Consider the following 115,343-nt stretch of genomic DNA (forward strand, 5'->3'; position numbering starts at 1 on the left):
ACCTCGGTAATGCCTATGGTCACATTGCGCTGGGCGTTGATGACGCAGCAGCAGCCTGCGAACGTATTCGCAAAGATGGCGGCAACGTGACGCGTGAAGCGGGCCCGGTTAAAGGCGGCTCCACCATTATTGCCTTTGTTGAAGATCCCGATGGCTACAAAATCGAGCTGATCGAAAACAAAGATGCCGGTAACGGCCTGGGCAACTAAACCTGCCCCTCAGCCTGCCCGTCCGGGTGGGCTGAATCCCCTTCTCTTCGCTTCATCTGCTGCACCCGGCCCCGTTTTTTGCCATAATACGCGCTGCCCTTTTTCTGCAACGAGATCCTGATGTCTGAATCGAATTCCCCTAATGCACTCAATCAACGTTTCCGTGGCTTCTATCCGGTGGTGATCGACGTCGAAACCGCCGGTTTCAACGCGCAAACCGATGCGTTACTGGAGATTGCCGCTATCACGCTGAAAATGGATGAAGAGGGATGGATTCAGATCGACCAGACGCTGCATTTCAACGTTGAACCCTTTGTCGGATCGCTGCTGCATCCCGAAGCGCTGGCGTTTACCGGTATCGACCCGAGTAATCCGCTGCGCGGCGCAGTCAGTGAATATGACGCGCTGCACGCCATTTTCAAAATGGTGCGCAAGGGCATTAAAGACAGCGGCTGCAATCGCGCCATTATGGTGGCGCATAATGCCACCTTCGACCTGAACTTCATGTCAGCGGCAGCAGAACGTGCCAGCCTGAAGCGCAATCCGTTTCACCCGTTCGCCACCTTTGATACTGCAGCGCTGAGCGGACTGGTGCTGGGTCAGACGGTGCTGGCGAAAGCCTGTATTGCGGCGGGAATGGAGTTTGACAGTACGCAGGCACATTCGGCGCTCTATGACACTCAGCAGACCGCGTCACTGTTCTGCGAGCTGGTGAACCGCTGGAAACGGTTAGGTGGCTGGCCACTGCCCTTCGCAGAAGGCGACGCAGAAGCCACGACATCCGCATAAGGGATGCCGCAATGAAAAAGGCCGACATGCTGTCGGCCTTTTTTTATTCTGCTTCTTTAAACTTTTCTGCAGTCTCTTTGATCAGCGTCTGCAGTTCACCACGTTGTAACATCTCAACGATGATGTCGCAGCCACCGACCAGTTCACCATCGACCCACAGCTGCGGGAAGGTTGGCCAGTTAGCGAACTTCGGCATCTCGGCACGAATGTCCGGGTTCTGCAGAATATCCACGTAAGCAAAACGCTCACCACAGGCTGACAGCGCCTGTACCGCCTGTGCAGAGAAACCGCAGCTAGGCAGTTTCGGGGAACCTTTCATGTACAGCAGGATCGGGTTTTCTGCGATCTGGCGCTGAATTTTTTCTACAGTACTCATAATTGCCTTCCTTAATTCGTCACTTCGTGTTTGTTTATTGTAGCGACTTCGCAGCGTGACTGAAAATGAGATTTTGACCGCTGCCCGATTAAATCGCCATCATTGTTAAGTCCTGCTTCGGGACGCCTGATTTCCTGTTTATTAACAGCTGGTAACAGTTTAATAATTCGTAATAATTTCGTTGATATAAGACGCTGAAAATGTTCATTTTCAGCGCGATTGCGTGGGTTGCAAAGATTAATATTAAAAGGCATTACAGTTTTTAAACGAACTGGACTAGAATGGCCTGGGCGCTGATCCTGGATCAGATTAATCTCAACTTTGTCGCGGTGCGTAGTGGCCCTGACAACTTAACTAATCAACGGACTATGCGTTTAATCATTACGCTTTTCATGCTGGCCTTTGCGCAACTGTTTTTCAACGTCGCTGCTGCTTCCCCGCACGCGCCGGTGAACGTCAGTTCGCATAAAGCAGAAAAAAAGAGTGCGCGCGACGATGAGCGCCGCAAGCGTCGCCAGGTAAAAACGGTGACCAAAAAAACTCGCCTCAGCCCTGTTCAAAAACTCAAAACTAAAAAACAGAAAAAAGTCGAACTCACTGCTAAACAGACGCCTGCTAAGAAGACCTCGCTCAAAACCGCCCGTATCAGCAAAACAAAAGAAAAAAATAAAGAGAAGAAACGCTATGGTCATCAGCGCCAGCTGAAAACGGCTGAGGTTATCGCCAGCGAGCCAGGCACCATTAAGATGAGTAAATCCCACCGTCAGCGCTATCAGAAGGCCCGTGAAACCGCGATGACCAAGCTGATGGGCCAGTTGGGTAAACCGTATCAGTGGGGCGGCACCTCACCTCACACCGGTTTTGATTGCAGTGGTCTGGTCTGGTACGCCTATAAAGATCTGGTGAAGTTTAAGATCCCACGTACCGCTAACGAGATGTATCACCTGCGTGACGCGGCACCCATCAAGCGTGAGTCACTGGAGAAAGGCGATCTGGTCTTCTTCCGTATTAATGGTCGCGGTACTGCGGACCACGTCGGCGTATACCTTGGCGATGGCAAGTTTATTCAGTCGCCACGTACCGGAAAAGATATTCAGATCAGCGCATTAGGGGAAGATTACTGGCAGCGCCACTACATTGGTGCCCGTCGGGTGATGACGCCGAAAACCATACGCTGAGCAGCAGAACAGTCAGAAAAAGCCGGGATAATCCCGGCTTTTTTGTTAGTGCAGAATGGCGGTAAAACTAAAGGCCACAATCATCAGCAGACAGCCCGCAGTGGTCATTAACGCCAGTTTAAGATCGGTACTCATTACATGCTCCTTAGTCACACAATTTGTAGGGTTATGGCATTTTCCCACACGACCCGGTAAAAATCTCGTTTTATCCGTCCAGCCTTGTTAGAATCCCGCCTTTGTTGCGCAACGCGCGCAACTCTGATTCCGTTTGCGCATCTTTTAAGGCGTTTATTCTCCGCCAGCGGCCTGTTTACCGACCAGAAAAGCTGCATTTTTGCGGAAAAATCCCTGAGCAGACGCAAACGTTTAACACTACGCTTATCAAAGATTTAGATAAGCACTGGAGTCCGATTTTCATGGCAACAATCAAAGATGTGGCGAAACGCGCCGGCGTCTCAACGACCACCGTTTCGCACGTCATCAATAAAACCCGCTTTGTCGCTGAAGAGACGCGCAACGCGGTCTGGCAGGCGATCAAGGAACTGCACTACTCGCCGAGCGCCGTGGCGCGCAGCCTGAAAGTGAACCACACCAAAACGCTGGGCCTGCTTGCCACCTCCAGCGAAGCACCCTATTTCGCTGAAATTATTGAAGCGGTTGAAAATCACTGTTTTGACAAAGGCTATACGCTGATTCTGGGTAATGCGCACAACGATCTGCAAAAGCAGCGTGCCTACCTCAGCATGATGGCGCAGAAGCGCGTCGATGGTCTGCTGGTGATGTGCTCTGAATATCCGGACGACCTGTTGCAGATGCTGGAAGAGAACCGCAATATCCCGATGGTGGTGATGGACTGGGGCGAGTCGCGCGCCGACTTCACCGACACGGTGCTGGATAATGCCTTCCAGGGCGGCTATCTGGCGGGACGCTATCTGATTGAACGTGGACACCGTGATATTGGTGCTATCCCCGGCCAGATGGAGCGCAATACCGGTGGCGGACGCCATGCCGGTTTCCTGAAAGCGCTGGAAGAAGCGGGTATCCAGCCGCGTGCCGAGTGGATTGTGCAGGGTGACTTTGAGCCGGAATCGGGCTATCAGGCGATGCAGCAGATCCTGTCGCAGAAACAGCGCCCGACGGCGGTGTTCTGCGGCGGTGACATCATGGCGATGGGCGCGATTTGCGCCGCTGACGAGATGGGGTTACGCGTCCCGCAGGATATTTCGGTGATCGGTTATGACAATGTGCGCAACGCCCGCTATTTCGCACCCGCCCTGACGACCGTACATCAGCCTAAAGCTCAGCTGGGGGAAAAAGCGCTGGATATGCTGCTGGACCGCATCACCAGTAAGCGTGAAATTTCACAAACGATCGAAGTCCATCCCACGCTGATTGAACGTCGTTCTGTGGCTGATGGTCCGTTCCGCGACTATCGCCGTTAATCCTCGCTTAACCACTCCTGATTAAGCGTTTGCGCATCACCCAGATAGCTGAGTAACCAGCCTGTCGCCGGTGATGCGCGATCCTCGGCCCAGCTGACGCAGCAGGGGCTATCCGGGAACGCCACCGGCAGTGTCAGTTCAACCAGATCGCCGCTGTCGAGCAGCGGTCTGGCAAGATGACCCGGTACCATCGCCACACACAATCCCGCCTGCACGCACTCCAGACCGGTCTGCCATTCCGGCACCACCAGCCTGCGCTGGTTATCCAGCGTCCACGTCATACGGCGCGGCAGCGCTCGCGAGGTATCTTCCAGCACCAGTGATGGCCAGCTTCGCAGCGTGTCATCATCGATCTGGCTCGCCTGCGTCAGTGGATGATCGGGCGCGACCACGCAGCGCCAGTTGAGGGTGCCCATATCCCGAAACGCAAAACGCCCGCCCACCGGAATCGCCTGGGTGGCCCCAATCGCCACTTCCACCCGGCCATCGGCCAGCGCATCCCAGACGCCATTAAATACCTCATAGCTGATGATCAGTTCCATATCGGGGAAGTGACGATAGAAATCTTTGACCAGTTGCCGGGTGCGCTGAGGTTTGGCGATACGGTCAACGGCAATACTGAGCTGCCCGCGCCAGCCGTTGGCCAGTTGCTGACACTGACGCCGGGTGGCAAGCATTTTTTTGATGACGCTTCGGCCTTCCCGGACAAAATGCTCACCCGCCGGCGTCAGCACCACTTCACGATGTTGACGCTCAAACAGCGGCACCGCCAGCCAGTTTTCCAGCTGGCGCACGGTGTAGCTGATGGCAGAAGGCACCCGATGTAGCTCCTGCGCGGCAGCGCTGAAGCTGCCCCCACGCGCAACCGCGTCAACCACCTCTAATGCATATTCAGACCACATAATCTGCCTTCAAAAATTTTAACAGCAATCGGCAAATATTACCGTTTCACAGCAGCAAACGCACCTTTTACACTCTGCCGCGTTTATCCTGCAAAAATGAGAATGAGATGTTGTCGAACAAAGGATTCATGCCCTACCTTGCCCTGCTGAGCATGCTCGGCTTTTTAGCCACGGATATGTACCTGCCCGCCTTTGGTGCGATGCAGCAAACCTTTAATACCTCACCCGGTCTGATCAGCGCCAGTATGAGTCTCTTTCTGGGAGGCTTCGCCGTGGGTCAGCTTTTCTGGGGACCGCTTTCCGATCGCATTGGCCGCAAGCCAGTACTGCTGGCCGGACTGGCTATGTTTGGTATCGGCTGCGCGGGCATGCTGTGGGTGAATGATATTTATCTGATGCTGGCGCTACGGTTTGTTCAGGCGATTGGTGTCTGTGCTGCGGCCGTGAGCTGGCAGGCGCTGGTAGTGGATCGCTACCCTGCCGCACGCGCCAACAAAGTCTTCGCCACCATTATGCCGCTGGTTGCGCTCTCTCCGGCGCTGGCGCCGTTGCTGGGTGCCTGGCTGATTGGCCACTTCCACTGGCGTTCGATTTTCCTGGTACTGACCCTGATTGCGGTAGCGCTGATTCTGACCACGCTGCGTCTGCCCACCGTTCGCAAAGCCGCCGGCGACAAAAAGGCGCAGCCGGGCTTCTTTACGCTGCTGAAATCTCGGGTCTACAGCGGCAACGTGCTGATCTACTCCGCCTGTTCCGCCAGTTTCTTTGCCTGGCTGACCGGCTCGCCATTTATTCTGGCGGACCTGGGGCTCTCACCCGCCGATATCGGCCTGAGCTATGTCCCACAGACTCTTGCCTTTTTAATCGGCGGATTCGGCTGTCGCGCCCTGCTTAACCGCTTCAACGGTGCTCAGTTGCTTCCCTGGCTGCTGGGCGTCTACAGCCTGAGCATTCTGGCGCTGTTTGCTGTTGCGCTTGCAGGCAGCAGCACGCTGGTGAGCCTGATGGTTCCGTTCTGCGGTATGGCACTGGCTAACGGCGCGATCTACCCGATTGTGGTTTCCAGTGCACTGATGCCCTTCCCGGATGCCACCGGTAAAGCGGCCGCGTTGCAGAACACTCTGCAGTTAGGACTCTGCTTCGCCGCCAGCCTGGCAGTATCGGCCGGTTTAACCCAGGCTCTGTTTACCACCACGCTGATGATGACGGTGACTATTGTGCTCGCACTGCTCGGTTACGTTATGCAGCATGCCGCAAGCGCACAAACTGTTGTTGCCTCTGCACAACCTGCCTGCCAGGATAATCACTGACACACAGACTTTTTAGTTAGCGCCCTAACAATAAGTCATTGAATATTGACCCGCGTGAGAATATACTCATCCGGGTCAACAAATCTGTAATAAATCAACAATATAATAACGTAATAATCTGATTGGCACCCTGTTGCCGGGACGGTATTTGTGCGCGTTATTCCTACCCTACCGACCTGCTGCAGGCTCTTCCAGTCCTCTGTATCACACAATAACCGGTGTGCGGAGTCATCCGTGACGTTTCTCAATACCTGACGAAATTGGCTACTCTTTGTTCAGGTTCAGATTGGACAGGTGGTGGAAAAGCTATGAGTTCATCTTATGCAGAAGCAGTGAGCCCTGAAGAGAACCATTGGTATCGCATCGTTCATGAACTGCTGGAAAAAGCGGATATTGAAATCAATGGTTCACGTCCCTGGGATATCCATGTTACTCATCCCGGGTTTTTTAAGCGTGTTCTGCAGGAGGGTTCACTTGGGCTCGGTGAGAGCTATATGGATGGATGGTGGGAGTGTGACCGGCTGGATATCTTCTTCCACCAGGTGCTCAGACATAAACTCGATCAGCAGCTTCCTCATCACTTTAAAGATACGCTGCGCATTGCCGCTGCCCGCTTAACCAATCTGCAGTCAAAAAAACGGGCGTGGATTGTCGGTAAAGAGCATTACGACCTGGGTAACGACCTCTTTTCACTGATGCTCGACCCGTACATGCAGTACTCCTGTGGCTACTGGAAAGAGGCAACGACGCTGGCAGCGGCGCAGGAAGCCAAGCTGGATATGATCTGCCGTAAATTAGCGCTGGAACCCGGAATGTCGCTGCTGGATATCGGTTGTGGCTGGGGCGGGCTCGCGGAATTTGCCGCACGTCATTACGGCGTGAAGGTGCATGGCGTGACGATTTCCGCTGAACAACAGAAACTGGCGCAGCAGCGCTGTAGTGGATTAGACGTCACGATTCTGCTGCAGGATTATCGCGATCTGAATGAGCAGTTTGATCGCATCGTTTCGGTGGGGATGTTTGAGCATGTCGGGCCGAAAAATTACGCCACTTATTTTGATGTGGTCGATCGTAATTTAAAGCCTGACGGTATTTTCCTGCTTCACACCATTGGTGCGATTAAAACCGATATGAGTGTCGATCCCTGGATCGATAAATATATCTTCCCCAATGGCTGTCTGCCTTCGGTGCGTCATGTGGCGGATGCCAGCGAGCCCCATTTTATTCTGGAAGACTGGCATAACTTTGGTGCTGATTACGATAAAACCCTGATGGCCTGGCATGAACGCTTTCTGCAGGCCTGGCCCGAGCTGGCTGATAAATATGGCGAACGTTTTAAGCGGATGTTCTCCTATTATCTGAACGCCTGTGCCGGTGCTTTCCGGGCGCGTGATATTCAGCTGTGGCAGATTGTGTTCAGTCGGGGTGTTGAGGGGGGATTACGGGTGGCGCGGTAGGGAGTGTCAGTTTGTTAAGAGGGTGATGCGGTGCTGAAGGTGTTAAAAGACTGGCCTGTTTTGAGAGTGGAACTGCACAGGGAACACAGTCAGATCGGAAAGTCGCAAAACCCGTCATCCCTGACATGCCCGGCCCGCGCGATTACGCACCTCATCCCTGAGGTGCGCCCGTTGCCGGGCCAACGCGTTGCGTTGTTCAAAAACGCTCCCAGCGTTTTTGTCCCAGCCGCGGGACGCTTTCCTCTTCTGACTGTGTTCCCTGCGCTTCAGGCTATTATACCGCTGCCAGAATCACACGGTTTGGCTTTCCAGCAGTCTTTGCGGGTTATTAACTTTCGGAGGCAGGCTGGCCGGTCAGCATACTCATCGCCGCTGCGGCATCGCGCTGTGCTAACACCCGCTCAACGGTCTCTACGATTGCCTGCGTGTGCGGATCGATCTCAATATTGACCCGATCGCCAAACGTCTTCGCGCCCAGAGTCGTACGCTCCAGCGTTTCCGGGATCAGATAGACGCAGAACTTGGTCTTCGTCACATCCCCCACCGTCAGGCTGATACCGTCGATGCCGACGAAACCTTTATGCAGAATATATTTCATCTGCGTCGGATCCTGAATTTTAAACCAGACTTCGCGGTTATGTTCTGACTGAATAATTTTGCAGATTTCAGCGGTGGTCATAATATGACCTGACATCAGATGGCCGCCTATTTCATCGCTGAATCTGGCTGCACGCTCAATATTGACCACGTCGCCCTGACGTAAATCGCCAAGGTTAGTCACCCGCAATGTCTCTTTAATTAAATCAAAACTGACGCGGTCGCCTTCAATTGCCGTCACGGTTAAGCAGCAACCGTTATGGGCTACCGATGCGCCCAGCGCCAGACCCGGTAACAGGTCTTCCGGCAGTCGGACAGTGTGGGTACGAAACAGTTCTTTCTCTTCAATGGACACGATTTCTGCGGTGCCCTGCACAATACCGGTAAACATAGTCTTTGCCTCTGCGAAGTTTACGCTAGTTTATCACAGCTCAGGTCGGCTGTTAGATTTCAGCCCGCGCAGCCTCTTTATTGGGTGGCAAAACGCATTGTGTGACAAAGATTGGCGAATAGTGTTACGCCAGTTACACTAGCTCGCGCAATTTCCTGGGCTTTTCTGCCCTTTTAATTCATTCAATAAGTCAGGTGTTAACGTGCAGAAGTATTTAACAGAAGCGCGTCAATTGCTGGCCCTTGCGATTCCGGTCATCCTTGCTCAGGTGGCTCAAACCGCAATGGGATTTGTGGATACCATTATGGCCGGCGCAGTCAGCGCCACGGATATGGCCGCCGTTGCTGTCGGCACCTCTGTCTGGCTTCCGGCCATCCTCTTTGGTCATGGTCTTCTGCTTGCATTGACGCCCACCGTTGCGCAACTCAACGGTTCAGGTCGCCGCGAACGCATCGGCGAACAGATTCGCCAGGGATACTGGCTCGCCTTTTTCGTCTCACTGCTGATTATGGTGCTGCTGTGGCATGCCGGTTATCTCATCCGGGCGATGCATGACATCGATCCGGCGCTGGCGCTGAAAGCAGAGGGCTATCTGCATGCCCTGCTGTTCGGCGCGCCTGGCTACCTCTTCTTCCAGGTGCTGCGCAATCAGTGTGAGGGGCTGTCAAAGACCAAACCCGGCATGGTGCTGGGTTTCCTGGGGCTGATGTTCAACATCCCGCTTAACTATGTCTTTATCTATGGCCACTTCGGCATGCCAGCCCTGGGCGGTGTCGGCTGCGGCGTAGCGACCGCCTCGGTCTACTGGGTGATGTTTATCTGCATGCGCTTCTGGGTGCGCCGGATGGGCAGCATGCGTGATATCCGGATGGAAAGCCGCTGGTCTCCGCCTTCGCGTCCGATTCTGAGCCGCCTGATGACGCTGGGATTGCCGGTGGCGCTGGCGCTTTTCTTTGAGGTCACGCTGTTTGCCGTTGTCGCGCTGCTGGTTTCGCCACTGGGCATCGTTAACGTGGCCGGTCACCAGATTGCGCTGAACTTCAGTTCACTGATGTTCGTTTTGCCGCTGTCGCTGGGTGTCGCAACCACCATCCGCGTCGGGTATCGTCTGGGTCAGGGCTCCACCGAGCAGGCCCGGGTTGCGGCCTGGACGGCTCAGGGTGTTGGCATCAGCATGGCGGCGCTGACGGCCATTTTTACCGTCACGTTCCGTCATCAGATCGCCCTGCTCTACAACGACAATCCCGACGTGGTAACGCTGGCGGCACAGCTGATGATGCTGGCGGCGATTTATCAGTTCTCTGATTCGATTCAGGTGATTGGCAGCGGGATCCTGCGCGGCTATAAAGATACGCGATCGATATTCTTTATTACCTTTATCGCCTACTGGCTGCTGGGACTGCCGGCGGGGTATCTGCTGGCGCTGACCGACTGGATTGTGCCCCGGATGGGACCGGCGGGCTTCTGGTGCGGCTTTATCATCGGCCTGACTTCGGCTGCGATTATGATGCTCTGGCGCATCAGACGGTTACAGCAATCCCCGGCTGAAATCATTCTGACGCGCGCCGCGCGATAGCCAAAAAATGCGGGTCAATCATGGCCCGCAATGACGAAAAAAACGACGGTTAGCACAGTTGCTGCGCAGTCATGGCGAAAAAACTATTTTCCCCTTGCCAGGCTTACACGCTGCCGTTAATATTCGTCCCCGCTGTCGCCCTGACAGCATGTTGCGCTCTTAGCTCAGTTGGTTAGAGCACCACCTTGACATGGTGGGGGTCGATGGTTCGAGTCCATTAGAGCGCACCAAGTGCGTCCGTAGCTCAGTTGGTTAGAGCACCACCTTGACATGGTGGGGGTCGGTGGTTCGAGTCCACTCGGACGCACCAATATTTATCAGATTCAAAATGCGCTCTTAGCTCAGTTGGTTAGAGCACCACCTTGACATGGTGGGGGTCGATGGTTCGAGTCCATTAGAGCGCACCACTTTCAGAATTTCCTCAGTTTGCGCAACTCCACTTTTATTGATCTGCATCGCTCGCCCCCTCAGCTTTTTGATTGGTTTTCGCATACTTAGCGTCTATACTGTCCCGCGTTGCTTACTTGAAAGGTTTCAGCGATCACGTGCATACTGCGATAACTCAAATGATTTGCGCAACAACAGCGTGGTGGTTACCAACCGTAACCGCACAACTTCCCTGCACGCCTGGCCTTCGTCACCTATTCTTATTCAGTACTGCCCTTTTCAGTCTCAATCAGAAATGTCACTTCGATGCGCTGCCATCGAATTCCGCCCTTATTCATCCATCACAACTTACAGAAAATCCGTCATGAAAAAGACTAAAATCGTTTGTACAATCGGCCCGAAAACCGAATCCGAAGAGATGCTGACTCAGCTCCTTGAAGCTGGCATGAATGTTATGCGTCTTAACTTCTCTCACGGCGACTATGCTGAGCATGGTCAGCGCATCACTAACATGCGTGCCGTAATGCAAAAAACCGGCCGTCAGGCCGCGATCCTGCTGGATACCAAAGGTCCTGAAATCCGCACCATGAAACTGGAAGGCGGCAATGACGCTGCACTGAAAGCGGGTCAGACCTTTACCTTTACGACCGACCAGAGCGTCATCGGTAACAGCGAGCGCGTTGCGGTCACCTACCCGGGCTTCACCGCTGACCTGAAAATCGGCAACACCGTGCTGGTCGATGATGGCCTGATCGGCATGGAAGTGACCGAAGTCACCGAAAACACCGTGGTGTGTAAAGTCCTGAACAATGGCGACCTGGGTGAGAACAAAGGCGTTAACCTGCCAGGCGTTTCTATCCAGCTGCCAGCCCTGGCTGAAAAAGATAAGCGCGACCTGATCTTTGGTTGTGAGCAGGGTGTGGACTTCGTTGCTGCCTCTTTCATCCGTAAACGTTCAGACGTGCTGGAAATTCGTGAGCACCTGAAACAGAACGGCGGCGAGCACATCCAGATCATCTCTAAAATCGAAAACCAGGAAGGCCTGAACAACTTCGACGAAATCCTCGAAGCCTCAGACGGCATCATGGTTGCGCGTGGCGACCTGGGTGTTGAGATCCCGGTTGAAGAAGTGATCTTCGCGCAGAAGATGATGATCAAAAAATGTAATAAAGCACGCAAAGTGGTTATCACCGCCACCCAGATGCTGGATTCCATGATCAAGAACCCGCGCCCGACCCGCGCAGAAGCCGGTGACGTCGCCAACGCCATCCTCGACGGAACTGATGCCGTCATGCTGTCAGGTGAGAGCGCCAAAGGCCGTTATCCGCTGGAGTCGGTCACCATCATGGCGACCATCTGTGAGCGTACCGACCGCGTGATGAAGTCCCGCATCGACAGCCAGAGTGATAACCGCAAAATGCGCATCACCGAAGCCGTCTGCCGTGGTGCTGTTGAGACCGCTGAGAAGCTGGAAGCTCCTCTGATTGTGGTAGCTACTGAAGGCGGGAAGTCAGCTAAAGCCGTGCGTAAGTATTTCCCGAACGCGACCATCCTGGCGCTGACCACCAATCCGACCACGGCCCGTCAGCTGATCCTGAGCAAAGGCATTGAGACGCGTCTGGTGACCGAGATCGCCTCAACCGACGATTTCTATCGTCTGGGTAAAGAAGCCGCGCTGGAAAGTGGCTATGGTCAGAAAGGCGATGTTGTAGTGCTGGTGTCAGGTGCATTAGTACCAAGCGGAACTACCAACACCGCTTCCGTACACGTACTGTAAAAGTTTTTTTAACAGTTATTTTAAAGCGCCTGAGTCAGGCGCTTTTTTTATTTGTACTTAATCCAAATGTCAGAAAAATCCAATCGAAAATAACAATCCGATTACGCTTTATATGAAGGTTAATCCGATTAAATCCCTCTGTTTTAGCTAAATTTTTCTATCATGTTCTGGGATTCGCTGCTTCTTTGAGCGAACGATCAAATTTAAGCATCTTCTCATCAAAAATTTATTCTCAACTTAAAAAGCTTTGTGTAATACTTGTAACGCTACATGGAGATTAACTCAATCTAGAGGGTATAAATAATGAATCGTACTAAACTGGTACTGGGCGCGGTAGTTCTGGCTTCAACTATGCTGGCTGGTTGCTCAAGCAACGCTAAAATCGACCAGCTGTCTTCAGACGTTCAGACTCTGAACGCTAAAGTTGACCAGCTGAGCAACGACGTGAACGCAGTGCGTTCAGACGTTCAGGCTGCTAAAGATGACGCAGCTCGCGCTAACCAGCGTCTGGACAACCAGGCTCACTCTTACCGTAAGTAAGAGTTCTGGTTTAAAAATGGCGCCTTTATGGCGCCATTTTTTTTGCCTGAATTCAGTGCTCTTTCAGGCACCTGTTCGTTCAGGGCTGAGCGGCTTTACCGTCGGCCTGTACAACCGGACTCTCTGCGCCCACAGAGGCACTCTCCAGCCCGGCAGGCGGTACGGTATCACTCTGTACCGGTTCCCCACTGCTGACCAGCACAGGCATGCCTGAGCGACGCGTTAAGCTGGCTTTAATCAACGCGCTATCACTCTTCTCACTTTTCATGAACTTCTTCAGGTCACTGGTGATCGCAATCGGCATGGTCTGCGGATCGTCTTTATCGTTACGCGATAACGGCTGATGCACTTCAACATAGCGTTTCCCATCCGGCTCCACAGCGAACTTCACCGGCTGATTGATGATCTGAACACGCGTGCCTTTAGGTGCGGCGTTAAACAACGCTTCGATATCCTCTGAACGCAGGCGGATGCAGCCTGAACTGACGCGCATGCCGATGCCAAACTTCGCATTGGTGCCGTGAATCAGATACTGGCCGGTGCCGCGCGCCAGACGCAGGGCAAACTGCCCCATCGGATTATCCGGTCCGGCAGGAACCACGCCAGGTAGCGTAATACCCTCTTTGGCGTAGCGCTTGCGGATGTTCGGGGTGGGCGTCCAGGTGGGATTCGGGATCTTCTGGCTGATCTGCGTCACCATGACGGGCGTTGCCGCACCCAGCTGGCCGATGCCGATGGGATAGACGATGACCTTATCTTCGCCTTTGGGATAGTAATAGAGACGCAGTTCGGCGAGATTCACCACAATCCCTTCGCGCGGCGTATCGGGCAGGATCATCTGCAGCGGCACGGTCAGTTGGGTACCGGCTTTGGGCAGCCAGGGATCGGTTCCGGGATTCGCCTCCAGCAGGCCCAGAAGGCCGACCTGGTAGCGGGACGCGATGGATTCCAGCGGTTGTTTATCGTCAGGAACCTGATTCAGGACGTTTTCGCCAATCAGGCGACTGTCAGGCGGTGGCAGCGGGTATTCGGTGGCGAATGCGGGTGCAGAGAGCCCAAAGCAGGTCAGCAGCAATGCACCGGCTAAACGTAAAGCAGGTTTCATGCAATTTTCTCGTCAGATAAAAAAACAGACGCCGGATGGCGTCTGTCGAGTGTAACTTAGCTGAGGTTCTGAGCGGTATGGCGAATAGACCGAATCATCGCCTCCAGCCCCTGCGACCGGGTGGGCGTCAGGTGCTGCATCAGGGCCAGTTCGCCAAACCAGTGGCGCACATCCAGCGCCAGAATGTCGGCGGGCGGCAGGTTCTGATAAAGACTAAATACGATAGCAATCAGACCTTTAACGATAGCGGCATCGCTGTCGCCTTCAAACGCTATCGAACCATCTGCCTGCGGGGTCATTCTGATCCACACCTGACTCTGACAACCCGAAATCACGTTTTCCGGCTGGTGTAAGGTTTCAGAAGATTCCGGAAGCTTTGAACCCAGCTCGATGATGTAGAGGTACTTCTCTTCCCAGTTGGCGCAACGATTGAAGTTGCGAACCAGTTTCTCTTTTTCAGGCAAAGTCGCCATCACTCACTCCGTTAAAACTGTTCAGCCGCCCAGCAGACGATGAATGCGCGTCAGACCGGCCGCCAGACGATCCACTTCCTCTTCACTGTTATAGAAGGTGAAGGAGGCACGGCACATCGCCGGGACGTTGTAGTGCTTCATCAGCGGCATCGCGCAGTGATGTCCGGTGCGGATGGCAATACCATATTGATCCAGGAAGCTGCCGACGTCATAGGCATGGTGTTTACCCAGATTGAAGGCGATGACACCCGCGCGTGACTGTGGGCCGTAAATCTGAATATCCGGCACGGTGCCCAGCTTATCGAGCGCGTAATTCATCAGCGCGGTCTCACGCTGATGAATGGTATCCAGTCCCAGCGCCTGCACATAGGCCAGGGCCGCGCCAAAACCGATAATGCCGCCGGTATTCGGTGTCCCTGCTTCAAAACGCCACGGCGCACTGTTCCAGGTGGTGCCGGTGGGCAGCATGACCTGACCGATCATAGAACCGCCGCCTTCCCACGGTGGCATCTCATCCAGCAGCGCTTTGCGGCCGTAAAGAATACCCACGCCGTTCGGGCCATAAAGTTTATGACTGGAGAAGACGTAGAAGTCGCAGCCGATATCCTGCACGTCAACTTTGTCATGCATGACCGCCTGCGCGCCATCCACCAGCGTGACCACGCCAGCGGCTTTGGCCTGCGCCACGATCGCCTTAACCGGGTTAACGGTGCCGAGCACGTTTGAAACGTGCGTGACCGCCAGCAGCCGCGTGCGGCTGTCGATCAGCCCCGCCAGTTGCTCCAGCGCCAGCTCACCATTGTCATTTAATGGCAGGACACGTACTTCTGCACCGGTACGCTGCGCCAGCATCTGCCACGGAACGATATTGGCGTGATGCTCCATCTCAGTAATGATCAGGTTGTCGCCAGCCTTGAAATTACTGCTGCCCCAGGTGTTCGCCACCAGATTGATGCCTTCGGTGGTGCCTTTGACGAAAACGATCTCTTCCTGAGACGGCGCATTGATGAAACGGGCCGCCTGATCGCGGACATTCTCCATGTCGCTGGTCGCCTGCTGGCTCAGCGTATGGATACCGCGATGCACGGCTGCATAGCCGTGCTGATAGAAATGACTCTCGGCGTTAATCACCGAGAGGGGACGCTGTGCGCTGGCCGCACTGTCAAGATAGGCCAGCGGATGACCGTTGACCTCACGCTTCAGGATAGGGAAATCAGCCCTGATGCGTTCGAGATCGAAGTTCATCATACGTCGCCTCCGGGAAAACGTTCAGCGATGCGCTGCAGCACGGCCTGGCGCATCACGTTATTTTCGAGTGTCTCGGTCAGCTCTGCGGCAAACGCATGAATAATCATGGTCTGAGCCGCATCCTGTTCAATACCGCGCGAACGCAGGTAGAACATCTGCTCATCATCGATACGACCGATGGTGGCACCGTGGCTGCACTTCACATCATCCGCATAGATTTCCAGCTGCGGTTTGGTATCGACTTCAGAGAGTTTGCCCAGCAACAGGTTGTTGTTGGTCATCTGCCCGTCGGTCTTCAGCGCATGCTGTGCCACTTTGATGTGACCGTTAAACACCGCACGGCCTTTGTCACGCACGATGGTTTTATGCATCTGGCGGCTCATGCAGTGGCCTTTATTGTGCTCCAGGTAAGTACGGGTATCCGCCACTTCCTGTTTCACCGGCAGTACGAGGCTGTTGATCGCCAGCGTCGTATTTTCGCCGTTCAGCTGCGTACTGGTGTTGTGACGTGACAGTCCGGCACCGAGCAGAAAGCTGGTACTGCTGACCTGACCATCGTTGCCAATCACCAGATCGTTGTGCGCAAAGTGATAGCTGGCGCTGCTTTCAAAGGCCAGCTTAGTGTGGGTCAGTTTTGCATTGTCGCCGATCGCAAAGGTAAAGCGCGTGCCGGTGAAATGGGCGCGCTCATCCAGTGAAACGTAGTGCTCGATGACTTCCGCTTCAGCACTCTCTTCCAGCTGCAGGTGATGACGGTAGTGAACCGTGTTCATGCCTGTCTGCTGGCCGCTGGTGATATGCAGCAGGTAGATCGGACGCGCAGCGGATTTACCGCGTGCCAGCCGCAGCGTTGTGACCTCTTCTGCCAGACTTTCTGTCAGATGCAGGAAAACTTCCGGCTGAACCGCCGCAGGCAGCGGACGGCGCTCGGCGGCCACGCTGTGCTGAACCTCAAACAGTTCGACGTCGCGGCTACTGAAGGCAGGCTGGAACTGACCGTCGACATAAACCAGGCGGATCGCATCCAGCGGCAGGGCCAGCGCATCAACCTGTTCAGCGCTCAGGGTCTGGGGCGCATCGGGCAGCACAAACTGCTGGGACAGCAGCGTGTCAAGCGGCGTGTACTTCCAGTTTTCATGTTTGCGGGTTGGCAGGCCAACACGCATCAGTTGCTGCCAGTGCTGCTGTGCCTGCAGAGAACGCACGTCGCCACGCGACTCAAACAGGTGATGCCACTGTTGCAGCGCAGAATCACTCTTCGTCGGTAAGCCAGCCATAACCTTGCTCCTCCAGCTGTTTCACCAGCGAGAAGTCGCCAGATTTCACGATTTTGCCCTGATACAGAACATGAACGAAGTCTGGCTTGATGTAGTCCAGAATACGCTGGTAGTGAGTCACGATGATAAAGGCACGCTTCTCGTCGCGCAGGCTGTTGACGCCATTGGCCACGATTTTCAGCGCATCGATATCCAGACCGGAGTCAGTCTCATCCAGGATGCAGAGTTCAGGCTCCAGGGCTGCCATCTGCAGAATGTCGTTACGCTTCTTCTCGCCGCCGGAGAAGCCAACGTTAACTGAGCGGGTCAGCAGATCTTCCGGCATCTTCAGCAGCTGAATTTTCTCTTCAATGAAGTCCTGGAAATCGAAGCGATCCAGCTCTTCCTGCTGACGATATTTGCGCACCGCATTGACCGAGGTTTGCAGAAAAAACTGATTGCTGACGCCAGGAATCTCTACCGGATACTGGAATGCCATAAATATGCCTTCACCGGCACGCTCTTCAGGGGCCAGTTCCAGCAGATCTTTACCTTTGAAGCTGACCGAACCGCCAGTGACTTCATAATCTTCACGGCCTGCCAGCGTGGCAGACAGCGTACTTTTACCTGAGCCGTTCGGGCCCATGATGGCATGTACTTCGCCCGGTTTAATTTCGAGATTCAGGCCACGCAGAATGGCTTTATCTTCAACACTGACCTGCAAATCTTTAATGCTTAACATACTTATTCCTTCACATTGCTTCCGGCAACGCGTGTGACGGCATCAGCCCACACTGTGCTCAAGGCTGATGGCTAACAATTTCTGGGCTTCCACGGCAAATTCCAGTGGCAGCTCCGAGAATACGTCTTTACAGAAGCCGTTCACGATCATGGAGATCGCGTCTTCTTCACTGATACCGCGTTGCAGACAGTAGAACATCTGGTCTTCGCCGATACGTGAGGTCGTGGCTTCGTGCTCCAGCTGAGCGGTGTTGTTGCGGGTTTCAACATACGGGAAGGTATGTGCGCCGCAATCCGGACCGATCAGCATCGAGTCACACTGCGTAAAGTTACGGGCATTGGTCGCGGTTGGCATGATTTTCACCAGCCCGCGATAGGTGTTCTGACTTTTACCGGCCGAGATCCCCTTGGAGATAATGGTCGACTTGGTGTTTTTACCAATGTGGATCATCTTGGTGCCGGTATCGGCCTGCTGACGACCGCTGGTCAGTGCCACTGAATAGAATTCGCCCACCGAGTAGTCCCCGCGCAGAATGCAGCTCGGGTATTTCCAGGTGATAGCAGAACCGGTTTCAGACTGCGTCCAGGACATCTTGCTGTGGTCGCCTTCACACAGCGCGCGCTTGGTCACGAAGTTAAGGATACCGCCCTCACCTTCGCCGCCTGGGAACCAGTTCTGAACGGTCGAATATTTCACTTCGGCATTTTTGTGGATGATCACTTCCACCACGGCAGCGTGCAGCTGATAGGTGTCACGCACAGGCGCGGAACAGCCTTCGATATAGCTGACGTAGCTGTCTTCATCGGCGATCAGGATGGTGCGTTCGAACTGACCGGTTTTCGCCGCGTTGATGCGGAAATAGGTCGACAGCTCCATCGGGCAACGCACCCCTTTCGGGATGTAAACGAAGGTGCCATCGGAGGCAACCGCCGAGTTCAGTGCAGCAAAGAAGTTATCGTTAGCCGGAACGACTGTGCCGAGATACTGCTTCACCAGCTCCGGATGATCCTGAATCGCTTCACCGAATGAACAGAAGATAATCCCCTGCTCCGCCAGCTTGCCACGATAGGTCGTCGCCACCGAAACGGAGTCGAAAATGGCGTCAACCGCCACTTCACGGCCTTCACGTACCGGCACACCCAGCTGGTTAAAGGCGTTTTCCACTTCCTGGGTCAGATAGTCGCTGGCGGGCGCGCTGCCTGAAGCCTGCGTAGCACCAGGCTCTGAAGCGCAGCTGTCATCACAGTTGCCGCAGGACGGTGCGGAGTAGTAGCTGTAATCCTGGTAGTCGAGTTTTTCGTAGTGTGCTTTCAGCCAGTGTGGCTCTTCCATTTCAAGCCAGGCACGAAAAGCCTTAAGACGAAACTCCAGCATCCACTCTGGCTCGTTACGCTTGGCCGAGATCGCCCGCACCACATCTTCATTGATGCCGTTGGCAAATTCTTCGGTCTGCAGTTGGGTAAAGAAGCCCTCTTTGTAGTTGAGCTTGCCTTCCCAGATTTGTACATCGTCAGATGTTTCGCTGTGTCGTGACATATTTCACTTACTCGACGCCAAAGCTTTCACCGCACCCGCAGGCGTGCTGAGCTTTAGGGTTATTGAATTTAAAAATCTGATTCAGGCCTTCGCGAACGTAATCCAGCTCGGTGCCATCAACAAATGGCATCGCCTGTAGCGGCACAAACAGCGTTGCGCCGTGGAATGAGAACTGCAGATCGTCTTCGACGGGCTCTTTGACCAAATCCATCACGTAGCCAAACCCGGCACAGCCGGATTGTTTCACGCTAAGGCGTAGCCCCTTGACATCAGGGTCCTGAGCCGCCAGATTGAGAATTTGTTGCGCTGCGGTTTCAGTCAGCGTCAGCCCTTTCCAGACAAAATCGTCGGGTGAGAAAGAGTCTGTATTAACGGATGCCATGTTGATACCTCTTGAGTCCGGACCTTTTCAGGCTATCCCCCTATGGTAGTGATCTGACCGATCACTTCAACCTCTTGTTTTGCAGGGATAATCATCTAGTGCTGTTTTATCTGCTTATTTATTAAGCATAGCTGCTTCAGCTCACCCTGCGGTGAGAGAATCAGCGTCAATAAGCGTGTGATAACCTATTAATAAATCACTCTTTTTAAAATAACCATTTTTGATAAAAATGCTTATTGATAGGTTACGCCTTTCTTTGATGTAAACAGATTGTTATTTCCGATTATACCGACAGGCAGGATAAATCGATAAATTTTTCTGCCGCCAATTGCAATCCCGGCCCGGATGAATATGATAATTATTATCATTCACATTCAGGGCGACGCGATGACCCTCTCTGTCTCAGCCTGGTTACAGCACAAAATCGACGAATACCAGTTTTCGGTGCGCGATATCACCGTCGACTTTTATATGGCGCAGGCAAAGCTCGACCGGGCCGACTGCACGATCCACCAGCTACGTCAGTTTAATGATGCCTGTCAGGATATGGCAGAAGTCTGCCAGATGAACGGAGACGATCAGAGTTACCTGCATGCCATGGGTAAACTGCATCACCGACTGGTGCAGGAGATGGGAAACAACGATCGCGATCGGCTGTTTCGCCTTCAGGCTTATCAACTGGCGCGATTGTCCCTGACCCGACTCTGCCATCAACTGGCGATGGTCGGAGAGTGGAACAAAGCCACCGTGCTGCAGAGTGACTTCGTGCGTCACGCAGGCTGGATATTCTAATCCAGCCACGGCGTGACGTCGCGCACAATTTTTTTACATTATCTCCAGCAATGCCTGAAGCGGATGGCGCATACCGTTGCCTTCCACACGCTTGACCTGACTGCGGCACGAATAGCCGGTGGCCAGGCAGCGCTGACGCGGCAGTCGCTGGAGCTGCGGATGCCAGGAGAGCGAGTAAATCCCCAGTGAGTTTTCGAGGTTCTTACTTTCGTGGCCATAGGTGCCCGCCATACCGCAGCAGCCGACATTGATGTTTTCCAGCTTCGCACCAAAACGGGCGAAGATCCCCTGCCACTGATTCGGTGTGGAAGGCAGCGCGGTCACCTCTGTGCAGTGCGCAAAGAGATACCAGGATTCCCCGCCCGTGGCCTGCACGTCACGTTCTGCCAGCGCACGCGCTAACCATTCATGCACCAGCAATACGTTAAAGTCGCCGCGCGATTCGCCCAGCGTCTGACGGTATTCATCGCGATAGCAGAGCACGGTGGCCGGATCGACGCCCACCATAGGCAGCTCCAGTTTTGCCACCCGGTTAAGAAAATCGGCGGTGCGGGCTGCCGTGCGGGCGAACCGTTGCAGGAAACCTTTCACGTGCTGCGCTTTACCGTTTGGCGAGAATGGCAGCAGCACAGGACGGTAGCCCAGCTTCTCAATCAGCCTGATAAAATCACTGACCAGTTGTGCCTCATAGAAGCTGGTGAAGGGATCCTGCACCACCAGCACACAGCTGGCGCGCTCGGCGGGTGACAGTCCTTCCAGCTGCTCCAGCGTCATGTTCATCGCGGGATGACCGCTGAGCTGCTGTTTGAGATTCGGTGCTGAGAGCAGAGGCAGATCGACCATGCCGATATGCGTTTTGCTTAGCTCTTTTACCCACGGCTGACGCAGGAAGAAGTTGAACACCTTCGGCACTTTCGCCATCAGGGGTGCATAGCCCTCGACCGCCGCCACCAGATGATCGCTGACCGGTCGCAGATAACGGGTGTGATAGAGCTGCAGGAAGCGCGAACGGAACGCGGGCACGTCAATCTTAATCGGACACTGGGTGGAGCAGGCTTTACAGGCCAGACAGCCCGACATCGCCTCTTTCACTTCATGCGAAAAATCATACTCCCCTTTGCTGGCGTGCCAGCTATTGCGGGTACGGGCAATCATTCCGCGCAGCGACAAACTGTTTTCCGGCAGCTGCTTTTCCAGTGCCAGCGGATCGACGCCCTGTTCGGCCAGCAGCCGCAGCCACTCACGCGTCAGCGTTGCCCGCCCTTTCGGAGAGTGAATGCGGTTACGGGTAATTTTCATAGAGGGACACATCGGGCTACGGACATCAAAGTTAAAACACAACCCGTTGCCGTTGCACTCCATCGCCCCACGCCACTCATCGCGAACCGAGACCGGAATCTGTCGATCAAAAGTGCCGCGCTTCACCGCATCGACCTGCATCATCTCGTCGTTGCGGTTAAAAGGCGTACAGATCTTGCCGGGATTGAGACGGTTAAGCGGATCGAAGGCGGCTTTGATGCGACGCAGTTCGTTAAACAGCGTTTCGCCAAAGAACGCCGGACTGTATTGGGCGCGGAATCCTTTGCCATGTTCACCCCACAGCAGGCCGCCGTAGCGTGCGGTCAGCGCCACCACTTCGTCGGAGATCTGTTTCATCATCATCTCCTGCTGCGGATCGCACATATCCAGCGCCGGACGCACGTGCAGAACGCCGGCATCCACGTGACCAAACATGCCGTAGCTCAGACCGTGACTGTCGAGCAGCGCACGAAACTCGACAATATAGTCCGCCAGTTTTTCCGGCGGGACGGCGGTATCTTCCACAAACGGAATAGGCTTCGCGCGGCCTTTGGCATTACCCAGCAGGCCCACCGCTTTTTTACGCATGTTATAGATGCGCTCAATGCCATCCAGGTCGTTGCAGAACTGATAGCCGATTACGCCACCCTGCTGCTGCGCCATCAGCGTATCGAGGCGGCCACACAGCTGGTCAATCTGCTGATCGATCAGTGCCGCGTTGTCACCGGCAAATTCAACGATGTTCAGGCCCAGCATCTCTTTGTCGGGTACGTCAGCAATCAATTCACGCACCGAGTGCCAGACGATATCTTCCCGCGCCAGATTCAGCACTTTGGAGTCAACGGTCTCAACCGACAGCGCCTGCGCTTCCACCATCAAGGGCGCATTACGCAGGGCGGAATCGAAGGAGTCATATTTGATGTTCACCAGCCGCCGCACTTTCGGCAGCGGGGTGATATCGAGCCGCGCTTCGGTGACGAAGGCCAGCGTGCCCTCTGCGCCACACAGCAGGCGTGTCAGGTCAAAGGTTTGCATGTCGTCGCTGAATACGTGGCGCAGGTCATAGCCGGTCAGGAAGCGATTCAGCTTTGGAAACTTTTCCAGAATCAGCGCACGATGCTCGCGGCAGCGCGTCAGTACCTGCTGATAGAGTCGCCCTTCAGGTGTGGCCGTCTGCGCCAGCGTTTCAGCCAGCGCGGTCGCCATGGGCCGCGTATCAAGAATATCGCCGCCCAGCAGCACGGCCCGCAGACCCAGCACGTGGTCCGAGGTTTTGCCATACACCAGCGAGCCCTGACCCGACGCATCGGTGTTGATCATCCCGCCGAGCGTCGCGCGGTTACTGGTAGAAAGCTCCGGAGAGAAGAAAAAGCCGAAAGGCTTCAGCCAGGCATTCAGCTGATCTTTGATCACCCCTGCTTCGACCCGCACCCAGCCCTCATCCGTATTGATCTCCAGGATGCGGTTCATGTAGCGCGACATGTCTACCACGATTCCCTGATTCAGCGACTGCCCGTTGGTGCCGGTGCCGCCACCGCGCGGGGTAAACACCAGACTGGTAAAGCGTGCTTCTCCAGCCACGCGGGCGAGCAGGGCCACATCCGCCGTCGAGCGCGGAAAGAGTGCTGCGTCGGGCAGCAACTGATAGATGCTGTTATCGGTGGAGAGTGAGAGACGGTCGGCATAGCTGGTCGCCATGTCACCGGTAAAACCCTGCTCTTTCAGCGACTCAAGGAACGTCAGCACCAGTTGAACGAGGCCCGGTGCCTGCGAAATCTGTGGGATCATGATTGTCTGACCGAAGGTGTTGTAAACGTTTGCGTTTATACGTTAGCGATTTCTCGTTTTATCATATTTTTCCTGCGTCTGCCCTTTTTTCAGAAAAGGCAAAAACCTTTCACCACGACGCTGTTTAATCCCTGGCAAATAGATCATGATAAAAACGGGTATCCGACTGCCCGAAAATGAAGGATTAAGACGAGGTTATGAGTCAATGATGAAAAGCCAGTACCGGGATATGGATTTACCGCAAATACTCTTTACCCTGATGTTCATTTTGCTGCTGATCGTCGCCTGTTTATGGGTCGTGCAGCCGTTTATTCTGGGCTTTGCCTGGGCCAGCATGGTGGTGATTGCCACCTGGCCACTGATGCTGAAATTCCAGCGACTGTTATGGGGACGCCGTTCGCTGGCGGTGATCGTCATGACACTGCTGCTGCTGCTGTTGTTTATTATTCCTATCGCCCTGCTGGTCAGTAGCCTGATTGATAACAGCGCGCCGGTGATTGCCTGGGTAACCCAGGGTCACACAATGCCGAAGCTGACGTGGCTGAGGGAAATCCCGATGGTCGGCAGAAAACTTCATGTCAGTTATGACACGCTGGTGGCGAGCGGCGGCGCTGGTGTGATGGCAAAAATACAGCCTTATATTGGTCGCACCACGGGCTTCTTTGTGGCTCAGGCCGGTCATTTCGGGCGCTTCATGATCCATCTGGGCGTGATGTTGCTGTTCAGCGTGCTGCTTTACTGGCGTGGCGAACAGGCTGCCCAGGGCATCCGTCACTTCGCGTTTCGGATGGCGGGACGACGCGGTGATGCTGCCGTGCTGCTGGCCGCCCAGTCTATTCGTGCCGTGGCGCTTGGCGTGGTAGTGACGGCGCTGGTGCAGGGGGTGCTGGGCGGCATCGGTCTGGCAATTTCCGGCATTCCTTATGCCACGCTGCTGACGGTGCTGATGATTCTCTGCTGTCTGGTACAGCTGGGTCCGCTGCTGGTGCTGGTTCCCGCCATTATCTATCTCTACTGGAGCGGCGATACCACCTGGGGAACCGTGCTGCTGGTCTGGAGTTGTGTCGTCGGCACGATGGATAACGTTCTGCGCCCGATGTTAATCCGTATGGGCGCCGATCTGCCGATGATCCTGATCCTTTCTGGCGTCATTGGTGGCCTGTTCGCATTCGGCATGATCGGTCTGTTTATCGGCCCGGTGGTTCTGGCGGTTTCCTACCGTCTGGTTTCCGTCTGGATGCATGAAGCGCCAGCGCCGGATAATGACCCGATGGCGTCGGCGGATGCCCTGGCCGATCATGAAGATACCCCGCCTGCCGTCTGAGGTAATGCAGTAGCCTGCCACGCCCATCTCCCTTTCGGGCATTGATTAGTGCGGTTAATGATGATTAACCGCACCTCCCCTCATCAATCAGATAAATTCTGTTTTTCATTAGCGATTTTTAAGAAAAAAGCCATGTCTGGCGGGAAAGTGACCTTTCAGGGCTAAAAAAGATTACTTTCTGCACTGTTTCTTAAGCCAAATGGCGAAGTTAAGGTGACAAAAGATTATCGGCTTTAAACTAATAAGAGGATTCTTAAAGACGCCAGCCAGCCGTATGAATAACATGTTTCCTATGTTCGAAATCAACCTGATGATTTTCAGACAAACTAATTCCCCTGAGTAGAGTAAAGAATTGCTGTGTGTAGTCTTTGCCCATCCCCTGTGATGGGCTTTTTTTTTGCCTGAATCAAGCCAGCTATAAACAGAAAAGGCCCGCAATGCGGGCCTTCATGAATACAGCTACCGGTGTCAGGCAGTTTTATTTAGCTGCGCCAGACTCACCCAGGTTTCCACCACGGTGTCCGGGTTCAGCGACAGGCTGTCGATGCCCTCTTCCATCAGCCATGCAGCAAAATCCTGATGATCAGACGGTCCCTGCCCACAGATTCCGACATATTTACCCTGTTTTTTCGCCGCTTTGATGGCCATGGAAAGCAGCGCTTTCACGGCTTCGTTACGTTCATCAAACAGCGCAGAGACGACGCCGGAGTCGCGGTCCAGTCCCAGCGTCAGCTGAGTCATGTCGTTGGATCCGATTGAGAAGCCATCAAAGTGCTGCAGGAACTGCTCTGCCAGCAGCGCATTGGAGGGGATCTCACACATCATAATGATCTTCAGTCCGTTCTCGCCGCGCTTGAGTCCCTGACGCGACAGCTCTTCCACCACGGCCTGCGCCTGATCAACGGTGCGCACAAACGGAACCATGATTTCGACATTGGTGAGGCCCATCTCGTTGCGAACACGCTTCACTGCTTCGCACTCCAGCGCAAAGCAATCCCGGAAGCTGTCCGCCACATAGCGACCTGCCCCACGGAATCCGAGCATCGGGTTTTCCTCTTCCGGCTCGTAGCGTTCGCCCCCCACCAGGTTGGCATATTCATTGGTTTTAAAATCTGAAAGTCGGACAATTACGCGTTTCGGTGCAAATGCCGCGCCAAGCGTGGCAATTCCTTCAGTCAGACGGGCAATGTAAAACTCGACAGGATTATCAAATCCTTTCATCATTTTACGGATCTGCTGCTGCAGTTCCGGCGTCTGCTGATCGAATTCCAGTAGCGCTTTAGGGTGGACGCCAATCATACGGTTAATGATAAATTCCAGACGCGCCAGGCCGACACCTTCGTTAGGCAGACAGGCGAAATCAAAGGCACGATCGGGGTTACCCACGTTCATCATGATTTTCAGCGGCAGTTCAGGCAGCGAATCGACCTGCGAACTGGTGACGTCGAAGTCGAGCAGCTGATCATAGACGTAACCGGTATCGCCCTCGGCGCAGGAGACGGTGACCTGATGGCCCTCTTTCAGCCGATCGGTAGCGTCGCCACAGCCGACGACGGCCGGAATGCCCAGCTCACGCGCGATGATCGCCGCATGACAGGTTCGTCCGCCACGGTTGGTGACAATCGCTGACGCCTTTTTCATGATCGGTTCCCAGTCCGGGTCGGTCATGTCCGTCACCAGCACATCGCCTTTTTCAATACGGTTCATTTCGCTGATATCGTGGATGACCTTCACCACGCCTGCGCCAATGCGATGACCGATAGCACGGCCTTCAACCACCACGCGGCCCTGACCCTGCAGGGTGTAACGCTCCATCACCTGACCATTGGAGCGCACGGTTTCAGGACGCGCCTGAACGATAAACAGCTTGCCGGTGTGCCCATCTTTGGCCCATTCGATATCCATCGGACGCTGATAGTGCTGTTCAATCAGCACGGCCTGCTTCGCCAGCGCCTGCACTTCCTCATCGCTCAGGCAGAAACGGTCGCGTTCGGTCTCCGGCACATCTTCGATCCGCACCTGCTCGCCATGCGCCTGAGAATCGGCATAGACCATGCGAACTTTTTTCGAACCCATATTGCGGCGCACGATAGAAGGACGATCGGCGGCCAGAGTCGGCTTGTGGACGTAGAATTCATCCGGGTTAACGGCACCCTGCACCACCATTTCACCCAGTCCCAGCGCGGCGGTAATAAAGACCACCTGATCAAAGCCGGACTCGGTATCAATGGTGAACATCACACCTGACGAGGCCAGGTCAGAGCGCACCATGCGCTGAATGCCTGCCGACAGCGCAACGCCACGATGGTCGTAACCCTGATGCACGCGGTAAGAGATAGCGCGGTCATTAAACAGCGAGGCGAAGACATGCTTCACCGCTACCATCACGGCGTCGATGCCCTGCACATTCAGGAAGGTTTCCTGCTGACCAGCAAAAGAGGCGTCGGGCATATCTTCTGCGGTGGCAGAAGAGCGGACGGCGAACGACGCGGCATCATCGTCAGCAGAAAGCTGCTGATAAGCATCCAGGATGGCCGACTCCAGCTCTGGCAGGAACGGCGTCTCCACCACCCACTGACGAATCTGCTTACCTGCTTTTGCCAGCGCATCCACATCATCAATATCGGTCTCATCCAGCAGCGCATAAATCCGCTGGTTCAGTCCGCTCTGGTCGAGGAACAGGTTAAAAGCGTAAGAGGTGGTCGCGAAACCGTTGGGCACGGAAACGCCCAGCGACGACAGGTTAGTAATCATCTCACCCAGAGAGGCATTTTTGCCTCCTACCCGGTCAACATCATGCATGCCAAGCTGGTTATACCAGAGCACAAGTGGCTGTTCTTGAGTGGACATTGAGCTTATCCTTTATTAATTATCAATGAATGGACACAGGGAGTTATCTGTCTTCAGCCTGACATATCACCCCCTCAATAACGATCTGTTGAATCGTTAAAGCAGAATTTCAGCAACAGTTTCGGAATTGTGAGCGGATTATTTTGCTGTTGCGCAAAGACGCTATTTTTAGCTAAGTTATTGATGAAGCAGGAAATGACAGAATTTCAGCGAATTAACCCGTCTGTTTTGTTGCGCAACAGTGGCGTGGCTATTTACACCGTATTGCCGGTTTAAAAAAGAGTTCCGACGGGATGAAACGCCTTTTGATTTTTTATTATCCTGATGAAACAGCAGACAAATAATCCGGACAGACCTTCCAGAAATTAAAATCAGAGATGATTTATTTAATCGCATGGCTCATGCTGATTGTTCACTCTTGTCTGAGGCTGATTTCGTTATGACAACTGACAGAAGCGTTTTTTATATCTCCGATGGCACGGCTATCACGGCTGAAGTGCTGGGTCATGCGGTGCTGTCGCAGTTTCCGGTCAATATCACCAGTCTGACGCTGCCGTTTGTGGAAAACGTCCAGCGGGCGCTGGCGGTTAAAGCCCAGATTAATGCGCTCTATCAGCAGAGCGGTGTCCGGCCGCTGGTGTTTTTCTCCATTGTCACGCCGGAAGTGCGCGACATCATCGTGCAGAGCGACGGCTTTTGTCAGGATATCGTGCAGGCGCTGGTCGCCCCGCTGCAGCAGGAGCTGGGCCTGTCGCCCGCGCCGGTTGCTCACCGTACTCACGGACTGGATGCCAGTAACCTGGGGAAATATGATGCGCGTATTGCGGCGATCGATTACGCCCTGGCACATGATGACGGTATTTCGCTGCGCGGGCTGGAGGATGCGCAGGTGATCCTGCTGGGCGTGTCGCGCTGTGGTAAAACCCCCACCAGCCTCTATCTGGCGATGCAGTTTGGTGTTCGCGCCGCCAACTATCCTTTTATTGCAGACGACATGGATAACCTCAAACTGCCGCCCGCGCTGCGTGCGCACCAGAATAAACTGTTCGGGCTGACCATCGACCCGGAACGCCTGGCGGCGATACGTCAGGAGCGGGCGGAAAATACCCGTTACGCCTCAATGCGTCAGTGCCGGCTGGAAGTTGGCGAGGTGGAAGCGCTGTTCCGCACCCATCAGATCCGCTATCTCAACAGCACCAACTACTCGGTGGAGGAGATTGCCACCAAAATCCTCGACATCATGGGTCTGACGCGCCGGATGTATTAACAGGCTAATCGGACTGGCGTTGTAAAGCGGCGCTGCCGTCGCTTTTGATTTCATTATCAAATCCCGGGTTGAATTCGCAGGCTAATGGTTTATTGTGACCACCATCACTTCCCGGTATTTCACCGCTGCGAAGAACCGTTTTCGAGAAACTCATGAACAAAACCGACGAACTGCGTACCGCACGCATTGGTAGTCTGATTACCCCCGCCAGCCTGGCGGCTGAGCATCCGGTCTCCCCGGCGATTGCCGACAATGTCACCGCTGCCCGTAAACGCATCGCCCGCATTCTGACCGGTGAAGATCCCCGCCTGCTGGTGGTGATTGGCCCGTGCTCGCTGCACGACCCTAAGGCGGCACTCGACTATGCTGAGCGTCTGAACGCGTTACGCAGCCGCTATGAAGATCGGCTGGAGATTGTGATGCGTGCTTACTTCGAGAAGCCGCGCACCGTAGTGGGCTGGAAAGGCTTAATCTCCGATCCGGATCTGGATGGCAGCTATGATGTGAACCGTGGCATCGGCATTGCCCGCAAGCTGCTGATTGATATCAACGCGCTGGGTCTGCCTACCGCTACCGAGTTCCTGGATATGGTGATCGGCCAGTTTATTGCCGACCTCATCAGCTGGGGCGCGATTGGCGCACGTACCACCGAAAGCCAGATCCACCGCGAAATGGCCTCGGCCCTCTCCTGCCCGGTCGGCTTTAAAAACGGCACCGATGGGAACGTACAGATTGCCGTGGATGCGATTCGTGCCGCGCGCGCCAGCCACATGTTCCTGTCGCCGGATAAGCTGGGCCAGATGACCATCTATCAGACCAGCGGCAACCCGCATGGCCATGTCATCCTGCGTGGCGGCAAACAGCCTAACTATCATGCCAGTGATGTCGCCGCTGCAGCTGAGAGTCTGTCGGCGTTTAATCTGCCGGAGCAGCTAGTGATCGACTTCAGTCACGCCAACTGCCTGAAGCAGCACCGTCGTCAGATGGATGTCGCGGCAGAGGTGGCAGAGCAGATTAAATCAGGATCGCGGGCCGTTGCCGGTGTGATGATTGAGAGCTTCCTGGAAGAAGGCAATCAGAAAGTGGTGAGCGGCGAACCGCTGGTTTACGGCAAGTCGATTACCGATCCCTGCCTTGGCTGGCAGGAGAGCGAACAGGTGCTCGCCCTGCTGGCCGAGGCGGTTTCGCACCGCCTCTGAGTGATGATTAGCTGGAGCAGCTGACCTCTAAGGTTTTGCCCCAGTTTGGCGGCCGCTGACGATACTCAGCGGCTGTTTCATCGCTAAAGGGTTGCTGTAACGCCTGATGCAGACGTGCCAGCGCACCCTGCTCGCCCCGCTCCGCCTCTTCAATCGCCTGCTGCGCCAGATAGTTGCGCAGAATCACCGCCGGATTGGCCGCCTTCATCACAGCCTGACGTTCCGCATCGCTGACCTGCTCGTCCATCAGACGGCTGCGATAGCGCTGATACCAGCGGTCAAATGCCTCACGATCGATAAATTCATCGCGCAGCGGTGAGCGGCTTTCAGCCTGCTGAGTCTCACTCAGCACCCGGAATGTCAGGGTGTAATCGCTGTGCTCCTGGGTCATCAGTGCCAGCAGATCGGTGAGAATCTGGTTATCGCTGCTCTGCTGTGTCAGCAGGCCGAGCTTCGCCCGCATCCGTTCGCCCCAGACCCGCATCAGTTCCGGTTCATAGGCGCTCAGCGCCGTCCGCAGCTGCTCGGTGGTCAGCAGACCCGACAGCGCATGCGCCAGCCGGTTGAGATTCCACATGCCAATCATTGGCTGATTTTCAAAGCTGTAGCGCCCCTGATAGTCGCTGTGATTACAGATGAAGTCAGGCTGATAATCATCGAGAAAACCAAACGGGCCATAGTCGATGGTGAGGCCGAGAATCGACATGTTGTCGGTATTCATCACCCCATGCGCAAAGCCTGTGCTCTGCCACAGCGCAATCAGGCGCGCGGTGCGTAACACAATGTCAGTAAACCACTGTTGATAGCGGTCAGCTTCCGCTTCCAGATGCGGCCAGTGATGGCGGATAGCGTAGTCGGCCAGCTGCTGCACTTTCTCCTGCTGCTGGCTGTAAAAGAAATGCTCGAAATGGCCGAAGCGCAGATGGCTCGGTGAAATACGCATCAGCATTGCGCCACGCTCGGGGGTTTCACGGTAGACCGGCTCATCGCCTATCGACAGGGTCAGTGCGCGAGTGGTCGGAATACCCAGATGGTGCAGCGCTTCCGAGGCGAGAAACTCCCGCACGCTGGACCGGATCACGGCCCGGCCATCGCCCATGCGGGAATAAGGCGTCAGCCCGGCGCCCTTGAGATGCCAGTCCAGTTTACTGCCATCATCGAGGCGCTGTTCACCCAGCAAAATACCGCGCCCGTCGCCAAGCTGGCCCGCCCAGACGCCAAACTGATGACCACTGTAGACCTGTGCCAGAGGCTGCATGCCGGGCAGGCGTGCCGCGCCGTGCCAGACATCATGGCCGTTACCGGCAAAGAGTGCGCTATCCAGACCCATTGAGGTTGCAAGCGGTGCGTTGTGATACAGGAGGCGTCCGCCTGTCAGCGGCGTGGGGTTTAGCGCGGTGTAACACCCTGTCAGTTCACGGAACCAGGTGTTGTCAAAAGTGGCCTTGCCTGAGGACATTGTTTCTCCCATGCGCTGCTCAGCGATACGTAGATTAGTTCTCTAGTGTAACGCTGATAGCGGGGATTAACAGGGAGTATCAGCCGGGATGCTGAGAGGATGGCATGCGATCGTCCGCGCAGAGCAGCGAACGCAGTGCATCAGATTTTACGACCGGGAAGAGCGCCCCCTGAAAGTCGGCACCGTCCAGCTGGCTGACTTTATCGAAAAGCATTTCGTCGTCAATGCCACAAATAATGAGCCGGTCACAATGGGCGCGGAAATTATCAATAATGCTCTGAATAAATGGCACGAAGGACGCGCGTTTTGCCAGCGAATGAATAAACTCTTTGTCCAGGCAGATGCAGCTGAATAAATTATCGTAGACGGCATTTGAGGGCGTCTTACCCGCGCCGAAATGTGAAAGCGCTAAATTAAATTCAGCATGCAGGTCAGCCAGCAGCGGATTATTTTTTCCCAGCTTCAGCTGCGGAAACGTTTCAGTTATATTCAACAGTATGAACGGCAGCTGTTTTATTTTCCGCATCACTAATTCACTGGCCAGCAGCATCCGGGCCATCCCTTCATCTATCCGGATAAATGCTGATACCGAATGCGCTTCAAATAAGGCGCGATTCTGCTCCAGCAATCCAATCTGACTTTGCAGAAGGCGCAGCTGCTGCGACTCATCAAGCTGCGGCAGCAACAGATCCTGCGGCAGCGTGATGGGGGCACTTTCATGCACAAACTGCGTGACCAGCTCGACAGCGGTCAACCGTCCGTGAACATCACAGACAGGATAAAACCAGATTTCCGACTGATAGTCGGCCGAGAGATGAATTTTCATTTTAATGCCAGAATAAGCGGCGATGGGGATATCGTATAGTAATGGTCAGGCGCAGGCAATAGTGCCAAATCATTGATGAGACGAACTTCTTTGCCCTTCCACCGCCGTTTGACCACCGGCGATCACGCTTAAGCCAAATAGTAGCAATAAAACACCGGTTATTAGCGGAATTAAATCAGGGTTAATTATGTTTATTAAAACCCGCAATCAATAACAGTCATTTAAAATAAAACTTTTACTCTCTGTTTTAACTCTATTTAAAATTGGACTTAAGTCTGATTTTCGAGCCCGCCTTTAAATACGGCGCGCCTGCCAGAAGACTTTTCGCCAGTAGACATTGTCGAGCGAGGAGCGGATAACGCCCTGGCTGGTTGAAGCGTGGATAAAGGCGTTATCGGTGTCATAAATGCCCACATGCAGGCCATTCTCGCCGCGACCGGTTTTAAAGAAGACCAGATCGCCGGGCAGCAGTTCGTCTTTGCTGATTCGGGTGCCGATATCGCTTTGGGCTGAGGTGGTGCGCGGCAGCTGCAGCGCAAATTTGTCGCGGAAGGTCAGATAGACAAAGCCGGAGCAGTCAACGCCGTTACGACTCATGCCGCCATAGCGATAAGGCGTGCCACGCCAGTGACCGAGCTGATCGTTCAGTTCCGCTATCACAGTAATCGAATCGGAAAGACGGCCATTAATCGGCGGAGCGTGATGACTGCATCCCGTCAGCAGCAGAATTAAAATCAGCAAAGCCAGGCGCATCGCCAAATGTCCTTATCAGAAGTTGCAACCGGCTTAATGTAGCGGTAAAGCCCGCCAGGTAGCAAGTGTCAGGGCAGGACGGTCAGCAGCGTGCGTCCTTCGAGTTGAATCTGCCGGAAAACAATCTGGTAGAGCGGGGTCAGGCGCTGCGGCGTCAGGACCTTTGCCGGTTCGCCCTGCGCAAGCACCTCTCCCCTGTTCATCAGCCAGACCCGGTCGGCGTGTTGCAGGGTGTGGTTGAGATCGTGACTGCTGGCAATAACGCTGATACCTGCCGCGCACAGCTCCGCAATCAAATCATCCACCGCTTTCTGCTGACCGATATCCAGCGCCGTCAGTGGTTCATCAAGGATCAGCAGCCGCCCGCGTGAATTGATGAGGGGATCAATCTGCGCACAGACCGCTGCCAGCCTGACGCGCTGCCATTCGCCGCCGGAGAGCCGGGTCAGCGAACGTGATAATTTATCCTGCAGCTGAAGCCGTTCCAGCAGCGTGCTGAGCCGGGCATCGGACTGCGATGCCGCCTGTTTCAGATGCAGACGCAGATAGTGCCAGACCGGCATCTGGCTCAGCGGTGCCTGCTGCTGTGGCAGCCAGCCGCGAACGCCGGACAGGGCCGCGCCGTTCCAGTCACTCAGCGACCGATCGTCCAGCAGCACCTTACCGGAGGCGGGTTGCAGTCCGGCAATCACACTGAGTAAGGTGCTTTTGCCTGAGCCGTTCGGACCGGCCACGTGCAGCAGCTGACCGGCGGCAAGCTCACCGGTCAGTGGCTGCAGCCGTCCTGGAACGGCGGCCTGTTGCAGGCGCAACAGCATCTATTTTGCCAGCGCCTGCTTGATGGTTTCCAGAATGATCGGATCTTCCGGCGTCATGTCCGGTGTAAAACGCTGGACCACGCTGCCGTCCCGGCCAATAAGAAACTTTTCAAAGTTCCACAGAATATCGCCCGGCTCTTTCGGTGCGCGTCCTTTACTCTCCATACGTTCGTAAAAGCCGCTGCCTTCCGGACGCACTGCGTCAGGCCGGGCCGCAATCATCTGAGCATAGAGCGGATGACGTCCTGCGCCATTGACCTCGGTTTTGGCAAACATCGGGAATGTCACGCCATACGTAGTGCTGCAGAAGGTTTTGATCTCCTCATTGCTGCCCGGCTCCTGCTCCAGAAACTGGTTGCAGGGGAAACCAAGCACGCTGAAACCCTGGTCCTGCCAGGCTTTCTGCAGGTTCTCCAGCTCTTCATATTGCGCCGTCAGACCACATTTTGAGGCAACGTTAACCACCAGCAGGACCTTGCCCTGCCACTGTGACAGCGTGGTTTTTTCCCCATCGAGCGTAACCAGTTCGGTCTCATAAATGTTCATGATTTTTCCTTTGTGAATGCTGTTGTGGATCCAGAATAACCAGCCGAAGCTAGCGCGAAGATTTCACCAGTAAAATAATAAACAGCGGCGCGCCCAGTGTCGCGGTCACGACGCCAATCGGCAATTCCGCCGACGTCAGCGCCAGACGTGCCACAATATCGGCGGCCAGTAGCACAGCCGCACCCGCCAGCGCCGAGGCCGGCAGCAGATAACGGTGATCGCTGATGCCGCTCAGACGCAGCAGATGCGGGATAACCAGCCCGACAAAACCAATGGCACCGGCCATCGCGACGCTGATGCCCACCAGCCAGCCCATCGCCAGCACCAGCAGGTTGCGCCAGTAGAAGAGTGACAGTCCGAGCTGGCGGGCGGATGTCTCGCCCAGGGCCAGCAGATTGAGAATCGGCCCGGTCGCCACCAGCGCCAGCAATACGGGCAGCAGGGCCAGCAGCATCCAGCCATAGCGCCAGTCAATTCCGCTGAATCCCCCCATCATCCAGTACATCAGCTGACGCAGATCCAGACTGGTGCTGAAGTAGACCGCCCAGGTCATGATGGCACTGCAGATAATCCCCAGCGCCACGCCGGTCAGCAACAGCCGGGAGACAGAGAGCTGACGATGCGCAAAATGCAGCAGGATAAGCGTAATAATCAGTGCACCGGCCATCGCCGCCAGTCCGAGGCTCCACAGCGAGCCACTGCCCAGCAGCACGCCAAGTACCAGGCCGATACCGGCTCCGTTCGACACGCCAAGCAGTCCGGGCTCCGCCAGCGGATTGGTAAACAGCGCCTGCATCACGACACCGCATACCGCCAGTGACGCGCCTACCAGCACCACCGCCAGGCTGCGGGGCAGCCGTAGCTGCCAGACAAAGAGTCTGCCGCTCTCGGTGAACCACGCTGAGGGCGCGATCCAGCTGTCTCCGGCACAAAGGCTGAGACAGAGCAGTACAGAAAGCGTAATGGCCAGCGCAATCAGCCATTTCTGGCCGCGCCGATCGGCCTGGCGCGCGAACGAGTCGAGCAGAGACATAAGCAGGATTAGCTGAGAAAACAGTGATTTGATTGTAGAGGGATTGCAGAAAAAAGAAAGGCGGGTGAGACGGGTAGCATTGGGGTGATATAGACATTTACCGGCGCGAAGAGCAGAAATTCACTGTGCTGAAACCATGAAAAAGGCCGCTTTCGCGGCCTTTTTGAAACGCTGAAATTCAGTCAGTCTCTTTGGGTGTAGCGTTCTCTACGCGGCTTTTCAGCTTCTGTCCTGGGCGGAACGTTACTACGCGACGCGCAGTAATCGGAATATCTTCACCCGTTTTCGGGTTTCTGCCAGGACGCTGGTTCTTGTCACGCAGGTCAAAATTACCAAACCCAGACAGTTTTACCTGTTCTCCATTCTCCAAAGCGCGACGTACCTCTTCGAAAAACAGCTCTACTAACTCTTTGGCATCGCGTTTGCTCAGCCCGAGTTTCTCAAACAGGTACTCTGACATCTCAGCTTTTGTAAGCGCCATAGGTTCAATCCCTCAAGGTTGCCTGGAATCGCTCTTTTAATGCCGCAACGCATTTGCCAACGGTCGCGGCAATCTCCTCTTCTTCGAGTGTCCGGCTGGTATCCTGCAAAATCAGGCTGATTGCGAGGCTCTTGTAGCCCTCAGAAACGCCCTTACCGCGGTACACGTCAAACAAGTTTACGCCAACTACCTGATTTACGCCAACTTTCTTACACTCCGCGATGATATCTGCTGCAGGGACGTTTTCAGCCACCACAACGGCAATATCACGACGGTTTGCCGGGAAGCGAGAAATCTCGCGCGCGTCAGGCAGGACGCGGTCTGCGACCTTATTCCAAAGCAGTTCAAAGACTAAGGTGCGGCCATTGAGATCAAGCTTACGTTCCAGCTCAGGATGAACCACGCCGATAAATCCGATATGTTCATCATGCAAATAAATCGCCGCGCTCTGTCCTGGATGCAACGCCGGATTCGCTTCAGCCCGGAAGCTGATGTCATCCAGTTTGCCGGTTAAATCGAGCAGCGACTCTAAATCGCCTTTCAAATCATAGAAGTCAACTGTCTGACGCGCCAGATCCCAGTGCTCTTCAACGCGGTTACCGCTGATGACGCCAGCCAGCATAAGATCCTGACGGATGCCTAAATCGGCCTGGGTATCCGGCACAAAGCGTAAGCCGCTCTCAAACAGGCGGACGCGGCTCTGCTGACGGTTCTGGTTATAAACCACCGCGCTGAGCAGACCGGTCCAGAGAGAGAGACGCATCGTCGACATATCGCTGGAGATTGGGCTAGGCAGTAACAGCGCCTCTTCGCCCGGGTGCAGCAGCTGCTGGATTTTCGGATCGACGAAGCTATAGGTAATCGCTTCCTGATAACCTTTATCTACCAGCAGAGTTTTTGCACGTTTCAGCGACAGGTTCGCTTCGCGGTGCTGAGTCATCACCAGAGCGGCCTTTACCGGCACATCCGGAATATTGTTGTAGCCGTAGATACGGGCCACTTCTTCAACCAGATCTTCTTCGATCGCCATATCGAAGCGCCAGCTCGGGGCGATGGCCTGCCACTGCCCTTCACTCACGGTCACTTCACAGCCAAGGCGGGTCAGAATGTCAGTAACCTGCTCATCCGCAATCACGTGACCAATCAGACGGTCCAGCTTTTCACGACGCAGCGTAAGGGTCGCCGGGACAGGTAGCGCTGCCTGATGGGTTTGATCGATGATCGGGCCCGCTTCACCGCCGCAGATGGACAGCAGCAGCTGGGTAGCACGCTCCAGCGCGGTGTGTTGCAGCGCCGGATCAACGCCACGCTCGTAGCGATGTGACGCGTCGGTATGCAGACCGTGGCGACGGGCGCGGCCGGTGATAGAGAGCGGATCAAAGTACGCGCACTCGAACAGGATGTTCTGCGTTTCGCCGTTCACACCCGAATGTTCGCCACCAAAGATACCGGCCATCGCCAGCGCTTTCTGATGATCGGCGATCACTAAGGTATCACTCTGCAGGCTGGCTTCAGTCCCATCCAGCAGCGTCAGCTTTTCGCCCTCTTTCGCCATGCGCACCACAATACCGCCGTCAATCCGGTCAAGGTCGAAGGCGTGCATTGGCTGACCCAGCTCCAGCAGAACGTAGTTGGTGATATCCACAACCGGATCGATGGAGCGAATGCCGCAGCGACGCAGTTTCTCTTTCATCCACAGCGGCGTTGACGCCTTAACGTTGATCCCTTTCACGACACGGCCCAGATAGCGCGGACAGGCTTCTTTTGCGTCAACCTGAATCGGGAAAATTTCGTTCAGCGTGGCTGCGACCGGCTGCATCTCCGGCACGTTCAGCGGTAAACCGTTGAGTACCGCGACATCACGGGCGATACCGATCAGGCCCAGGCAGTCGGCGCGGTTAGGTGTGACGCTGATTTCAATGGTGTTGTCATCGAGCTGCAGGTACGCACGGATGTCGGTGCCAATCGGCGCATCGGCGGGCAGTTCGATGATGCCGTTGTGATCGTCGGAAATACCCAGCTCGGAGAATGAGCAGAGCATGCCTTCAGACGGTTCGCCACGCAGTTTGGCCGCTTTGATTTTGAAATCGCCTGGCAGCACGGCGCCCACGGTCGCAACGGCGACTTTCAGTCCCTGACGGCAGTTCGGCGCGCCACAGACGATATCCAGCAGGCGATCGCCGCCCACGTTGATTTTAGTCACACGCAGCTTGTCAGCATTCGGGTGCTGGCCGCACTCCACTACTTCACCGACCACGACGCCGTGGAATGCACCGGCAACCGGATCAACGCCGTCCACTTCCAGACCGGCCATGGTGATTTGCTCAGACAGCGCGGCGCTGTCCAGGGCTGGATTTACCCATTCGCGTAACCAGAGTTCACTGAATTTCATTGGATATCCTGCCCTTACTTAAATTGTTTGAGGAAACGTAAATCATTTTCGAAGAAAGCACGCAGATCGGTCACGCCGTAGCGCAACATGGTCAGACGCTCCATGCCCATACCAAAGGCGAAGCCGGAGTAGACTTCCGGATCGATGCCGACATTGCGCAGCACGTTAGGGTGAACCATGCCGCAACCCAGCACTTCCAGCCATTTGCCGTTTTTACCCATGACGTCCACTTCTGCGGAGGGCTCAGTAAACGGGAAGTAGGATGGACGGAAACGAATCTGCAAATCTTCTTCGAAGAAGTTGTTCAGGAAATCGTGCAGCGTACCTTTCAGGTTGGTAAAGCTGATGTTTTTATCAACGATCAGCCCTTCCATCTGATGGAACATCGGCGTGTGTGTCTGGTCGTAATCGTTACGGTAGACGCGACCCGGTGCAATAATGCGGATGGGCGGCTGCTGAGCCTTCATGGTACGGATCTGCACGCCTGAGGTCTGGGTACGCAGCAGACGCGTGGCGTCGAACCAGAAGGTATCGTGATCGGCACGCGCCGGATGGTGGGCAGGAATGTTCAGCGCATCGAAGTTATGATAATCATCTTCGATTTCGGGTCCGGTCATGACGGCAAAGCCTAACTCACCAAAGAAGGTTTCAATGCGATCCATGGTGCGGGTGACCGGATGCAGGCCGCCATTCTCAATGCGACGGCCCGGCAGCGAGACATCGATGGTCTCTTCCGCCAGACGGGCATTCAGCACCGCGGATTCCAGGGCATCTTTGCGTGCATTCAGGCGCTCAGTGACCTGCTGTTTTGCTTCGTTGATTACCGCACCCGCGGCAGGACGCTCTTCTGCTGGCAGCTCGCGCAACGTCGTCATCTGCAGTGTCAGATGTCCTTTCTTACCCAGGTATTCGACGCGCACCGCGTCAAGGGCGGCGATATCCGTCGCCCCGTCGATGGCCGCCGTGGCGCTGGCCACCAGTTCTGCGAGTTGGGACATAATTTCCTCTTTTTCCAGTCAGGCTGGTCAGTTCTCGTTGGGACCTGCCGGTCCAATATACTTACGCCAGAAACAAAAAAGCCTCCACGAGGGAGGCTTTCAGCGCGATTTTTCGTTTCTTCTCTTATGCGCAAAAGCCCCCGAATGTCAGGCGCTAAAGTAAAAAAAGAAACGGAAAATAGCAGCATTCATGCTTGCGGTTACCTTGTCATGCTATACAGGGTGTCTATTGAAATGCTCAGCGACTAAAAAGTCAATCATTTGCGTAAGTTACAGGCAATAAAAAAGGGAGCAAGCTCCCTTTTCCATCTGACTTACGCCAGGGCTGATTTCGCTTTTTCGACCAGTGCAGAGAATGCCACTTTATCGAATACTGCGATGTCTGCCAGGATCTTACGGTCAATCTCAATGGCTGCTTTTTTCAGACCATTGATGAAACGGCTGTAAGACATGCCGTTCTGACGAGCCGCTGCGTTGATACGCGCGATCCACAGCTGACGGAACTGACGCTTACGTTGACGACGGTCACGGTAAGCATACTGACCAGCTTTGATAACAGCCTGGAAGGCAACGCGGTAAACACGTGAACGTGCACCGTAATAGCCTTTAGCTTGTTTTAAGATTTTTTTGTGACGTGCGCGAGCAACTACACCACGTTTTACACGAGCCATTTAGCTCTCCTGTTTAATATTCTGAATTAATGAAAAAAATTTACTTATGCGTACGGCAGGCAGGCAATTACCAGACCCAGATCGCCTTTAGACACCATGCCTTTCGGACGCAGGTGACGTTTACGCTTAGTAGATTTTTTAGTCAGAATATGACGCAGGTTCGCGTGTTTACGCTTGAAGCCGCCAGAAGCGGTCTTCCGGAAGCGCTTGGCCGCGCCACGTACAGTTTTAATCTTTGGCATTTTAAAAATATCCACTTCGCATTGTTAATAACATGACCCAGACAGGCGAACAGTTAACCGCACAGCGCGAACGCTGCGCGGTTAATGCTACTTGAAAGCCTACTGTTTCTTCTTAGGAGCGAGCACCATGATCATCTGGCGGCCTTCGATCTTCGAAGGGAAGGATTCGACAATGGCCAAATCCAGATCTTCACACAGGTCTTTACGGACGCGGTTAAGCACTTCCATACCGATCTGCTGGTGCGCCATCTCACGACCGCGGAAGCGGAGCGTGATTTTGGCTTTATCGCCTTCTTCCAGAAAGCGAATCAGGTTGCGTAGTTTGACCTGATAGTCGCCATCATCGGTTCCAGGACGGAATTTGATTTCCTTAACCTGAATAACTTTTTGCTTCTTCTTCTGTTCCTTAGAAGATTTGCTTTTTTCATAGAGGAACTTGCCGTAATCCATAATGCGGCAAACCGGCGGTTCGGCATTCGGGCTGATTTCAACTAAATCGCCGCCCGCTTCCTCGGCTTTTTCCAAAGCTTCGCGTAATGTGACAATGCCAATCGGCTCGCCATCCATGCCTGTTAAGCGCACTTCGGTAGCACGGATTTCACTGTTAATTTTGTTCGGACGCGTAGGTAGTACTCGTTTTCCGCCTTTAATACTTTATTCCTCCAATTGTTGAAGATTTCGGCTGCGAATCTCTTGCTGAAGTTTCTCAACAAACACATCGACATCCATCGACCCAAGGTCTTTGCCACGGCGGGTGCGAACGGCAACTTTGCCAGATTCCACCTCTTTATCACCGCAGACCAACATATAAGGGACGCGACGTAATGTGTGCTCGCGGATTTTAAAGCCTATCTTCTCATTTCTCAAGTCTGCCTTCACACGAATGCCAGCATTCTGCAGCTTACGCGTCAAAGACTCAACATATTCTGCTTGTCCATCGGTAATATTCATTACCACAACTTGCAGCGGTGCCAGCCAGGTTGGGAAGAAACCGGCAAATTCTTCGGTAAGAATACCGATGAAACGCTCCATTGACCCCAGAATCGCACGGTGAATCATCACTGGCGTCTGGCGATCATTGTTTTCACCCACGTAGGTTGCTTCAAGGCGTTTTGGCAGGGAGAAGTCTAGCTGAACGGTTCCGCACTGCCAGGCGCGATCAAGACAATCGTACAAAGTGAACTCAATTTTAGGACCGTAGAAGGCGCCTTCGCCTGGCTGGAACTCAAACTCAATATTGTTTTCGTTCAGCGCAGCAGCCAGGTCTTCCTCGGCACGATCCCACATGTCGTCTGTTCCGATGCGCTTTTCAGGACGGGTGGATAGCTTCACCACAATCTTTTCAAAGCCGAAGGTGCTGTACATGTCATAAACCATGCGGATACAGCTGTTCACTTCGTCACGCACCTGCTCTTCTGTACAGAAGACGTGTGCATCATCCTGGGTAAAACCACGTACGCGCATCAGACCGTGCAGCGCGCCTGATGGCTCATTACGATGACAACTACCAAACTCTGCCATACGCAGCGGCAGGTCACGGTAGGATTTCAGACCCTGATTAAAGATCTGAACATGCCCAGGACAGTTCATCGGTTTAATGCAATATTCACGGTTCTCAGATGAGGTGGTGAACATCGCTTCTTTATAGTTTTCCCAGTGCCCGGTTTTTTCCCACAGGACGCGATCCATCATGAAGGGACCTTTCACTTCCTGGTACTGGTACTCTTTTAACTTGCTGCGGACAAACACTTCCAGCTCGCGGAAGATGGTCCAGCCGTCATTATGCCAGAAGACCATGCCCGGTGCTTCTTCCTGCATGTGGTAGAGATCCAGCTGCTTACCAATCTTACGATGGTCACGCTTCGCCGCCTCTTCCAGACGCTGCAGATAGGCTGCCAGCTGCTTTTTGTCTGCCCATGCGGTGCCATAAATACGCTGCAGCATTTTGTTGTTGCTGTCGCCGCGCCAGTAGGCACCGGAGATCTTCTGCAGTTTAAAATGATGGCAGAACCGCATATTCGGCACGTGCGGACCGCGGCACATGTCGACATATTCTTCGTGATGATACAGGCCAGGCTTATCGTCATGGCTGATGTTTTCATCAAGAATGGTGGTCTTGTAAATCTCGCCGCGCGCCGCAAAGACGTCGCGTGCTTCCTGCCAGCTGACCTTCTTCTTCACCACATCGTAGTTGGTTTCAGCCAACTGATGCATGCGCTTTTCCAGCTGGTCGATATCTTCCTGGGTCAGGGTACGATCGATGTCGACATCATAATAGAAGCCGTTATCAATGACCGGGCCAATCGCCATTTTGGTATCCGGCCACAGCTGTTTAATCGCATGCCCTAACAGGTGCGCACAGGAGTGACGGATGATTTCCAGACCCGCTTCATCTTTAGCGGTAATAATCGCGACGGCGGCATCTTCGGTGATGGGATCAACAGCATCAACCAGTTCACCGTTAACGCGACCAGCGATACAGGCTTTCGCCAGACCCGGACCGATGTCGAGCGCAATATCCATCACACTGACAGGGCGGTCAAACACGCGCTGGCTGCCATCAGGAAGCGTAATTACAGGCATTTCATATCCTTATTTGCAGTGGTAAGCCACACGAAAGCCTACATGCAACGTAATGTAAAATTAGTGACCTGGCGTGATATCAGACCCACATTGTCGGAATGTCACCAGGATTGCAGTGCGGAGCAGATGATAGCAGTTTTCCCCGGCGAGAAAAACCCATGCCCTTTTCGCTAAGCCATGGAGACAACGAAAAAAAGCGGCCTGACGCAATGTCAGGCCGCCGGGGAGACCGCAGGCAAAAATATGCTTACATCGCGTAAGAGAGCATGACCGAGGTTTTGGTGTCGGTACGTTCCGGCGCAGATTCAGCAGGATGATTATTCCAGCTGACGTTGTAGGCGAGTTTCAGCGCGAAATGGCTGTTGATCGCCACCTGCAGGCCGGTTTCAGAGTTCACCGTGGTGTCTTCTCCGAAGCTGCTCAGTACTGACACGCCCTGAACAAATTTGGTGGTGTCGGTCAACTGCCACTGATAGCTGACTGCGCCATAGCCCAGTGCTTTAGTCTGATGACCGCCCGCATGGTAGTCGTCATAGCGGACACCCGGACCAAATTCCGCACGCAGCGAGTGCACCGGACCATTCAGAATCTGACGACCATAACCGGCAGTCAGCACGTCACGTGAATCGTAGCCATTGAAACGATCGCTTAACCAGCTCGCCTGTCCAAACAGGTAGTCATAGGAGTTGAGGTTATAGCGTGAACGGCCACCGATGTTGTAAGTCTCAGAGGAGCGCTCATCGTTTGACGAGGTGTTGGCTGCGTTACCCCACAAGCTGTAAGCCATCGATGACTGATACCAGGTCATATTGGTCTGCGCAGTCAGTGATGAACTGGTGGTGTTACCGGTTTGCGCCAGGTATCCCGCAGCAGCAGAACCTTCAAACGGCTTTTTGGCCGTGGAAGGGTCATCCATTGAGGTAAATACGGCGTTATCGGCCAGTGCCTGGTGACAAAAAGCTCCGGCGGAGAGCAAAAGAACAGCAGACAGCTTGTTATAGGCTTTCATTAAATGTGATCCGTGCGACTGTTTAAAAAACGGAGAGTCTGAAGCGTTTTGCCGGGCATTCAATGCAATTTACGGTAAGTTTTGTAAAAAATTATTAACTTACACAAAATGCCTGGAATCGCCCTGACAACCCCTGTTAATTGGGACTCATCTCATTAACGTCGCGCATTATAGTGCTGCACAAATGAAAAGCCAGACGTAACGGCAGAAGAATTTTGCATCACCTCACCGGTTACTTACGCAGATTTACGCTATGTGTCACGTCAGACACGCAGCATCTCCTTCATAATTCGCCTGATTTTTCGCCATGGTCTACGCTCAGTTCAGTTTCCTTTCCCCCGGAGGTACCTCATGAGCAGCAATGAATTGACCCGCTATATCGTGACCTTTCATTATCAGGAATCGGGATTAAGTGACATCCTGGAGCTGACCAGCGCGATGACCGCCGCCGGTTTTACGACCACGCTGGCGGATGACAGTGGCCATCCCCATGAACTGGGAACCAACAGCTATGGCATTGTCAGTACGCTGGACGCGGACGATCTGCGTCAGCAGGTCACCGCGGCCGGTGAAAGTGCGCTGGGACAAAAACCTGAAGTGACCGTCACGACCTTCGAAGCGTATCTGCGCGACGCCGCCGATCATCGCCCCGCCGCATCCGCGCCAGAATAAGAGGTGCAATCGCGCGGGTTTTGGTGAATATTTAGGCATCACAATCTGACTTACGCAGCGAATAACGAGGATAGCCCTATGTGGTCAGCCATTAGTCGTCTGTTAAGCGAGCAGTTAGGCAACGCCGAAATCACTCAACGTCACGCCCTTGCGGGTGGTGATATCCATCCTACCTGGCATATCCGCTACGGTGACCACGACGTCTTCGTCAAAAGTAACAGCCGTGAAATGCTGTCGCTCTTTACCTGGGAAGCCGACCAGCTGGCGTTGCTGGCGCGCACCGGCACGGTTCGCGTACCAGAGGTTTATGGTGTGGGTCATCATCGTGAAGAGAGCTTCCTGCTGCTGGAGTACATCCGGCCACAGCCGCTTGATGAGCAAAGTGCGTATCAGCTGGGTCAGCAACTTGCGCACCTGCACCAGTGGAGCGAGCAGACGCAGTTCGGGCTGGATTTCGACAACAACATCACCACCACGCCTCAGCCCAACAGCTGGCTGCGACGCTGGTCGGTGTTTTTTGCCGAACAGCGCATTGGCTGGCAGCTGCAGCTGGCGGCGGAAAAAGGCATTCAGTACGGGGATACCGAACTGATCATCGCCTCCGTGCAGCGGGTACTCGCCTCGCATCATCCGCAACCGTCATTGCTGCATGGCGATCTCTGGCCTGCTAACTGCGCCAGCAGTGAGAACGGTCCCTGGCTGTTCGATCCCGCCTGCTACTGGGGAGACCGCGAATGCGATTTAGCGATGCTGAGCTGGTACCCCGACCTGCCGCGTCAGATTTACGACGGCTATCAGTCGGTGTGGCCATTGCCGGATGGATTTTCGCAGCGTCTGCCGGTTTACCAGCTCTACTACCTGCTGAACCGGGCTAACGTATTTGGCGGGCACTGGCCTGGCGATGCACAATTCGCCATTGGCCAGTTGCTGGATGAGGATGCGCTGGGACACAGCCAGGCCAGACCGGCCTGACCCTGATGTCTGTCAGATAAAGCCCAGCAGCGACAGCGCGAAATAACCGGCTATCGCAATTACCACCGGCAGGACATAGAGCGGGAAGATCTGCAGGAAGATGGTGTGGCGAGGAACGCGCACCTTCTCTTCCAGTTGCTGACGGCTGCGTCCTTCAGGGCCTTTTGCCTGCTCAAGAATCATCTGATCCTCGATCCCCTCTTTGACGCGGCGAGCCTGACGTCCCATCCGCGCGCCTGACGACTCCAGCGCCAGTCCGACAAAAATCAGAATGTAGATCAGCCAGAAACCCAGGTTCATCTGACCGTTAAATTCGGGTACCGGCGAGTTATGCCAGAAGACGTTCAGGAACGGCGTATTAAAGCGCAGCATATCAACAATGACATGGACGAAATCGAGCATCACGGCGTCAATGCCCGGCTGCTTTTCGCTGTGCTTAAACATAAAGCTCAGAACAGAAATAATGGTCGACAGCAGCGCCACTAAAAAGAGCACCCAGCCCGCCACGCGCTTAAGGATGGCGATACGGCCAGCCTGTTGATAAGTCATGATATCTCCTGAACCCGGAATCCAATTTGCCGTCAGTCTACCTGCCAACGGTGAAATTTCCCAAATAAAGCGTGGCCGATCGGGCAGAGAGTGCGCCCGCAGAAAATGATGTTAAGGTAAAGCCAACCTTATAAGGAGACCACTGATGCCCTTTTACCGCCCTGTCCTCGCCGCCCTGTTTGATATGGATGGCTTACTGATCGATTCTGAGCCGCTGTGGGATCAGGCTGAACTGGATATCTTTTCAACGCTGGATGTTGACCTGTCACGTCGCAGTGAAATGCCCGACACCCTGGGACTGCGCATCGATCAGACGGTGCGGATGTGGTACGAAACGCTGCCCTGGCAGGGTCCCTCTCAGCAGGAGGTCACTGAGCGTATTATTGCGCGCGCCATGGCGCTGGTGGATCAGACCCGCCCCCTGCTGCCGGGCGTGGAAACGGCGCTGCAGCTGTGCCGCGAACACGGACTGAAAATCGGCCTTGCCTCCGCATCGCCACTCCGGATGCTGGAACAGGTGCTGGAGATCTTCAACCTGCGCCACTATTTCGATGTGCTCTCTTCGGCAGAAGCGCTGCCCTTCAGCAAACCCCATCCGCAGGTCTATCTCAACGCTGCCGACAGCCTGGCGATCGATCCGCTTAACTGCGTGACGCTGGAAGATTCGTTTAACGGCATGATTGCTACCAAAGCCGCGCGTATGCGATCGATTGTGGTGCCCGCAGCTGAACACCGTGACGATTCCCGCTGGGCGCTGGCGGATGTCCGGCTGGATACTCTGACACAGCTCAGCCTGCAACATCTGCAGGGATGATAAACAGCCCGCCTGATGCGGGCTTTTTTTACCTGTTACACCTCTCGCTTGATCCCGCCCGCAATAAAATAAAACAACGTTTCATTTTTATTGAATTCCCATCCCGCTCTGCCTAAGATGCCCAAAGCGTCCCCGTTCGGGGCATGAATAACCTGACCTGCAGAGAGGCCTGAGATGGACATTCGCCAAAGTATCCACAGCGATCATGCAAAACAACTCGACACCGACGCGCTGCGCCGCGAGTTCCTGATTGAGACGATTTTTACTCCCGATGACTACACCCTGACCTACAGCCACATCGACCGCATCATCATTGGCGGCGTCATGCCGGTGAACACGCCGGTCACGATTGGCGATGAGATGGGCAAACAGCTGGGGGTCAGCTATTTCCTCGAACGCCGCGAGCTGGGCATGATTAATATCGGCGGGCCGGGGTGGGTAGAAGTAGACGGTAAAGGGTGGGAAATCGGTCATGAAGAGGCGCTCTACATCGGCAAAGGTGCGCGCAACCTGTTGTTCCGCAGCCTGAACCCGTCTCAGCCCGCCAAATTCTATTACAACAGTGCGCCCGCCCACAGCACCTTCCCGGACAGGAAGATCACGCTGCAGGAGGCGGCCACCGCAACGCTGGGTGATGCCGCGACCTCTAACCGCCGCACCATTAACAAATTTATCGTGCCGGATGTGCTGCCGACCTGTCAGCTCACCATGGGCTTAACCAGGCTGGATGAAGGCAGCCTCTGGAACACCATGCCCTGCCACACCCATGAACGCCGCATGGAAGTCTACTTCTACTTCGATATGAGTGAAGAGAGCGCCGTCTTTCACATGATGGGACAACCGCAGCAAACCCGCCATCTGCTGGTACATAACGAGCAGGCGGTCATCTCACCCAGTTGGTCAATTCACGCCGGTGTCGGCACCCAGCGTTACACCTTTATCTGGGGCATGGTGGGTGAGAATCAGGTCTTTGATGACATGGACCACGTCAAAATCAGTGAACTGCGCTGAGCAGAGGAGAAACACCATGGTACTGAATATGTTTAACCTGGAAGGTAAAGTGGCGCTGGTGACCGGCTGTAACACCGGTCTCGGGCAAGGTATGGCGCTGGGTCTTGCGCAGGCGGGCTGTGATATCGTCGGCGTAAACCGTGATGGCCCGGATGATACCCAAAGCACAGTCGAGGCGCTGGGTCGCCGCTTCTGGCCAGTGCAGGCCGATCTGATGCAGACCAGCGTGGTGGCCTCTGTGGTTGAACAGGCGGTGGCGGCGGCAGGCAAAATTGACATTCTGGTCAACAATGCCGGCATTATCCGGCGTGAAGACGCGCTGAATTTCAGCGAGCAGGACTGGGATGATGTGATGAACATCAACAGCAAAAGCCTGTTTTTCCTCTCGCAGCAGGTTGCCCGCCAGTTTATCGCGCAGGGTAAGGGCGGCAAAATTATCAATATTGCCTCCATGCTCTCCTTCCAGGGCGGAATCCGGGTGCCCTCCTATACGGCGTCGAAAAGTGCCGTGATGGGACTGACCCGTCTGATGGCGAATGAATGGGCAAAACATGGCATTAACGTCAATGCCATCGCCCCCGGCTATATGGCAACTAACAATACCGAACAGCTGCGTAATGATGAGTCGCGCAGCGAAGAGATCCTGGGCCGTATTCCGGCCGGACGCTGGGGCGTGCCTGATGACATGATGGGCCCGGTGGTCTTCCTGGCCTCTTCTGCTGCCGACTACGTTAACGGCTACACGCTGGCAGTCGATGGCGGCTGGCTGGCGCGTTAATCTTTCTGGCGGACAGAGTTTCATCGCTGTCCGCCCTGTTAATAATATTCATGCTTCGTTACAGCGTCACATGTTCTCATTTACTGGATAAATCCCTATACTGGATGCATCGACAGCTTTCTTTGCAACCAGGTTCTATCATGACGGGCGAAGGCCACATCATTTTTGCCATTGCCAGCGCTATTTTTGCTAAGCGTGCTGAGCTGACACCCGTGCTGGCGCAGGCCGACTGGTGGCATCTTGTTCCCTCAGCCCTGCTGACATGTCTGTTACCCGATATCGATCACCCCAAATCTCTGCTGGGACAGCGACTGAGCTGGCTCTCTCACCCTATTGCGCGGGCGTTTGGCCATCGGGGCTTTACCCACAGTCTGCTGGCCATCGCCGCCGGTTTGTGGCTTTTTCAGATTAACCTGCCCCAATCGTCGCCGATACCGCCCGATGTGCTGCAGGGTCTGACGCTCGGTTACCTGAGCCATATCGTGGCCGACATGCTCACGCCCGCCGGGGTTCCGCTACTGTGGCCCTGCCGCTGGCGCTTCCGGCTGCCGATACTGCGCAGCCAGAAGGGCAATCAGCTTGAGCGGGCATTGTGTCTGGGCCTGGTTGGATATGCGCTGTGGTTTCCGGTGGGGATGCCATCTTTTGGTGCAAACGGCTGGCCGTCGCAGCTCTTCGACACGCTACAAAATGGCGTCGGGCGGTTAATTTCCAGTCATACTGCGCAATAAAAGCGCGCAAAACGCCATTAAGTTATAAAGCATTCCATTTGGATATAAGGCACCCTCAACGCCTGCTGTTACCATTCCTGCTGTCTTAATTCGTGATTAACATTATGCGGCCTTCCTGTGACGGAAGGCCGCATTACTCTGGAGTTTCAGCATGGACCTTCCTCTTACGCTTAATATCGTGGCCTTTGTGGTGCTGCTGGTATTGCTCTCCCGCTTCAGCCGTCAGAACTGGAGCCTGTCGAAAAAAGTGCTGACCGGTCTGGTGATCGGCGTGCTGTTCGGCCTGGTGTTGCAGTTGATCTACGGCGAAAACAGCGCAGTGGTCAAAGAGTCGATCAGTTGGTTTAACATCGTCGGTAATGGCTATGTCCAGTTGCTGCAGATGGTCGTGATGCCGCTGGTGTTCGTTTCCATTCTGAGTGCGGTCGCCCGTCTGCATAACGCCTCGTCGCTGGGAAAAATCAGCGTACTGACCATCGGCGTTCTGCTGTTCACCACCGCCATTTCGGCGCTGGTCGGCGTTTTCGTCACCGGCCTGTTTGGTCTGAGTGCGGAAGGTCTGGTTCAGGGCGTGCAGGAGACCGCGCGTCTCAGCGCAATCCAGAGCAACTATGTGGGCAAAGTGGCTGACCTGACCGTGCCGCAGCTGGTGCTCTCCTTTATCCCGAAAAACCCGTTTGCCGATCTGACCGGGGCGAGCCCGACCTCGATCATCAGCGTCGTGATCTTTGCCGCCTTCCTGGGTGTAGCTGCACTGCAGTTGCTGAAAGATGACGAAGTTAAAGGTCAGCGTGTGCTGGTGGCGATCGATACGCTGCAGTCGTGGGTCATGAAGCTGGTGCGCTTAGTGATGAAGCTGACGCCGTATGGTGTACTGGCGCTGATGACCAAAGTGGTTGCCGGTTCTAACCTGCAGGACATCATCAAGCTGGGCAGCTTTGTGGTCGCCTCTTACCTGGGCCTGGCCATCATGTTTGGTGTTCACGCCCTGCTGCTGTCGATCAATGGTATTAACCCGATGCGCTTCTTCCGCAAAGTGTGGCCGGTGATCACCTTTGCCTTCACCAGCCGCTCCAGCGCCGCCAGCATTCCGCTGAGCGTGGAGACCCAGACCCGTCGTCTTGGGGTGCCTGAGTCGATTGCCAGCTTCGCCGCATCCTTTGGTGCCACTATCGGCCAGAACGGCTGTGCCGGTCTCTATCCGACTATGCTGGCCGTGATGGTTGCGCCAACCGTAGGGATCAACCCGTTTGACCCGCTGTGGATTGCAACCCTCGTCGGAATCGTCACGCTGAGCTCAGCGGGCGTTGCGGGTGTCGGCGGCGGTGCCACCTTTGCTGCGCTGATTGTCCTGCCTGCGATGGGCCTGCCGGTAACCCTGGTGGCGCTGCTCATCTCGATTGAGCCGCTGATTGATATGGGGCGTACTGCCCTGAACGTCAACGGTTCGATGACCGCCGGTTCCCTGACCAGTCGCTGGTTAGGGATGACCGATAAGCGCGTACTGGAAAGTGACGATAACGCCGAGCTGGCGCACCGTTAATCTGCTTTAAGCCTGGCGCACCCGCGCCAGGTTTTTCCCGTCCCCTTTCTCCATAATCTCCCCCATTGATGGCGACGCCGTTAAGAAAGCGTTAAGCATGGTAAACAGGCGAAAAATCGACGCTTTAGTGCTTGTCTTTGCCCGCTAAAAGGCGAATTCTGCATCCAGTCTTATGAGGAGAACACCTGATGAAAAAGATAATCGCCTCGCTTCTGACGCTGACGCTTCTGACGCCCGCTCTGGCTTTCGCCCATCCTGGCGACTGGGGCCCGGGATGGGGACGACATGGCGGACCCGGGCCACACTGGGTCGGTCCGGGACCTCACTGGGGCGGACCGGGACCGTATCGATTTCTGCCTGAAGCCGCAACGGCGGTGCTGATCGGCGGACTGACCTACTACCTGCTGAACGGCAGTTATTATCAGCGCCACGGCGATGAGTATGTGGTGGTAGAACCGCCCGCAGAGGCGCGGGTCAGCAGTGAGATGCGGGTACTCGACTTTAACGGCAAACGCTTCTATGTACAGGCGGGTCATTTCTACCAGCGGCAGATAGATGGCGATTATGTTGAGGTGCCGCGTCCCGCAGGGTTGTAGTCAGCGCCACAACGAAAAACGGCCCGTCACGATGACGGGCCGTTTTCTATTCAGAGGCACTAAAACTTACTGCTGAACCTGCGGATCGGTGTCATATTCCGCACAGCTCTGGAAGCCGTAGTTCATCACACGGCCGGTATCGTTGTAGCTCACGAAGTAAGTCTGAGCTTTACCGTCGCGCTGACCCAGAACATAAGTCTGGCAGGTGCCGCGCGCGTGAACCATGGTGATTTCAGTAGAAGGTGTACCGGCGATCTGACGAACCTGATCACGGGTCATACCCTTTTTAACATCCTTTACCACTGGCTTAGTCACGTAGCTTTCCGCACGATCGTAAGTCGTACAACCAGACAGTGCAGCCAGTGTCAGCGCCGCAGCGATACATCCCATCACTTTATTCATCTTGTTGTTCCTCATTGATTGTCCATGTGGAAACAAGCCTGGAACATAACTGCTGATTTATCAAGTTTATGAGGAACAATTAGTCGCAGAATGAATGTCAGGATTTCGTAAATAAGGCTGTTTTACTGTCAACGCAGCCGTATACTTCCTGGCAAAACAGGTTCCGGCAGCGACCCGATTTCAGACTTCGCACCTTCTATCATTACAGGCGCAGATCGCTGGCGTCATCGCTTTACCGGACGCTGTTCTTTATCCGCTTTCTGTCCACCCCATCGCTGACTATCCTGAGGAACAATGACCCCTGCTCACTCCAACCGACTGGTTTATGCCATCACGCTGGGCCTGCTGGCCGCACTCGGCCCGCTCTGCATCGACCTCTATCTGCCTGCTCTGCCGCAGATGGCGCAGGATCTGCACACCGAAACCGCCACCGCGCAGCTGAGTCTGACCGCTGGTCTGTTAGGCCTGGGCTTTGGTCAGCTGCTCTTTGGCCCGATGAGCGATAAGTTCGGCCGCCTGCGTCCGCTGACCCTGTCACTGGTGTTGCTGTTTATTGCCTCGATGGGCTGTGCGCTGGCGCAGGATATCCACCAGTTGCTGGTGGCGCGGCTGTTCGAAGGGTTAGCGGGTGCGGGCGGCGCGGTGCTGTCACGGGCAATTGCACGCGATATGTACAGCGGCCATGAATTGACGCGCTTCTTCGCGCTGCTGATGCTGGTCAACGGCCTGGCACCCATCGGCGCGCCGGTTCTGGGCGGTGTGCTGATGACGATTGTCGACTGGCGCGGCATCTTCATGGTGCTGGGCGGCATTGCCATTCTGCTGATCCTGCTGGCGCGCTGGAAGCTGCATGAAACCCTGCCCGACGCCCGCCGCAGCCAGGGATCGATATTCTCCGCTTACGCGGCACTCGGTCAGGTAATGACGCATCGCCCCTTTATGGGCTTCTGCCTGACCCAGGGCTTTATGATGTCGGGCATGTTCGCCTACATCGGTGCGTCGCCGTTCGTGCTGCAACAGCTCTACGGACTTTCACCCCAGGCCTTTAGCTTCTGCTTTGCGGCCAACGGGTTGGGTCTGGTTATCGCTTCGCAGACCAGCGCCCGCCTCTGTCCGTTGTGGGGCGAATATCGGGTGCTGAAAGGCGGACTGACCCTGGCCTTTGTCGCCTCCAGCCTGTTGCTGCTGGCCGCCCTGTTCCATGCACCTTTAGCGCTGCTGCTGGTGGCGCTGTTCTTTACCATCGCCAGTAATGGCGTCATCGCTACCACCGCCTCATCGCTGGCGATGCAGAGCCAGGGCCATCGGGCTGGCAGTGCCTCGGCAGTCATTGGCGTCACCATGTTTACGCTGGGTGCGATTACCGTGCCGATCACCGGCATCGGCGGCACCTCGGTAATGAGCATGTGTGCCACTATTTTTGGCTGCTTTATGATGGCGATTCTGATGTTCAGCGTGCTGGCGAAAAAACCGCAGCCGCAGGCAAAAACTCACTGATTTCGCAACGTTTAGCCGTAATCAGTTACCGCTTAAGCTTGTTGTTTTGACGCAGGCACGTTAGCTTTACTAAAACGTTCGCATCGAGCCGACGGGCCACTGACCTGAGGAGAAGTTCATGTCACTGCAGCAGGAAATTATTGAAGCACTGGGTGTAAAACCTACCATCGACGCCGGCCAGGAAGTGCGCGTCAGCGTCGATTTTCTCAAAGCCTACCTGAAACGCCACAGCGGACTGAAAACGCTGGTGCTGGGGATCAGCGGCGGTCAGGATTCAACCCTGGCAGGCAAGCTGGCGCAGACCGCGATCAGCGAACTGCGTGAGGAAAGTGGCGATAACGATTACACCTTTATTGCGGTGCGTCTGCCGTATGGTGTGCAGGCGGATGAGCAGGATTGTCAGGATGCACTGGCCTTCATCAAGCCCGACCGTTCGCTGGCGGTAAACATCAAAGAATCCGTACTGGCCAGTGAGCGCGCGCTGAAAGATGCCGGTATCACCCTGTCCGATTTCGTGCGCGGCAATGAAAAAGCGCGCGAGCGAATGAAAGCGCAATACAGCATCGCCGGTATGACCAAAGGGGTGGTGGTCGGCACCGACCACGCGGCTGAAGCGGTCACCGGATTTTTCACCAAATATGGCGATGGCGGCACTGACATCAACCCGCTGTTCCGCCTGAACAAGCGTCAGGGCAAACAGCTGCTGAAGCATCTTGGCTGCCCGGAACATCTCTATCTGAAGAAACCGACGGCCGATCTGGAAGATGATCGCCCTGGCCTGCAGGATGAAGTGGCGCTGGGCGTTACCTACGAGATGATCGATGACTACCTGGAAGGTAAAAGCATTCATCCTGACAGCGCCCGCATCATCGAAGGCTGGTATCAGAAAACCGAGCACAAACGTCGCCCGCCGATCACGGTATTCGACGACTTCTGGAAGTAATGCTGCGCCTCCTTTGCTCCGGCAAGGGAGGCTTCACTCATCCACCTTGTTGATTGCTGCATGCCTGCCACCGTTTCGCGCGCCACCCTCATCGGACTTATCGCCATTCTGCTCTGGAGCACCACCGTTGCTCTGCTGCGCAGCGTCAGTGAAGCCTTTGGCGCCACCGGCGGCGCGGCGCTGATCTACACCACCACGGCGATTCTGCTCTGCCTGACCCGCGGACTGCCCAGACCTGGCGCCTTTCCCGCTCTCTACCTGTGGCTGGGTGGCGCCCTCTTTGTCGGCTATGAAATCTGTCTGGCGCTGGCTATCGGGCTGGCCAGCGATCGCAGTCAGTCGCTTGAGCTGGGGATGATCAACTACCTCTGGCCCTGCCTGACCATCGTGCTGGCAATTCCGTTCCATCAGCAGCGTTTTCGCGTCTGGCTCTGGCCCGGACTGCTGCTGTCGCTGCTGGGGATCGTCTGGGTGCTGAAAGGCAGCAGCAGCGGCTCGCCCGCGCTGCTGTGGCAGAACATGCTGCGTAATCCTGTGGCTTATGCACTCGCCTTTATCGCCGCCCTGACGTGGGCGCTCTACAACAATGTTACCCGCCGCTTTGGCCGGGGTTCGAACGGCGTCACGCTGTTTTTTATCCTGACCGCGCTGGCGCTGTGGCTGAAATATGCCTTCAGCGAGCACCCTGCGCCGATGACGTTCGCGCGGGTACCGCTGCTGGAGGTGCTGTTTGTCGGACTCTCCACCGCCATCGCCTATTCCGCCTGGAATCACGGCATTCAGCAGGGCAACCTGACGCTGCTGGCCACCGCCTCGTATTTCACGCCGGTCCTTTCGGCCCTGCTGGGATCGCTGTGGCTCGGCCTGACGCCGCCGCTGGCCTTCTGGCAGGGCGTGGCAATGATTACCCTGGGCTCGCTGATCTGCTGGCTGGCCACACGGCGTCTTTAACCAGACGGCTGGCGATCATTTCACCTGCCTGTTATGCTGTATGGACAACCAGTAAGTGGAGTCCATTTTGGTCAGACGTGCAGCCATTCTTCGCCCCGAACCCGACGCGAATACAATTTATCAATATCCCGAACACCTGCGTGAATGGCTGGAAGGCCTGCCGAATCATCCTGGCGTCTATACCTTTCATGGCGAAAGCGAGTCACTGCCGCTCTATATCGGTAAAAGTGTCAATCTGCGTTCGCGGGTGATGTCCCATTTCCGCACCCCGGACGAGGCGAAAATGCTGCGCCAGTCGCGACGCGTGAGCTGGATCCCCACCGCGGGCGATCTCGGCGCGCTGCTGCTGGAAGCACAGATGATCAAAACCCAGCAGCCGCTGTTCAATAAGCGACTGCGCAAAAACCGCCAGCTCTGTTCATTGCAGATCACCGACGGCAAACCGAACGTGGTTTACGCAAAAGATCTCGATTTCAGTCAGTCACCCAACCTGTTTGGACTCTATCGCAGTCGATTTGCTGCGCTGGAACGCCTCAAGCAACTCGCGGATGAGTATCAGCTCTGTCATGGCCTGCTGGGGCTGGAAGCGCTGAGTGCGGGACGGGGCTGCTTCCGCTCGGCACTGCGCCGCTGTGCCGGAGCCTGCTGCGGTAAAGAGCCGGTCAGCGATCATCAGGATCGACTGCTGGAAGCACTGGAAAATGTGCGGGTCTTCTGCTGGCCGTGGCAGGGTGCCGTCGGCCTCGTCGAGGAAGGCAAAGAGATGACGCAGATCCATGTCATCGACCACTGGTTCTATCTCGGTTCGGTCAGCAGCATGGATGAGGCCAGAAAACTGCAGCGGCCCAAAGGCGGTTTTGATCACGACGGCTACAAAATCCTCTGCCGCCCGATTCTGTCGGGTGCCTACCCTATTCTTCCGCTATAAAAAAAACCGCCGACGCTGCCCACTCACATTCAGTGGACAGCGTCGGCGGTCTCAGACCGTTCGCTTAACTAAAGTTATTCAGCCGGTTCTGCTGGCGGCGCCATTTTGCCCTCATGCGGGCCTTTCTCAGTCAGACGCTTTTCAAAGTTCGCGTTGTACTGTTTCTTCTGATCCGGCGTCAGCACGTTATAGAGCTTGTTCTGGGTTTCCAGCATCTTCAGCGCATGCTCTTTCGCATTGGCAGACATCTTCTCTGCCTGCGCTTCTGCTTTGCTCTGGTCGAAGCTGTCAGACGCAATAATGTCATGGGCGGCGCGGCGCTCGTCCAGTGACGGACGCTGCATATCTTTGTGGCTCTCTCTCATGATGTCGCGCATCTGTGTTTTCTGCGCGTCGGTCAGATTCAGACCTTTAAACATCATCTCCGGGCCGTGGCGCATTGGCGGTTTGTGCATCGCTTTTTCGCTGCCTGCTGGCGGTGGAGTCAGGTTATCTGCTGCTGCATGGACGGCGCTGGCTGCACCAAACGCCAGCGAAGAAGCCAGTAAAAGGGAAGTCAGTTTGCGCATAATAGTGTCCTTATGATTCATGATAATGACGACAGCACTCTGTCGCGTCTTCAGAAACAAGCATACGACGCTGAACGTCAACTACTCAGAGGCTGAGTAAAGCCGTGAAAGCATAAAAGACAAAAATCGGGCAATCATGAAGAGAATAAGAAGAAAGGCGTGAGGAATTGAAAAAGTTTATGAATTTAAAGCCAATTTCGCAGAAATCATGGAGGAGTGTAATGGTTACGACAGGAAAGCGGAAGGCGATCTCCCGCATTTCCTGACGATTTTTAGTGCTGATGACCCGGAAGGATAAAGAGAGGACTCACACCGGCAGCGCCTGGGTCTGTTCGCCCTCTTCAATCAGCATCAGCCCGGCACGCAGCCCGGCGGCCACGTTGGGATTGGGGAAAAGGACAAATTCCCGCGCCTGTTGCACGTAATAGCGGGTGTTGCCATCTTCCGCCAGCAACGTCCCCTGCGGAAACGCGGTAAAGTTCAGCGTCTCCGGCGACATATGCAGCGTAAAGTGCTCACTGAGTCGGGTGATCTGCTGCGCAACACGATAGTGGCGCGGTTTCATCGTCGCTGCAGGCATCGCTTCGCCGTAGAGCAGAGAAGCCAGCGCCTGCTGCGCCGCGCTGAACTGGCTGAGATCGTTCTCGCCAAACGGCAGCGCTTTGCCCAGCTCCAGGGTGCAGCTGGCCGCACCGAAGTGCTCGCAGCTGAAGTGGGTAAAGGTGCCGCCCGGTGAACGATGAAACACCAGCGCTTCCAGACCCGCAGCGGCCAGCCAGTCGAGAAACGCGGGTGGCCACGGGCGCTCATTGTGCGGCATCACGCCGAACTGAGGATGATAAGAGCCGCGAATGGCGGTATGCATGTCGAGATGCCAGCGCGTCTCATCACACTCGCCCAGCTGCCAGAAGGTCTCCAGCGCCTGCTCCAGCCGCAGCACCCGGCGGGCCTCATCGCCATCATCAATATGCTGCCAGCGTCCGCCAAACAGCCGGTTAATGTCATAACGTACATAGCGCTTGCCGGCGCGCAGGGCGGAAGGATTACCCAGAATCACCAGCATGCGCTGCTGAAGCGGCTTTTCGCCGCGCAGCAGCGGATTGACCAGCTGATTCACGATTTCGACCGGAGCCGTTTCATTGCCGTGGATCCCGGCAGAGAGTACCAGCGCCTGTTTAACCGGCACCGTCGGCTCCATCAACAGTATGCCGTGATACAACCACTGCCAGCGAAGATGCGCCGTTTCACCACTACGCTTACGCGGCACCTCGCCGGAAAGCGTTTGCTGTAAAAAGTCCTGCATCATTCCTCCTTTGCGCCCTGAGCAGACGGCAGACTATACCGCCCCCTGCTTCACTGCTGAAATGCGTATACCTTTCCTAAGTCTAGCAGCTTCGACAGTTCATCCAGCGCGTCGCGTCCCTCACGCAGCAACTGCGGGTCGACCAGATCGGCCTGGGTCAGGCGATCGCGGTAATGACGGTCAACCCAGCTGTTCAGTGTGCTGAAGAGCTTATCGTTCATCAGCACCGCCGGATTCACTGCCTGCTGCTCCTCTGGCGTCAGCACTACCCGCAAACGCAGGCAGGCCGGGCCACCTCCGTTATACATGCTTTCGCGCAGATCAAACACCTTCAGGGCTTTCAGTGGCGTATTACCTTCGACCTGTTCGCACAGATAGCGCCAGACACCCGGATGCTGACGTGACTCTTCCGGCAGCACCAGCATCATCGTGCCGTCGGGACGGCTCAGCAGCTGGCTGTTAAACAGATAAGTCTCTACCGCATCTTTCACCGGGACCCGGTCTGCCGGCACTTCCAGTGCCACAAAACCCGGTACGCGCGCCCGAAGCTGCGCCAGCAGTTCAGGCTGATCGACAAAGGCATGCTGATGACAGAACAGCATCTGCTGGTTGCTGACCGCAATCACATCGTTATGAAACACGCCCTGATCGATCACCGCAGGATTCTGCTGGGCGAACAGCACGCTTTCGGGTGAGAGCTGATGCAGACGGGCGACCGCCTCGCTGGCCTCACGGGTCTGCCGCGCCGGATAGCGCTGCGGTGCCTTGCCCTCATGGCTGCTGTCGCGGCCATAGACAAACAGCTGCACGCCGCGCTCGCCATACGCACCGCCGAGCCGGTTATGGTTCGCCGCCCCTTCATCACCAAACATCGCCACCTGCGGCAGCGCATCGTGCACGGCAAAATGGCGATCGTCGCGGAAGATGGAGCGCAGCAGCCAGGCGGTTTCCGGTGCTTCCATCGCCCGGTGGAATTTGTTGTTCAGGTTCGCCACCGTCAGGTGAACCCGGCCATCCAGACTGTCTGCGGACGGCGAGACCGTGGCGGCATTGGCGACCCACATCGCCGACGCGGAACTGGCGGCGGAGAGTAATCCCGGCGCAGTTTTTCCGGCTGAAGCCAGCACCTGCTCATCGCTGCCGCTGAAGCCGAGCTGACGCAGCGCCGCAATATTAGGACGCTCGTGCGGCGGGATCACTCCCTGCACGTAGCCCATATCGGCCAGCGCTTTCATCTTCAGCAACCCCTGCTTAGCCGCCAGACGGGGATTCGACGGCTGCAGCTGGTTTCGGGTCGAGGCTACGTTACCAAACGACAGCCCGGCATAGTGGTGCGTTAATCCCACCAGCCCATCAAAGTTGGCTTCGGTTGCCTTCATGAGCTTTTCTCCGGGGCGGAGAAATCGAGTCCCGGCGACAGCGTAGCGGGCAGCGTCAGATCCGGCGTCTCCAGCGAAGCCATCGGCCAGGCGCAGTAATCCGCCGCATACCAGGCGCTGGCGCGATGGTTACCCGAGGCGCCAATGCCGCCAAATGGCGCGGTACTGGCTGCGCCCGTCAGCGGTTTGTTCCAGTTGACGATACCGGCACGTGCTTCAAGCAACAGCTGATCAAACTGCTGGCGCGAAGGCGAGATCAATCCGCACGACAGGCCGTAACGGGTCTGATTCGCCAGCGCAATGGCTTCGTCAAAGGTGTCATAGCGGATCACGCCCAGCAGCGGGCCAAAGACCTCTTCATCCGGAATGCCCTGCACACCGGTTAAATCGATAATGCCTGGCGTCAGAATGGCGCTGTGGCGATCCGGCCAGCGCATGGCCAGCAGCACCTCGCCGCCCGCATCAACCCGCCGTTGCCACTCACTCATAATCTTCTCTGCCGCGCCGGTCGAGATCACGCTGCCCATAAACGGCTGCGGTTCAGCATTCCAGGCGGCCGGTTGCAGTCGCGCCGCCACCTCAGCCAGCCGCTGCAGAAAGGCATCCCCCGCCTCGCCGCGTCTGACCAGCAGCCGCCGGGCGCAGGTGCAGCGCTGACCGGCGGTAATAAAGGCTGACTGCAGCGTGATGTTAACGGCCGCATCGAGGTCAGCCGGATCTTCCACAATCAGGGCGTTATTCCCGCCCATCTCCAGCGCCAGCATCTTCTCAGGCTGACCGGCAAACTGGCGATGCAGCTGATAGCCGGTATGGGCGCTGCCGGTAAACAGCAGGCCGTCGATCTGGCTACAGGTTGCCAGCGCCTGACCGGTCTCGCGTCCGCCCTGTAACAGCGCCAGCACGCCAGCAGGCAGACCCGCAGCCAGCCAGATCTCAACCGTTTTTTCAGCGGTCAGCGGCGTCAGTTCACTGGGTTTAAAGACCACGCAGTTGCCCGCCAGCAGCGCCGGAACGATATGGCCGTTTGGCAGATGGCCGGGGAAGTTATAGGGGCCAAACACCGCCAGCACGCCGTGCGGACGATGGCGCAGCGAGCTTTCGCCCTCATGCTGCTCCCCAGTGCGGCTATGGTACGCCTTCACCGAAAAGCCGATTTTATTGATCATCGCGCCGACTTCAGTCAGCGCTTCCCAGCGTGGTTTGCCGGTTTCACGGGCGATGGTTTCTGCCAGCTCCGTTTTGTGGGCTTCCAGCCCGGCCGCAAATTTCTCAATAATCGCCTGCCGTTCCGCCAGCGGGCGTCTGGCCCAGCCCGGAAAAGCGGCACGCGCGGCTTCACAGGCCGCCGTAACCTGCGCGGCTGAGGCCGCCTGGCCCTGCCATAATGTCTCGCCGCTGACCGGATCCGTTTTGGTCAGGACCTCTGCGTCACCACCCAGCCATTCTCCCTTAATCAGGTGCGTCATGCTGTTTTCTCCTCTTTGCAGAGCGTCACCACGCGCAGACTGTCGCCCGGCTGGCAGTGGAGCGCCCGCATCTGTTCATCCGTAAGTTGCACGCTGTCGCTGTCGGCACTGGCCGGGATCAGCACCACACGGAACTGGCGGTAATTGTTATTGGCAACCAGGCAGAGCGGCGCATCAGCCGGGTTTTCACCCCGTTCTGCGCTGCGCAGACGGCTTTTGCGCACGGCGCGGATGTGGTCGATATCGCACTCCAGCGTCGGACCGCCATCAAAGATGTCAACATAGTTGAGGTAGCGGAACCCCTCTGCTTCCAGCACGGCACGCGCAGGTGCCGTTTGTGGATGCACCTGTCCGATGACGGCCTGCGCCTCTGGCGTCAGGTAGTCAATATAGAGCGGATGCTTCGGCATCAGCTCAGCAATAAAGGATTTCTGGCCGGTGCCGCTGAGGAAATCGGCTTTGCTGAATTCCATAGAGAAGAAACGGCTGCCAACGCTCTCCCAGAACGGCGAATGCCCCTGCTCATCGCTGACGCCACGCATCTCAGCCACCACCCGGTCGGTGAAACGCTCACGGAAATTCGCCATAAACAGGAAGCGGGATTTCGACAGCAGATAGCCGTTTTTGCCGTCACGGTAATCGGGATCGAGAAACAGCGTGCAGAGCTCACTGCTGCCGGTGTGATCGTTACTCAGCGACAGGGTGGGCAGCGCGGCATAGACATTCAGCTCTTTCGAGGCGTGCACCTGTGTGCCGACGCGAAAGTTGTACCAGGGATCCTGCAGGCCGACCGCCACCTCAATGGCGCAGATGCCCACGGCGCGGTTATCTTCACTGTCCGCCAGAACAAAGACATAGCCCTGCTCAGCGCGCGGCAGCGTATCCTCCCAGGTCTGCAGCGATCGATCGATACGCGCCTGTAACGTGGCGCTATCGACGGGCAGCGAGGTCAGCCCGCCACCGGTTTTGCCCGCCAGTGCCATCAGCTGGCTTAAGTCATCGCGTTCAACCGGACGGATTACCATCATGATGCGGACCCTCGTACCAGGCGTTCACACACCTCGGCAAAGCGTGCCATACCGAGCTTCACTTCCTGCTCACTGATATTCAGTGCCGGGGCAAAACGCACGACGTTAGCACCGGCAATCAGCACCATCACGCCCATCTCAGCGGCGGCCAGGTTGATCTCTTTGGCTTTACCGGCAAAGTCGTCGCTCAGTACTGCGCCAATCAGCAGGCCCAGACCGCGCACTTCTTTAAACAGATGCAGGCGCTGGTTGATCTCATCCAGTGCCGCAACAATCCAGTCGTGACGCTGCGTGACACCCGCCATCAGTTCAGGCTGGTTGATCAGCTCCATCACTTTACCGGCCACCGCACCCGCCAGCGGATTGCCGCCATAGGTGGTGCCGTGGGTGCCGACGCCCATCACCATCGCCAGGTCTTCACGGGTCAGCATGGCACCAATCGGGAAGCCGCCGCCCAGCGCTTTGGCGCTGGTGAGCACATCTGGAGTGACGCCATAATGCATATAGGCATAGAGCGAGCCAGTGCGGCCAACGCCGCTCTGCACTTCATCAAAAATCAGCACGGCCTGATGCTTATCACAGAGTTCGCGCAGTCCGCGCAGGAACGCCGGATCGGCAGGCAGCACGCCGCCCTCACCCTGAATCGGTTCAACAATCACCGCACAGGTATGGTCATTAATCAGTTCCGCCGCCGCAGCCAGGTCGTTGAAGGGCGCATGCTGGATCTCTGGCGGCAGCGGTGCAAAATCTTTTGAGTAGGCGGGCTGACCACCGGCTGACACGGTAAACAGAGTGCGGCCGTGAAACGCATTCTTAAACGCCACGATGCCACTTTTATGCGGGCCGACACGGTCATGCGCCACTTTACGCGCCAGTTTCAGGGCGGCTTCGTTCGCTTCCGCCCCGGAGTTACAGAAGAACACCCGGTCAGCGAAAGTGGCGTCGATCAACTGCTTCGCCAGACGCAGGATCGGTTCGTTGGTGTAGCCATTACCGGTGTGCCATAAACGTGCGGCCTGTTCCTGCAACGCCTGTTGTAACGCCGGATGCGCATGACCCAACGCATTGACGGCAATGCCACCGGCAAAGTCGATATAGTCTTTACCGTTTTGATCCCAGACGGTGGAGCCTTCTGCGCGCACCGGTACAAAGGTCGCAGGTGCATAAACCGGCATCATCCATTGATCGAAATCGTGACGTGAAACGTGCAGTGCCATAACCCACTCTCCTGCTTTACTTTACCGGCTGGGTAAAGCTTATGTTTTAAAATTGTTAAAAGATGTTGTAATGCAGCCCTACTGTAGAGTGCAGTTAACGTGCCAGCCAGAGAATTAATGCATAAAATGGTCTTCACAACGGAATATCAATGAGTTACGCACTGATAATATTCACTTAATTTGCATATATAGTGAATAATTGTCTGATTGCAGCGGCAGGGCCGGGTTTTAAACAGCGGAATTATGCATTCGCGGGATGAAATATCGCTTTTGTGATCGCTGATAAATTATCTCTCCAGAAAAGCCCCTCTGACGCCCTGTTTTAGCGCAGTTTGCCTCACGCTGGTGCAGCACGTCATCGTTGAATCCTGCGAAAAAGAAGGCGCTGACCGGAAGGATTTAACAAAATATTTTCATTTATCGCAGCAGGCGTGCGAATCCATGTGCATTGATATGGCGAATTTATCGGCAAACCGATCATTATTTAACCAGCGCCAGTGCGGATTATTTCCAGGGTGATTATCCGGACTAAAAATATTATTTTATAACCATGAACAGATATTAATACGCAGGCTAATGTTTAGAACAAAAGCCTTATATTTATATTGCTTTGAACTGATGAGCCATAAATAAATGCGGGATGTAAGTGATTTAAAAACGTACAGATTATTCCTCTCAATTCTGTTTATAAATACCTCAACTAATTGATATTATTGCATTTAACAACCAGGCATTTAGAATTTCATATCAGAAGAAAATCTTATTACTTTGCGATTTAATTTCCTTTCCCCCACGCTTAGCCGCCTGCTGAATAACCACATCACAATTTGTTACTTATATTCCACTTTGTAAATTTATCTTTTTGTGTCATTTTCTTTTCACCCCAAAAACAGGGGAATAATAATTAATCGACACAGGGTAATAATTAAATGATGAAGCGCACTTTACTGGCGGCTGTTATGCCGTTACTGATCGGTCTTTCCTCCGCGCAGGCCGCAGAAGTTTATAACAAGGATGGCAATAAGCTGGATCTGGTTGGCAAGATTAACGTGTCACACCTCTTTTCTGACGACAACAATAACAACGGTGACACCTCCTCTTATGCCCGCTTTGGTTTTAAAGGCGAGACAAAGATTACTGACCAGCTTACCGGCTACGGTTTCTGGCAGTATCAGTACAGTCTTCACAACTCGGAAGGCAGTGATGCACAGACCAGCAACCGTACCCGTCTGGGCTATGCTGGCCTGAAATTTGGTCAGGCGGGTTCGCTGGATTACGGCCGCAACTATGGCCTGGTCTATGACGCGCTGAGTTACACCGATATGCTGCCGTTCTTTGGCGGTGACTCCGGGTATACCGACGCCTTCCTTTCTGGCCGTTCAACCGGCGTGCTGACCTGGCGTAACAGCAATTTCTTCGGTCTGGTTGATGGATTAAACCTGGCTGCGCAGTATCAGGGCAAGAACGATCGCAGCAGTAATATTGACGGCGTGCGTCGCTCTAACGGCGATGGTTTCGCCCTCTCCGCCTCTTATGACTTCGACTTCGGCCTGAGCTTCGCGGGTGCGTTTGCCAGCCTGGATCGCACGACGGCGCAGAACGCGGCCGCACGCGGTGAAGGCGAGAAAGCCCAGCACTGGGCGACGTCGGTCAAATATGATGCAAACCAGGTTTATCTGGCCGCGATGTACGGTGAAACCCTGAACGCCACCCCGATTGCAGGCGGCTTCGCTAACAAAGCACAGAACTTTGAAGCCGTGGCACAGTATCAGTTCCTGAACGGCTTCCGTCCATCCGTGGGTTACGTCTCATCGAAGGGCAAGGAGATTGAGAACATTGGCGATGCCGATATTATTAAATACACCGCCGTGGGTGCGACCTACTACTTCAACAAGAACATGTCGGTGTACGGTGAATACCGTATTAACCTGCTGAAAGATAACAATCCGCTCGGCCTGGCGACCGACGACATCACCGCGCTGGGTCTGATTTACCAGTTCTGATGAGAGCCCGGGCCAGGCACTTCTCGCCTGGCCCTGACTGCGTCACACGACGTCTAGCCCAGCGCCCTGACTAAGCTGACCGCGACGGCCTCCTCCTGCATCAACTCTTCGACATTGGCGGATGCCAGCAGTGTGGTTGCCTGCCCGGCGGGTACAGGACGACTGAAAAGATAGCCCTGACCGTAATCACAGCCGCGTTTTCTCAGCCACCTCAGCGTGGCGACATCCTCAATGCCCTCCGCCGTAATCACCACATTCAGCCCCTGACAGAGCGCCAGCAGCGTTTCCACCACTTTACGCTGCTCCGTTCCGGTCACGATCCCGGCGATAAATGACTGATCAATTTTGATTTTGGTGATCCCGAGTCCCAGCAGCACCGACAGGTTGGAGTAGCCGGTGCCGAAATCATCCAGCACCACCCCGATGCCCGACTCTTTCAGCCGACGAATCGCCTCGCGGGCATCATCAGAGATAGCCATAACTTTATCTTCAGTGATTTCAAGCTCCAGCATGACCGGCCCGGCATGCTGCATAATACGAGACAGACAACTGGTCAGCGACGGTCTCAGCAGCTGCTCCGGGGTAATGTTCAGCGACAGGCAAAGCCCGGCAGGCCATGCCCGGGTTGCACTGACCGCATCCTGCAGCAGCGCCACGGTCATGCTGTCCATCAGTCCCAGCCGCTCCACTATCGGCAGAAACTCTGCAGGTGAAACGGTCTGGCCCGATGCGGTGATCCAGCGCGCCAGGATCTCAAAGCCAGTAATGTTTCCGGTCCGCAGTGAAACCAGCGGCTGCAGGAAGGGAACGATGGCGTGACCGCTGACGGCGGCAACCACCTCCTGCTCCAGCCTTTCCCGCTGGCGGAAGCGCTGCTCCATATCTGGCGAGAAGCGCGCCAGATGAGAGCCCTTTTCCTGCTTCGCCTCGAACAGCGCCAGATCCGCCGCCCGCATAACATCAGCCTGACCCGTGCAGGCTGAGGTGGCAATGCCTGCCGACAGGCTCAGGAAGGTGTGCGGCCCCGTCCGGATGGATGTCGCCTGCTCGCAAAAACGCTCTGCGGCGGCCAGCGCCTGGTCAGCCGCTGAATCATCGGCCACGATGGCAAATTCATCCCCACCCACGCGAAACACCTGGCTCCCGCTGCTTGCCGAGGTGGTCAGCAGACTGGCCAGCGCGATCAGCGTGGCATCGCCCTGACGATGGCCGTTCAGGTCATTGATATTTTTGAACTCATTAATGTCGAACAGCGTCAGGGTATAGGGCACCTCACCCGCATCCAGTGCGGCAATATGCTCATTAAAGGAGCGACGATTCAGGACCCCGGTCAGCGCATCAGTTCCGGCCAGTCTGAGCGCATCTTTTTCCGCAATCAGGGTTTTGCGGATCAGATTCACGATCAACAGCGACGGAATAATCATCGCCAGAACAGCAAACGAGGAGGAGGTCAGGATAAACCGCAGTCGCTCACTGGTTTCAAAACTGGGATCATAGTCCAGGCCCAGCAGGGTGCAGATCCGTCCCTCCAGCCCCCATTCCCACATCGTGGAAAGTAAAATGATGGTCGCAATATTCAGCATTGCGAGCCAGAAAAGTTTCAGGCGCATGCGTTAGTTCCCGGTGATGGCAAGTGTCAGAGTGTTGTTTTAATTGTCAGTAAAACCGGGGTGTACTGCTCATACTCTGTCTGCAAAATGCAGACACTAATCACCCCGTGCTATTTCTACTCATCGTATTCGCACGTTTTTAGCCTTGCGGCAGCAAAGCAGACGATCGGCGGAGCCCCGCTCATGTCGGTTCCGCCATCATTTCCGCTGAGTGTTCTATCGGCAGCGCGGGCAAAATTAACAGGCCCGTCCCGTGAATTTAGTACTTTCCGGCCGTTCTGGCTGGCTTAGTGCCGGCGATTATCAGACACAGCATCGCGTCCAGCGGTGACCGCCCACCCGGCGATAACCGCTGAGTAATCAGTTTATTGAAGCGAATTGCTGTCCCGCATCCGACCGCGTTTTACTGACGCGAATCGATGGAAATGCGTGCGGGTTTTTTATTGCGCGAAATTAAATAGCAGGCGATTAAGTTAAATGTAACCCTCCAGAATCCCCCTTTGCTGCCGATACCGTGATATCCAATAAATTATCCCGGAAAGAGAGATGAAAATTTCAACACGCCTTGGTGCAGGTTTTGGCTTGCTGATTCTGCTGTTTGTTATCTGTGTCGGTACTGCGATTCAGGCGCTGAATAGCGCCCGCACCAGTATGGATGAGGTGGTCAATGTCCGTCTGAAAAAGTACCAGACGGTGCTCGATATGCGAGGCGGCGTGCGGGATATGGCCATTGCGGTGCGTAACCTTGCCCTGATGACCGATCCGGTCGCGATGCAGCCAGAATGGGAACGTCTGCAAAAACAGCGGGCGCTTTACATCAGTAACCGCGAAACGCTGTCGCGCATGATGCAGGCGGATGGCGGACAGGATGGGAAGGAGGCGATGAACCGTATCGTGTCTACCGAAGACGCCGCCCTCTCTACCCTGATGACCGCCGGAAAAATGGGGCTGGAAAATCGTCAGCAGGAAGTGACCGGCTATCTGTTAACCGTGGCGCGCCCGGCTCAGCAGAGTCTGCTGAAGGCGATCAACGAGCTGACCGAGCTTGAGATGCGTAACAGCCGGGATGCCGTGACAGATAACGCCAGTGCCATCATCCGCACCACCTGGATACTGGTTATGCTGGCAGCGCTCTCCGTGCTGGCTGCGGTCGCTACCTGCGTCCTGATTGCGCGGATTCTGATGCGTCAGCTGGGTGGCGAACCGGGCCAGGCTCAGACGCTGGCTGCGGCGATTGCCGCGGGCGATCTGACTTCGCCGGTTACGCTGCGCCGGGGTGACACTTCAAGCCTGCTCGCCTCGTTAAGCGGCATGCAGACCAATCTGCGCGGGCTGGTGACGCAAATCAAGGATGCCTCTGCCTCTGTGGCGCTGGCAGCCGATGAGATTTCCCAGGGCAACACTGAGCTTTCATCCCGTACCGAGCAGCAGGCTGCTGCGCTGCAGGAAACTGCCGCCAGTATGGAGCAGCTCACCGCTACGGTGAAAAGCAACGCAGCGGGCGCACAGCAGACGGCAGGTTCAGCGCGCGAGGCCGCCACTCTGGCCCACGCGGGCGAAGCGGATGTTCAGCGCCTGTCGGAAACCATGCATGACATTTCACTGAGTGCCGTTAAGGTGCGCGATATCACGTCGGTGATTGAAGGCATCGCTTTCCAGACCAATATTCTGGCGCTCAATGCCGCCGTCGAAGCGGCACGCGCGGGTGAGGAGGGTCGCGGCTTTGCCGTGGTTGCAGGCGAAGTGCGATCGCTGGCCCAGCGCAGTGCCACCGCAGCGCGCGACATCAAGCAGCTGATTGAGCAGGCCGTGACCCAGGTCGAAGAAGGGGTGACCGTCGCGGCGGGCACGGGTGAGCGTATCCTCAAGATCGTCAGCCGCGTCGGTGAACTGGCTGATGCGATGGACAACCTCTCCCTCTCCTCCGGCGAACAGATGCAGGGCATCTCCCAGGTCAGCATTGCGGTGAGTCAGATGGATGGCGTCACGCAGAATAACGCCGCACTGGTGGAGGAGTCCTCTTCTGCGTCACAGTCACTGCTTGGCCAGGCGCGCGACCTGCGCGGCATGGTTGAGACCTTCACGGTATAAGTCTTTCCGGCAGCACCTGCCTGCCGGAAAAGCGAACCCCACAGGCCGATGGCGGAACCCATGTTCTGACATCGGCCTGAGCTAAACGCTGAAAGTTAGCTGCCAGTCTCAGAGGCTTAGCCCCTTTGCGCACGTTGTGCGCAAGCGTTGCGGCCAGTTATGTTGACTTCAATATAATTTGACTCAATACTGTGACACCTTTCAAACGGAGCCGCAGCTCAGCACTGTTTCTCCGCTGCGATAGCGCTTAAAGGTCTGGTGTCTGTCACCAGAAAAGAGCGGATGCCGCAATCCACAACTTCCCAAGACATTTAGCAAGACTTCACGGCTGGCGAACCGCCGGTAGTCTGGCCGTCCTGCCCCGGACTCAGAATGAGTAAACATATGAATGATGAAACCGCGGGGATCTCTGATACGCCTCCCGCCAGTGCAGCGCCTGAAACCATCGATCAGTTTCTCTGCTTTGCGCTCTATTCCGCCTCGCTTGCCATGACTAAGCTCTATCAGTCACGGCTGAAACCGCTGGGACTGACCTATCCGCAGTATCTGGTACTGCTGGTGCTGTGGGAAAAGGATCACCTGACTGTCTCTGAGATTGGTGCCCGTGTCCGGCTCGATTCCGGCACGCTCAGCCAGCTTCTGAAGCGGCTGGAAGGCGCAGGCATTATCAGCCGCCAGCGTGACACCGGAAACGATGAGCGCCGGGTGTTCATCTCGCTGACGGAACAGGGCCACCAGCTTAAAGTTGACGCGGCTGGCGTCCCGGCGGATATGGTCTCGGTGATGGATACCGACTGTAGCGAGCTGGGCGACCTGACGACCATGGTCGCCACGCTGCGCGAAAAGCTGCTTAAGGCTGTGCCATGAAACGGGTTTTCGATAAACGAGTGGACACGCTGAGCGTTGTCCCGTCAGGTGCTGTTCAGCAGAACAGTCGCCGCTGGAGTTTCTTTTGAGCAGCAATAAACCGGCGGATATGGACGATGTCCATGCCGTGGTAGGCCAGGCTGTGTCAAGCCTGCTGAAGTCAGGCAAGTCGGCTGGCATTCAGGAAATCATCGTTTTTCTGCAGCATCAGCAGGCGCGGTCGGTCAACGGTCAGCGAGAAGTCTATGCCAGGGCCGTTCGCATTGTGATGAACATGGTTAACTGACACGGCGTGAAGCCGTGCGGTGCGCCGGGATCCTGGCTGGCCGACAGCGGTTTAACTGTGACTCATCCTGAACTCACCAAAAGCCCTGCTGGCCTCTGATTCTCTTCCTCCAGGGCACGCACTCTGCGGCCCTGGATTGACCCGCTAACCGCCCTGTGCCGCCCGGGCAACGTCTCTGACGGCGCTCTCTACCCGCTCTGAATCTTTCTGGATGCTGGCAATCACCTCTCCCGCTTCCCGCATCAGCATGACGCCCTGGCCGGTATTCGCCAGCGAGCTTTCAATGCCACGCAACACCTCTCTGGCCAGCTGATTATTCCCGGCGACCACCCGTTCGATCTCCTCGGTCGCACCACTGACGCTGGCAGCCAGGTTGCGGACTTCGGCCGCCACGACAGCGAAACTTCGTCCCGATGTGCCTGCCCGTGCGGCCTCAATGGCGGCATTGAGTGCAATCAGCCGGGTCTGCATGGCAAAACGTCTGATGGTTTCAACCATGCCATCGATGCTGTCAGACTGGCTGTTAAGGCGCGAGACATCCGCTGAAACAACGCTCATCTCTTCAGCAATCCGGTTGATCATCTGAATGCTGTTGTCGATAACATCCGCGCCCGCCTTTGCGCTTCCCCGCGTCTGGACCGCCATATTCCAGGCATTGATCGCCGCGTCATGTTCCTGCTGATTTCGCAGCACCTGCTCCGTCACGTCGGTGGCGAATTTAACGATCTTTGTGAGCTGCCCGTCGCTGTTAAATACCGGATTGTAGGTGGCCCTGAGCCAGAGCGGTTCGCCACGCCGGTTGAGGCGGGGAAACTGGCCTGAAAAAAATTCGCCCTGATTCAGTCGCGCCCAGAACTGACGATACTCGTCGCTCTGTGTGAGCGTTTCTGAACAGAAAAGCCGGTGATGCTGCCCTATGACCTCAGCCGCCTGATAACCGGTGGCCTTAAGAAAGTTGTCGTTAGCCTCCAGCACGTGCCCGTCAGGGCTGAAGGCGATCACGGCCATCGAGCGCCCAATCGCATTAATGATCGACTCCTGCTCCAGGGAGGAGTGCATCCGTTCGGAAATATCTGCGGCTATTTTAATAATTTTGAAGACTCTGCCGCGTCGGTCAGTGACCGGAATGTAACTCGCCTCCAGCCAGACCGGCCGCATGCCTTTGGCCAGCCGAAGAAACTTGTCACTGAAACTTTCGCCTGCCGCCAGACGCTGCCAGAAATGCTGATATTCCGCGGAGTTCACCAGCGCTGCCGGACAGAACATGCGGTGATGCTGACCCACAATTTCGTCCGCCCGGTACCCCATCGTGGCCAGAAACAGTGGACTGGCCTTTTTAATGATACCGGCTGGCGTGAATTCAATAACGGCCATAGCGCGTCCCAGCGAACGGAACGACGCGGCAGAATGCCCGCCCCGCTGACGAAGAGAAGCAGGAAGAAGATTTTTCAGTAAATTCAGGGGCATCAGCAAAACCAGAATGAGTGGGAATTGCTGTAGTTATCGGCTATATCGCGACGTCCATTATGCATCGCTGCGATAGTTTCGACTGATGATTGCAACATGATGTTACTACTGACACAGTTCCCTGACGTATGACCCTTTCAGGGACGGCGCGGTGGTAAACGGGGCGTCGGTGGTATCCCGTGCACCGCCCCGTTTTCCCCGTTACATCGGCGTGCCCATAGGCGCCATCAAATCATAGCGATCGTTCTGCGAGGCCGCGTCCATCGCCATCGGCGGTTCAACCTTCAGAGTGATCCAGTTTGAGGTGACACGCTGCTGTTTGCTGTCCTCAAGCGTTACCGACAGACGATATTCGTTGCTGGCCTCCGGTGCCGGATCCCACTGCGGTAAGATCACACTCCAGCCCTGCGGATCGGCGTTATTGGCCGGTGGCGTCAGGCTCAGCGCCTGCGTATCGCCCTGCCAGCTCACCGCCTTAATGTCATTGCTGGCACGCACCTGCAGCTTCAGCGGCAGACTCTCGCCACTGCTCAGCTGCCAGGGTGGTGTCGCCAGAAACACGGAGAGCGTTTTGCGCTGACGGAATGCAAGCACCGGCGTATCACTGCGGGTCACGGTATCGTAACGGCTGCCGCGCAGGGAACGTGCTTCGGCGACGTTACCGGCATCCAGCTGGCGGCTCAGCGCCACGCCAAAGCGATAGTTGAGTTTCAGCCCCAGCTGATCCTGACTTTCGCCAGCGCTGCTGGTTTTGTGGATGGCGGATAAGGTCACCAGCGGCACCGGCGTATAAGAGAGGCCAAACGACATGGCGGAGGGATTGTGATAGCGGTTGCCGCTGTTAAACAGATCGACATTCTCACCCAGATATTGCTGATAGCTCACCGAGACGCCAACCTGACGATAAAAAGGCAGATAGCTCTGGCTGGTAATGTCATAGCCGCGCGCCATGCGCTGCTGCTGTAAATCATTAAGATTTTTCCAGCCGGAAAGCGGCTGATAGTAGTTGGCGGAGAAACGCATCGAGTCGCTCCACGCTTCCGTACCCACAGAGGCGCGCTGCAGACCGCTACTGAAGGTGCGATCGATAAAGCCGTTGTAGCCCAGCAGCCAGTTACCGGCATCCCAGCGTTGTCCCAGTCCCGCATTACCGACCAGACCCTCATCGGTATCGTGCAGACCAAGCTGGCTGAAGGTGAGCAGGCTGTTCTCGTCGGCCAGCGCGCTGAAGAGATCGCCACCGGTGCCGTTGAAGTTGCCGTTCATATCGACTTTCAGATCCAGCTGCGCATTGCCATACGGGGAAAGCAGTGACTGCCCTTCGCTCTCGACCCGGTCGGCCACTTCATCGCGCAGATGATTGAAGGCCCAGACACCCGCCTGCTGACCAAAGGTCACATTGCTATCGCTGTTGTTACTGGCTTCACCAATACTTTTGGCCACGGTCGCCAGCTTTTTGCTCCACTCTTCATCCTGATCGCTGGCACCGCCCAGCGTCGGCAGCGCGTCACTGTAGCGCGCCGGATCGTCGAAGGGCGTCTCAGACACCGCTGTTTCGGTCTGGAAGGCGCGGGCGCTCTGCGTGGCAGTCAGCGACAGCGCAATTAAAGAGAGAACCCCTGTTTTCCGTATCATGTCACCCGGCACATTGATTAGTGAGTTGCTGCGATTAAAGACAAATCATCAGCACTTACCTTAACATATTGTGACGGCGATGCAGGACAGCAGCGGCGATTTGTGCATATCCCGGAAAAATCCGGGCAGAAAAAGGCCTGCGTTCAGAGCAGGCCTGATGCGGAAAAAGCGGTGTCAGGAGAAGATTAGCCCGCCATCCACATTGATGGTCTGGCCGGTGATATAGCGCGCATCGTCCGAAGCCAGAAATGCCACCAGTCCGGCGACATCCTCCGGCTGACCGGCGCGCTTCAGGGGAATGTTTTTCACCCACTCCGCCATCAGCTCACCTTTGCCGTAGGTTTTCTCCTCGCTGCTGAGGATTTCGCCCCAGACGCGATCGTTGTAATCCCACATCTCACTTTCGATGATGCCAGGGCAGAAGGCGTTGACCGTGATGTTCCACGGCGCCAGCTCCAGCGCCAGACTCTGGGTAATGCCAATCACCCCCATTTTGCTGGCGGCATAGTGTGGTGTGTAAATAAAACCCTGCCGTCCCTGCCCCGATGAGGTATTGATCAGGCTGCCGCTGCGCTGCTGAACCATATATTTTGCCGCTTCACGACAGCACAACCAGACGCCGGTAGTGTTAACCGCCAGAATTCGCTCAAAGTCGCTTTTCGGCATGGTGTCGAAACGGTCGATGGTGATAACGCCCGCATTCTGTATCGAGACGTCAATCTGACCAAAGCGTTCAAAAGCCTGCTGATAGAGCTGCTGCACTGCGGCTTCATCCGTGACATCGACCTGCAGCGCCAGAATCTCACTGCCGTACTGCTGCGAAAGCTGGTCGGCCGTCGTGAAGACCCGGTCAGCGTTCGACACCATCACCAGCCTGGCGCCGTCGCGAGCGAAACGCGCCGCGATACCGGCACCAATGCCGCGACAGGCACCGGTAATCACCACTGTTTTTCCACGTTGTTCGCGGTTCATAATCGCTCCTGTTAGCTGTGACGGACATCAGTGAGAGGCACTGCCTGCTGCTTTTTTTCATGGCGACGCAGTAGCACCACTTTGCTTTGCAGACGTTGCTGGAACTGGTCGATCACCACCGCAGTCACAATCACCAGACCTTTAATGACCATCTGCCAGAAATCGCTGACGCCCATCATCACCATGCCATCCGCCAGGAAGACGATAACGAAAGCGCCAATAATCGAGCCGGAAACCCGCCCACGACCGCCCGCCAGCGCCGTGCCGCCCAGCACGGTGGCACCAATGGCGTCCATCTCAAACATGTTGCCGGTCATCGGGTGCGCGGTCTGCAACTGAGAAGCCACCACCAGCCCGACCAGACCGGCGCACAGGCCGGAAAAGGCGTATACAAAGATCTTCACTTTGATAATCGGCACACCCGCCAGCCGTGCTGCGGACTCATTGCCGCCAATCGCATAGATATAACGGCCCAGCGGCGTTTTACGCGTCAGGTAGAGGCCGAGCAGTAAAAAGCCGAGCATCAGCCAGATCGGCAGGTAAACGCCCAGCACGGTGCCGGAGCCAAGCAGTGCAAAACCGGTGTTGCCCAGCGCGGGCACGCCCACCAGGTTGGCGTAGGTGCCGCCGTCGTTGAACAGCAACGCCGCACCGCGCGCCACATACATCATCCCCAGGGTGCAGATAAAGGGTGCCACGCCCAGTCGGGTGATCACCGTGCCGTTAATCAGTCCCACCAGCACGCCAAAGATGGCCACCACCAGAATCACTTCAGGCACGTTGAGAAACAGCGTATTGCCGCCCCACAATGGAATGCCGTTGGTCAGCAGCGCGCCCGCCACCATGCCGCAAATCCCGGCGACCGCGCCCACCGAAAGATCGATACCGCCGGTGAGGATCACCAGCGTCATACCGATTGCCAGCAGCCCGGTGATCGCCACGTGCTGCGTCATGATCAGCAGGTTGGACGGGGTCAGAAAGTTCGGCACCATCACGCTGAAAAAGCCGACCACAATCAGCAACGCAATAAAGGTGCGCGCCTTGAGCAGATACATGTAAAGCAGATATTTTTGGTTCATGACATTCTCCGGCCAGCTTAGCCCAATGGGTCAGGCTGTTAATCCTGTGGGGTTGATGCCGCGATCAGATGTTCTCGCGTCGCCGCTGCGCGAGGCAGATCGGCCGTAATCCGGCCATCGGCCATCACTAAAATGCGGTCTGCCAGCGCCATCACCTCATCCAGTTCGGAGGATGAAAACATCACTGCCAGCCCCTGCTGCGCCAGATTGCCAATCAGGTGATAGACGTCGGTTTTAGCGCCCACGTCGATGCCGCGTGTTGGCTCATCCAGCAATACCACCTGCGGCCCGGTCATCAGCGCTTTACCCAGCACCACCTTCTGCTGATTACCGCCGCTCAGCGCCGTCACGGGCAGATCGGGATCGCTGACTTTGATCGCCAGATGGCCGATCATCTCATTCACCCGCTGCTGCTCCCGTGCCGGATTCAGCAACCCCAGCGCCCGACGGAAACCGCGCAGGCTGAAGTCAGAGAGCGTCATGTTGGCCGTCACCGACATCCGTTCAATCACCCCTTCGCCTTTGCGATCTTCGGGCACCAGTGCGATGCCACTTTTCAGCCGCTGCTGGAAACTGCGCTTCGCCAGATCCTTACCGGCCAGCCGCACGCGGCCCGACTGACAGGGCATCAGGCCTATCAGCCCCTTAAACAGCTCGGTACGTCCCGCGCCCAGCAGTCCATAAATGCCGATCACCTCGCCTTTACGCAGCGAAAAACTGACCTCATTCAGCTTGTAGCCGCCGTTCTGATGCAGCGCGGTCAGCCCCTCGACTTCCAGCACCGTTTCGCCTTGTGGCGCAGGCTGGTAGTCGAACTGTTTTTTCTTGTCGCCCACCATCTGGGCAATGATCCACGGCACGCTGGCGTCGCGCACCTCGCGTTCACTGATAAACCGGCCATCGCGGAAAATGGTGATGTGATCGCCAATCTCCATCAGCTCTTCCAGCCGGTGAGAGATGTAGATGATGGTGACACCGCGCCGCTTCAGCTGGTCGATAACACTGAACAGCACTTTGACTTCCGACTGGCTCAGGGCGCTGGTCGGCTCATCCATGATCAGCACCCGGGTATCCTTCGACAGCGCGCGGGCGATCTCCACCAGCTGCTGATGACCAATGCCCAGTTCGCCCAGTGGCGCATAGGGATCGACATCCAGCTGCAGCCGCTCCAGCAGCGACTTCGCCAGCGCGTACTGATACTTCTCATTGATGACGCCGCGCTGGAAAAATTCGTTGGCGATAAAAATGTTGTCCATCACGTTCATGTTGGGAAACAGGTTCAGCTCCTGAAAAATAATGCTGATCCCCTGCTTCTCCGCCTGATGGGTGGAGTTAAGCGACACGACTTTGCCATCCAGTAGGATCTCGCCCGACGACGGCGTCTCCACCCCCGCCAGCATCTTCATCATGGTGGACTTACCGGCCCCGTTCTCCCCGATCAGGACATTCACTTTGTTGCGGTAGACCCGATAGCTGACCTGATCGAGCGCGGTCACACCGGGATAGAGACGCGACACGTTGCGCGTTTCGATAATCACGTCGCCGGACGAGTGCGGTTGAGGATTTTGCATCTGCCGCTCCTTATTGCCGGGTGATCGCAGCCGGGGTGATATCCGGCAGCTGTTGCGGAATGTCCCAGCTGCTGAACACGCCGCTGACCATCACCTTGTCGCCTACCTTCGGCGCGAACTGTTGCATCAGGCTGGAGGCGTGCTGATTGATCGCCTTACCGTAATCGCCGAACAGCACCTGGTCATTGAAGTCCTGATAACTCGTGCCTTTGTAGGCATCCCGCAGCGCGGTGCCGCGAATGATAGGCCCGACCTGAATAGTGACACTGTCACCTGATTCATCTTTTACGGTCATCTTTCCGCTGCGTGAGGTGGTATTTACCGCGGTCACTTCGCCGCGAACGGAGACGCTGAAGACACAGGGATTCTCAGCCTGACTGCGATAGCCGTAGGTCTGGCAGGCGCTGTCAAAATCTTTGGCAGACTGCAGCGACTTCATCAGTGTCGCCAGCGGTTTCGCCTCCGCCTGAACCTGCGGCACCAGCTTCTGCTGCCACAGCTGATCGATGTTGGCCATTTTCGGATTGGGGGGATTTTTCAGGTCAGCCAGCTCCTGCTGCGACACAATTTTGCAGCCGCTTAACAGCATGACCAGCAGCGTCAGCCAGACTCTTCGGGACATCTTCTTCTCCCTGGCGCCCGCTTTCGCAGGCGCGACAGCGGTTAATTACGACTTGTAGTTAAAGTCCTGAACGCCTTTGGCGTTTTCCGGGGTAATCAGAATGCCGCGGAACATCACACGCTGTTTGGCCGGCTTCACGCCTTTCTGGATGAAGTTATCGAGATCGGTCACGCCTTCGGCGGCAATCGCCTGCGCCTGCAGCATCACCGTGGCTTTCAGCGTGCCCGCTTTCACCGCATCGCGTTCGTCGTTGCTGCCATCGATACCCACCACGATTACATCGTTGCGACCGGCGGCTTTGAGTGCGGCAATCGCGCCCAGCGCGACCGGGCCGTTACCGCAGATCACCCCTTTCACATCCGGGTGCGCCTGCAGGATGCTGTCCATAATGCGCTTGCCGTCAATCAGGGTGCCTTTGGCATCCTGACGCGCCACGCTCTGCATATCAGGATACTGATCCAGCACCTGATGGAACGATTTAGAGCGGGTCACGCAATTGTTGTCCGCCAGATTGCAGGCCAGCTCGGCGTATTTGCCCTTTTCACCCATCTTCTCCACAAAGACGTTGGCAACATCTGAACCCGCCTGGAAGTTGTTATGGGTGATCTGTGCCAGCGCCACATCATCTACCGGGATCTCGCGGTTGATCAGCACCACCGGGATCCCGGCATCTTTGGCTTTTTTAATCGCCGCCACGCTGGCGGTGGAGTCGGCGTTATCCAGTACGATCCCCTGCACTTTTTTACCGATAGCCGCGTCGATCAGTTCGCTCTGCTTCTTCACATCTTCGCCGTGCGACAGCACCGTGGTTTTGTAACCCAGTTCCTGCGCTTTGAGATTGGCGCCTTTGGCTTCGGAGGCGTAGTAGGGATTATCGAGTGAGTTAACCAGAATCATAATGGTGCCTTTTTCGGCGGCAAATGCCGCCTGCGAGACCAGGCAGGCAGCCACGGCAGTACATAGCAGGGTACGGTTTTTCATGATGTTCTCTCTTATCGTTATGGCAAGGTATGAAGTCCCGGGTGTTGGGCTGGCCTTACCAGATGGTGAAGCCACCATCGATCATTAAATCTGCGCCGGTAATCATGTCGCTGCCGTTGCTGGCGAAGAACAGCACGGCGGCGGCGATCTCATCGGTATAGGCAAAGCGGCCCAGCGGAATCAGTTTTTTCATCTGTTCGCCCTTCTCGCCGCGCCAGGCTTTCTCGCCCATCGGCGTCAGCACCACGGTGGGCGACAGGGTATTCACGTTGATGCGATGCGGAGCAAACTCTTTGGCCATCACTTTGGTCATGCCCAGCAGGCCCGCTTTGGCGGAGGTGTAGGCAACATGGTTGTCGATGGCGATGGACGCCGCCTGGGAGGCGATATTAATAATCTTGCCGCCCGCACCGGCACGAATCATCAGCTTTGCGGCCGCCTGCGAGCAGAGGAAAGGCCCGGTGAGGTTCACCGCAATCTGTTTCTGCCACTCGGCAAAATCGGTCTCAATCACCGGCTGCAGCATGACGTAGCCTGCGCAGTTGACCAGGATATCGATCCGGCCATAGTGGGAAACCACCGCGTCAAACGCCTCTTCCACCGACGCGGGATCGGTGACGTCACAGCAGACAAACTGCACCCGATCGGCCGCGAATTCCGCCTGCAGGCTGGCGACCTTCTCCGCTTCAAACGGCGGATAGAGCAGTGCCAGACGCGCGCCCTTCTCCAGCAACATGCCATTAGTCGCCATGGCGATGCCGCCCAGCCCACCGGTTACCACCGCCACTTTGTCGGCCAGACTCATTGCGGTATCCACGCCGTAGCGCAGGTTTACGTCATATTCACCACTCATCCCACTCTTCCCCTCAGTATTTTGCGGATCCCGTTGCTTCACTCATTTTCGAACAAAAATATAAGCTATCGAAAAGAAATGATGTGTGGGGTAGATCAAATTTCGACCATCTGCCGCCTTAAGCGGCTTATCTGATTGAAAAGACGTGATCTGGCTTCCAGTCCCGCAATAAAGCCGCCTGGCTGCAATCGGGAAAGCCTGAGAGATTCAATAACCTGCGGATTATTTATTTTCGTTCGAAAATCATAGGCACGTCAGGCCATCTCGCATTCATAAAAATGGCGCGTTAAACTCAGCCACAGAGACCTTGTTTGGCCGACCTCTCAGGTTATTGGAAAAGGGAGCATTTCGATTGAAAAGCAAAAGTGAGCAGTTCGCTGACATGCAGCAACGCCGCGAGAAAATTCTGGAGATGATCCGTGAGGATGGCACGGTCACGGTCAAAGCGCTGACGGAGACCTTTGGCCTGACTGAAGCCACATTACGCAGCGACCTGCGCATGCTGCAAAAACAGGGGTTTGTGCAGCGCTACCACGGTGGCGCGACGCTGATGACGGGCAAGCAGAATACCGGGGCGATGCTGCTGGAGCGGCAGACCCATCTGGAAGAGAAAGAGGCGATTGGCCGGCTGGCGGCGCAGCATATCGAAAATGGCGACACGGTGATTTTCGATTCCGGCACCACGACTACCGCGATAACCGACGCCATCAGCCACATCCGCCGTCTGTCAGTGGTGACCACGGCGGTCAATATCGCCCTGAAACTGGGCGGCGAACCGGGGATCAACATTCTGCTGACCGGCGGCACCTTTAAATTTCCGACGCTCTCAACATCCGGCGAGAAGGCGGCCAGTTTTTTCGAAAACGTGCTGGCCGAGAAACTCTTCCTGGCGACCGCCTGCATCTCACCGCGTCTGGGCCTGAGCTTTCCCAGCGAAACGGACATCAAGGTAAAACTGGCGATGATCAAATCCGCCAGCACGGTCTACGTGGTGGCCGACTCCAGCAAAATCGACAAGGTTTCCATGTTCGCGCTGCCCTGTGACTGGAGCAACATCCACTACCTGATCACCGACAGCGGCATCAGCTCCGCGCAGGTCAAAGCGTTTGAAGCCCTGGGCGTGAAAGTGCTGGTGGCCCCGCTGCCGCTGAAGCGGGCGATGTAACTGAACACCCGTATCAAAGTGACGTGAATGATTCCAGAGCGGTGAGAAATAAGAATTTGAGGCGCAGGAAAGTGCGGTCATTCCAGCAAAACCCCGCACCATGACCAACCGTGCAGGTAAGGCCTGCCTGAAGAGCAAAGTGTGCGGGCCAGGGATGGCGAGCCCAGTCCGCAGGGATGCGGGATTCCTTTGCGATCAGGCAGGCTTTTCCTGCACGACACACCCTATTTCCACTCCATTGCAGCAAACCAGCAAAACCCCGCACTAATGCCAACCGTGCAGGGATGGCCTGCCTGAAAAGCAAAGTGTGCGAGCCAGGGATGGCGAGCCCAATCCGCAGGGATGCGGGACTCCTTTGCGATCAGGCAGGCCTTTCCTGCACGACGCACCTTACTTCCACTCCATTCAGGTAAACCAGTAAAACTCCGCACCACCGCCAGCCGTGCAGGGATGGCCTGCCTGAAGAGCAAAGTGTGCGAGCCAGGGAGGGCGAGCCCAATCCGCAGGGATGCGGGACTCCTTTGCGATCAGGCAGGCCTTTCCTGCACGACGCACCGTACTTCCTGCACGACGCACCCGACTTCCTGCACGACGCACCGGCTCCCGCTCCCATTACCCCGCACCTGCAAATCCGCCCGATAAAACCGCACGACCTCACCCACCACCAGCAGCGACGGCGACACCGGCTGATCCCGCGCGACCGTCTCCGCCAGCCCACCCAGCGTGGTGATCAGCACCCGCTGGTCCGGCCGGGTTCCCTTCTCGATAATCGCCACCGGCGTCGCCGCATCCCGCCCCTGCGCCTGCAACTGCGCACTGATCGACGCACTCCAGCTCAACCCCATATAAAACACCAGCGTCTGATTCACCGCCGACAGCGCGGCTGCATCCAGCTGCGGCTCGCCACTCCGGCCATGCCCGGTAATCAACCGCAACGACTGCGCGCAATCGCGATGCGTCAACGGAATCCCGCTGGCCGCCGCACAGCCCACCGCCGCCGTAATCCCCGGCACGACCTCACAGCGAATCCCGGCCTCCTGCAGGCTCACCATCTCCTCGCCACCGCGACCAAAAATAAACGGATCGCCGCCCTTCAGGCGGATCACATCGCGCCCGCTGCGCGCCAGATCCACCAGCAACTGATTAATCTGCGCCTGCTTCAGCCCGTGCTGCCCCGGCTGCTTACCCACATCAATGCATAACGCGCTCTCCGGCACCTCGGCCATCACCGCTTCACTCACCAGCCGGTCATACACCACCACTTCAGCCCGCTGCAGCAACCGCAACGCTTTCACCGTCAGCAGCTCCACATCGCCAGGGCCTGCACCCACCAGCCACACCGCACCCTGCTGCTTAGCCACACCGGCCGGAGCCAGTAACTTATCCAGAGAATCAATTGCTCGCGTCATCATTCCTCCACAACCACGTCGGACAGCAACAGCTGCTTCAGCTCCGGAATACAGGAGCCACACTGCGTGCCGCACTTCAGCTTCTCGCCCAATGCCTGAGTGCTGCGACACCCCTGCGTTATCGCCTGCAAAATCGACTGTTCACCTACCGACATACAACTACAGATAATCCGGCCCGCCGCGCTGCGCTGTGCCGCCCGACCTGCCAGCACGCTGTGCCGCCCGGCAGCATCCTGCGGCGCATCAGCAAAGGCTGCGGCGACAAACGCACTATCCAGCGACGGCAACGTGCTACCGGCATAAAACGCCAGCTGCAACTCACCGTCGCGCCAGGCCAGCAACCGGTAATCACAACCGCTGCCGGTGGCGAGCTGTACTGTATAGCCTGACAGATCGACCTGCCCGGCAAGCCACGCCTGCGGCGATCCCTCGCCCGCTACCGCATAACGCTGCGCCGCCGCATAGGGCACACGCGACCAGTAACGCAATCCCGCAAGCGGGGTAATCCCGCGCTGCCACAACCAACCCTGCCAGCTCACCGCCAGCGGCAGAATCCGCACCGGCGTCTGCTTCAGCGCGGGCTGTCCCGAAAACGGACAGGCGCGGGCGGCGACCAGCATCCCCACGTGACTCCGCTGACTGAACTGCCGGTTCCAGTGCATCGGCACAAACAGTTCGCCGCGCCGCATCCCGACATCCGTGCGCACCCGCACACTGATCCAGCCCTGCACCGACTGCACCCGCGCCAGGCCGCCCGCCGCGACGCCATACTGCGCGGCATCAGCGGGATGCAGCGCCACAAACGGCTCATCGCAATGCTGCATCAGACGCGGCACCAGCCCGGTGCGCGTCATGGTGTGCCACTGATCGCGCACCCGACCGCTATTCATCAACAGTGGCCAGGCAGCCTCACGGGGTATTAAGGCAGGCGTGGCCGGAACACGCAGCCGGGCTTTCCCGTCCTCGTGGAAAAAGCGGCGATCGCCAAACAACCGGGCACAGCCCTGCGGAAAATCACCATTCACCGGCCACTGAACCGGACGCAGCGCGTCCCATCCGGCCTGGGTTAACTGCGCCAGCCCGCTGATATCAAACGCCCGCTGCCCCCGGTTCTCAAAACCTGACAGCGCCGCATGCTCGCGGAAAATCTCCGACGGATGCTGCCAGTTAAAGCCCTCGCGGAACCCTAATCGCTGCGCCACCTGCGCCAGCAGCCACCAGTCAGGCCGGGCATCTCCGGGCGCGGCGGCAAAGGCGCGCTGACGCGAAATACGTCGCTCTGAATTGGTCACGGTGCCGTTCTTCTCGCCCCATCCCTGGGCGGGCAGCAGAATATCGGCAAAGGCGCTGGTATCGGTCTGCGCCATCACGTCAGAGACAATTACCAGCGGACACGCCGCCAGCGCCTGCGCCACGCGATTGCCCTCCGGCATCGACACCGCCGGATTGGTGCCCATAATCCACACCGCTTTCACCTCGCCTTCCGCAATTGCCCTGAAAAGATCCAGCGCCATCAGCCCCGGCTGGCGGGCTATCGACGGGCTGCGCCAGAAACGCTGCACCCGAGCGCAATCCGCGTCCGTAAAACTCATGTGCGCCGCCAGCTGATTCGCCAGGCCACCCACTTCGCGTCCGCCCATCGCATTTGGCTGTCCGGTCAGCGAAAAAGGCCCGCAGCCCGCACGACCTATTTTGCCCGTCAGCAGATGCAGATTAAGAATCGCCTGGATATTGTCGCTACCGGTGGCGGACTGATTGATTCCCATGCACCACAGCGTCAGCACCCGATCGTGCTGACTGACCAGCCGGAAAAAGTGCGTCACCTGCTGTTCCGTTACATCACAGGCCTCTGCTACCCGCGCCACATCCCACTGCGCGGCGGCGGCCAGGGTTTCACTCACACCATTCAGATACGGCAGCATGCTGCTATCAAGACCATCGTGCTGCGCCAGCCAGTGCAGCAGACCGGAAAACAACGCTGAATCGCTGCCGGGACGCAGTGGCAGATGCAGATCGGCCTGATCGCCACTCGCCGTGCGGCGCGGATCAATCACGACAATACGCATCGCCGGGCGTTGCAGCTTCGCCTGCATCAGCCGCTGCCAGACCACCGGATGCGCCCAGGCGGCGTTAGAGCCCACCAGCAACACCAGATCGGCCTGCTCCAGATCCTCATAACAGCAGGGCACCGCATCGGCTCCCAGCGCCCGCTTATAACCAACCACCGCCGACGCCATGCAGAGCCGGGAATTGGTATCGATATTGGCCGCGCCGATATACCCCTTCATCAGCTTATTGGCGACGTAGTAATCCTCGGTCAGCAGCTGGCCGGAGCCATAAAACGCCACCGCCTGCGGACCATATTGATCGATCACCGCACGCAATCCCGCCGCCGCCGCATCCAGCGCAGCGTCGAGGCTGACCTGCTGGCCGTTAACCTGGGCGGTGAGAAGACGCCCCTGCGGAGTCAGCGTCTCGCCGAGCGCCGCACCCTTAACGCATAACCGGCCCGCATTGGCAGGATGCTGTGGATCGCCGACGACGGTTGCCTGGTGCGGACCCTGCGGCGTGACGCAGACGCCACAGCCGACGCCGCAATAGGGACAGGTGCTGTTCATGATGCCTGCGCCAGCTGATTAAGCGGACGGTTAGCCAGCCAGATCTGCCCGGCTTCCAGCTTCACCGGCCAGCAGCGCAGCTGATACTGCGGGTTATCCAGACTCTGCCCGTCACGCAGCCGTATCCGCTGCTTGTAGAGCGGAGAGATCACCACCGGCTCGCCGCCGACATCGCCCAGGATCCCGCGCGACAGCACGCTGGCATCGCTGCCAGGTTCGCGATCTTCCAGGGCAAACAGCGCGTCACCAAAGCGGAACAGCGCGACACGCTCGGTGCCAAGTCGTGCGCCAATCCCTGCCTCTGGCGGGATCGCCTCCAGCGCGCAGATAGCACTCCACGGCTCGGCGGGCAGTTGCAGCAGCGGACGTGTGGCCACGGTTTCAGGCTGGCGCTGACCGCGGACACGGCTGTAGTGCAGCGATTCATCTGGCTGGTCGCTGTTGACCGTCGGCGTAAACAGCGCCAGGCGCGACGGGTCCGCCAGCGTGGTCTGCCACTCGCACTGATACGCCTCCACCACCCGCTGCATCTCCTGCTCCAGGGTCGCGCCCAGCCCGAGGCTATCCTCTATCACCACCTGGCGCAGGTAATCCAGACCGCCTTCCAGATTGTCCATCCAGACGCTGGTACGCTGCAGACGATCGGCGGTGCGGATATAGAACATCAGCAGGCGATCGACATAACGCAGCAGCGTGGCGTCGTCGAGATCGCTGGCGAACAGGTCGGCATGGCGCGGTTTCATGCCGCCGTTGCCGCAGACGTAGAGGTTCCAGCCCTTTTCGGTGGCGATCACGCCGATATCTTTGCTCTGCGCTTCCGCACACTCGCGGGTACAGCCCGACACGGCCATTTTGATCTTATGCGGCGCACGTAGCCCCTTGTAGCGGTTCTCCAGCGCGATGGCGAAGGCGGTCGAATCCTGCACGCCGTAGCGGCACCAGGTTGAACCGACACAGGACTTCACGGTGCGCAGCGATTTGCCGTAGGCGTGACCGGTTTCGAAACCGGCTGCGAGCAGCGTCTGCCAGATATCGGGCAGTTGATCGAGCCGCGCGCCAAACAGGTCAATACGCTGACCGCCGGTGATTTTGGTGTAGAGATCGTAACGCGCCGCCACTTCGCCAATGGCGATCAGCCCCTGTGGCGTGATTTCGCCGGCCGGGACACGCGGCACCACGGAATAGGTGCCATCTTTCTGGATGTTGGCGAAGTAGCGGTCATTTGTGTCCTGCAGCGGCAGATGCGCCGGTTTCAGCAGATAGTCGTTCCAGCAGGAGGCGAGCAGCGATGCCACCAGCGGCTTGCAGATCTCACAGCCCTGCCCCCGGCCGTGCGAGGCCAGCAGCGCATCAAAGGTCCTGAACTCGCCTGCCCGCACCAGGTGATAAAGCTCCTGGCGTGAATAGCTGAAGTGGTCGCAGACATCTTTTTTCACCTCGACGCCCAGATTTTCCAGCTGAAACTCCATCACCTGCTTCACCAGCGCCGCGCAGCCGCCGCAGCCGGTGGCCGCTTTGGTGCAGCGCTTGATGCTGCTCATCTCACCGCATCCGCCTTTCACCGCCGCGCAGATATCGCCCTTACTGACGTTGTGGCAGGAACAGACCTGCGCGCTGTCCGGTAACGCCGCGACGCCGGGTGCTTTCGGCGCACCGGCCAGCGCAGGCAGGATCAGGCTTTCCGGTGCGGTGGGCAGCGGTAAGTCATTGAGCATCATCTGCAGCAGCGTGGCGTAATCGCTGCTGTCGCCGACCAGCACGCCGCCCAGCAGCCGGGTGCCCTCCGCAGAGACCACGATTTTCTTGTAGATGCCTTTTGGCCCGTCGGTCCAGTGATAGTGCTGGCTGCCTGGCGTTCGACCATGCGCATCACCAAAGGAGGCCACCTCCACGCCCAGCAGTTTCAGTTTGGTGCTCATATCCGCGCCGCTGAAGGCAGCCGGTTCAGCCGCCAGATGTCCGGCCAGCACCCGCGCCATCTGATAGCCCGGCGCGACCAGGCCAAAGATCTGACCGTTCCATAGTGCGCATTCTCCAATGGCAAACACGTCGTCATCGCTGGTCTGGCAGCGATCGTTAATCTCAATGCCGCCGCGCGGTCCCAGCGTCAGGCCCGCCTCACGCGCCAGCTCATCGCGCGGCCGGATACCGGCAGAGAACAGCACCAGATCGCCGGGTAAACTGCTGCCGTCAGCAAAGCGCAGCACCACGCTGCCATCGGGCTGACGCGCGATCAGTTCGGTCTGTTTTGAGGTGTGAACCGTAACGCCCAGCGCGTCGATCTTCTGACGCAGCATCAGCGCACCGCCCTCATCGAGCTGCACCGCCATCAGGCGTGGCGCGAACTCCACCACGTGCGTTTCGAGTCCGAGCTGCCGCAGCGCATTCGCCGCCTCCAGACCCAGCAGGCCGCCGCCAATCACAATGCCGCGCTGGCTATGGCGGGCGCAGGCAGCAATGGCATCAAGGTCATCCAGCGTGCGATAGACAAAGCAGCGTTCGCCGTCATGACCCGGCACCGGCGGAACAAAAGCGCGTGAGCCGGTCGCCAGCACCAGCTTATCCCACGCCAGCTCATTGCCCGCGCTGTCACGCAGGCTGCGCTGCTGGCGGTCGATCGCCACCACCGTGCAGCCGCTGCGCAGTTCGATACCGTGCAGGGCAAAGAAGTCCGCGCCGACCAGCGACAGATCACCGGCCGTTTTGCCGTTGAAATAGTCCGACAGATGCACCCGATCGTAAGCCTGCTGGCGCTCCTCGCCGTAAACTACGATGTGATAGAGCTGATGCAGTTCGCGGGCAACCAGCTGTTCAAGAAAGTGGTGACTGACCATGCCGTGACCAATGACGGCTAAAACCGGTTTACTCATCTCAGGACTCTCTGCAGCCTGTGGCTGCGGTTCAGGTTGATCGTGATCGAACAGGGTATCGAGCGTGACAGGCTCAGCGCGCTGCAGGCGTTCCAGCCACGCCGCGCCCTGCCGGGTGTCGCCAGAGAGCAGCACGCCACAGAGGCGGCCCTGACGGAGAAAAAGGCGGCGATAGTCGCCGGAGAGGGGATCGAAACTGCTGATGGAGGGCGCCTCGCTGACGTCACCGGCGCTGAACAGCGAAATGCCGCTGACTTTGAGACGCGTCGCCAGTGGCTGGCTGACAAAATCTGCCAGCGGCGATCCCGCCAGCTGCGCCGCCAGAATCTGTGCCTGCGCCAGGCAGGGCGCGACCAGGCCAAAGGTTTCACCCGCGATTTCACAGCACTCGCCTACGGCGTAAACATCGGGAATGGCGCTGCGCAGCTGACCATCGACCAGAATGCCGCGCTGACACGGCAGCCCCGCCGCCTGCGCCAGCGTTATCTCCGGCTGCACGCCGATGGCGATCACCACCTGCGTGGCGGCGCAGTGGCGGCCGCTGGTGAGCATTACGCCCGCCTCGTCAATCGCCGACAGTCCGCTGTTGAGTTCACAGCAGATACCGCGCTGCGCTAAAGCCGTCAGCAACAGCTCGCCCGCTTTTGCATCCAGCTGGCGATCCAGCAGCCAGGGTTTGTGATGGACCAGCGTAACCTCACGGCCACGGGCGCGGAGTGCCGCCGCCGCTTCAATGCCGAGAAAGCCGCCGCCCAGTATCACCACCGGTCCCTGGCCCGCCAGCAGTCGCCGGACGTCGGCGATGCTGCGAAAACTCATCACGCACTCCGCATCGATACCCGGAATCGCAGGCAGACGAGGCTGTGAGCCGGTGGCAAACACCAGCCGATCCCAGCCGAGCTGGCGCTGATCGGTCTGCACCGTGCGTGCGGCCAGATCGACCTGCTGCACGGTTTCGCCGGTCAGCAGCGTGACGCCGTGCCGCTGATACCAGTCGCGATCGTGGATCAGGGTGTCACTGAAGGACTTTTCACCCGCCAGCACCGGCGACAGCAGCACGCGGTTGTAGTTGCCGTGCGGCTCGCGGCCAATGACCGTGATGGCGTAACGCAGCGGCGCACGCTGCAGCAGGCTCTCCACCATCTGCATCCCCGCCATACCATTGCCTATCACCAGCAACCGTTGCCTCATGGTCTGCTCCTTATGCCGCCGTGGTCTGTTTTTCATAGAGAAAATGCAGCACTTTCTGGCGCAGCTGGTGGTAGCGCGGCTCATCCGCCAGCGCCACCCGCGAGCGCGGACGCGGCAGATCGACGGTGAGGATTTCGCCGACCTTTGCCGCCGGGCCGTTGGTCATCATCATTACCCGATCGGAGAGCAGCACCGCTTCATCCACGTCATGGGTGATCAGCACGATGGTGGTGTTCAGCTCCTGCTGAATGCGCATTACGCTGTCCTGCAGGTGAGCGCGGGTTAAGGCATCCAGCGCGCCAAATGGCTCATCCAGCAGCAGCACGCGCGGCTTCATCGCCAGCGCCCGGGCAATGCCGACGCGCTGCTTCATGCCGCCTGAGATCTCGCCAGGCCGCTTGTGCATGGCGTGACTCATCTGCACCCGATTAAGGTTGTGCTCGATCCAGTCCCGCATCTCCGCTTTGCTGAAGCGTCCTTTAAAGACCTGCTGCACCGCCAGTTCGACGTTCTGAAACGCCGTCAGCCACGGCAGCAGCGAATGGTTCTGAAACACCACCGCACGCTCCGGGCCCGGCCCGGTGATTTCGCGGTTATCACACAGCAGCACGCCGCTGCTGGGACGGGTGAGTCCGGCAATCAGGTTCAGCAGTGTCGATTTGCCGCAGCCGGAGTGACCAATCAGGCTCAGGGTTTCCCCTTCGTGAATATCAAAGCTGACGTTGTCCAGTGCCAGAAACTCGCCAGTGGCGGTATTGAAACGCTGACTCACCTGCTGAACGCGAATAATGTGTTGCTGCATGATGTTCTCCTTATTTTTCCCAGCTGAAACGACGCGCCAGCAGCATCAGACCCTGCTCCAGCAGCAGCCCGACCACACCGATAATCAGAATGGCGATCAGAATGTTTGCCACGTTGAGGTTGTTCCACTCGTTCCAGATCCAGAAGCCGATCCCCAGCCCGCCCGTCAGCATTTCGGCGGCAACGATCACCAGCCACGCGATGCCGATAGAGAGACGCACCCCGGTGAGCACCGCAGGCAGCACGGCGGGCAGCAGGATCCGGCGCATCACCGTCCATTCAGAAAGCTGTAACACGCGCGCTACGTTGAGGTAGTCCTGCGGAATGCGCTGCACTCCTTCGGCGGTGTTGATGATCATCGGCCAGATTGAACAGATGAAAATGGTCCAGCTGGCGGCTGGCTCGGCGCGCTGAAACAGCAGCAGGCCAATCGGCAGCCAGGCCAGCGGACTGACCGGACGCAGTAAGGCGATAATCGGATTGAACATCCGCGCCATAAAGGTGAAGCGCCCCAGCAGAAAACCGGCCGGAATGCCCACCAGCGCAGCCAGGCCGAAGCCGATGGCGACGCGCTGCAGGGAGGCCAGCACATTCCAGCCGATGCCCTGATCGTTGGGGCCATTGCTGTAGAACGGGTCAGCGAACAGCACCTGCGCGGCCTGCCAGGTCGCGTAAGGCGAAGGAAACGAGGGTTCGGACAGGGCGGCGATCTGCCACACCAGCAGCATCAGCAGCAGGCCGCCCGCAGCCGGTATGCAGCGCTGCAGAAACGGACGCAGCCGCGCCGGACGAACGGCGGCTTTGGGGGTGACCTGTAACGGAATAACGGTGGCACTGCCGGGGGTTTGCACCGGCTGAGCCAGCGCGCGCGCGTCAGTTTTCATAACGACCTCTCTTAACGTTTGATAGCGAAACTGGCGGCGTAGGCGGCAGGATTGCTGCCATCCCAGACTTTGCCGTCGATCAGGGTGCTGCTGCGCATCTCACTGGCAGGCAATGCAATCTGCCCGACGGCGCTGGCAGCCTGTTTGTAGATGTCGATGCGGTTGATCTGGCGGGCCACGGCGACGTAATCGGGATCGCGGGTGAGCAGTCCCCAGCGTTTCATCTGCGTCAGGAACCACATGCCGTCGGAGAGCCACGGAAAACTGACGTTACCGTTGTCGAAGAAGCGCATCGGATGCGCGTCCTGCCACGACTGTCCCAGGCCGTTCTGATACTGGCCGAGCATTCGCCCCTGCAGCGTTTCCACTTTGGTATTGATCCAGGCGCGCCCGGCTAACACCTGCGCGGTTTCACGGCGGTTATCGTCTGAGGCGTCGATCCAGCGCGCGGCCTCCAGCACGGCGGCGGTCAGCGCGCGGGCAGTATTAGGATTCTCTTTCACCCACTGCGCGCGGGTGCCGAGCACTTTTTCCGGATGCTCCGGCCAGATCTGCTGGCTGGTGGCGGCGGTAAAGCCGATGTTGTCGCTGATGGCGCGCTGGTTCCACGGCTCGCCGACGCAGTAGCCGCTCATGTTGCCAATCTTCATGTTCATCACCATCTGCGGCGGCGGCACGACTACGGTGCGCACGTCGTCAAACGGATGAATCCCGGCATTGGCCAGCCAGTAGTAGAGCCACATGGCGTGCGTACTGGTGGGAAAGGTATGAGCGAAAGTCAGGCTGCCTTTAGGGCGGCTATCAACGGCTTTTTTCAGGCTGGCCGCATCGGTGACGCCACTGGCTTTCAGCTGGTTCGACAGGGTAATGGCCTGCCCGTTGTGATTGAGCGTCATCAGGTTCGCCATGTCGTGCTGCGGTCCCGCCACGCCAAGCTGCAGCGCGTAGATCATGCCGTAGAGCACATGCGCCGCATCCAGTTCGCCGGAGGTCAGCTTGTCGCGCACCGCCGCCCAGCTCGCCTCTTTGCTGACCGCAAGCGTCAGGCCATACTTCTTATCGAAGCCTTTTACCGACGCCATAACCACCGGCGCACAGTCGGTAAGCGGAATAAAGCCCACCCGCACCTGCGCCTTTTCTGGCGCATCGGAACCTGCTGCCCAGACTGCATTTCGTAATCCCGGAACGATCCAGGCCGCACCCAGCGCAGCACCGGAGATCAGCGCCTGACGTCGTGTCAGTGAAAATGGCGTTTTGCTCATCAAGTTGCCCCTGAACAGAAATAAAAAAAGGCGTCCTCCGACAAGCCGAAGCCTGCGGATGGACGCCTTTATCCAAAGCACTGACCCCACCGCCATTGGCGGGAGCAATGCGTACTCTCTGTAAGGTTAAAGCAAAGGGTGTGCCAGATCGCCGAAGCCGCGTGAATGCCGATCTGCGGGGACAGCCTGGTGAGAAATTAACCGTTTTTGCACGTTTCCGACGCAGATCACGCACAAAGGCTGTGCAGCTACCTCATCCGGGTTAGGTGTCCAGGGTCTTCGCCACCGCCAGCACCGCCTGTGCGATTTCCAGTACCCGCTTGTTCTGATTCATCGCACTTTTGCGCAGCGCCTGCCAGGCGGCCTCTTCGCTGAACCCCTGCTGCTGCATCAGCCAGTGCTTGGCCTGATCGATCACCCGTCGCTCGTCGAGTGAGGCCCGCATCGACGCCAGCTCATCCGCCTGCTGTTGCAGACGCTGCGACTGCTCACCAATCAGCGACAGCACCGAGCGCCCAAGCTGCGGGGCCAGGCCGTCACTGTTGAGTGCAGCCGCGCCGGGCAGCCAGTCAGCCCCGGAGACGTAGAGCGAGAAGTTGCTGTCGCCCCGAACGACCGGAAAGGCTGCCTGCTGCTGCGCCTGAGCAATCGCCTCACGGCAGCGCTGCATCAGCGTGGCCGTCAGGGCATCTTCCAGCGTTTTCATCTGGTCCAGCCGCTCAGAGAGCAGAGAAAACCAGTGCAGCGCGCCGGTTTCATCATACCGGCCGCCGGTGCAGGCGATACGCCGCAGACGTTCGATGTCCCGACCGGGCTGAGCCAGCGGCTGCCAGCATTCACAGGCGGCGCTGTCGGCAAATTCCCGGAAGGTGGTAAAACTCTGCTCCTGGGCCGCAATCAGGGCCACCATCTGGCTGCGCTGGTCAGGCGTAAACTGCCCCGCCGCAAAGCCAGCAGAGCCGATGGCCCGCTCCTGTCCGGCCAGCTCTTTGCCCTGCATAAAGCTGAACAGGGCGATAAGCGCGCGGGAAATGCCGGGATAGCTGGCGGTGTCGGCCGCCTCAAACACCAGATTGAGTAAGGTGCGGATCACCTGATTAAAGGCGGCCATCGCCGCAGCCTGATCCCGCTCACCCTGGCTGATTTGCTGACGCAGCGCGGGCAGACCGTCCAGCGCCTGAAGAGCGGCCGCAATCAGGTTGCAGAAGCGACTGTAGCCGGGCTGCGCCACGGCGGGCGGCAGCGCCCGATAAAAGTGCTGCAAACCGTCGCTGACCTCCTGCTGGCGGGCGAGACGTTCGGCGCTGAACAGCGTGCCGTCTGAGCAGATCCAGAGGTTGTTCGCGCCACGCTCACGCTGCAACCGATGAACCAGTTCACTGACGGCGGCCATCAGCTCGCCGGTCTCAAGCAGCCGTTGCAGGCTGGCAATATCGCTGTCACGCGAGGCCTGTAGCCAGGTCATGGCATCACTCATTGCTCACCTCTGTGTAGTTAAAACCTTTCTGTAGCAAAAGGCGTGCCGCTTTCCGGAAAAAAAGGGGCCACAACAGAGGCGTTAATTCTGATTTTGATGAGATTCTTAACACAAACTGATAAATTTTTTCGGCAACAAGTTATTAGTAAATCTTAATAGTTTCCAATCGGATTCATTGCATGTCAGAATGCGCGGCACTGTTCTCAATCAGTTTGTCTCTGCGATAATTCAGTTCGCTTTAACTATCACATTAGCTGGCGATTTTCTGACACCGAAACCCGCCTGTAAAGCGCCCGCTATCACGCATCGGCAGTGGGTGCAATGGTTTGAATTCTCAAAAGTCTTAGGTAGACTGAACACGTTACTATCCTGATGTAAACTGACCTTTTTTTGAAAAACAGAATTTCGGCACGATGCGGCGCGACAAACAGCGCCTCCTGGCATCGGGCCCGGCAACATGCAGATACTTTGATGAGATCACGAGGAACATGGTGAAAAAGAGTCTTGCGTTAACACTGCTGGCGGTTCTTACCCTGGCAGGCTGTAAGGCCCCGCCGCCGCCCGTCACTGACGATACGCTGGTCACCAGCGAAATTAACGGCGTCAAACTGGTCCATCGACACGCTGTCGCGGCACCGACTGAATTTGAGCCGGTCAATCAGACCTGGCGCGCACTCTATGGTGCTTCCGTCATGACCTCGCCGGATTACGGCGGCAAAGTGGTTCGCTATCTCGAAACGGGTAAACCGTTTGAAGTATTAGGTAATGTGGAACACAGCTGGCTGGCGATTGCTGACCAGGCTGACGGCCCGCTGATCGGCTATGTGCCGCTTAAAGCAGGCGTGGCGAGCGATCGTTATGATGCGACGGTGCAGAGCGATCGTCCCCGTCCCCGCAAAACCAAACAGGTCTGTGTGGCCGTCGGCGGTGCCAGCAAAGCCTGCCGGACTAACGATACCGCGACCTGGATCTTAGACTGAATATGAAATCCGGCGCATATTGCCCGCAGCACCGTCCCGGGCTGTGGGTACAGGGATTGGCCATTGGCTGGAAGATCACTAATTAATGACTGTGGAATCCCCTGCGCGTGAGGCGACCCCCTCAGGCAATGAGAATCTATTACTTCAGGCTGCGGCGCCACTGCTGAACGCGGTGGTGCAAATTCGTCAGGCAGCCACCCACGACGACCCTGCGGGTCTGCGCCAGTCTCTGATCGATGAAATCCGCCAGTTTGAACAACGCTGTAAACAGGCAGGACTGCCGTTTGAGATGATTATCGGCGCGCGTTACTGCATCTGCAGCGCGCTGGATGAAGCGGCAGCGCAAACCCCCTGGGGCACGCGCGGCGTCTGGTCCGGCAACGGCATGCTGGTCACCTTCCACAATGAAAGCTGGGGCGGCGAAAAATTCTTTCAGCTGCTGTCGCGCATTTCCCAAAGCCCGCAACAGCACCTCTGGCTGCTGGAAGTGGTGCAGTACTGCCTGCTGCTGGGCTTTGAAGGCCGCTATCGCGGCAGTGAAAATGGTCGTGCTCAGTGCGACGGAATCCGTAAACGCCTGAAAACCCTGATTGATGAAACACGCGCCCAGCGTCAGACCCCGCAACCGCCACTGGTGGAGGTGCATCCGCTGGTGAGCACCCTCGCCCGTCCGATGGTGCCGCTCTGGGCCTGCGCCATGCTGGTCGCGCTGATTGGCTGCCTGATCTACAGCGGCCTGAACTGGCGGCTCGGCAACGCTGCCGAACCGCTGCTGCGCACTATCTATCAGACGCCGCTGCCGCAGATTACCGCTGGCCGCCGTCCCTCTTCCCCGCAGGCGCTGCTCGATCTGCGTCAGCGCCTGAATGATGTGATCGCCGCCGGACAACTCGAAGTCAGCGATGGTGCTTTTGGCAGCAAAGTGATTATTCCGGCGGACAAGCTGTTTGCCGAGCAAGGCACGGTGATCAATCCGGTAGGCCGCGCGCTGCTGGCCCGCGTCTCAAACGCCATGAAAGATGTTAAAGGCACCATTCTGGTCTCGGTGTTTACCGACGATCATCCGGTGGATAACAGCCGCTTTGCCTCCAGCTATGAGTTCTCTTTTGCCCGCGCCCGTGCGATTACCCAGCTGTTACAGGTTCAGCTGAATGACGGGCATACGGTTCGCTCTGAAGGCCGCGGCGACAGCGACCCGCTGCTGCCCAACGACAGCAGCGAAAACCGGACCCGCAACCGCCGCGTTGAAATCACCCTGTTTGCCGCGCCTGAAACGCTCAGTAATCATCAAGGAGCACAATGATGCGCGTCTCCCTTCGTCTGCTGCTAACGCACCGCCTGCTGTGGAGCTTTATCGGCGTCACGGCGCTGAGCTGTCTGGTCTGGATGCTGGGCCCGTTCTGGTCATGGGGCGAGTCACGCCCGCTGGAACCGGTTCTGCCTCGTCAGCTCACCGTGAGTGCCCTCTATTTTCTCTGGATTCTGTTCCAGCTGATCCCCTCGCTTTACCGTGCCTGGTTTAACAGCCGCCTGCTGACCCAGCTTGAACTGGCGGGCCACGAGGATTCGGCGGAACGGCAGATGACCGAAGAGCGGCTCAACCAGCGCTTCAGTGAAGCCGCGATGCAGCTGAAACGCACCCAGTTTGGCCGTCGTCACAGCGGCAGTCTGCTGTCACGCTTTAACGCTAATTATCTCTATCAGCTGCCCTGGTATCTGGTGATGGGTGCGCCTGGCGCCGGTAAAACGACCGCGCTGTTTAATGCGGGCCTTGAATTTCCGCTGACCGATACGCTCGGCAAACAGGCGATTCGTGGCGTCGGTGGCACCCGCAACTGCGACTGGTGGTTCACTGACAGCGCGGTGCTGATCGATACCGCCGGCCGTTATGCGCTGCAGGAGAGCCAGCGTGTGCGCGATGCGGCGGAGTGGCACAGCTTTATTAATCTGCTGAAACGCTATCGCACCCGCCAGCCGATTAACGGCGTGATTATGACGATCAGCGTCGCCGACCTGCTGAGTGATTCTGCCGAGGCGCGTTTCGCCCAGGCCAGCGCGCTGCGTGAGCGCATGGCGGAACTGCATCAGCAGACCGGCATTCACTTCCCGGTTTATGTGATGGTGACCAAAACCGATCTGCTGAAAGGCTTTATGAGCTACTTCGGCTCCATGGATAAAGCGCGGCGTGACGCCATCTGGGGCTTCACGTTTAACTGGGATCTCGGCAAGCCGCACAAAGATGACTGGCATCGCCATTTTGGTCAGCAGTTCCAGCGGCTGGAAGAAAATCTCCAGCAGGATCTGGCTGAGCAGATGACCCTTGAGCGCGACCTGAACGAGCGTGCGGAATGTTTCCTCTTCCCGCAGGAGTTTGCCTCGTTGCGTCCGCTGCTGAATGAATATCTGGATATCGTCTTTTCTGACCATCAGGATGCGGTTGCCTGGAGTCCGCGCGGCCTGTTCTTCACCAGCGGAACCCAGGAAGGTCTGCCGTTTGATCGGGTGATGGGTGAACTGAGCCGCAAGCTGCAGTTGCGCCAGGCAGGCGATCACTCGATTGCGGCCTGGGACAGCGTTAATCGCAATAGTCCGATTCCCGGCAACAAAGGCCAGAGCTTCTTTATTCGTGACCTGCTGAGCGATCTCATTTTCAAAGAGAGCGGTCTGGCGGGCAGTAATCGCCGCTGGGAGTACCGCAATCAGCTGTTCCACTGGATTGGCTACGGCGTGCTGGCCGGCGCGCTGCTGATCGCCTCCAGTCTGTGGGGCCTGAGTTACTACCAGAATCAACATTATCTGCAACAGGTGGCTGCGCGGGTACCCGCGATTCGTGAGCAGAGTCAGCAGGTGATTCATCAGCCTGCTGATAATATTTTTGATCTGCTACCCTTTCTGAATAACCTGGTGAAGCTGCCGCTGTCGGAACGTTTTTCTCTCGATAATCCGCCGCTTACTATGCGGGCGGGCTTGTATCGCGGCAGTCAGGTCAGCGATGCTGCCTGGGTGCTTTATCAAAATGCGCTTAAGTCTTTGTTGCTGCCGCGCGTGGCGCAGCAGATCACCAACATTCTGCGTAACGATCCGGGTGATGATAACGCCTACAGCCGCAATGCGCTGCGCGCCTATCAGATGCTCTATCAACCACGTAATTATGACGGCGAGTTTTTACGGGCCTGGCTGCTGCAAAATCTCCAGCGCTCACTGCCCGATACGGTCAGTGCCCGCGATCTGCAGCAGCTCGACTGGCACCTCAGCCAGCTGCTGGATCAGCAGATTCAGTCGTCGCCTTATGCACGTGATAATGCACTGATGATGCGCAAGCTGGCGGATAATCTGAAAATTGCGGGCGAAGCGGGTTCTGTGCTGGCGGTAACGCCTCTGCACCCGGCCCCGCGGTCAAACTCGCATAGCGAGTAATGGTGAGGTGAACATGGCTGCTTACACGGCCCCCGGCTGGTATGGCAAGCTGCCGTCGACCGGTGACTTTCTGCACCATCGGCTGAGCGAGCAACAGATTAGCCCCTGGAATCACTGGTTCCAGCAGGGACTGATGCACTGGCATCAGCAGGCCTGGTCCTTCAGCGCCAACTTTCTTCACGCGCCGGTGTGGAATTTTGTTCTGCCGGTAACCGCGACCCGGCCACAGATACAGATGGGCTGTTTACTGCCCTCCTGCGACCGCGTGGGGCGCGCCTGGCCGCTGCTGGCCCTGCACAGCTTTCCGCTGGCGCAGTGGCATCCGGCGCAGCTGACCATCTCCGGCGACTGGTTTCAGGATCTGGGCGCGACGCTGTTACAGGCGGTTCAGACCCCGCTGAATGGCGAGCAGTTAGAGCAGCAGATTCAGGCATTGCCGCCGCTGCTGGTGCCCGCCCGGAAGCCCTCTGAAATTATGGATGTGCTCGGTTTTCAGGATCTGCCCTGCACGCTGAGCTGGCGTGAGGTGGCGGAACGTTTCGATCCTCAGCAGCATATGAGCTACTGGTGGAGTAACCGCAGTGATGGGTTTGTCCATGCGACCCACAAGCACAGCGGCAACCTCACCGCGCAACTATTTTCGTTACTGTTTAACCCGGCGGCAGGTTCACAGCCGGGACGTAATGGCCTCTATCCTCCGATGTTCGAGTGAGGCCGGATGCGTTTGCCGTTTAATCTGGGATAACTCATGCAATTTACCATTGTGCAAAGCACTACGGATGTTCCGGTCAAAAGCGTCGCGTTTCTGCCGCCTGGCGGCACGATTGGCCGCAGTCAGGACAACGATCTGGTGCTGCCGGACGAGACGCGGGCCATTTCGCGTCTGCAGGCGCTGGTTCACCTGTCGCACGACGGAGAGTGCCGTCTGACCAATCAGGGCAGCGTGACGCCGGTAGAACATAACGGGATTTCCCTGGGTCGCGGCATGCAGGTGCTGCTGAAGCATGGCGATGCGTTACGCATCGGTGACTATGCGCTGGAAGTGCGTGACCCCGCCTGCAATAACGTGCAGAACGATCCCCTGGCGCTGTTTGCAGGCGACAGCGCCGAGCCCGCGAATCCGCTGGGCATTCACGAACATCATGAGATTGATGACCGGCTGCTGGTCAATGAGGTCACCCCTTCACGCCACGAGCGCCACAACGATGCGCGGCTGGCGATTGATCCGCAGGCCAGTGAGCCGCGCCGGGCGCTGGTATCACAGCCGGTGGATCAGGATCGGCTGATCGCCGCCCTGCTCGACGGCATGGGGCTGAGCAACGGTCACGCTACGCCGGTGGATGAAGAGCAGATGTTCATTACCGGCCGGATGCTGAGCCTATTCTCCCAGGGCACCGTCGCGCTGCTCTCGTCGCGATCCATTCTCAAGCGTGGCGTAAAAGCGGACATGACGATGATCCTGAACGAGGCCAATAATCCGTTCAAGATCCTGCCCTCCGGCAAAACCGTGCTGATGCAGATGTACCAGAGCCAGATGCCGGGTTTTATGCCGCCGGAACAGGCGGTTCGCGATGCGCTGGTCGATCTGCAGGCCCACCAGCTGGGCATGATTGCCGGTATCCGCGCCATTATCGCGGCGATGCTGCAATCCTTTAATCCGCAGCGGCTGGAAGAGCAGGCGCGCGCCGATGGTCTGGTGTCAAAGCTGCCCTTTTCCACCGCGAAGAAAGCGGCCCTGTGGGACTACTTCATGCGTAATTACCAGCGAACTGCCGGGGAGATCGAAGACGATTTCCATACGCTGTTTGGCGAGGCGTTTCTGCACGCGTATGACATGGAGGTGAATCAGTATAAGGACTCTCAGACGCGGGTAGATGAAGCATGAAAATCGTTTTTGCCAGCCGCTGTCAGCAGGGGCTACGTGATGAGAATCAGGATCGCACCGGCGCAGAGCTGGATGATCGTAAAGCCTGTTTTGTGGTCTGCGATGGCGTGGCCGGTCTGCCTGGCGGCGAGATGGCGGCACAGCTGGTGCGCGACACCCTGCTGAGTCAGATACAGGCGCATGACGACTTTACGCCGGAAATGACCCGTCAGGCGATTGAACAGTGCCGCTTAGCCTTGCAGGAGGCACAGGGTAAAAATCCGAAATATTCACGCATGAGTACTACCCTGGCGGCCCTGTTTATTGACCGTCATAAACAGCGTGCATGGTGGGCGCATGCCGGTGACAGCCGGGTTTACCACTTCCGCCGCGGCGCGCTCCATGAGGTGACCCGGGATCACAGTCTGGCCCAGCAGCTGAAAGATGCCGGCTATGAAAATACCGGCATTAACAGTAATTTACTCTATAATGCGCTCGGCGCTGAACCGTCTCGTTTAGTGAGCTTTTCGCAGGAGATAGGGCTGGAAGATGGCGACGCTTTTCTGGTCTGCACCGATGGCTTCTGGCTGAATCTCACCAGTGATGAAATGGAACAGGCGCTGCGCATGGTGAATGCCTGCGAAGAGTGGCTGGCACTGATGGAACAGGCGGTAAGCCGCAACGTAAAAAAAGATAATCTCAGCGCACTGGCGGTCTGGATTGGTGAGCCGGAAGAGGCAACATTGCTCTATTCACTGGCTGATTCGGCGCGCTTCCTGCCGCCTCGTTTTTGATTCCAAGGATCCTTATGAAACTGTGGTTGCCCGGCATCATCACCCTGCTGATGGCCTTTAACGCCCAGGCTGAAAATTATCGGGTGGTGTACTCCCCCAGCCTGGCGCTGGAGGTCTACATCGATAACGTGGTGAGTAAAGCGCCTGACGACTGGTGTAAAGAGACGCTGCCGCTGCGCATCGTCTCCGGCAAGAGTAAGGATTCGTCGGTGCTGACCACCTTTTTACCGCGCGTTGGCACCCTGCTCGCCAATCAGTGCGGATTACTGGACGAACTGCCGTGGCAGATGACCAATAAAGAGGGTGGCGTCCTGGCCAGCGGCAGCGCCAGCAAGTTGCAGAACTGGCGTCCTATCGTGATGGCCGATGCCACGGCCAGCGCCAGTGCCAGCAATGCCGTGCCGCTGGACCTGTCACGGCCCGCCAACAGCACGCCGCTGCAACATTTTGACCTCCCGAGCGGCTGCCATTTCCGCACCGCCTGGGATGAAAATGCCCAGACCCTGTTTATCCCGGACGTCAGCAAGCAGCAGTGCTCGCCCGACGGCTGGGCAGAAGGCAAGAGTGAACTGACGCTGGCGACGCCGGAGCACCCCACGCCGGTCGCGGTCACCTTTTATCAGGGCTACCCCATCGCCAATCTGACGATCCCGGACAGCAAGCTGGAAGTCATCGCTGCGAATAATCAGCGCATGATTGTGACGCGCCCGGATACGCCCGATAGCTGGCTGGTACTGCCCTTTGATGCCCGCCAGCATGTGTGGCGCTTCAATGGTGCGCTGTTGATAAAGATGGATAAGAATGCTGCGCAGCAGGATGCTGACGCTGTGAAATCGCGGGTCGATACGTTGCGCAGCCAGTGGGCGCCCTATTTCATGCCACAGCAAAAAGTGAATGTGTTACTCATCGACACCCTGCACGCGGATCTGGTCGATCCAGCCATTGGTGCCTGGCGTAACATCAATTAATTACCGCGCTGCCTGGCGATCAGGCCGTGTACAGAGAGTTCACTATGTCGGCAAATGATAATCCGAAAACTGTTCCGAATGCCCTGCCTGACGGCTATCGTTTCAATGAGTTTGAGATCAAGGAAGTGATCGGGGGCGGCGGCTTCGGCATCGTCTATCGCGCGTGGGATCACCAGTTAGAACGCACTATCGCCATCAAAGAGTATATGCCGGTGTCGCTGGCGGTCCGTGCCACCGATTTAACGCTGGAGCTGCGCGGTGAACGTTTTCAGAAACTGTTTAATGCCGGGCTGAACAGCTTTATTCAGGAAGCACGTCTGCTGGCCCGCTTTAACCATCCGGGACTGCTGCACGTGCTGCGCTTCTGGGAGCAGAACGGCACGGCCTATATGGGCACGCTCTACTACAGCGGCATGACTCTGAAAGAGTGGCAGGTCACCAGCCCGGCATCGATTTGTGAAGCCTGGATCCGTCGCCTGCTGCCGCCGCTGCTGGGTGCCATCAGCACCATTCATCAGGCCGGCTATCTGCATCGCGATATCTCGCTCGACAACATCCAGCTGCAGGATAATCAGCTGCCGGTGCTGCTGGACTTCGGCTCGGCGCGTAAAGAGATTGGCAACCTCTCTGACGAAACGGAAATCATGCTCAAACCGGGCTTTGCGCCGATTGAGCAGTACAGCGAAGAGGGTGAAGTCGAACAGGGACCGTGGACCGATATCTACGCTCTGGGCGCGGTGCTGCACAGCCTGATTACCGGTAATCCACCGCCGGTGAGTGTGGTGCGCTGCATTGAAGATAATTATCAGCCGCTGGTGGAACGTCAGCCAGAAGGCTACTCGCTGCCGCTGCTGCACGCCATTGACTGCGCGCTGGCCATGAAACCCGGCGATCGTCCGCAAACGATTGACGCCTTTGCGGCGCTGATCGATCTGCCGGTCAGTGATGTGGAGGCCGTGGTCAACAGCTTCCCGGTGCCGGGCGAATCGCCTGCTCTGCCGATCGAAGAGGTGACTGAGGCGGCTCCGCCGGTGGTGATGGCGATGAATCACGCCGCCGCGTCGGCTGAACCGGTTACGCCGCGTACGGTGCGCAGACTGTCTCCTGGCCTGCTGGGTCTGGCGGCCGTGGCTATCCTGGCGGTGATCGTCACGGTATGGCTGACTAATCGCCACAGCGCGACGCCGGAGGGCGTGAGTAATCGTTCAGCCGTGACGAATGCGCCCGCATCGGCTCCGTCAGCCGCCGCCGTTCCGGCCGCGCTGGCGACGGTCTATCTCAAGCTGGAGAGTGGTGAGAGCGTGGTGCTGAACGGACAGCCGGTCGAGGTGAAACCGGGCAGCAGCGGCTTTGCCGCGCTGAATCTGGCGGCGGGCCAGTACAAAATTGACGTGAAGAATGGCAGTGAGATGCACAGCCAGTCTTTGACGATCGATAAGCCTGGCACCTGGCTGATTAATCCGGGTAACTAATCCCCGGTTCGATCGTAAAAGGGCGCGACAATGTCGCGCCCTTTTCTATGCGGCTGCCCCGGCTCAGGCCTGTCTGAGGCAGGATTGCTGCAGCGTCCGCACCTGATGTGCCAGTCGGCTCAGACTCTCATCCTCCATGCCGCGCCGGGTCAGTTCCTCTTCCAGCGCAAACAGATACTGCGCATTCGAGCCCAGTGGGCCGCTGGCGGCGGCGATAAGTGGCGCGATCGCCTCCGGGCAGGAGTCCGATTCATAGAGCGGATGACGCGGGTCCATAATAAACGTCAGCGCCGTCACGCTGCGTCCATCCTCCAGCTGTAACTCACACCAGGTGGGAAGATAGCAGCCGGTGATCATCTCACGCTTCCACAGCAGCGCCAGCTCTTCATGCAGGCGCTCTTCCGGCAGACGAAATGCCAGTCCGGTGGTGCGGCCGCCCTGCTTCAGCGCCAGCATACGGCCTGGATGCGTGGCGGTTCCACGTCCGGCAATCAGCCGCAAACAGAAAGCGCGGTGCCAGCCCTCCAGCGAACCGGAGGCGACTTCATCCGCCTCAAAAATCGGGTTCCACATCAGCGAGCCGTAGCCAAAGATCCATACCGGGCTGTGATCGGGACGGCAGGCCAGGGTGGCTGCCAGTGAGGCCGCGCGCTGCTCGCAACTCCAGAGTAGCGTCTCATCGATATCCCCGAACGACGTTTTACAATCCGCTTTTAATAGAAATTCCCGGGTAAGCAATGCGACCTCCTCAACGTCAACGGCGTCCTGCGGAATGGCTCCTGTAACATGATCTCCAAAACGGCGCTGCGTTTCGTTCATTAAATTGACATTAATCTATTTCTGCGCAGGGTTACAAGCGTGATTCCGGTCGCAGGTTAAAAAAAACCAGATAAACCTGATAGCGCAGCCGTAAAAAAGGGCCAGATAATCCTGGCCCTTTGTCATGTACAGGCTAGCGAGGGCATTATTTTTTAGGGTGCCACTTATCGTCATCGCCTTTTTCATACTCTTTTTTCACGGCTGACCAGGCGACTTTGTGCGCCACCTCCTCCCGCGACTCCTCGCCACGGCGATCTTCCGCCTTTTTATACTGTTCCCACGCACTGTTAAATGCCTGCTGATAGATATCCTGCGCATGCGCGGGCAGCACGTGTTTAACATTGTCTGGTAAGTCGTTTCGGTCAGAATAAGGCATAACCCCTCCTCAGTTAAGGAACACCTGTTAAGCCTGGCGCAGCACGGCAAAAATACAAACAGCGACTTATCGCCACTTCATAGTGAAAACCCCTGTGAGCTCACACAAGTCATCATGAAGAGCGGATTTTCCGGTGAATAACCGCTGGATAGAGTGATATGTCAGAATTGTTGTAGGCTGATTAATATTGCAATATTTGAGATAACTTCAGGTTAATACCCCTTCGGGACTTTATTGCATTTTAGTAAAAAGCAGTAAATTTTTCCCGCTCGGGCAGGTGAAAAGATAAACTGCGCCCTGCCCTAAAACTGATTATATTTCTAACAGCAGCACGCGCTGTGTCCGGATAATCATTAACCAGAGAGGATGGTGAATGCCTTCACATGAAAAAACACGTCACAAGGAATTCTCGCTGATACTTCCCCTTATCACGCTGGGGATACTCTATTTTTTTGGTGCAACCACGTCATTTCCGATCGTCGTCGGGATCAACTTAGTGGCGCTGGTTGCCATTCTGAGCAGCGCGTTTAGCGTTGTACGACATGCAGACGTACTGGCCCACCGCCTGGGCGAGCCTTATGGCTCTCTGATCCTGAGTCTGTCCGTCGTGATTCTGGAAGTGAGCCTGATCTCGGCACTGATGGCGACCGGCGATGCCGCACCCGGCCTGATGCGCGATACGCTTTATTCAATCGTGATGATTGTCACCGGCGGCCTGGTCGGCTTTGCGCTCTTGCTGGGCGGGAATAAATTCGCGACGCAATACGTGAATCTGGCGGGCGTGAAGCAATATCTGATCGCTATCTTTCCCCTCGCGATTCTGGTGCTGGTGTTTCCCAACGCGCTGCCGGGCGGTAACTTCTCTGTTACCCAGGCGCTGCTCATCGCGGCAATTTCCGCAGCGATGTATGGCGTTTTCCTGCTGATCCAGACTAAAACGCACCAGAGCTTGTTTGTCTACGAGCACGAAGATGAGAGTGACGATGGGGATCCGCATCACGGCAAACCTTCGGCACACAGCAGCGTCTGGCACACCATCTGGCTGCTCGTGCATCTGATTGCGGTGATTGCCGTGACCAAGATGAATGCGAATACGCTGGAAAGCCTGCTGACGGATCTGAATGCACCGGCGCAGTTCACCGGCTTCCTGGTCGCGCTGCTGATCCTCTCACCGGAGGGCCTGGGCGCGATCAAGGCCGTGCTGATGAATCAGGTACAACGCGCCATGAACCTGTTCTTTGGCTCGGTGCTGGCGACCATCTCCCTGACCGTACCGGCGGTGACCATTATCGCTACTCTGACCGGACAGGAGCTGATATTCGGTCTGGAGCCACCGCAGATGGTGATCATGATGGCGTCGCTGATTCTCTGTCAGCTCTCCTTCTCGACCGGACGCACCAATGTCCTGAACGGTGCCGCCCATCTGGCGTTGTTTATCGGTTATCTGATGACCATCATGCTGTAACGTCACCGGATGTCAGGCGAAAAAAAAGAGCGATTAATCGCTCTTTTTTTTGCAGCAAACTTACTTACTTGCTGGTATCGAGTTCCGGGAAGCTTTTCACCAGATCGTCAATCGCTTTCATCTGTGCCAGGAACGGCTCCAGCTTATCCAGCGGTAACGCGGATGGGCCATCGCACAGGGCGTGTTCCGGATCCGGATGCGCTTCGATAAACAGACCGGCAATGCCGACCGCCATACCCGCACGCGCCAGCTCAGCGACCTGGGCACGACGACCGCCAGAAGCTGCGCCAAACGGATCGCGCGTCTGCAGCGCATGGGTCACATCGAAAATCACCGGGCTGTTTTTGGTGACTTTCTTCATCACGTTAAAGCCCAGCATATCGACAACCAGATTGTCATAGCCAAAGTTGCTGCCGCGATCGCACAGGATAACCTGCTCGTTGCCGCCTTCAGCGAACTTATCAACGATGTTGCCCATCTGACCGGGGCTGACGAACTGTGGCTTCTTCACGTTGATGACCGCGCCGGTTTTCGCCATGGCTTCTACCAGGTCAGTCTGACGCGCCAGGAAAGCCGGCAGCTGGATCACATCAACCACTTCAGAGACCGGCTGCGCCTGTGACGCTTCATGGACATCGGTGATGATCTTCACGCCGAAAGCCTGCTTCAGCTCCTGGAAAATCTTCATTCCCTCTTCCAGGCCTGGGCCACGATAAGAGTGAATAGAGGAGCGGTTCGCTTTATCAAACGACGCCTTAAACACGTAAGGAATACCGAGTTTACTGGTGACGGTGACGTAATGTTCGCAGATGCGCATCGCCAGGTCGCGCGACTCCAGCACGTTCATCCCGCCAAACAGTACAAATGGCAGATCGTTTGCAACCTTGATATCGCCAATACTCACGACTTTCTGTGTCATGCCCTTTCCTTTTCAGTGGGTCCGCTTAGTGCAGCGTGACCTGTTTTTGTTCGATTGCGTGAATCTGAACTTTGATCATTTCGCTGACCGGGTCTTCAGGACACTGCTCAACGAAGTAGGTTAAATCATTCAGGGCGATATGTTCGCACTGCAGCTGCGCGTAGATCAAACCGCGATCGCGGATTTCGTAGGGATCATCAGGATCGATACGCAACAGCACCTGACTGACGTTCAGCGCCAGTTCCATCTTCTGCTCTTCCATCAACGCGGCTTTCAGCGTGTCGAGCATCTTGCGCATCACGGTGACGGTTTTGGCTTCGTCCAGATCATCGTCATACAGACGCGCGGTCGGGCTGATATTGCCTTTGAGCCACACTTCCAGCGTGTGCCGATCCAGGGTTTCCCCATTGAACGGGTTAATCATCCACTTATCGCCATCAATCCAGTCGGCGCGCAGAATCAGCTGCGTCGGGAAAATCACCGGCATCAGCGGCAGTTCCAGCTCGGCGGCGATGTGCAGCAGAATCACACCCAGTGACACTGCGGTGCCCTGGCGGGTCTTCAGCACGTTATCGATCCACAGCGCATCGGAAAGTTTGTAGACGCCGCTGGCACCGCGAAAGCCCCACTGGCGATAAAACAGCTCCAGCAGCTTTTCGAGCTGCATATCAGCATCTTCGATGTCACTGACATACTCACGCGCTTCGGCGACTAACGCCGCAAGTTGCGTTTCCACCGACACCGCCGGGAAGTCGGCGCGGATGGCAAGCGTAGCGCCAATCACCGCTTCACACAGCGGCGTCTGGCTGAAATCTAATTGTTCGGTCGAGGTCATGCTATCCCCATAACGGCATTTTGGTCAGCGCCAGCTTAATGATGGTCACCAGTGCGATTAACGCCACCAGAAAAGCGATCCAGCGGGTGCGATCAGTACGTGGACGGCGACTCAATGCCACAAATCCTAAGGCGATGTAGATGATAACCGCTAAAAGCTTCTCCGTCAGCCAGCTTCCTTGCGGCGTGAAGGGATAGAAGTGGGTAATCATCACCAGCGAGACGCCGGTCACCAGTAACAGGGTGTCGTTAACGTGCGGCAGAATGCGGACCCAGCGTTTCGTCATCATCGCCGATCCACGGCGCAGCCAGTAAAAACGCAGCAGGAACAACGTCACGGTCAGCACGACCGTTAAGATGTGCAGATTTTTAATCAGGGGATAAAAGGCGTACATCATGAATCCTTTTCAAAGCGCTGTTAAGCGGGGAACTGACCTAAGGTCACACGTGGATTGCCGCCGTAATCGTCAACTGTTTCAACAGCTTGATAGCCATTCTGCCGCATCAGCGCGGCCACTGCCTCGCCCTGCTGCCAGCCATGCTCGAGCAGCAGCCAGCCACCAGGCAGCAGCCACGCGGGCGCCTGCTCGATCAGCGTGCGCAGATCCGCCAGCCCCGCTTCATCGGCCACCAGCGCGCTGCGCGGTTCGAAACGCACGTCGCCCTGCTCCAGATGACTGTCGCTGGCATCAATATAGGGCGGGTTGCTGACGATGAGGGTAAAGCGCTGCGGATGCAGTGCCTGGAACCAGTGACTGAGCAGAAAGGTGGTGTTAAGGAGACTGAGATGCTGCGCATTGCTGCTCGCCAGTTCGACGGCGGCGTCGATGCGATCCACGCCGGTGACCTGACAGTCGGGCCGCTCGCTGGCCAGCGCCAGGGCAATTGCGCCGGTGCCGGTACCCATATCCAGAATGGTCGCCGGTGTTGCGGGCAGATGTGCCAGCGCCTGTTCAACCAGTAACTCGGTATCCGGGCGCGGAATCAGCGTGGCGTCCGTGACGCGCAAAGGCAGCGACCAGAACTCACGTTCGCCCACCAGATGCGCCACTGGCTCACCCCGGGCGCGACGCGCCAGCAGGCTATCCAGCTGCGAGAGCTGCTCATCGCTGAGCAGCGTTTCATCAAAGGCGATTAACCAGCTGCGTGATTTGCCGGTCACAAAACCTAACAGGATCTCTGCGTCACGCTTCGGACTGTCACCACCGCACAGTGTGGCGACCGCCTGTTTCAGCCAGTGACGAATATCCATTAATCCTGACCAGCCAGCGCCGCCAGCTGATCCGCCTGGTACTCCTGCACAATCGGCTCGATCAGGCTGTCGATTTTGCCTTCCATCACTTCATCCAGACGGTAGATCGTCAGGTTGATGCGGTGATCGGTTACGCGGCCCTGCGGGAAGTTATAGGTGCGGTTACGGTCAGAACGATCGCCGCTGCCCAGCAGGTTGCGGCGGGTACTGGCTTCGGCGGCGTGACGGCGGGCCATCTCTGCCGCGTGAATACGCGAACCCAGTACCGCCAGCGCTTTGGCTTTGTTTTTATGCTGTGAACGTTCGTCCTGACACTCCACCACGATGCCGGTTGGCAGGTGGGTAATACGAATCGCGGAGTCGGTGGTGTTAACGTGCTGACCGCCTGCGCCAGATGAGCGGAAGGTATCGATCTTCAGGTCACCGGCGTTGATTTCCGGCAGTTCCGCTTCCGGAATTTCCGGCATCACGGCCACGGTACAGGCTGAGGTATGAATACGACCCTGAGATTCGGTCTCCGGCACACGCTGCACGCGGTGACCGCCAGACTCAAACTTCAGGCGCCCATAGGCACCCTCGCCGGTCACGCGGGCAATGACTTCTTTGTAACCGCCATGCTCGCCTTCGTTGGCGCTGATGATCTCCACGCGCCAGCGACGCGCTTCGGCATAGCGGCTGTACATACGGAACAAATCGCCAGCGAAGATCGCGGCTTCATCGCCGCCGGTTCCGGCGCGCACTTCGATAAAGCAGGCGCGCTCATCGTCGGGATCTTTCGGCAGCAACAGAACCTGTAACTGCTGTTCCAGTACTTCACTCTTCTCACGCGCTTCCTGCAACTCTTCCTGCGCCATATCACGCATTTCAGGATCGTCGAGCATCTGCTGCGCCGTTTCGATATCTTCCTGAACCTGCTGCCAGTCGCGGAAGCAACGGGTCACATCGGTCAGTTGAGCATATTCGCGTGACAGCGCACGGAAACGCTCCTGATCGGCGATGACGCCAGCATCGCCCAGCATCGCTTCCACTTCTTCGTGGCGCTCCTGCAGGGCTTCCAGTTTGGCAACTATAGAGGTTTTCATTTAAATGTGGGATTCCCGTAAACAGGTGGCGACAGCGGTGTGCCTAATCGAGACCCAGGCTGTCGCGTAAAATCTGCAGGCGTTCATTATCGCCATCGCGGGCGGCCTGCTGAAGTGATTTGGTTGGAGCGTGTATTAAACGGTTGGTCAGCTTGTGCGCCAGTTCCTGCATGACTTTCTGCGGGTCGGCACCCTGCTGCAGCGCCTGCAGCGCACGGCCTTCCAGCTCAGCGCGGATCTCATCCGCCTGAGAACGATATTCACGGATCGTATTCACCGCGCCCTGGGAGCGCAGCCACGCCATGAATTCGCTGCTTTCCTGCACCACGATGCTTTCGGCCTGAACCGCGGCCGCTTTGCGCTGCGCCAGGTTCTGCTCGATGATCGCCTGCAGGTCATCCACGCTGTAGAGATAGGCGTTAGGCAGGTCGCCCACTTCCGGCTCTACGTCGCGCGGTACGGCAATATCCACCAGCAGCATCGGTTTGTTGCGGCGCGCTTTCAGGGCGCGCTCCATCATCCCCTTGCCAATAATCGGCAGCGGACTGGAGGTTGAGGAGATGATAATGTCGGCTTCTGCCAGACGGGCATCGATCTCCGCCAGCGTGATCACCTCCGCACCGACTTCCGCCGCCAGCGTTTCGGCGCGCTCGCGGGTACGGTTGGCGATGATCAGATTTTTGACCTGATGTTCGCGCAGATGACGCGCGACCAGTTCGATGGTTTCGCCTGCGCCGACCAGCAGCACATTGACGGAAGAGAGAGATTCGAAGATTTGACGGGCCAGCGTACAGGCGGCAAAGGCCACCGAGACCGCGTTCGCACCGATATCGGTTTCCGTGCGCACGCGCTTGGCAACAGAGAAGGTTTTCTGGAACATACGTTCCAGTTCACTGCTCAGCGCCTGACCGCGTGAGGAGTCGGCAAACGCTTTTTTCACCTGACCGAGAATCTGGGGTTCGCCCAGCACCAGTGAATCGAGGCCGCTGGCAACGCGCATCAGATGGCTGACCGCCTCGTTATCCTGATGCCAGTAGAGGCTGTTCCGCACATCCTCTTCATCCAGCTGATGATAGTTACATAACCAGCTCACCAGACGCGCCTGTAAATCGGCCTGCTGCTCTACACTCAGGTAAAGTTCCGTCCGGTTACAGGTGGACAACACCACGCCGCTCTGCACCATTGGCTGTGATAACAGGCTGTTTAACGCCTGCTCAAGCGTCTCCGGCCCGAACGAGACGCGTTCGCGCAGAGCAATGGGGGCTGTCTTGTGATTGATTCCGAGAGCGAGCAGCGTCATGGTGGTTTTGGTTGGGATGTCCCAATAATGTCAGGGTTTTGTGAGGCGCATTCTACAAGATGCGGCAGATCAAGAAAAGCCATACAAAGGCTATGACTGTAATAAGATTAACCCGATCGTGCTCAATTTGCTGCATAACAGCATTGACGGTTAAAACCGGGACGGTTAGCGTTATCCGTTACGAATAATAAATGTGTCCGAGGAGATGACCACTTGATGCTTAATACACCACGCAATCTGTTGCGCCTTTTGCCCCTCGCCAGCGTTCTGCTGGCGGCCTGTAGCGTCAACAAACCGCAAGGCCCGGGCCCCAGCGTTACCGCGCCACAGTGGCAACAGCATCAGCAGGCGGTCTCAAAGGTCACGCACTACCAGACCCGCGGCGCCTTTGCCTACCTTTCTGACAAGCAGAAAGTCTATGCCCGCTTCAACTGGCAGCAGACCGCGCCCGATCGCTATCGCCTGCTGCTGACCAATCCGCTGGGCAGCACTGAACTGCAGCTCGATGCGCAGGGCTCTGTGGTGCAGATCGTCGACAACAAGGGCAAGCGTTATGTCAGCAACGACGCGCAGAAAATGATTTCCCAGCTGACCGGCATGAATATTCCGCTGGCGAATCTGCGTCAGTGGATGATGGGCCTGCCGGGCGATGCCACCGACTATCAGCTTAACGATAGCTATCAGCTGAGCAGCCTGAACTACAGCCGCGACGGCCAGACCTGGCAGGTCTCTATCGCGGGCTACGACAGCAAAGTCACCCCGCCGCTGCCATCCAGCCTGGAGCTGAAAGAGGGTGATCAGCGGATTAAACTGCGTATGGACGGCTGGACCGTTCAATGATCACCCACTGGCCTGCCCCGGCAAAACTGAATCTTTTTCTCTACATCACCGGCCGTCGTCCCGACGGCTATCACAACCTGCAGACGCTGTTTCAGTTTCTGGATTACAGTGACCAGTTGCAGATTACCGTTGATGACAGCGATTCGATTCAGCTGTTAACGCCCGTGGCAGGCGTCGCGGATGCGGACAACCTGATTGTGCGCGCTGCGACCATGCTGAAGCAGGCGGCGCAGGACAAACATTGCCTGCCTGCCCGCGCCGGCGCGCAGATTGCCATCGAGAAACACCTGCCCATGGGCGGTGGTCTTGGCGGCGGCTCTTCTGATGCAGCCACCGTGCTGGTTGCGCTGAATCATCTGTGGCAAACCGGTTTCACACCGGATGAGCTGGCGGCGATTGGCGTGAAGCTGGGAGCGGATGTACCGGTCTTCGTGAAGGGCTTCGCGGCCTTTGCGCAGGGTGTAGGTGAACAACTTCAGCCCGCAGAGCCGGAAGAAAAGTGGTATCTTGTCGCCCATCCCGGCGTGAACATCAGCACCCCAGTGGTATTCAACGACTCCGAACTGACGCGTGACACGCCATCGCGCAGTTTATCGACGCTTTTAGCCGCCCCCTTCACCAATGATTGTGAAGCAGTGGTAAGAAAACGTTTTCGCGAGGTTGATGAGCTTGTTTCCTGGCTGCTAGAATACGCGCCGTCACGCCTGACTGGCACGGGCGCTTGTGTGTTTGCTGAATTCGACACCGAGTCTGCTGCCCGTCAGGTGCTGGAGCTTGCCCCGAATGGGGTGCGCGGATTTGTAGCGCGGGGCGTAAATGTTTCGCCGCTACAGCGTACCCTGCGAGGCGATTAGCGAATGCGTGACAGTGTCACCCCGTTCCAGGCACTGCACGTTTCGCATCAACACACCCGTGTGAACGCACATGACTGTACGCGCCGGTTACAGTCATGCCGTTCATTCTCTGGACGCAAAGCCTGAGGTTCTTCTCGTGCCTGATATGAAGCTATTTGCTGGTAACGCCACCCCGGAACTAGCACAACGTATTGCCAACCGCCTTTACACCAGCCTGGGAGACGCCGCAGTAGGCCGTTTCAGTGATGGTGAAGTGAGCGTACAGATTAACGAAAATGTACGCGGTGGTGATATTTTCATCATCCAGTCCACCTGTGCTCCCACCAACGATAATCTGATGGAACTGGTTGTGATGGTCGACGCGCTGCGTCGTGCTTCTGCTGGTCGTATTACCGCAGTCATTCCCTACTTTGGTTATGCCCGTCAGGATCGCCGCGTGCGTTCTGCGCGTGTGCCTATCACCGCTAAAGTAGTGGCAGACTTCCTTTCCAGCGTCGGTGTTGACCGTGTTCTTACGGTTGACCTGCACGCCGAGCAGATCCAGGGCTTCTTCGACGTCCCGGTTGATAACGTATTTGGCAGTCCGATCCTGCTGGAAGATATGATGCAGATCGGTCTGGAAAACCCGATTGTTGTTTCTCCCGACATTGGTGGCGTAGTACGTGCCCGTGCTATCGCTAAACTGCTGAACGACACCGATATGGCTATCATCGATAAACGCCGCCCTCGCGCGAACGTTTCTCAGGTGATGCACATTATTGGTGACGTTGCTGGCCGCGACTGCGTGCTGGTCGACGACATGATCGACACCGGCGGCACGCTGTGCAAAGCGGCTGAAGCGCTGAAAGAGCGTGGTGCAAAGCGCGTGTTTGCTTACGCGACGCACCCGATCTTCTCCGGCAATGCGGTTGAAAACCTGCGTAAATCTGTACTCGACCAGGTTATCGTCTGCGATACCATCCCCCTCTCTGACGAGATTAAGTCACTGCCGAATGTGCGCACGCTGACCTTATCTGGCATGCTGGCCGAAGCCATTCGCCGCATCAGTAACGAAGAATCTATCTCGGCGATGTTCGAGCATTAATCTTCGCGGAACCGGGCCCTGTGCCCGGTTTTTTTAACCCTGCCGACTCCCCGATTAACGCGCTTCTTTTTCTGGTTTTTCCGCGAAAAACGTCCCCAAAACCCTCTATTTTCAACGCCACTCACTCTTTTACTCAAACACTGCGCTCACCGCTTCTGCCCTGTGCCGTAAAGTGGTAATTTGCTGCGCACTTTCCCTGAGAACCTGACCACCATGAGCCTGGATATCTATACGTTGTTTGTCTGCGAGCTCTATGTGCTGGGGTTTCTGAGTATCATCATGATTTTTGCCTGGATCGGATCGCAGTATGACCGCGTCCTTGGCTTTACCTGCCTGTCGCTGATTTTTACCCTGATTGCGGTGTTCTTAAGTAGCCTGCGCAGCAGTGGTCTGCATTTCCTGCCGGTCGCGGTGGGCAATGTGATGATGATGCTGGCTTATGGCGGATTATTAAATGCGTTCCGGCGCCTCTGCGACAAACCCCTGGGCACCCACTGGCTGCTGGGCGCCCTGCTCTGGGCACTGCTCTGCTGCTTTCCGGCGTTTTATTACAGCTTACCCAAACGGGTCATGGTGCTTTGCATCGCCTGCATTGCCTACACGGCGGCTCTGATTCAGCTGGTCTGGCAGGCGCGTGACACGCTGAAGGCGAGCTTCTGGCCTGCGCAGTTGCTGCTGTGGATCCATCTGCTGTTTCACCTGGCGCGCCTGTTTCTGGACACGGCGGTTCCCAGCACTCAGCCGGGCGCGATTGGGGGATCGAACTTCTCGGTTTACGTCATTCTGGAATCGATTCTGTTTGTCATCGGCCTGACATTTACCCTTCTGGCCATGGTCAATGAACGGATGCAGGTCAGCTTAAAACATGCCTCCCTGCATGATCCGCTGACCAGCGTCTGGAATCGTCGCGCCCTGTTTAATGAAGCAGAAAAAATAGTGGCGCGATGCCGCCGTCAGAACCGGCCCTTCAGCGCGGTCCTGTTCGACCTCGATCATTTCAAAAGCATTAACGATCAGTATGGTCATCATCAGGGCGACCTGGTGCTGATCCACTTTTGCGACGTGGTCAGTTCGCTACTGCCGGCTGAGGGGCGTTTTGCGCGACTGGGCGGAGAAGAGTTTGCGGCGATTATCCCGGGAGCGGCTGAGGAAGCAGAAACGTGGTGTGAGTCCATCCGGCTGGCGGTCTGCGCATCGCAGCCGAATGCGATACCCTATTCGGTCAGCATTGGCTTTGCCACGGCAACAGGCCACCGGCAGGGTTTTGAGGATTTGCTGGCGCAGGCGGACGCAGCGCTCTATCACGCGAAGGCCAGCGGCCGGAACCGCACAGCGCAGCATCCGGTCACTGCAGCCCTCAGTTAATGGTGTGAATTGTGAGACCGGCGGCAGCGATTGTCATAGCGACGATGCCAGTAATAACGATCTTCCACTTTTTCACGACCACTCAGGCCCGCCCCCACCAGCCACAGCAGCGCACCGATAAAGATGCCTAACATCGCACCCTGCGCCAGCAGTTGCGGCATGTCGAGTGAGGGGAGCTGATTAATAATAGAAAAACCGACGCCCAGCACCATTGTGACTAATCCCAGTACCATCAAGCTGTTACCCGCTAAGCGGGAATGTTGATGTTTCATGCTGCACCTCCATCCATATGAGTCAATAACCGCACACAATGTTAAGTGCCATAAGTTTAGGCAATGGATAGCGGCTACGTTGCGTACTGGATCACACATCAGCCATAAACAATTTACTGGCCCTGATTGCAGCCTGTTGATTTAGATAGAAAATGACTAATCACCCTCCTGAACCATTTCGATGCATGTGCTTTGTCATCCTGGCTGTGGCGAAGTAAACTAACGCCCTTTCGCGATAACAGCAGGATAATCATTGTGAGCAGCATTAAACTGATTGTGGGCCTTGCCAATCCGGGCGCTGAATATGCCGCCACGCGCCA

The 115,343-nt window shown here is 56.8% G+C and carries 105 protein-coding genes, 3 tRNA genes, 1 other RNA gene and 1 other annotated feature (2 of these 110 running past the window's edge); of the genes, 48 read left to right on the plus strand and 61 right to left on the minus strand.

The window, feature by feature from the left end; all coding sequences use genetic code 11:
- Both gloA and rnt read left to right on the plus strand, forming a co-directional pair.
- Positions 1-209 carry the 3' portion of a lactoylglutathione lyase gene (gene gloA / locus PU624_RS14250; RefSeq protein ID WP_008926200.1) on the plus strand. 199 nt of this gene lie to the left of the window's left edge, so 209 of the gene's 408 nt are visible here — the last part of the coding sequence; its start codon lies beyond the left edge, outside the window; its stop codon occupies positions 207-209.
- A 120-nt stretch (positions 210-329) separates the two neighbouring features.
- Positions 330-998, plus strand: a complete 669-nt coding sequence (gene rnt, locus PU624_RS14255) for a ribonuclease T (protein ID WP_283545516.1) — start codon at positions 330-332, stop codon at positions 996-998.
- A 43-nt stretch (positions 999-1,041) separates the two neighbouring features.
- Here rnt and PU624_RS14260 read toward each other — a convergent pair whose 3' ends face one another.
- A complete protein-coding gene (locus tag PU624_RS14260; protein ID WP_170933470.1) occupies positions 1,042-1,377 on the minus strand; it encodes a Grx4 family monothiol glutaredoxin in 336 nt (111 codons plus the stop codon).
- Between the two features lie 365 nt (positions 1,378-1,742).
- Here PU624_RS14260 and PU624_RS14265 point away from each other — a divergent pair, with 365 nt between their 5' ends.
- Positions 1,743-2,552 carry a C40 family peptidase gene (locus PU624_RS14265; protein WP_283547994.1) on the plus strand — a complete coding sequence of 270 codons (810 nt, stop codon included), beginning with the start codon at positions 1,743-1,745 and terminating at the stop codon, positions 2,550-2,552.
- A 45-nt stretch (positions 2,553-2,597) separates the two neighbouring features.
- Here the strand turns inward: PU624_RS14265 and cydH are convergent, their stop codons facing one another.
- A complete protein-coding gene (gene cydH, locus PU624_RS14270; RefSeq protein ID WP_010245592.1) occupies positions 2,598-2,687 on the minus strand; it encodes a cytochrome bd-I oxidase subunit CydH in 90 nt (29 codons plus the stop codon).
- Positions 2,688-2,968: 281 nt separating this feature from the next.
- Here cydH and purR point away from each other — a divergent pair, with 281 nt between their 5' ends.
- Positions 2,969-3,994, plus strand: a complete 1,026-nt coding sequence (gene purR / locus PU624_RS14275; protein WP_283545517.1) for an HTH-type transcriptional repressor PurR — start codon at positions 2,969-2,971, stop codon at positions 3,992-3,994.
- On the opposite strand, the gene punR is transcribed toward purR, so the two are convergent.
- The gene (punR, locus tag PU624_RS14280; protein WP_283545518.1) at positions 3,991-4,896 is read right to left on the minus strand and encodes a DNA-binding transcriptional activator PunR; all 906 of its coding nucleotides are present in this window, start codon (positions 4,894-4,896) and stop codon (positions 3,991-3,993) included. The genes purR and punR overlap by 4 nt on opposite strands.
- Positions 4,897-5,003: 107 nt before the next feature.
- On the opposite strand from punR, the gene punC reads away from it, so the two are divergent.
- Positions 5,004-6,206 (plus strand): purine nucleoside transporter PunC, encoded by a 1,203-nt coding sequence (punC, locus tag PU624_RS14285; RefSeq protein ID WP_283545519.1) that lies wholly within the window; start codon positions 5,004-5,006, stop codon positions 6,204-6,206.
- Positions 6,207-6,514: 308 nt separating this feature from the next.
- Positions 6,515-7,663 (plus strand): cyclopropane fatty acyl phospholipid synthase, encoded by a 1,149-nt coding sequence (gene cfa, locus PU624_RS14290; protein WP_283545520.1) that lies wholly within the window; start codon positions 6,515-6,517, stop codon positions 7,661-7,663.
- Between the two features lie 328 nt (positions 7,664-7,991).
- On the opposite strand, the gene PU624_RS14295 is transcribed toward cfa, so the two are convergent.
- A complete protein-coding gene (locus PU624_RS14295; protein ID WP_283545521.1) occupies positions 7,992-8,651 on the minus strand; it encodes a riboflavin synthase subunit alpha in 660 nt (219 codons plus the stop codon).
- Between the two features lie 202 nt (positions 8,652-8,853).
- Between PU624_RS14295 and PU624_RS14300 the strand changes: the two genes are divergently transcribed.
- The 6 genes from PU624_RS14300 to PU624_RS14325 all read left to right on the plus strand — a co-directional run bounded on the left by PU624_RS14300 (position 8,854) and on the right by PU624_RS14325 (position 12,931).
- Entirely contained in the window at positions 8,854-10,227 is a 1,374-nt protein-coding gene (locus PU624_RS14300) for an MATE family efflux transporter (protein ID WP_283545522.1), read from the plus strand.
- Between the two features lie 153 nt (positions 10,228-10,380).
- Positions 10,381-10,457, plus strand: a tRNA-Val gene (locus tag PU624_RS14305).
- Positions 10,458-10,460: 3 nt separating this feature from the next.
- Positions 10,461-10,537 (plus strand) — tRNA-Val (locus PU624_RS14310).
- Between the two features lie 20 nt (positions 10,538-10,557).
- Positions 10,558-10,634, plus strand: a tRNA-Val gene (locus PU624_RS14315).
- 344 nt (positions 10,635-10,978) lie between these two features.
- Complete coding sequence (pykF, locus tag PU624_RS14320) at positions 10,979-12,391, plus strand: pyruvate kinase PykF (RefSeq protein WP_090961529.1); 1,413 nt, start codon at positions 10,979-10,981, stop codon at positions 12,389-12,391.
- A gap of 303 nt (positions 12,392-12,694) precedes the next feature.
- On the plus strand, positions 12,695-12,931 hold the full coding sequence (locus PU624_RS14325; RefSeq protein ID WP_003853216.1) for a major outer membrane lipoprotein: 237 nt from the start codon (positions 12,695-12,697) through the stop codon (positions 12,929-12,931).
- A 79-nt stretch (positions 12,932-13,010) separates the two neighbouring features.
- On the opposite strand, the gene PU624_RS14330 is transcribed toward PU624_RS14325, so the two are convergent.
- The 7 genes from PU624_RS14330 to sufA are packed head-to-tail and all read right to left on the minus strand — an operon-like array spanning position 13,011 to position 19,673.
- Complete coding sequence (locus PU624_RS14330; RefSeq protein ID WP_283545523.1) at positions 13,011-14,036, minus strand: L,D-transpeptidase family protein; 1,026 nt, start codon at positions 14,034-14,036, stop codon at positions 13,011-13,013.
- Between the two features lie 56 nt (positions 14,037-14,092).
- Positions 14,093-14,509 carry a cysteine desulfuration protein SufE gene (gene sufE, locus PU624_RS14335; protein WP_283545524.1) on the minus strand — a complete coding sequence of 139 codons (417 nt, stop codon included), beginning with the start codon at positions 14,507-14,509 and terminating at the stop codon, positions 14,093-14,095.
- A gap of 21 nt (positions 14,510-14,530) precedes the next feature.
- Positions 14,531-15,754, minus strand: coding sequence for a cysteine desulfurase SufS (gene sufS / locus PU624_RS14340; RefSeq protein WP_283547995.1), 1,224 nt, complete (start codon positions 15,752-15,754; stop codon positions 14,531-14,533).
- The gene (sufD, locus tag PU624_RS14345) at positions 15,754-17,034 is read right to left on the minus strand and encodes a Fe-S cluster assembly protein SufD (protein WP_283545525.1); all 1,281 of its coding nucleotides are present in this window, start codon (positions 17,032-17,034) and stop codon (positions 15,754-15,756) included. The genes sufS and sufD overlap by 1 nt, the downstream gene beginning before the upstream one ends.
- Entirely contained in the window at positions 17,009-17,755 is a 747-nt protein-coding gene (gene sufC / locus PU624_RS14350) for a Fe-S cluster assembly ATPase SufC (protein WP_086905756.1), read from the minus strand. The genes sufD and sufC overlap by 26 nt, the downstream gene beginning before the upstream one ends.
- Before the next feature lie 42 nt (positions 17,756-17,797).
- Entirely contained in the window at positions 17,798-19,291 is a 1,494-nt protein-coding gene (gene sufB / locus PU624_RS14355; protein WP_283545526.1) for a Fe-S cluster assembly protein SufB, read from the minus strand.
- Between the two features lie 7 nt (positions 19,292-19,298).
- Positions 19,299-19,673, minus strand: coding sequence for a Fe-S cluster assembly scaffold SufA (gene sufA / locus PU624_RS14360; protein WP_111139079.1), 375 nt, complete (start codon positions 19,671-19,673; stop codon positions 19,299-19,301).
- Positions 19,674-20,060: 387 nt separating this feature from the next.
- Here sufA and PU624_RS14365 point away from each other — a divergent pair, with 387 nt between their 5' ends.
- Positions 20,061-20,465, plus strand: coding sequence for a hypothetical protein (locus tag PU624_RS14365; protein WP_283547996.1), 405 nt, complete (start codon positions 20,061-20,063; stop codon positions 20,463-20,465).
- A gap of 33 nt (positions 20,466-20,498) precedes the next feature.
- Here the strand turns inward: PU624_RS14365 and ydiJ are convergent, their stop codons facing one another.
- Positions 20,499-23,552, minus strand: coding sequence for a D-2-hydroxyglutarate dehydrogenase YdiJ (ydiJ, locus tag PU624_RS14370; protein ID WP_283545527.1), 3,054 nt, complete (start codon positions 23,550-23,552; stop codon positions 20,499-20,501).
- 205 nt (positions 23,553-23,757) lie between these two features.
- Between ydiJ and ydiK the strand changes: the two genes are divergently transcribed.
- Complete coding sequence (gene ydiK / locus PU624_RS14375) at positions 23,758-24,876, plus strand: AI-2E family transporter YdiK (RefSeq protein WP_502921571.1); 1,119 nt, start codon at positions 23,758-23,760, stop codon at positions 24,874-24,876.
- Positions 24,877-25,168: 292 nt separating this feature from the next.
- An RNA gene (gene rprA / locus PU624_RS14380) (antisense sRNA RprA) lies at positions 25,169-25,276 on the plus strand.
- A gap of 68 nt (positions 25,277-25,344) precedes the next feature.
- Here rprA and ppsA read toward each other — a convergent pair.
- Entirely contained in the window at positions 25,345-27,726 is a 2,382-nt protein-coding gene (gene ppsA, locus PU624_RS14385) for a phosphoenolpyruvate synthase (RefSeq protein ID WP_283545528.1), read from the minus strand.
- Positions 27,727-28,165: 439 nt separating this feature from the next.
- Between ppsA and ppsR the strand changes: the two genes are divergently transcribed.
- Positions 28,166-28,993, plus strand: coding sequence for a posphoenolpyruvate synthetase regulatory kinase/phosphorylase PpsR (gene ppsR, locus PU624_RS14390; RefSeq protein ID WP_003853242.1), 828 nt, complete (start codon positions 28,166-28,168; stop codon positions 28,991-28,993).
- A 152-nt stretch (positions 28,994-29,145) separates the two neighbouring features.
- On the plus strand, positions 29,146-30,192 hold the full coding sequence (locus PU624_RS14395) for a 3-deoxy-7-phosphoheptulonate synthase (protein ID WP_283545529.1): 1,047 nt from the start codon (positions 29,146-29,148) through the stop codon (positions 30,190-30,192).
- A 7-nt stretch (positions 30,193-30,199) separates the two neighbouring features.
- Here PU624_RS14395 and PU624_RS14400 read toward each other — a convergent pair whose 3' ends face one another.
- From PU624_RS14400 to PU624_RS14470, 15 genes are all read right to left on the minus strand, one after another.
- Positions 30,200-31,651, minus strand: a complete 1,452-nt coding sequence (locus PU624_RS14400) for a protein adenylyltransferase SelO (RefSeq protein WP_283545530.1) — start codon at positions 31,649-31,651, stop codon at positions 30,200-30,202.
- Between the two features lie 79 nt (positions 31,652-31,730).
- Positions 31,731-32,477: an EAL domain-containing protein gene (locus tag PU624_RS14405; protein ID WP_283545531.1), complete on the minus strand. Its 747-nt coding sequence runs from the start codon at positions 32,475-32,477 to the stop codon at positions 31,731-31,733.
- Between the two features lie 294 nt (positions 32,478-32,771).
- Positions 32,772-33,230, minus strand: coding sequence for a C40 family peptidase (locus PU624_RS14410; RefSeq protein ID WP_283545532.1), 459 nt, complete (start codon positions 33,228-33,230; stop codon positions 32,772-32,774).
- Between the two features lie 68 nt (positions 33,231-33,298).
- Entirely contained in the window at positions 33,299-34,048 is a 750-nt protein-coding gene (btuD, locus tag PU624_RS14415; RefSeq protein ID WP_283545533.1) for a vitamin B12 ABC transporter ATP-binding protein BtuD, read from the minus strand.
- The gene (locus tag PU624_RS14420; RefSeq protein ID WP_283545534.1) at positions 34,049-34,594 is read right to left on the minus strand and encodes a glutathione peroxidase; all 546 of its coding nucleotides are present in this window, start codon (positions 34,592-34,594) and stop codon (positions 34,049-34,051) included.
- Positions 34,595-34,643: 49 nt separating this feature from the next.
- Positions 34,644-35,627: a vitamin B12 ABC transporter permease BtuC gene (gene btuC / locus PU624_RS14425; protein ID WP_283545535.1), complete on the minus strand. Its 984-nt coding sequence runs from the start codon at positions 35,625-35,627 to the stop codon at positions 34,644-34,646.
- Positions 35,628-35,805: 178 nt separating this feature from the next.
- Positions 35,806-36,108: an integration host factor subunit alpha gene (ihfA, locus tag PU624_RS14430; protein ID WP_003853259.1), complete on the minus strand. Its 303-nt coding sequence runs from the start codon at positions 36,106-36,108 to the stop codon at positions 35,806-35,808.
- Between the two features lie 4 nt (positions 36,109-36,112).
- Positions 36,113-38,500: a phenylalanine--tRNA ligase subunit beta gene (gene pheT / locus PU624_RS14435; RefSeq protein WP_283545536.1), complete on the minus strand. Its 2,388-nt coding sequence runs from the start codon at positions 38,498-38,500 to the stop codon at positions 36,113-36,115.
- Between the two features lie 14 nt (positions 38,501-38,514).
- Positions 38,515-39,498, minus strand: coding sequence for a phenylalanine--tRNA ligase subunit alpha (gene pheS / locus PU624_RS14440; RefSeq protein ID WP_090961585.1), 984 nt, complete (start codon positions 39,496-39,498; stop codon positions 38,515-38,517).
- Positions 39,499-39,569: 71 nt separating this feature from the next.
- Positions 39,570-39,695, minus strand: a sequence feature (Phe leader region).
- The gene (gene pheM, locus PU624_RS14445; protein WP_106120997.1) at positions 39,646-39,690 is read right to left on the minus strand and encodes a pheST operon leader peptide PheM; all 45 of its coding nucleotides are present in this window, start codon (positions 39,688-39,690) and stop codon (positions 39,646-39,648) included. Its footprint overlaps the feature before it by 45 nt.
- Positions 39,696-39,812: 117 nt before the next feature.
- Positions 39,813-40,169 (minus strand): 50S ribosomal protein L20, encoded by a 357-nt coding sequence (gene rplT / locus PU624_RS14450; RefSeq protein ID WP_003853267.1) that lies wholly within the window; start codon positions 40,167-40,169, stop codon positions 39,813-39,815.
- Between the two features lie 44 nt (positions 40,170-40,213).
- The gene (gene rpmI / locus PU624_RS14455) at positions 40,214-40,411 is read right to left on the minus strand and encodes a 50S ribosomal protein L35 (RefSeq protein ID WP_010245683.1); all 198 of its coding nucleotides are present in this window, start codon (positions 40,409-40,411) and stop codon (positions 40,214-40,216) included.
- 99 nt (positions 40,412-40,510) lie between these two features.
- Positions 40,511-41,062, minus strand: coding sequence for a translation initiation factor IF-3 (gene infC / locus PU624_RS14460; RefSeq protein ID WP_029519030.1), 552 nt, complete (start codon positions 41,060-41,062; stop codon positions 40,511-40,513).
- Between the two features lie 3 nt (positions 41,063-41,065).
- Positions 41,066-42,994: a threonine--tRNA ligase gene (thrS, locus tag PU624_RS14465; RefSeq protein WP_283545537.1), complete on the minus strand. Its 1,929-nt coding sequence runs from the start codon at positions 42,992-42,994 to the stop codon at positions 41,066-41,068.
- Positions 42,995-43,241: 247 nt separating this feature from the next.
- On the minus strand, positions 43,242-44,003 hold the full coding sequence (locus PU624_RS14470) for a DUF481 domain-containing protein (RefSeq protein ID WP_283545538.1): 762 nt from the start codon (positions 44,001-44,003) through the stop codon (positions 43,242-43,244).
- Between the two features lie 351 nt (positions 44,004-44,354).
- On the opposite strand from PU624_RS14470, the gene ghoS reads away from it, so the two are divergent.
- Positions 44,355-44,675: a type V toxin-antitoxin system endoribonuclease antitoxin GhoS gene (gene ghoS / locus PU624_RS14475; protein WP_283545539.1), complete on the plus strand. Its 321-nt coding sequence runs from the start codon at positions 44,355-44,357 to the stop codon at positions 44,673-44,675.
- 78 nt (positions 44,676-44,753) lie between these two features.
- The gene (locus tag PU624_RS14480) at positions 44,754-45,647 is read left to right on the plus strand and encodes a fructosamine kinase family protein (RefSeq protein WP_283545540.1); all 894 of its coding nucleotides are present in this window, start codon (positions 44,754-44,756) and stop codon (positions 45,645-45,647) included.
- 12 nt (positions 45,648-45,659) lie between these two features.
- Here PU624_RS14480 and PU624_RS14485 read toward each other — a convergent pair whose 3' ends face one another.
- A complete protein-coding gene (locus PU624_RS14485; protein WP_283545541.1) occupies positions 45,660-46,196 on the minus strand; it encodes a YniB family protein in 537 nt (178 codons plus the stop codon).
- 145 nt (positions 46,197-46,341) lie between these two features.
- Between PU624_RS14485 and hxpB the strand changes: the two genes are divergently transcribed.
- The 6 genes from hxpB to PU624_RS14515 all read left to right on the plus strand — a co-directional run bounded on the left by hxpB (position 46,342) and on the right by PU624_RS14515 (position 51,669).
- On the plus strand, positions 46,342-47,010 hold the full coding sequence (gene hxpB / locus PU624_RS14490) for a hexitol phosphatase HxpB (RefSeq protein ID WP_283545542.1): 669 nt from the start codon (positions 46,342-46,344) through the stop codon (positions 47,008-47,010).
- A 174-nt stretch (positions 47,011-47,184) separates the two neighbouring features.
- Complete coding sequence (gene kduI, locus PU624_RS14495; protein ID WP_283545543.1) at positions 47,185-48,021, plus strand: 5-dehydro-4-deoxy-D-glucuronate isomerase; 837 nt, start codon at positions 47,185-47,187, stop codon at positions 48,019-48,021.
- Positions 48,022-48,037: 16 nt separating this feature from the next.
- Positions 48,038-48,799, plus strand: a complete 762-nt coding sequence (gene kduD / locus PU624_RS14500) for a 2-dehydro-3-deoxy-D-gluconate 5-dehydrogenase KduD (protein ID WP_283545544.1) — start codon at positions 48,038-48,040, stop codon at positions 48,797-48,799.
- 140 nt (positions 48,800-48,939) lie between these two features.
- Positions 48,940-49,530, plus strand: a complete 591-nt coding sequence (locus PU624_RS14505) for a metal-dependent hydrolase (protein ID WP_003848345.1) — start codon at positions 48,940-48,942, stop codon at positions 49,528-49,530.
- Positions 49,531-49,681: 151 nt separating this feature from the next.
- Complete coding sequence (locus tag PU624_RS14510) at positions 49,682-51,073, plus strand: L-cystine transporter (RefSeq protein WP_283545545.1); 1,392 nt, start codon at positions 49,682-49,684, stop codon at positions 51,071-51,073.
- 188 nt (positions 51,074-51,261) lie between these two features.
- Entirely contained in the window at positions 51,262-51,669 is a 408-nt protein-coding gene (locus PU624_RS14515; RefSeq protein ID WP_283545546.1) for a DUF6515 family protein, read from the plus strand.
- A gap of 66 nt (positions 51,670-51,735) precedes the next feature.
- On the opposite strand, the gene osmE is transcribed toward PU624_RS14515, so the two are convergent.
- The gene (gene osmE / locus PU624_RS14520; RefSeq protein WP_010245718.1) at positions 51,736-52,071 is read right to left on the minus strand and encodes an osmotically-inducible lipoprotein OsmE; all 336 of its coding nucleotides are present in this window, start codon (positions 52,069-52,071) and stop codon (positions 51,736-51,738) included.
- A gap of 294 nt (positions 52,072-52,365) precedes the next feature.
- Here osmE and PU624_RS14525 point away from each other — a divergent pair, with 294 nt between their 5' ends.
- The 4 genes from PU624_RS14525 to cho all read left to right on the plus strand — a co-directional run bounded on the left by PU624_RS14525 (position 52,366) and on the right by cho (position 56,390).
- Entirely contained in the window at positions 52,366-53,568 is a 1,203-nt protein-coding gene (locus PU624_RS14525) for a multidrug effflux MFS transporter (protein ID WP_283545547.1), read from the plus strand.
- A gap of 118 nt (positions 53,569-53,686) precedes the next feature.
- A complete protein-coding gene (gene nadE / locus PU624_RS14530) occupies positions 53,687-54,511 on the plus strand; it encodes an NAD(+) synthase (protein ID WP_283545548.1) in 825 nt (274 codons plus the stop codon).
- Between the two features lie 60 nt (positions 54,512-54,571).
- Positions 54,572-55,462: an aromatic amino acid DMT transporter YddG gene (gene yddG / locus PU624_RS14535; RefSeq protein WP_283545549.1), complete on the plus strand. Its 891-nt coding sequence runs from the start codon at positions 54,572-54,574 to the stop codon at positions 55,460-55,462.
- Between the two features lie 67 nt (positions 55,463-55,529).
- Positions 55,530-56,390, plus strand: coding sequence for an excinuclease Cho (cho, locus tag PU624_RS14540; RefSeq protein WP_283545550.1), 861 nt, complete (start codon positions 55,530-55,532; stop codon positions 56,388-56,390).
- Positions 56,391-56,464: 74 nt separating this feature from the next.
- Here the strand turns inward: cho and spy are convergent, their stop codons facing one another.
- From spy to PU624_RS14570, 6 genes are all read right to left on the minus strand, one after another.
- A complete protein-coding gene (gene spy, locus PU624_RS14545; protein ID WP_283545551.1) occupies positions 56,465-56,959 on the minus strand; it encodes an ATP-independent periplasmic protein-refolding chaperone Spy in 495 nt (164 codons plus the stop codon).
- Positions 56,960-57,266: 307 nt separating this feature from the next.
- On the minus strand, positions 57,267-58,262 hold the full coding sequence (gene astE, locus PU624_RS14550; protein ID WP_283547998.1) for a succinylglutamate desuccinylase: 996 nt from the start codon (positions 58,260-58,262) through the stop codon (positions 57,267-57,269).
- Positions 58,263-58,312: 50 nt separating this feature from the next.
- Positions 58,313-59,641 (minus strand): N-succinylarginine dihydrolase, encoded by a 1,329-nt coding sequence (gene astB / locus PU624_RS14555; protein ID WP_283545552.1) that lies wholly within the window; start codon positions 59,639-59,641, stop codon positions 58,313-58,315.
- Complete coding sequence (gene astD, locus PU624_RS14560; RefSeq protein ID WP_283545553.1) at positions 59,638-61,107, minus strand: succinylglutamate-semialdehyde dehydrogenase; 1,470 nt, start codon at positions 61,105-61,107, stop codon at positions 59,638-59,640. Before astD ends, astB begins: the two co-directional genes overlap by 4 nt.
- Entirely contained in the window at positions 61,104-62,135 is a 1,032-nt protein-coding gene (gene astA, locus PU624_RS14565) for an arginine N-succinyltransferase (protein ID WP_283545554.1), read from the minus strand. The genes astD and astA overlap by 4 nt, the downstream gene beginning before the upstream one ends.
- Positions 62,132-63,352 carry an aspartate aminotransferase family protein gene (locus tag PU624_RS14570; RefSeq protein ID WP_283545555.1) on the minus strand — a complete coding sequence of 407 codons (1,221 nt, stop codon included), beginning with the start codon at positions 63,350-63,352 and terminating at the stop codon, positions 62,132-62,134. Before PU624_RS14570 ends, astA begins: the two co-directional genes overlap by 4 nt.
- Positions 63,353-64,281: 929 nt before the next feature.
- On the opposite strand from PU624_RS14570, the gene PU624_RS14575 reads away from it, so the two are divergent.
- Positions 64,282-65,355: a porin gene (locus PU624_RS14575; protein ID WP_283545556.1), complete on the plus strand. Its 1,074-nt coding sequence runs from the start codon at positions 64,282-64,284 to the stop codon at positions 65,353-65,355.
- Between the two features lie 53 nt (positions 65,356-65,408).
- Here PU624_RS14575 and PU624_RS14580 read toward each other — a convergent pair whose 3' ends face one another.
- Complete coding sequence (locus PU624_RS14580) at positions 65,409-66,965, minus strand: putative bifunctional diguanylate cyclase/phosphodiesterase (protein ID WP_283545557.1); 1,557 nt, start codon at positions 66,963-66,965, stop codon at positions 65,409-65,411.
- A gap of 546 nt (positions 66,966-67,511) precedes the next feature.
- Between PU624_RS14580 and PU624_RS14585 the strand changes: the two genes are divergently transcribed.
- The 3 genes from PU624_RS14585 to PU624_RS14595 all read left to right on the plus strand — a co-directional run bounded on the left by PU624_RS14585 (position 67,512) and on the right by PU624_RS14595 (position 70,209).
- The gene (locus PU624_RS14585) at positions 67,512-69,056 is read left to right on the plus strand and encodes a methyl-accepting chemotaxis protein (protein ID WP_283545558.1); all 1,545 of its coding nucleotides are present in this window, start codon (positions 67,512-67,514) and stop codon (positions 69,054-69,056) included.
- A 372-nt stretch (positions 69,057-69,428) separates the two neighbouring features.
- Positions 69,429-69,923 carry a MarR family winged helix-turn-helix transcriptional regulator gene (locus tag PU624_RS14590; protein ID WP_502921572.1) on the plus strand — a complete coding sequence of 165 codons (495 nt, stop codon included), beginning with the start codon at positions 69,429-69,431 and terminating at the stop codon, positions 69,921-69,923.
- Positions 69,924-70,008: 85 nt separating this feature from the next.
- On the plus strand, positions 70,009-70,209 hold the full coding sequence (locus PU624_RS14595; RefSeq protein WP_283545560.1) for a hypothetical protein: 201 nt from the start codon (positions 70,009-70,011) through the stop codon (positions 70,207-70,209).
- A 144-nt stretch (positions 70,210-70,353) separates the two neighbouring features.
- Here PU624_RS14595 and PU624_RS14600 read toward each other — a convergent pair whose 3' ends face one another.
- The 8 genes from PU624_RS14600 to PU624_RS14635 form a co-directional block, all read right to left on the minus strand.
- Entirely contained in the window at positions 70,354-71,676 is a 1,323-nt protein-coding gene (locus tag PU624_RS14600; protein ID WP_283545561.1) for a methyl-accepting chemotaxis protein, read from the minus strand.
- A gap of 201 nt (positions 71,677-71,877) precedes the next feature.
- Entirely contained in the window at positions 71,878-73,311 is a 1,434-nt protein-coding gene (locus PU624_RS14605) for a YchO/YchP family invasin (protein WP_283545562.1), read from the minus strand.
- Positions 73,312-73,485: 174 nt separating this feature from the next.
- Entirely contained in the window at positions 73,486-74,283 is a 798-nt protein-coding gene (locus PU624_RS14610) for a glucose 1-dehydrogenase (RefSeq protein WP_283545563.1), read from the minus strand.
- Positions 74,284-74,294: 11 nt separating this feature from the next.
- On the minus strand, positions 74,295-75,362 hold the full coding sequence (locus PU624_RS14615; RefSeq protein ID WP_136198982.1) for an ABC transporter permease: 1,068 nt from the start codon (positions 75,360-75,362) through the stop codon (positions 74,295-74,297).
- A 38-nt stretch (positions 75,363-75,400) separates the two neighbouring features.
- Complete coding sequence (locus PU624_RS14620; RefSeq protein ID WP_283545564.1) at positions 75,401-76,933, minus strand: sugar ABC transporter ATP-binding protein; 1,533 nt, start codon at positions 76,931-76,933, stop codon at positions 75,401-75,403.
- A 10-nt stretch (positions 76,934-76,943) separates the two neighbouring features.
- Entirely contained in the window at positions 76,944-77,555 is a 612-nt protein-coding gene (locus tag PU624_RS14625) for a DUF2291 family protein (protein ID WP_283545565.1), read from the minus strand.
- 45 nt (positions 77,556-77,600) lie between these two features.
- Entirely contained in the window at positions 77,601-78,536 is a 936-nt protein-coding gene (locus tag PU624_RS14630; RefSeq protein ID WP_179895931.1) for a D-ribose ABC transporter substrate-binding protein, read from the minus strand.
- 55 nt (positions 78,537-78,591) lie between these two features.
- Complete coding sequence (locus PU624_RS14635) at positions 78,592-79,389, minus strand: GolD/DthD family dehydrogenase (RefSeq protein WP_283545566.1); 798 nt, start codon at positions 79,387-79,389, stop codon at positions 78,592-78,594.
- A 352-nt stretch (positions 79,390-79,741) separates the two neighbouring features.
- On the opposite strand from PU624_RS14635, the gene PU624_RS14640 reads away from it, so the two are divergent.
- Positions 79,742-80,554 (plus strand): DeoR/GlpR family DNA-binding transcription regulator, encoded by an 813-nt coding sequence (locus PU624_RS14640; RefSeq protein ID WP_008926167.1) that lies wholly within the window; start codon positions 79,742-79,744, stop codon positions 80,552-80,554.
- Between the two features lie 527 nt (positions 80,555-81,081).
- Here the strand turns inward: PU624_RS14640 and cobA are convergent.
- The 7 genes from cobA to PU624_RS14675 form a co-directional block, all read right to left on the minus strand.
- Entirely contained in the window at positions 81,082-81,963 is an 882-nt protein-coding gene (cobA, locus tag PU624_RS14645) for a uroporphyrinogen-III C-methyltransferase (RefSeq protein WP_283547999.1), read from the minus strand.
- Entirely contained in the window at positions 81,963-84,581 is a 2,619-nt protein-coding gene (locus tag PU624_RS14650; RefSeq protein WP_283545567.1) for a nitrate reductase, read from the minus strand. The genes cobA and PU624_RS14650 overlap by 1 nt, the downstream gene beginning before the upstream one ends.
- Entirely contained in the window at positions 84,578-88,642 is a 4,065-nt protein-coding gene (nirB, locus tag PU624_RS14655; protein WP_283545568.1) for a nitrite reductase large subunit NirB, read from the minus strand. Before nirB ends, PU624_RS14650 begins: the two co-directional genes overlap by 4 nt.
- Positions 88,643-88,652: 10 nt before the next feature.
- Positions 88,653-89,444 (minus strand): ABC transporter ATP-binding protein, encoded by a 792-nt coding sequence (locus PU624_RS14660; protein WP_283545569.1) that lies wholly within the window; start codon positions 89,442-89,444, stop codon positions 88,653-88,655.
- 10 nt (positions 89,445-89,454) lie between these two features.
- Positions 89,455-90,327: a nitrate ABC transporter permease gene (gene ntrB, locus PU624_RS14665; RefSeq protein WP_283545570.1), complete on the minus strand. Its 873-nt coding sequence runs from the start codon at positions 90,325-90,327 to the stop codon at positions 89,455-89,457.
- A gap of 11 nt (positions 90,328-90,338) precedes the next feature.
- Positions 90,339-91,589 (minus strand): CmpA/NrtA family ABC transporter substrate-binding protein, encoded by a 1,251-nt coding sequence (locus tag PU624_RS14670; RefSeq protein ID WP_283545571.1) that lies wholly within the window; start codon positions 91,587-91,589, stop codon positions 90,339-90,341.
- A 262-nt stretch (positions 91,590-91,851) separates the two neighbouring features.
- Positions 91,852-93,066, minus strand: a complete 1,215-nt coding sequence (locus tag PU624_RS14675) for a nitrate regulatory protein (protein WP_283545572.1) — start codon at positions 93,064-93,066, stop codon at positions 91,852-91,854.
- A gap of 488 nt (positions 93,067-93,554) precedes the next feature.
- Between PU624_RS14675 and PU624_RS14680 the strand changes: the two genes are divergently transcribed.
- The 8 genes from PU624_RS14680 to PU624_RS14715 all read left to right on the plus strand — a co-directional run bounded on the left by PU624_RS14680 (position 93,555) and on the right by PU624_RS14715 (position 102,561).
- A complete protein-coding gene (locus PU624_RS14680) occupies positions 93,555-94,046 on the plus strand; it encodes an SH3 domain-containing protein (RefSeq protein ID WP_179895939.1) in 492 nt (163 codons plus the stop codon).
- Positions 94,047-94,131: 85 nt separating this feature from the next.
- Complete coding sequence (gene icmH / locus PU624_RS14685) at positions 94,132-95,349, plus strand: type IVB secretion system protein IcmH/DotU (RefSeq protein WP_283545573.1); 1,218 nt, start codon at positions 94,132-94,134, stop codon at positions 95,347-95,349.
- On the plus strand, positions 95,349-97,463 hold the full coding sequence (tssM, locus tag PU624_RS14690) for a type VI secretion system membrane subunit TssM (protein WP_283548000.1): 2,115 nt from the start codon (positions 95,349-95,351) through the stop codon (positions 97,461-97,463). The genes icmH and tssM overlap by 1 nt, the downstream gene beginning before the upstream one ends.
- Positions 97,464-97,476: 13 nt before the next feature.
- The gene (tagF, locus tag PU624_RS14695) at positions 97,477-98,175 is read left to right on the plus strand and encodes a type VI secretion system-associated protein TagF (RefSeq protein ID WP_283545574.1); all 699 of its coding nucleotides are present in this window, start codon (positions 97,477-97,479) and stop codon (positions 98,173-98,175) included.
- Between the two features lie 36 nt (positions 98,176-98,211).
- Positions 98,212-99,348, plus strand: coding sequence for a type VI secretion system-associated FHA domain protein TagH (tagH, locus tag PU624_RS14700; protein WP_283545575.1), 1,137 nt, complete (start codon positions 98,212-98,214; stop codon positions 99,346-99,348).
- Complete coding sequence (locus PU624_RS14705) at positions 99,345-100,121, plus strand: PP2C family protein-serine/threonine phosphatase (RefSeq protein WP_283545576.1); 777 nt, start codon at positions 99,345-99,347, stop codon at positions 100,119-100,121. The genes tagH and PU624_RS14705 overlap by 4 nt, the downstream gene beginning before the upstream one ends.
- A 14-nt stretch (positions 100,122-100,135) precedes the next feature.
- Positions 100,136-101,089: a hypothetical protein gene (locus PU624_RS14710; protein ID WP_283545577.1), complete on the plus strand. Its 954-nt coding sequence runs from the start codon at positions 100,136-100,138 to the stop codon at positions 101,087-101,089.
- A gap of 44 nt (positions 101,090-101,133) precedes the next feature.
- Positions 101,134-102,561, plus strand: coding sequence for a serine/threonine protein kinase (locus PU624_RS14715; protein WP_283545578.1), 1,428 nt, complete (start codon positions 101,134-101,136; stop codon positions 102,559-102,561).
- A gap of 63 nt (positions 102,562-102,624) precedes the next feature.
- Here the strand turns inward: PU624_RS14715 and PU624_RS14720 are convergent, their stop codons facing one another.
- Complete coding sequence (locus PU624_RS14720; protein WP_283548001.1) at positions 102,625-103,299, minus strand: gamma-glutamylcyclotransferase; 675 nt, start codon at positions 103,297-103,299, stop codon at positions 102,625-102,627.
- Positions 103,300-103,525: 226 nt separating this feature from the next.
- On the minus strand, positions 103,526-103,756 hold the full coding sequence (gene chaB / locus PU624_RS14725; protein ID WP_283545579.1) for a putative cation transport regulator ChaB: 231 nt from the start codon (positions 103,754-103,756) through the stop codon (positions 103,526-103,528).
- Positions 103,757-104,129: 373 nt separating this feature from the next.
- Between chaB and chaA the strand changes: the two genes are divergently transcribed.
- Positions 104,130-105,221 carry a sodium-potassium/proton antiporter ChaA gene (gene chaA, locus PU624_RS14730; protein ID WP_283545580.1) on the plus strand — a complete coding sequence of 364 codons (1,092 nt, stop codon included), beginning with the start codon at positions 104,130-104,132 and terminating at the stop codon, positions 105,219-105,221.
- Between the two features lie 64 nt (positions 105,222-105,285).
- Here the strand turns inward: chaA and kdsA are convergent, their stop codons facing one another.
- Genes kdsA through hemA form a run of 6 tightly spaced genes read right to left on the minus strand, consistent with a single transcriptional unit; the run spans position 105,286 to position 110,608 of the window.
- Positions 105,286-106,140: a 3-deoxy-8-phosphooctulonate synthase gene (gene kdsA, locus PU624_RS14735; protein ID WP_283545581.1), complete on the minus strand. Its 855-nt coding sequence runs from the start codon at positions 106,138-106,140 to the stop codon at positions 105,286-105,288.
- A 25-nt stretch (positions 106,141-106,165) separates the two neighbouring features.
- Positions 106,166-106,975 (minus strand): invasion regulator SirB1, encoded by an 810-nt coding sequence (gene sirB1 / locus PU624_RS14740; protein ID WP_283545582.1) that lies wholly within the window; start codon positions 106,973-106,975, stop codon positions 106,166-106,168.
- Position 106,976: 1 nt separating this feature from the next.
- Positions 106,977-107,369, minus strand: a complete 393-nt coding sequence (locus PU624_RS14745) for a SirB2 family protein (protein WP_283548002.1) — start codon at positions 107,367-107,369, stop codon at positions 106,977-106,979.
- Between the two features lie 23 nt (positions 107,370-107,392).
- Complete coding sequence (gene prmC, locus PU624_RS14750) at positions 107,393-108,226, minus strand: peptide chain release factor N(5)-glutamine methyltransferase (RefSeq protein WP_283545583.1); 834 nt, start codon at positions 108,224-108,226, stop codon at positions 107,393-107,395.
- Entirely contained in the window at positions 108,226-109,308 is a 1,083-nt protein-coding gene (gene prfA, locus PU624_RS14755) for a peptide chain release factor 1 (RefSeq protein WP_179895952.1), read from the minus strand. The genes prmC and prfA overlap by 1 nt, the downstream gene beginning before the upstream one ends.
- Before the next feature lie 43 nt (positions 109,309-109,351).
- On the minus strand, positions 109,352-110,608 hold the full coding sequence (hemA, locus tag PU624_RS14760; protein WP_003850831.1) for a glutamyl-tRNA reductase: 1,257 nt from the start codon (positions 110,606-110,608) through the stop codon (positions 109,352-109,354).
- A 216-nt stretch (positions 110,609-110,824) separates the two neighbouring features.
- On the opposite strand from hemA, the gene lolB reads away from it, so the two are divergent.
- The 4 genes from lolB to PU624_RS14780 all read left to right on the plus strand — a co-directional run bounded on the left by lolB (position 110,825) and on the right by PU624_RS14780 (position 114,751).
- The gene (lolB, locus tag PU624_RS14765; protein WP_283545584.1) at positions 110,825-111,448 is read left to right on the plus strand and encodes a lipoprotein insertase outer membrane protein LolB; all 624 of its coding nucleotides are present in this window, start codon (positions 110,825-110,827) and stop codon (positions 111,446-111,448) included.
- Positions 111,445-112,302, plus strand: a complete 858-nt coding sequence (ispE, locus tag PU624_RS14770; protein ID WP_283545585.1) for a 4-(cytidine 5'-diphospho)-2-C-methyl-D-erythritol kinase — start codon at positions 111,445-111,447, stop codon at positions 112,300-112,302. The genes lolB and ispE overlap by 4 nt, the downstream gene beginning before the upstream one ends.
- 136 nt (positions 112,303-112,438) lie before the next feature.
- Entirely contained in the window at positions 112,439-113,386 is a 948-nt protein-coding gene (prs, locus tag PU624_RS14775) for a ribose-phosphate diphosphokinase (RefSeq protein ID WP_003850825.1), read from the plus strand.
- Between the two features lie 213 nt (positions 113,387-113,599).
- Complete coding sequence (locus tag PU624_RS14780; RefSeq protein ID WP_283548003.1) at positions 113,600-114,751, plus strand: GGDEF domain-containing protein; 1,152 nt, start codon at positions 113,600-113,602, stop codon at positions 114,749-114,751.
- On the opposite strand, the gene ychH is transcribed toward PU624_RS14780, so the two are convergent.
- Positions 114,748-115,023, minus strand: coding sequence for a stress-induced protein YchH (ychH, locus tag PU624_RS14785; RefSeq protein WP_283545586.1), 276 nt, complete (start codon positions 115,021-115,023; stop codon positions 114,748-114,750). The two genes, PU624_RS14780 and ychH, sit on opposite strands and share 4 nt — an antisense overlap.
- A 255-nt stretch (positions 115,024-115,278) precedes the next feature.
- Between ychH and pth the strand changes: the two genes are divergently transcribed.
- Positions 115,279-115,343, plus strand: the beginning of a protein-coding gene (pth, locus tag PU624_RS14790; RefSeq protein ID WP_283545587.1) for an aminoacyl-tRNA hydrolase. It continues 523 nt past the right edge of the window; the window shows 65 of its 588 coding nt (coding positions 1-65); the start codon lies at positions 115,279-115,281; the stop codon falls past the right edge of the window.

Origin of the sequence: Pantoea sp. Lij88, from assembly GCF_030062155.1 — a bacterium.
Taxonomy (GTDB): Bacteria; Pseudomonadota; Gammaproteobacteria; order Enterobacterales; family Enterobacteriaceae; genus Pantoea.

What these genes read in the sequence shown, in the direction of transcription:
- rnt (WP_283545516.1), top strand. Translation starts at nt 330, where the DNA reads ATGTCTGAATCGAATTCCCCTAATGCACTCAATCAACGTTTCCGTGGC.
- PU624_RS14265 (WP_283547994.1), top strand. Translation starts at nt 1,743, where the DNA reads ATGCGTTTAATCATTACGCTTTTCATGCTGGCCTTTGCGCAACTGTTT.
- cydH (WP_010245592.1), bottom strand. Translation starts at nt 2,687, where the DNA reads ATGAGTACCGATCTTAAACTGGCGTTAATGACCACTGCGGGCTGTCTG.
- purR (WP_283545517.1), top strand. Translation starts at nt 2,969, where the DNA reads ATGGCAACAATCAAAGATGTGGCGAAACGCGCCGGCGTCTCAACGACC.
- punR (WP_283545518.1), bottom strand. Translation starts at nt 4,896, where the DNA reads ATGTGGTCTGAATATGCATTAGAGGTGGTTGACGCGGTTGCGCGTGGG.
- punC (WP_283545519.1), top strand. Translation starts at nt 5,004, where the DNA reads ATGTTGTCGAACAAAGGATTCATGCCCTACCTTGCCCTGCTGAGCATG.
- cfa (WP_283545520.1), top strand. Translation starts at nt 6,515, where the DNA reads ATGAGTTCATCTTATGCAGAAGCAGTGAGCCCTGAAGAGAACCATTGG.
- PU624_RS14295 (WP_283545521.1), bottom strand. Translation starts at nt 8,651, where the DNA reads ATGTTTACCGGTATTGTGCAGGGCACCGCAGAAATCGTGTCCATTGAA.
- pykF (WP_090961529.1), top strand. Translation starts at nt 10,979, where the DNA reads ATGAAAAAGACTAAAATCGTTTGTACAATCGGCCCGAAAACCGAATCC.
- PU624_RS14325 (WP_003853216.1), top strand. Translation starts at nt 12,695, where the DNA reads ATGAATCGTACTAAACTGGTACTGGGCGCGGTAGTTCTGGCTTCAACT.
- PU624_RS14330 (WP_283545523.1), bottom strand. Translation starts at nt 14,036, where the DNA reads ATGAAACCTGCTTTACGTTTAGCCGGTGCATTGCTGCTGACCTGCTTT.
- sufE (WP_283545524.1), bottom strand. Translation starts at nt 14,509, where the DNA reads ATGGCGACTTTGCCTGAAAAAGAGAAACTGGTTCGCAACTTCAATCGT.
- sufS (WP_283547995.1), bottom strand. Translation starts at nt 15,754, where the DNA reads ATGAACTTCGATCTCGAACGCATCAGGGCTGATTTCCCTATCCTGAAG.
- sufD (WP_283545525.1), bottom strand. Translation starts at nt 17,034, where the DNA reads ATGGCTGGCTTACCGACGAAGAGTGATTCTGCGCTGCAACAGTGGCAT.
- sufC (WP_086905756.1), bottom strand. Translation starts at nt 17,755, where the DNA reads ATGTTAAGCATTAAAGATTTGCAGGTCAGTGTTGAAGATAAAGCCATT.
- sufB (WP_283545526.1), bottom strand. Translation starts at nt 19,291, where the DNA reads ATGTCACGACACAGCGAAACATCTGACGATGTACAAATCTGGGAAGGC.
- sufA (WP_111139079.1), bottom strand. Translation starts at nt 19,673, where the DNA reads ATGGCATCCGTTAATACAGACTCTTTCTCACCCGACGATTTTGTCTGG.
- PU624_RS14365 (WP_283547996.1), top strand. Translation starts at nt 20,061, where the DNA reads ATGACCCTCTCTGTCTCAGCCTGGTTACAGCACAAAATCGACGAATAC.
- ydiJ (WP_283545527.1), bottom strand. Translation starts at nt 23,552, where the DNA reads ATGATCCCACAGATTTCGCAGGCACCGGGCCTCGTTCAACTGGTGCTG.
- ydiK (WP_502921571.1), top strand. Translation starts at nt 23,758, where the DNA reads ATGATGAAAAGCCAGTACCGGGATATGGATTTACCGCAAATACTCTTT.
- ppsA (WP_283545528.1), bottom strand. Translation starts at nt 27,726, where the DNA reads ATGTCCACTCAAGAACAGCCACTTGTGCTCTGGTATAACCAGCTTGGC.
- ppsR (WP_003853242.1), top strand. Translation starts at nt 28,166, where the DNA reads ATGACAACTGACAGAAGCGTTTTTTATATCTCCGATGGCACGGCTATC.
- PU624_RS14395 (WP_283545529.1), top strand. Translation starts at nt 29,146, where the DNA reads ATGAACAAAACCGACGAACTGCGTACCGCACGCATTGGTAGTCTGATT.
- PU624_RS14400 (WP_283545530.1), bottom strand. Translation starts at nt 31,651, where the DNA reads ATGTCCTCAGGCAAGGCCACTTTTGACAACACCTGGTTCCGTGAACTG.
- PU624_RS14405 (WP_283545531.1), bottom strand. Translation starts at nt 32,477, where the DNA reads ATGAAAATTCATCTCTCGGCCGACTATCAGTCGGAAATCTGGTTTTAT.
- PU624_RS14410 (WP_283545532.1), bottom strand. Translation starts at nt 33,230, where the DNA reads ATGCGCCTGGCTTTGCTGATTTTAATTCTGCTGCTGACGGGATGCAGT.
- btuD (WP_283545533.1), bottom strand. Translation starts at nt 34,048, where the DNA reads ATGCTGTTGCGCCTGCAACAGGCCGCCGTTCCAGGACGGCTGCAGCCA.
- PU624_RS14420 (WP_283545534.1), bottom strand. Translation starts at nt 34,594, where the DNA reads ATGAACATTTATGAGACCGAACTGGTTACGCTCGATGGGGAAAAAACC.
- btuC (WP_283545535.1), bottom strand. Translation starts at nt 35,627, where the DNA reads ATGTCTCTGCTCGACTCGTTCGCGCGCCAGGCCGATCGGCGCGGCCAG.
- ihfA (WP_003853259.1), bottom strand. Translation starts at nt 36,108, where the DNA reads ATGGCGCTTACAAAAGCTGAGATGTCAGAGTACCTGTTTGAGAAACTC.
- pheT (WP_283545536.1), bottom strand. Translation starts at nt 38,500, where the DNA reads ATGAAATTCAGTGAACTCTGGTTACGCGAATGGGTAAATCCAGCCCTG.
- pheS (WP_090961585.1), bottom strand. Translation starts at nt 39,498, where the DNA reads ATGTCCCAACTCGCAGAACTGGTGGCCAGCGCCACGGCGGCCATCGAC.
- rplT (WP_003853267.1), bottom strand. Translation starts at nt 40,169, where the DNA reads ATGGCTCGTGTAAAACGTGGTGTAGTTGCTCGCGCACGTCACAAAAAA.
- rpmI (WP_010245683.1), bottom strand. Translation starts at nt 40,411, where the DNA reads ATGCCAAAGATTAAAACTGTACGTGGCGCGGCCAAGCGCTTCCGGAAG.
- thrS (WP_283545537.1), bottom strand. Translation starts at nt 42,994, where the DNA reads ATGCCTGTAATTACGCTTCCTGATGGCAGCCAGCGCGTGTTTGACCGC.
- PU624_RS14470 (WP_283545538.1), bottom strand. Translation starts at nt 44,003, where the DNA reads ATGAAAGCCTATAACAAGCTGTCTGCTGTTCTTTTGCTCTCCGCCGGA.
- ghoS (WP_283545539.1), top strand. Translation starts at nt 44,355, where the DNA reads ATGAGCAGCAATGAATTGACCCGCTATATCGTGACCTTTCATTATCAG.
- PU624_RS14480 (WP_283545540.1), top strand. Translation starts at nt 44,754, where the DNA reads ATGTGGTCAGCCATTAGTCGTCTGTTAAGCGAGCAGTTAGGCAACGCC.
- PU624_RS14485 (WP_283545541.1), bottom strand. Translation starts at nt 46,196, where the DNA reads ATGACTTATCAACAGGCTGGCCGTATCGCCATCCTTAAGCGCGTGGCG.
- hxpB (WP_283545542.1), top strand. Translation starts at nt 46,342, where the DNA reads ATGCCCTTTTACCGCCCTGTCCTCGCCGCCCTGTTTGATATGGATGGC.
- kduI (WP_283545543.1), top strand. Translation starts at nt 47,185, where the DNA reads ATGGACATTCGCCAAAGTATCCACAGCGATCATGCAAAACAACTCGAC.
- kduD (WP_283545544.1), top strand. Translation starts at nt 48,038, where the DNA reads ATGGTACTGAATATGTTTAACCTGGAAGGTAAAGTGGCGCTGGTGACC.
- PU624_RS14505 (WP_003848345.1), top strand. Translation starts at nt 48,940, where the DNA reads ATGACGGGCGAAGGCCACATCATTTTTGCCATTGCCAGCGCTATTTTT.
- PU624_RS14510 (WP_283545545.1), top strand. Translation starts at nt 49,682, where the DNA reads ATGGACCTTCCTCTTACGCTTAATATCGTGGCCTTTGTGGTGCTGCTG.
- PU624_RS14515 (WP_283545546.1), top strand. Translation starts at nt 51,262, where the DNA reads ATGAAAAAGATAATCGCCTCGCTTCTGACGCTGACGCTTCTGACGCCC.
- osmE (WP_010245718.1), bottom strand. Translation starts at nt 52,071, where the DNA reads ATGAATAAAGTGATGGGATGTATCGCTGCGGCGCTGACACTGGCTGCA.
- PU624_RS14525 (WP_283545547.1), top strand. Translation starts at nt 52,366, where the DNA reads ATGACCCCTGCTCACTCCAACCGACTGGTTTATGCCATCACGCTGGGC.
- nadE (WP_283545548.1), top strand. Translation starts at nt 53,687, where the DNA reads ATGTCACTGCAGCAGGAAATTATTGAAGCACTGGGTGTAAAACCTACC.
- yddG (WP_283545549.1), top strand. Translation starts at nt 54,572, where the DNA reads ATGCCTGCCACCGTTTCGCGCGCCACCCTCATCGGACTTATCGCCATT.
- spy (WP_283545551.1), bottom strand. Translation starts at nt 56,959, where the DNA reads ATGCGCAAACTGACTTCCCTTTTACTGGCTTCTTCGCTGGCGTTTGGT.
- astE (WP_283547998.1), bottom strand. Translation starts at nt 58,262, where the DNA reads ATGCAGGACTTTTTACAGCAAACGCTTTCCGGCGAGGTGCCGCGTAAG.
- astB (WP_283545552.1), bottom strand. Translation starts at nt 59,641, where the DNA reads ATGAAGGCAACCGAAGCCAACTTTGATGGGCTGGTGGGATTAACGCAC.
- astD (WP_283545553.1), bottom strand. Translation starts at nt 61,107, where the DNA reads ATGACGCACCTGATTAAGGGAGAATGGCTGGGTGGTGACGCAGAGGTC.
- astA (WP_283545554.1), bottom strand. Translation starts at nt 62,135, where the DNA reads ATGATGGTAATCCGTCCGGTTGAACGCGATGACTTAAGCCAGCTGATG.
- PU624_RS14570 (WP_283545555.1), bottom strand. Translation starts at nt 63,352, where the DNA reads ATGGCACTGCACGTTTCACGTCACGATTTCGATCAATGGATGATGCCG.
- PU624_RS14575 (WP_283545556.1), top strand. Translation starts at nt 64,282, where the DNA reads ATGATGAAGCGCACTTTACTGGCGGCTGTTATGCCGTTACTGATCGGT.
- PU624_RS14580 (WP_283545557.1), bottom strand. Translation starts at nt 66,965, where the DNA reads ATGCGCCTGAAACTTTTCTGGCTCGCAATGCTGAATATTGCGACCATC.
- PU624_RS14585 (WP_283545558.1), top strand. Translation starts at nt 67,512, where the DNA reads ATGAAAATTTCAACACGCCTTGGTGCAGGTTTTGGCTTGCTGATTCTG.
- PU624_RS14590 (WP_502921572.1), top strand. Translation starts at nt 69,429, where the DNA reads ATGAGTAAACATATGAATGATGAAACCGCGGGGATCTCTGATACGCCT.
- PU624_RS14600 (WP_283545561.1), bottom strand. Translation starts at nt 71,676, where the DNA reads ATGCCCCTGAATTTACTGAAAAATCTTCTTCCTGCTTCTCTTCGTCAG.
- PU624_RS14605 (WP_283545562.1), bottom strand. Translation starts at nt 73,311, where the DNA reads ATGATACGGAAAACAGGGGTTCTCTCTTTAATTGCGCTGTCGCTGACT.
- PU624_RS14610 (WP_283545563.1), bottom strand. Translation starts at nt 74,283, where the DNA reads ATGAACCGCGAACAACGTGGAAAAACAGTGGTGATTACCGGTGCCTGT.
- PU624_RS14615 (WP_136198982.1), bottom strand. Translation starts at nt 75,362, where the DNA reads ATGAACCAAAAATATCTGCTTTACATGTATCTGCTCAAGGCGCGCACC.
- PU624_RS14620 (WP_283545564.1), bottom strand. Translation starts at nt 76,933, where the DNA reads ATGCAAAATCCTCAACCGCACTCGTCCGGCGACGTGATTATCGAAACG.
- PU624_RS14625 (WP_283545565.1), bottom strand. Translation starts at nt 77,555, where the DNA reads ATGTCCCGAAGAGTCTGGCTGACGCTGCTGGTCATGCTGTTAAGCGGC.
- PU624_RS14630 (WP_179895931.1), bottom strand. Translation starts at nt 78,536, where the DNA reads ATGAAAAACCGTACCCTGCTATGTACTGCCGTGGCTGCCTGCCTGGTC.
- PU624_RS14635 (WP_283545566.1), bottom strand. Translation starts at nt 79,389, where the DNA reads ATGAGTGGTGAATATGACGTAAACCTGCGCTACGGCGTGGATACCGCA.
- cobA (WP_283547999.1), bottom strand. Translation starts at nt 81,963, where the DNA reads ATGACGCGAGCAATTGATTCTCTGGATAAGTTACTGGCTCCGGCCGGT.
- PU624_RS14650 (WP_283545567.1), bottom strand. Translation starts at nt 84,581, where the DNA reads ATGAACAGCACCTGTCCCTATTGCGGCGTCGGCTGTGGCGTCTGCGTC.
- nirB (WP_283545568.1), bottom strand. Translation starts at nt 88,642, where the DNA reads ATGAGGCAACGGTTGCTGGTGATAGGCAATGGTATGGCGGGGATGCAG.
- PU624_RS14660 (WP_283545569.1), bottom strand. Translation starts at nt 89,444, where the DNA reads ATGCAGCAACACATTATTCGCGTTCAGCAGGTGAGTCAGCGTTTCAAT.
- ntrB (WP_283545570.1), bottom strand. Translation starts at nt 90,327, where the DNA reads ATGAAAACTGACGCGCGCGCGCTGGCTCAGCCGGTGCAAACCCCCGGC.
- PU624_RS14670 (WP_283545571.1), bottom strand. Translation starts at nt 91,589, where the DNA reads ATGAGCAAAACGCCATTTTCACTGACACGACGTCAGGCGCTGATCTCC.
- PU624_RS14675 (WP_283545572.1), bottom strand. Translation starts at nt 93,066, where the DNA reads ATGAGTGATGCCATGACCTGGCTACAGGCCTCGCGTGACAGCGATATT.
- PU624_RS14680 (WP_179895939.1), top strand. Translation starts at nt 93,555, where the DNA reads ATGGTGAAAAAGAGTCTTGCGTTAACACTGCTGGCGGTTCTTACCCTG.
- icmH (WP_283545573.1), top strand. Translation starts at nt 94,132, where the DNA reads ATGACTGTGGAATCCCCTGCGCGTGAGGCGACCCCCTCAGGCAATGAG.
- tssM (WP_283548000.1), top strand. Translation starts at nt 95,349, where the DNA reads ATGCGCGTCTCCCTTCGTCTGCTGCTAACGCACCGCCTGCTGTGGAGC.
- tagF (WP_283545574.1), top strand. Translation starts at nt 97,477, where the DNA reads ATGGCTGCTTACACGGCCCCCGGCTGGTATGGCAAGCTGCCGTCGACC.
- tagH (WP_283545575.1), top strand. Translation starts at nt 98,212, where the DNA reads ATGCAATTTACCATTGTGCAAAGCACTACGGATGTTCCGGTCAAAAGC.
- PU624_RS14705 (WP_283545576.1), top strand. Translation starts at nt 99,345, where the DNA reads ATGAAAATCGTTTTTGCCAGCCGCTGTCAGCAGGGGCTACGTGATGAG.
- PU624_RS14710 (WP_283545577.1), top strand. Translation starts at nt 100,136, where the DNA reads ATGAAACTGTGGTTGCCCGGCATCATCACCCTGCTGATGGCCTTTAAC.
- PU624_RS14715 (WP_283545578.1), top strand. Translation starts at nt 101,134, where the DNA reads ATGTCGGCAAATGATAATCCGAAAACTGTTCCGAATGCCCTGCCTGAC.
- chaB (WP_283545579.1), bottom strand. Translation starts at nt 103,756, where the DNA reads ATGCCTTATTCTGACCGAAACGACTTACCAGACAATGTTAAACACGTG.
- chaA (WP_283545580.1), top strand. Translation starts at nt 104,130, where the DNA reads ATGCCTTCACATGAAAAAACACGTCACAAGGAATTCTCGCTGATACTT.
- kdsA (WP_283545581.1), bottom strand. Translation starts at nt 106,140, where the DNA reads ATGACACAGAAAGTCGTGAGTATTGGCGATATCAAGGTTGCAAACGAT.
- sirB1 (WP_283545582.1), bottom strand. Translation starts at nt 106,975, where the DNA reads ATGACCTCGACCGAACAATTAGATTTCAGCCAGACGCCGCTGTGTGAA.
- PU624_RS14745 (WP_283548002.1), bottom strand. Translation starts at nt 107,369, where the DNA reads ATGTACGCCTTTTATCCCCTGATTAAAAATCTGCACATCTTAACGGTC.
- prmC (WP_283545583.1), bottom strand. Translation starts at nt 108,226, where the DNA reads ATGGATATTCGTCACTGGCTGAAACAGGCGGTCGCCACACTGTGCGGT.
- prfA (WP_179895952.1), bottom strand. Translation starts at nt 109,308, where the DNA reads ATGAAAACCTCTATAGTTGCCAAACTGGAAGCCCTGCAGGAGCGCCAC.
- hemA (WP_003850831.1), bottom strand. Translation starts at nt 110,608, where the DNA reads ATGACGCTGCTCGCTCTCGGAATCAATCACAAGACAGCCCCCATTGCT.
- lolB (WP_283545584.1), top strand. Translation starts at nt 110,825, where the DNA reads ATGCTTAATACACCACGCAATCTGTTGCGCCTTTTGCCCCTCGCCAGC.
- ispE (WP_283545585.1), top strand. Translation starts at nt 111,445, where the DNA reads ATGATCACCCACTGGCCTGCCCCGGCAAAACTGAATCTTTTTCTCTAC.
- PU624_RS14780 (WP_283548003.1), top strand. Translation starts at nt 113,600, where the DNA reads ATGAGCCTGGATATCTATACGTTGTTTGTCTGCGAGCTCTATGTGCTG.
- ychH (WP_283545586.1), bottom strand. Translation starts at nt 115,023, where the DNA reads ATGAAACATCAACATTCCCGCTTAGCGGGTAACAGCTTGATGGTACTG.